The organism is Bdellovibrio sp. MYbb2 (assembly GCF_056175685.1).
On record NZ_JBJKJI010000001.1, the window covers coordinates 1,962,116 to 2,077,458 of the forward strand.

Here is a 115,343-nt window from a genome sequence, read left to right on the forward strand (position 1 = left end):
GACTCTTGTGCAATGCCGGCATCAATCAGGTCCTGGCGCAGTCGGCGGGCTTTTTGATCACTGCCGATGTTGCCGACATAACTGAAACGATCGCGCTGTTTCATGACCTCCACCAAGATAGGCAAGTCTGTGCCGTGCCCCATTGTCATCAAAGTCACAAAGGACTTTTCCGGGATGCCGGCAACAAGACCCTTCATGTCGTCAGTGCAAAGAGTTTTCAGTCGGGCAGAGGTCGGAAGTTTTTCGATCCATTCCTGGCGTGGGTCCACGCAAGTGATCTTGCAATCCAGACGCATCAACAGGCGCACCAGTTCCTGGGCAATGTGTCCGGCACCGAACACCCAGATATTGAACGGGTGATTGTATTCAAAGAATTCAAAAAAGAAGCTGACAACACCACCGCAGGTCATGCCGATATCTTTTTGCAGATTCCAGTCGGCATAGTGGTGATGGGTCTTTTCGCGGATCATCTTCTGGGCTTCTTCGATGGCGCGTTTTTCAACTTTACCGCCGCCGACCGTGCCAAATTCAAGGCCGTCAGCCGACACCAGCGCGCGAGCTCCCACTTCCTGCGGGGACGAGCCTATTTGTTTTACCAGAGTCACGCTGACAAAGGATTTTCCCAAGTTCTGCAGGGACTTCATCGCGGATAGATAGTCTTCAAAGTTCATTTTACTCATGACGGGCGATCTCCATCAGCATTTCTTCCGGGGTGGCCGGGGACTTCAGGGCAGAAATCAGACCTTTGCTTTTGGCATTGGCGGCGTCTTTCAATGCAGTCCATACGCTGATCCCCAACAAGAACGGCGGCTCCCCCACGGCTTTAGAGCGGTGGACGTTTTCGCGGTTCTCGTGGTTTTCAATGAATTCCACATTAAAGACCCTTGGTGTGTCCTGCACATTCGGGATCTTATAAGTGGTCGGGGAGTGGCTCAAAAGCTTTCCATCTTTATTGTGGAAAAGCTTTTCTGAAGTCACCCAGCCCATGCCTTGAACGAACGCGCCCGTGACCTGACCCTTGTCAATGCCCGGATTAATTCGACGGCCCAGATCCATCAGAATGTCGGTGCGAAGAACCTTGTATTCACCGGTGAACAGATCCACCTGCACTTCGCTGACGGCAACACCGTTGGTGAAATATTTAAATGGAGTTCCCTGGCTGGTCTTTTTGTCAAAGCCAAGGCCTTCGGTTTTAAAGTGAGCGTATTCGCCCAATGACAGACGGTTGAAGTAGGCTTGTTTGATCGCGTCCAGCCAAGTCATGGATTTTCCGGAAGGCTTATGGGTCAGAAGTCCGTTTTCAAAATGGAATTCTTCAAACTTCAATTGGGATTCGTCCAAAGGCGGGCATTCCGCGATATCATTCATCGGCGTGCCAGCCATGATGTTCTGGAACAACCACGCCAGACGTTTTTGAATGCCGACGGCGGCCTTCAAGGCTGCCGCGCAGTTGATGTCAGATCCGCTGGAAGCCGCCGTTGGTGAAGTGTTGTGATTTTTCTCAGTCGAGGTTGCCATGACTTTGACGTCGTTGGCAGGAATACCAAAGGCGTGAGCCACGACCTGCTGGATTTTGGTGTTCACACCCTGACCCATTTCGGTGGCGCCGGTGGAAACTTGCACGGTGCCATCTTTATGAACGTTCACTGAAGCATTTCCTTGGTTCAGGAAGCGCGCGGTGAAGGCGATGCCGAACTTGGTGGCTGTCATGGACAAGCCCCGCACAGCAGTTTTGCTGCTGGCATTGAAAGCGTCGATTTCCTGACGGCGCTTATCATAGTCTGATGACTTTTTAAGGTCGGCAAAAAGTTCGGGCAGGGGGTTGTGTCCCAGGGCCTGACCATAGTGGGTCACGTTGTTATGTTCTTTTTGATAGCAATTCAGCTCGCGGATGGCCAAGGCATCTTTTTTCAAGTGCAGGGCCATGTCTTCGATGATGCTTTCAATGGTCATGGTCCCTTGCGGACCACCGAAACCACGGAAAGCGGTGTTGGAATACAGGTTGGTACGAACCACCGAACCTTCAATGTGAGCGGCTGGCAGATAGTAAGCACCATCAATGTGGAACATGGCGCGATCCAGAATTGAGCTAGATAGATCGGCGTAAGCACCCCCATCGGCATAAAGATGCGCCTTTAAGGAAAGAATGCGGCCGTCGTTATCAAAGCCCACTTCGTAGTAGTTCTTAAATGGGTGGCGTTTTCCGGTCATCATCATGTCGTCGTCTTTCGACAAACACAAACGAGCCGGGCGTTTCATTTTACTTGCCACCAGTGCTGCCATCGCCGCAAACGGGGCCGCCTGACTTTCTTTACCGCCAAAGCCGCCGCCCATGCGTTTAACGATGCAGACGACTTCATGCAGGCTCAGGCCCAAGGCTTCAGCCACCACGTGCTGGGTTTCGGTCGGGTGCTGGGAGCTGGCGTGAACTTCGATCTGACCGTCTTCCATTGGGTAGGCGATGCAGGCGTTGGATTCAAGATAGAAGTGCTCTTGACCGCCGCACTCAAAGGCGCCTTTAAGGCGGTGCGGGGCTTTGGCCATCGCCGCATCGGCGTCGCCAACTTTGAAGGCGTTGGCTTTATAAATAAAACGATCCAGTTTAATGGCTTCATCAATGGTGAATACACCGTTGTCTTTTTCAATTTCAAATTGCACGTGTTTTTTTGCGCGCAACAGGTCTTCCATGTCAGTGCCGACTAAAAGTACGGCCGGTTCGTCATAGTGACCGATCTTGTCAGCAACTAAAACCGGTTGTTCTGGAACAATCGTGCCCCACGAATTGTGGTGAAGGTCTTTGGCCGTGAAGGCCGCTAAAACGCCGCGGCATTTCAGGGCCTGGGAATAATCAACTGATTTCAGGCGACCGGCAGCAGCGGGTACACCCACTGGCAATACCAGAACTTCGCCCGCCATCATCGGGCGGTCGTCGATAAAGACGCTGCCACCAGTGACGTGGCCACGGGAAGAATCATGGGGGATGTTTTGACCTACGGACATGCTGTCATTTCCTGTTGAAGTTCAATATGGCATTTCTTGAATAAATTCTCGGCGACCTTCAGGCGGTATTCATCTGTGGCGCGAAGATCTGAAATAGGCTTGATCAGAGTGCGCACTTTTTCGCCCATGCGGGTGAAAGTATCCTCGCTGAAAGGCTGACCCTTCATTGCGGATTCGATGTCACTTAATCGAACCACCGTCGGACCAACACCGCCCATGGCGATGCGAGCGTCACTGATGGTATTGCCATCGACTTTTACCAAAGCGGCAAAGGTCACCGCAGAAATATCCAAGTCTTTGCGCAAAGAAACCTTAAAGAATTTGGACTTCCATTCCAGTCCCGGCACCGGGATCAGAATGCCAGTGGCAATTTCATCCGCAGTGACATCAAAGACTTTGTAGGCTTTGTAAAACTTTGGCAAAGCCACTTTGCGAAGACCCTTGGTGGACTGTAAGTGAACTTCCGCATCCAGTGCCAAAAGCGCGGGGATGCTGTCACCAATTGGGGAGCCGTTCATGACGTTACCAACCAGAGTGCCTTGGTTTTTGATCTGCGGTGAAGCGAAGATGCGCAACAGGCGGGAAAGCTCTGGCAGTTTGTCTTCCAGGAAGTTTTCCAGTGCTGTCAGGGTGACGCGGGCACCGACCCAGACACCGTCAGCGGTCATTTTGATTTCACTGGTGTCAGTGATCTTGTGCAAGCTCATCACGTCATCCATGAAGGCTTTGCCTTTGTTGTGCAAAACGCCCAGGTCGGTGGCGCCGGCCACCAGGCGAGTTTGTGGAGATTTTGATTTTTGATCCGCTGCCACTTGGAAGTTTGCTGGGGCGGTGAATTTCTTGGCGCCCGCTTCAATCATCAAAGAGTCCGTGACCAATGGCTGGAACTGTTTCTTCTGACTGTCGGTCAGATACTTGGCAGACAAGGACTTCCATTTTGAAAGATCCAGATTTGTCGCAGCCGCCAGAATCGGTTCATATCCGGTGCAACGGCACAGGTTGCCTGTCAGGAAGTTGCGGGCTTTCTTTTCTGTGATGGCTTTTCCAGAACACGCGCTTTTTTCTGCCAATGAAGACAACGAACACACCATCCCCGGCGTGCAGTAACCGCATTGACCACCGTGGAATTCGCGCATCTTGTTTTGCACTTCGCTTAAGTCGTCCTGTTCAGAAAGGCCTTCCACTGTGACCAGTGAGCCCATGTCGAAAAGGTACATTGGGGCGATGCAGGAATTGATGGCTTGGAATTCAGACCACGTGTTGTTTTCAAGTTTTGCGGAAAGCACCGTGCAGGCGCCGCAGTCGCCTTCAGCGCAAACCACTTTCGTTCCGGGAAGGGAGCTGTGATAGCGCAAATACTGGGCTAGCGGAAGGAAGGCTTTTTCGCCAGAAATGCGGTGTTCAGCGCCGTTGATAAAGACATGAATTTCGTTGCGAATTTTGTTTTCAGACATCTAAATTGGTTCTCATAAAAGGGGTCCCATGACAATAGAATTTCCCTTATGAGTTTAGCCCCTTTTGGGGGCCTCAATGTCCTCAAAAATTCAAATGTGAGCCGCCCGGAGGCCCTTATCGATTAAAAAGGGCTTTGAGTGTGGCAAGCGTGACGCGGATCGCTGGACTTTTTGCCCGTTTACTACTTGGTCAAAGTTAAACGCATCAATGAATCGCCTCTTCCATACACCTTAATTTTCAGTTCATCGTCTTTTTTTAGATTTAAGGATGATGTGACCGCATTGTTCGGTAGACACCGCTTCATTTTATCTTCGTTCTTGTCATCAAGGTCGTCTTTGCCAGAATCAGGTTTTGCCGGCGCTGGGGATTTGCAAAACTGTTTTGGTAAAACTAATACTTTGCCGTTAATGGAAATCTCCGCTCTTACCGCACGCTGATGGCTGGAAACGTTTGTTATAGTCAGTGTGTAGTTGCCGTCCTTTACGGAGGGCTTTAGGGAAAGTCCTGAAACTGATTTGCCAACCATGTTAATGGAATCATAGGAGCCGGTCTCTTGCAGACCTTTATCCGTCAAAGCGAATACTCTGGTAGGGCTGCCGTCGTTGGAGTAATCGAAGATCATCAATTTTCCCTGGACGGGTTTGTCGGTGATTAGCACTGATCGAAGTTTCTTAGTCGTAACACCATTTACAGTTTGTGTCGGAGTCGAATCGATAAGCTTCGCACCATCCCATCTAAAAATAGAGGGAGCTCCGATTTCTTTTCCATCAAGGATCTGAACAACTATTTCCGGCTTACCGTCCTGGTTAAAGTCCTTTGTTTCAAGGGATAAGCATGAGTGAATGGACGAGCTTGTGGAGAAAGTAACTGGATACTTTTTAAAACTTCCTTTCGGACCTTCTTTAAAAACAAGCAAACTGCAGTCAAGTGTTGTTGTCTTCAGGAGCACAACGTCATAAGGCAGCTTAGTTGGCCCATCAAGTTTGACTGACAATTGGTCGGCCACAACCCCGTCATTTATGGTTCGAGTGGCTCCTGTTTCTGGGTCTTTTGTAAGTGTAGCAGGAATATTTGCACTCAGGATCTTGTCTGGGACAAGCGCAGATGCATGCTGGGAGATCAATAGTATGATTGAAGCTAAAATTAAATTAGTCACTTCGTACTCCTATTTGGATACAAATGGATTAGCTGCAACTGGTTCATATTTTGAAATGTGTGACCAGACTTTGGCACCATATGAAGACGTGCTCGAAATATCGATACGTGTGATATAAGGGCCAGCGTTGTACATTATGAATCCTCTTTTCCAAGCATCTCTAAAGACGGTAAAAGAGTCAAAAGAAGCTTTTTCTTTATTCTCGTTTCCATTTGATTTTCTGAAAACGAAAGATAAGAAGGTGGTTCCGTATTGCAGGTTTGTTGGAGGGGAGAATAAGTCCAACGGATTTCTTCCTGTAGAATCTGCATTTAAATAGTTTGCAAATTTTTTGTTTGATACAGTGGAATAAAGGGGTTGCATTAGCCCGTAGCTTGAAGCAACGATTGTTTGAGCAGTAAAGTCAAAAATGGGGCTAAAGCGCGATTTTGAATTCGGATCGCGAAGACCTGAGTTCAAAAGAATTAGTTCCTCTTTGGCTACTTTCCCTTGGTCAAGAAACCAGTTTTGACGGTCAAAGGTTGTTTCATTCTTATTTTTTGCCTTGTATCCCGCATTGTTGATTCTCATCAGTTCTGTACTTTGAAGAGATTTTCCGTTGTTGTATTCCATTTCGTATTTGGCTGGGACGGCGCTCGGAACTGGTGATGAACCCAAGTAAACTCCATATCGATTTCTGGGTCTTAATAGGTCAATATGTATCGCTTTGAGGTCTCTTTTGGGACCGATTATATATTTCCCAAATATCTTTTCTTTCGTTTTGTCTCGAACCGGATTTTTCCCAAATAAGGCTAAATCAACGGAGACGGGTTCGTACCTAAAGGCTGCTGGGTCAAAATTTGACTCTTGTCTTATTTGCGCTTTAATAAACTGTGGGGGGATCCCGCGCAGATGAGCATACTGCAGAATGAGACTATCAAATTGTCCACTTGCTGTACCAAGAGACTTCGGATTCGCAACATTCAAGAATAATGTTATTGGTCTATATTTAGTGCTGGTAGGAGTAATTATTAACTTCTGGCTGCCATTATGAACTGCCAATATTTACTGAGAAGAAGTGGCATTTCCTTCTTTAAATAGTAAGGCGACACGATCTAGCCAAAGACCGACCTTTATGTCATCAGGCTTATCTATTTTTGGACGGAGGCTGGCCGTGCCGGCAACCAGTTTATATGTCGCATTGATTGGGTTGGTACCATCATACAGCTTTAAGGTAAAGATTCCGCCTAGCGGGATGTTTAGATTACCCTGATCTCTAATTGAAGTTGGCGGATTGTTGCCGACAACTCCATCAGAGTTAATCTGGTCAATCTTTAGTTTAATATCAGTCAGAAGTCCGACCATTAAGCTGGTAATTAATGGAGTATTGACGCCGTCGTAGTAGTTAATCGATTCTGAGTTATCTACCTCCGGCCACATTCCTGATCGATAAATTGGCATATTACAGGAAATCTTAAGATTTCCAAGAGAGGCCGTTGTCGAGGCTGGAAGGCGATATTCTACAAATAATACATCGCCAGTAAGAACTCCATCAGTCCATTGCCCTCCTGAGAATGTAGATCCTATATTGGCTGAACATTTAAATGAGTTTTTGGGGCCTATGTTCAGCAGTCTTAAAGTAATCCTTGGACCCAAGCCTCTTTGCATATTGTCGATATCTATAGCTGATGATTTAGGCATTAAGAACGATAGGTCGATTGCTGTGAAACTGTATTTGTTAGATGGATTGAAATGGAAACTATATGCGCCACGCTTGCCATTGAGGCCCTCACAGGGTTTGGCTGTCGTATTTTTATAGGGAATGGGGGATGAGGTGCACTGGAGGACTTTCGTATCGAACTCGAATTCATTGTGGGCAATAAATGTCGATTGGCTGTAGGTAAGCGTTTTGTTTTTGCAGGTGGTGCAGTTGAGTTCCGGCATTGAGAAGTACTTTGGTTCCTCAAAATTAATATACCACCAATCACCAGTTTTCTGAGGGGTGTTTGAATTGGGAGGAAGGTCAGCTTTAGTCGGAAGGCACGCAGTGAGAATGGTAGCAAGTATAATAGTGCGAAACAGACTCATCGCAAACTCCTTAGAGTTGAAGGGTCGCGAGAGTATATATCGGCGCGTGTTTATATAAACTGGAGTTAATTAACCAGCACAGATCGTAATTTGTGTTCTGTGGAGGTTTTATGCGGACTGTTTTTAATTTGTCGTGAAATGATACGCGTTGTGGTTCATTTAAACACCATTCGGCCGTCCCAGACGGGCGCTTGGGCGGGGAGCTGGGTGTTGGGATTTCCGTCCCAGAAGAAGGATTTGAAGTACGGCGCCATCGAGTCTCGCAAGGCTTCACGGGACTGACGATTCTGCTCCGTCCATGCAAATCGGGCAAAGCTGGGCTTTTCGGTTTCAAAGTTCCCCAGGTAGAACATCGCATCCATGCCATGCACAGCGCCAAAAACCTCTTTCCAAGGGGAAGGGGTTTCTTTCCATTCAAACGAATAGCGATAGGTCTGCGGGTTGTAGGCCTTCACTGCCCAGAAGATTTCTTCCATGGTCATTTGCATAGCCAGGGATCCGGCAGCGGTGCTTGAGTGGTAAAGAGTCACCTTGTTGTCTTTGATAAGGTCGTCCTCTTTCAGGTCCGCCGGAGGATTTTGGATCAAGGACCACAGTTCTTTTTCGGTGGGTTTAATCAGGGCGCCGCCTAAAAGATAAGTCGCCTCATCCGTGGTCAATCCCAGAATCAGTGGGACTCGGTGGAAGTTTCCGAATAAGATACCCTCCACCCCGTGTGGGAAAACGGCGTCATCTTTGAAGTGCTGAAACGGCACGATGTATTCTTGCGCCCGCACCAGTTCTTCGGTGGTTCGGGAATACAGGAACTGGCGGATCCACTTGGTGCCCTTGGCCAGCAAGTATGCTTCGGCGTGGGACTTTTCTTTCACCAAGCCGGCGTTCACCACCAGATTTTCAATAAAGTCTTCAGAGCGGGTTTCTGCCACCCAGCGTGGATACGCATTCGGTACACCAGCAGAACAAACGGCGCGATGGAAGAGGTCTTTGGAAAGAGGCGTCTGCAAAAGGCCCCAAACATTCATGCAGCCAGCGGATTGTCCCATGATGGTGATGTTGGAAGGATCTCCGTCGAAGGTTTCAATGTTTGTGTGGACCCATTTGAGCACAGCGACCAGATCCTGGGTCACGTAGTTACCGGAACTGTCCCACTTGCTGCCCTTATTCAAAGCTTCGTGCGCTAGTGCGCCCAGCATGCCCAGTCGATAGTTGGCACTGACAAAAACAACGTCTGAAGAAGACGCCAGCCACGCTCCATCATAAAGAGGATCCGCAGAAGTGCCTTTGAAATTCGATCCACCGTGAATCCATAAAACCACCGGACGTTTTTTTGCGGCAGCGGGTTTCCATACATTCAGATACAGACAGTCTTCATTGCCCACCGGAGTGCCGAACTGTTCTGGCGGCACATTGGCAAAGAAGTTTCCTTTTTGCGGGCAGGCGACAGGAAGTTTCGTGGCCTTGAGAGTGCCGAACCAGGGAGCCGGGGAGCGGGGCGCTTTCCAGCGAAGATAGCCCACGGGTGGTTTGGCATAGGGAATTCCCAGGAAGGCTTCGGTGTCGTAAGCAGTACGAAGGCCTTGGATTTTTCCATCAGCGACACGGACAGAAGGATGCGCCGCCTGTGAATTCCAGGACCATCCAGTAAACAAGACCAGCAGAAGAGCAGAGTAAGCAAGTGATCGCATGAGGCCTCCGTCAATTTCAGTCTTAGCGAGCTTCGGAGGATCTTCCAAGAATAAAGAAATCGAATTTCATAAAAATCATGCAGACTTGGCAAGTTCTTTTAAAAAAATCGGTAATTACCGTCGAGGAAGAAATGTTCGGGGGCAATAATTTCCCCTCTGCAAAGGTCCGAAAAAAGGCCAGTTCCAAAGTGGGTCGCCGAGAGTCTTTGAGCATTGGGAAAAAACAGACAACGATTGATATCAGGTTTTGAAGGATTCAAAACCAGAGGGGAAATAAAATGAAAATGAACCATCTTGTTATCGCAGGCCTTATGATGATGTCTGCTCCGGTTTTCGCGAAATCTGGCTCTGTAGGGGCTAAAATCGTTGGTGGCGTTGAAGCTTCCATCGGTGAGTTCCCATACATCGTGTCTTTGCAGAGCAGCAGCCATTTCTGCGGCGGTTCCTTGATTAAGAAGAACTGGGTATTGACAGCAGCTCACTGTGTTCGTGGCGGCACGGTTAAAAAAGTTGTGATCGGTTTGCATGACCGCACGAATGCGTTGAATGCAGAATCCATCGCTCCGAAAAGAATCATCGCTCACCCGAACTACAATGCACGCACAATGGAAAATGACTTTGCATTGATCGAACTTTCTCAGGATTCTTCATACGCTCCAGTGGCGTTGAACCCTGCTGAAATCACTCTTCCGACTGACGGCTCTGAAATTTTGACGACAGTGGCTGGCTGGGGTGCAACTCGTGAAGGTTCTTACTCTTTGCCGACGAAATTGCAAAAAGTGGACGTTCCATTGGTTTCTACAGCAGCTTGTAACAAAGCTTACAACAACGGCATCACTGACAGCATGATCTGTGCTGGTTACGAAGGTGGCGGTAAGGATTCTTGCCAGGGTGACTCTGGTGGTCCATTGGTGGCTCAAGACGAAAACAATCAGACATACCTGGTTGGTGTTGTGAGTTGGGGTCAGGGTTGTGCTCGTGCGAACTACTATGGTGTTTATGCCAAAGTTAGCAACGCGATCGAGTGGATCAACAACACTGCTCAGTAATTCGATTTAAAAATTGAATTTCAAAGAACCCCTGGGAAAACCCGGGGGTTTTTGTTTTTTAGATGTATCAGCGGCAGGTTTGCGCCCATTTTTTCAAGTCGGCTGAAGATGATTGCGCGGGATTAAACCAGCGTGCTTCTTCAAACTTCCAGACAAAATCCATGCGGTGGGTGTTGTACACGTTCACATAGTGCAGTCCATCGCAAATGCCTTCAAGACCCTTATCAGTGACGTACCAGTCTGAATGATGGGCGGTGACTTCCGTGCGCTGCTGCTGGGAATCCTGACAGGTATAGACACAGCTCCATTTACGTTGGGTTCCGTACCAGGTTTTTTTATACAGTTGATATTTTTTGGAATACGGATCGGCGATGCAGCTGCAGGCCTCGGCAAAAGGCGGCGCCGTAAATTGAAGGGCCATGATTGCTGCAAGAATCCAGAATATAATCCTCATTCCCTCCAGGGATGCAAGAGCAGTTCCGGCCCGGGAAGAAACCAGACAGGTTTTGGCTGTCTATAAAATCGACGGTGCCGCCTTCCGGGTTAGCGATCGTGGTGTTTGGAGGCGTTGTAAGCCTTGCGCCCGGCCCGGTGTTGCAGAACGTGGGCAGAGGTTTCAAGCAGTGCGCACGACAGTTCGGCACAGCGGTCCAGCAGTTCATGCGCGGCATCGGTGAGGGCTTGGGTCTGTTGCACATAGCGCACGTTGTATTCCATGTTTTCAGAACTCCATCCCAGAGAGTGGGCGATAAATGGAAACGGCGGCAGGTGGTACCCGAGCTCTGAGAAAAAACCCATCATGTGGCCCGCAACGGCCTGCACATTGTCCTGGCCTCCGGTGATGATGAACCCGGCCACTTTGTTGCGAACCAGCTGGTTGTTTTTGATGGTGATCTGATTTTGAATGCAGTTAAAACGTTCGGCCATTTTATAATATAAAGAACTGGCCGAACCCCAGCGAATCGGGGTGGCGACGATCATCACGTCGGCCCAGTGAATCAGATCCTCATACACGCGATCCAGCTGGTCGGTTGGATCCATCTGCGTGATCGAGCAGGGCCAGGTGCAGGCATGTGCACTTTTGGAATAAAAGCCTTCGCAGTGGCGGAACTTCAGTTCGCGGATTTTTTGCAGACGCGTTTCATAGCCTTTGCTTTGCGCATGCTTCAGGGTTTGTTCCAGCAAAAGTTCTGAAGTCGATATGCGCGGATGAGCATTGTCCATCACGGTCGTGGAAATTCCCACCACCCGTAGGGGTCCCGGTTCCCGTTGCACTTTCCGGGTTAGGGGGTGAGGTTCATGGGAAATGCGGCCCCGGGGGGTGGCGCTGGTCAGATCCACCCACAGTTCGCCATTTTCAGTTTTTAAAGTGTAAGCCGGAACGCGGTCGGCTTCGTAGCCGGGTTCGCCAAATCCGGTGCGATAATGAAACTTGTAGTAATGCCACGGGCAGACCACATAGTCGCCTTCAAGCTGACCATCACCCAGCGGACCGCCGACGTGATTGCACACGCCCGATATGGCCGTGAATTCGCTGTCTTTGTAAATCAGAGCCAGCTTGGTCCGGTGAATTTCAATTTGCTGCAGATTCTTTTTCTTCAGCAGCTCCACCGGACCCAACTTGTGCCATTGAGGTTGTGACATGTCTTTATTGGAACCAAAAAGATCGGTTCAGGAAAGAAATGTCAGCCAAGTCTGATGAAGGTCAAAGATAAGGCAGGATGCGGGTGATGCGTGTGACATCTTCGCCGCGACAGCCTGTGCTTGTGCAGCGGTTGGAAACGGTGCAGGAACCCTGATACACAAAATCAGTGTCGCCGCGGACCAAAATTCCTTCAATCACGCCGGACGAGTTAAACACTGCGGATCCAGAGTTCCCGCCATAGGTGTCCAGATTGGCGACGAAATGTTCTGATTCTGTGGTGCTGCGGACTTTGGCTCCGGCAGCCACCTTGGTGGGAAGACCCACGGGATGTCCAATCACAACCAATGAGGCGCCGACCTTGACGCTTCCGGTTTTGCGGGTTTTCAAAACTGCATGATTGGTGACGGCTCTGTCCAGCTTGATCAGCGCAAAGTCCGATCCCGTTCCCAAAACTTCGCTGTGAATGATTTCAGCACAGCGATAGACTTCGCTGGAAGCGACTTCGCGGGGTTGAACACCTGCGGATTTAACGGCATAGCCAAAGACAAAACGGGTTTCACTGCAGTCACGAACCGAGCGGACGCAGTGACCAGCAGTGGCAATGACGTCAGGCGCTACTAAGGAGCCTGAGCAAAAGGCCGCATTTTCCTGCTCCCCGAAACGTTCTGAAGAACACAGATTGTAGGATCTGCGGAAAGTTTGGGCAGTGATGCGCGTGATCTCGGCACCTTCCTGCAGGTTTTCATCTTTGATTAAAGCGACCGTAGAGTCAGCCAGGCGGCGTTGCAGGGCGGACTTCACTTCGTAGAGGTCTTTTCGGTCATCATTGCCATAGATCACTTTCTCTTGCAGTTCCGGGGTGCCCTGGGTTGTTATTCCCGAGCTTTCACCGGGAGTGCTGTTTTCGCAGGCACTTAAGAGCATTAAGATAGAAAAACATAAAACTGTTTTTTGCATCCGTTATCTTCCTTTGATGGGGATTGGTGGGACGGCCTTGTCCCGGTACTGAATGACCCGCATGAAACAAAAAAAGGTTAACCGGATGGCTGTTTTTTTAGGTCCTATCAGAGGGGAATTTGAGCATTCCTATATTCTTGGTGGAACACTTTCCGGCCTAGGGCGGACGCGCAGGGTTGCTCTTAAGGCTGGGGATCAACAAAATGAGTGTTACGGAGAACGAAACATGTTGGCGGAGAATATGACCCAGGATGCGGATATCAGAGATCGTTTGGCGAAGGTTCTTGAGAGTGTGATTCAAGAGATGACTTCCTGCTATGAGCAAGTGGAAGTGACCTTTGCGGCCGGCGACAAAACAACAGTGTACAAGGTGACGGTGCCGCAAGAGTTCCGAGGGAAATTGATCGGTTCTCAGGGGAAGAACATCACGTCACTTCGTAACATTATCGGCGCAATGGCAGGCAATCATGGCTTTCGCGCTATCATAGAGCTTGTAATCTAAATCTGTCGCAGCGTTCCCTTTGTTTGTTGTACGGAACTCTTCGTCTATTTTAATCTTGCAACTTTGGTATTAAATGTAAAAAATCCCTCATGTCGGTGGGGGATTTTGTGTCTAATCAATTCGGTGCCCTGTTAAAAAATAAGCTCGAGGAAATTCAGAAAAAGAACCCTCGGTTTTCTTTCCGCTCTTTGGCCAAGAAAGTTGGTATCTCACCAGGTTGTTTGAACGAGCTGATGCACGGCAAGCGCCCTTTGAGTGAATTCTACGCCAACAAAATTGTTCTGGGTCTGGAGCTGGGTGCAGAGGAACGCAACGAAGTTTATTCTTTGATCTCTACGCGTTCCCGTAAATTTGCCGCACAAAAAACTTTGGCGGAAAAAGAGCTGGAATTGATTGCCAGCTGGGAGCACTTCGCGATCCTGAATCTGATCCGCATGAAAACCTTCAAGCCCGAGCCGGAATGGATTGCCGAGCGTCTGGCTTTGCCGCTGGAAAAAGTTCAGCAAAGTCTGGATCTGCTTTTGGATCTGGGCTTTATCAAGCGCAAAGGTAATTCCATCGCGCGTTCCGTGGCAAGTCTTGCCACCACCACCGATATTCCCAGTGAAGCATTGGTTCAGGCCCACGTGTCTGACATGCACAAGGCTATCGAAGTTCTGAAAAGAACTCCGACGGATCGTCGTGACTATTCCGCCATCACCATGGCTATCAATCCGCACAAAATGGAAGAGGCCAAGAGTTTGATTAAAAAATTCCGCCGTAAACTGTCCATGCTGGTTGAAGAGGGTGACATGACGGAAGTGTACAACCTGAATATCCAGTTTTTCCCCCTGACTGTTGCTGAAAGAGAGAAGCCGCTATGATCAAAAGAACCCTGTTACCCCTGATTCTGTTTTCATTCGCGGGGTCGCTGGCACAGGCCGCGTTTATCGGCGGTGATGAAAAAGGCAACGGCGGCAGTGTAATTTATTGCGAAAACCGTTTTGAAAATCAGCGTTTTGAAGTGCTGGATCTGTTTGAAGCCCGCGAGATTCAGACATTCGATATGGATGTTCTTGAAGGTCTTGAGTATAAAAAAATCCTGCGCCAGATGATTGCCCGTATGGGAGATATCAATCCAACCCGTGCGATTTTGTACACCTCGTTCCTGGAGACTTTTGACCGTGAAGCTTTGTTCCTGAAAGGCACCGAGTTCACCGACATCCCGGATCGTGGCTGGGGTGCTTTGCCAAAGGGTTGTATCCTGGTTCAGGGGGCAGTTCAGTACAAACGCCCAAGCATCAAGGGTCATCGCTATTACTTCAATAAAGATGTCTGGGATCGCATGACCAACACTCAGCGTTCAGCGCTGGTATTGCATGAGTTCATTTACCGCGAAGGTCTGCAGCCGGAAAATAACTTCCAGACTTCCAATGGTGTTCGTCTGCTGAACGGCTTCCTGCATTCCACAATGATGCGTGACGTGACCTTGCCTCAGTACATTGATCTGTTGCAAAGATCAGGTCTGCAGCTGGCCGACGTGAATGGTTACCACGTGTTCCTGCACTCCGGTCAGGAAACGGGTCGTGGTCAGTCCTACAGAGTATCCTTTAATGAAACAGGTGTTGTTACGTCCGCGACGCTGGCAAGATCGTTTTATCTTTCCGGTCCGGGTGGGCGTACCATGCCGGTTTATTGTGGGGCCACTGAAACAAAGGCTGTAGAGCAAGGTGGCGGCATCATCTCTTTCTGGCCAACAGGAAGGGTGAAACGCATTCAAATGGGTTGCACGTCTGCGGGTTTTGTTTTGCGTTCGAAAGAATCCATTGGTCAGGCGACAGCTTCCGAGCTGATTTATAATGAGCAGGGTTTGCTGACTCAGATCAAAACTCTTCAGCTTGAGTTGAATCATGTTGATTACAGCCTTCGTTCGACTCGTCCAGGTGGTTTTATCAACTTCTATCAGACGGGCGAGCCTGCTCAGATTTGCATCGGTAATTATTATGCCGATCATCAGCGCAGCTGGATGCGTGATGCAAGCGGTGAAGGTGTTATTGTGGCCCAGTCCGGACACGACACCTTTGGTTTGACTCTGGATGGTCGCATTTTTGAGTCCTTGAAGACCCGCTGCGGCTTCGAACAATAGTCTTTTCAGACAGAGTTCTTCAAACAAAAAAAAGCCCGCTGGATTCAGCGGGCTTTTTTTATTTGGTATTTTACTGTGGTATCAGTTGCCAAACATGTTGATACAGAATGTGACCAGCGCGGCATTGATAAAGTCAATGAAGCAGGAACCCACCAAAGGAACCACCAGAAAGGCCTTGTAAGCATGGCCATAACGCTGACTGAGTGAATGCATGTTGGCCATGGCGTTGGCGGTGGTGCCCATCATAAATCCGACATAACCTGCACTCATTACCGAGGCCTCGTAGTCCTTGCCTCCGACCCAGAACGCAGGTCCCACGGCGGTGACCGCGACCAGAACAGCCTGCACCGTCAGGAAGACCAGAATCGGCAAGGCGGCGTTTTTCAGCTCTTCCAAGCGCAGACTCATGATGGCCATGGCAATGAACAGGGTCAGGGCCACCGAGCCGATCTCTTCAATCCATTCCGGGGATATTTTAAACACCGGCTTAGCATCTTCGATATTGCGGAAGATCGCCGCCACCACCATGGAACCAATATAGATGGGCAGGGTGATTTGCAGGGTGCTGATCCACGAACTGATCGTGGTCCCGATGCCCATAATCAGAGTCAGTGCCAGAAGGTGCATTAACAGATCGCGACCGGCGAAGGATTTCAGGATCATGGATTCATGCGGTTCGCCGCTGTTGTGATCTACCGGGTGCTTCAGCTTCTTTTTATTGATCAGATAAGTCGCCAGCGGAGTTCCAATCAATCCCCCCAGTACGATGCCACCCATGGCTGTGGTCAGGCCGATGACAGAGGCACCTTCGACGCCGGCGGCCTCAAAGACGGGACCGAATGCCAAAGCCGTGCCCGGGCCACCGGTTAAGGAAACCGCTCCGGTCAGAACCCCCATCAAAGGATGTTCGCCCATCATTTTTGCCAAGCCGATCCCGGCCACGATTTGTGCCACCAGGCCGCCGATGGTCAAAAGCAGGAAGAACACTACAGCTCTGCCGCCCTCTTTTAGCAGGCGCACAGACGCGGAATAGCCGACTGACGTGAAGAAGGTGATCATCAGGGCTTCTTCAAAGGCCTTGTTGAATGTCAGCACGAAAAGGCCGTTGGCCTTCAGGATGGAGATGATGATGGCGACAATAAATCCACCGATAACCGGTGACGGAAGATTGTACTTATCCAGAACATGGATTTTGCTTTTAATATACCGGCCGAAATAGACGACCAGTGCTGCCAGGGCGACGGTTTGAAATGCTGTTAATGTCATGACAAAAGCCTAGCGTGGCCCGTCGCCGCTGTCCACCCTTTAGCTGATCAGCCAGTTCATCAGAACCACGGACAGGGCGCCTGCGACAAATTGTTTTTGCCACAGATAAGTCATGCGCGTTTCTTTCATTTTGGCGAAGATTTCCTCCAGGGTCACGCTGATCATCGCGCCGCCGGCGAAAGCCAGAATGAACGGCAGGGATGCCGAAGTGATGCTGGTAAAGATTCCACCCAGGGCTCCACCCAGAATCTCCATGACACCGGTCATTGCGGCACCAAAGAAAGAAACCTTGCGGGACATGCCAATGGATAGGAAAGCCGCCGCAGTGGCCAGGCCTTCCGGAAAGTTTTGAAACACGATGGCGCCCACTACTGTCCAGCCGTTGGCAGCGGAAATGGAGTCAGCGCTCAGCGCAGCTCCCGAAGCCAAACCTTCGGGGAGGTTGTGCAGCATCATAGCCGTCACGAAAAGCCAGGCTCTTCGATGAACAGACCATTCGGAGGGCGACACGCTATGGATCAGATGACTCAGCCCATAGATGGAAGCCACACCGAGCGCCAGGGCAAGAGACACCCCGAAGGAACTGTGTGTGCTTGAATAAGCAGGCCCGATCAGATTGAAGGCCGCTGCCGCCAGCATCATTCCGATGGCAAAGTCCAGATTCAGACTGCGCCATGGGTTCCAGCCGGTGGTTTTGTTTTTCAGAATGGGAAGAGCACCGAGCATCGTTGAAAGCCCGGTGATTCCTCCTGCCAATAATCCCATCAGTGCGCTGCCCATGTTCTACATCCTTTCTCGATGATTCAAATCGGGATCAGGATCTGTGACTGCGGATCATCCAAGCGGCTTTTTCGTGGAAGCCGATCAGGTCTTCGTACAAAGTCACAGCACTGGTTTCTTCCGCATCTTCCGCGGTTTCCAGTCGGGATTTCAGGGCGATAGCCAGATTCGTGTGATCCTGGCTGAGCATTTCGATCATTTGATTGGCGGTCAGTTTATCCGAAGCCTCCTGGATAGAGGACAATTCGCGGAACTCTTTGAAGCTGCCCGGAGCTTTGACTTTCAAAGCGCGGATGACTTCCGCCGTGCGATCGACGAATTCAGCCAGCTGGCCGTATTGTTCTTCAAACATTTTGTGCAAAGAGAAGAACAACGGGCCTTCCACATTCCAGTGGAAGTTTTGGGTTTTAAGTTGCAGCAGATATTCTTCTGCCAGGGACTTTTTCAAAGTCTCAACGACAGAATCTGTTCCGGTTTCAACGGACTTCAGATTGCTGACGGATTTACTTTCGTTCAGTGATTGGGCGTTTTGTGATCTCATAAAATTCCTCCTTGTCACTGTCAGAGGGGTCCGTTGCAGGAACCCCGCTCTTGCCTGTAAACAGGATAAGCCAGTGTGGAGGAGGTGAACAGTTCTCTTTTTCTATAGGACCTATAGATTATGTCTATATGCTGTCTATAGGCATAGATGAAAACTATTTGAGATAGCCGAGCGGATTGTCGATTTTCAGTTGGTTTTTACCTCGGGTGGCGGACAGGCCTTCGGGCAGGTTTCTCTTTATGGTTTCAATTAGCGCCTTCAAAAGAGCCTTTCTTTGGAAGTGCGGCCCGTGAACCAAACTCACTTCCCGGGTTGGGACAGGATCTGAGAAAGGTCGCAGACGCTTTTTGTCCTGCACATCCAAAGCCGCCAGATACGGAAGCAGTGTGAAACTTTCACCCTGGTCCACCAGTTTTTTTAATGTCTCAAGACTGCCGCTTTCAAAGGTGAAGCTGCGGTCCATCACCGAAGGCGCCTTTTTGTTGCGACAAAGGGAAAGACTTTGTTCGCGGAAGCAGTGACCTTCGTTCAGCAACAGCACGTCTTCAGACGACAGATCCTTTTCATCCAGGGATTTCTGATTCAGCAGGGGATGCCCCTTGGACAGATACACATTGAAGGGTTCATAGAACAGAACGTGATTGGCGATGTTCAGATCATCAATCGGGGTGACGATGATGCCCAGATCCAGACTGTGATTGCGGATCTTTTCAATCATCGCTTCGGTTTGCAGTTCTTCAAAGGTCAGATGCAGACTGCTGTGCGCATCCTTGATCTTTTTTAGGAACAGCGGCAGCAGATAAGGCGCCAGGGTCGGGATGATTCCGATGCGCAGTTCGCCGCACAGGGATCCTTTGGCATCATCGACAATTTCTTTCAGATGCTGGGAACCTTTGACGACCAGGCGGGCCTGTTGCAGGACTTCTTCGCCGACCGAGGTTGCGCGGATGGGCTGTTTGGTGCGATCAAAAAGAATCACACCCAATTCCTCTTCCAGTTTTTGAATTTGCATGCTCAGCGTGGGCTGAGTGACATGGCATTGGCGGGCAGCGTGGCTGAAGCTGCCTGTATCGGCGACGGCAAGAATATATTCGAGTTGAGTCAGTGTCATGATACAAGCTTGCCGTTCGGGAAAAAAGCTTGCAAGCTTAATCATGGGCTTGTCATTGGAACACTATCAACAAGGTGTCTTGAAGCGCGCATTGCCACTGTCTGAAAAAGTGGTAGAGGCTTTTTACAGTCAACCACGCCACGTCTTCGTGCCGGAATACACAGTGGAAGAGGCCTACGAAGATCATCCCTTGGTGCTTTTCAACAGTCCGCCTTTTGTATCCACTATTTCCCAACCCAGCTTCGTTCTGCGCATTCTGGATCTGCTCAAACTTGAACCCGGTCAGAAAGTATTTGAACTGGGTACGGGCAGCGGCTGGAACACAGCGATGATGGCCGAGATCGTCGGCAAAGAAGGCAAAGTGGTGTCAGTCGAAGTGATCGAGGAGCTTGCAGTGCGAGCCCGGAAGATCCTGAGCGAACGTCACCTGTCTCAGGTGATCGTTAAAGCGGGGGATGGCTTTGAAGGCGATACCGCCAACGGTCCGTATGACCGGGTTATATTCACGGCCGGATCGTCCGAGTTTCCACAGAAAGTGTTTGCGCAATTGAAGGAATCCGGATGGATGGTGTTTGTGCGTAAGACACAGGGATCACCAGATATGCTGGAGCTGATTCACAAGGTGGGCTCAGAGCCGCATGTTGTGACGTCAGTGCCTTGTTCTTTCGTTAGTGTGGTCCGGGAAAAAACGGGGCCTGATTCGAAAGAACACAGTCTTTGAATCAAGCCTCCGGTGGGTGAGCAGGGTCTCATCCCAGGAAATCATCTTTCGGTTTTCGGTCACGGTTCGCCGGAGCTTTTGGCTTTAGCTCCATCACACGTTCTTTCTTTTCCTCGTCAGCTTTCACCGGCTTTTCCTCGGGTTCATCATACAGGTGATAATGCGATGCTATTTCAGCGAACTTTTCACTGGCTTCGTCGATCGCCATTCCGACTTTGCGTTCCAGCAAATCGACGATGGACTGGGCATTGCCTTTGGTGCTTTCAAGGTCATTGTCCGAAAGCTCACGCCATTTCTGCATGAGCTCTCGTTTCAGTTCCTGCCAGCCTGGACCAGGAATTTGTGATGCCATAGGGCACCTCCTTACTCTGTTTCGATCACAAGATCAATACGACGATTCTGTGCTCGTCCTGCAGCCGTGTTGTTGTTACCAACTGGATTGTCATAACCCATTCCCACGGACTCCACTTTATCCGCGGGCAGAGTTCCCTGGGATACCAGGAAGTTCTGTACGGATTGAGCACGTTTTTCAGAAAGGGCACGGTTGGCTTCAGCGCTGCCCACGTTATCCGTGTGACCTTCCACGATCACTTTGGATGGTGTGACCCCGGCCAAAGCTCCTTCGACTTTTTTCAACAGCGCCTGATTTTTAGGTCCCAGATTGGCTTGGGCTGTTGGGAATTGCAGACCTTTCAGGCGCACCATCAGCTTGCCATTTTCGGTGAACACTTCAGCTTCGTTGGGTCTTAGCTGGCTGCGCAGCGCTTGGGCACGACCCAGCAGGGCTTGCTGTTTCTGCAGCTCCATGCGCTGACGTTCGGCTTCAGTTTGCACTGTTTGCAGCTCTTGTTCTGCACTGGAATATTCCGTGCGCAGGCTTGAAATTGTGCGCTGCTGACGTTCCGCCATCAATACCAGTTCTTCCGAATTTCCGGCGTTGACCTTGCGGGTGACATCCATCAGGTGCTGGGATTCACGGGTGGCATCCTGGGAGGCACGGGCGATGATGGCGGGATTGCGCGGATCTGCTTTGATCAGCTTTTCGGCATTTTCATACTTCATCGCAGCCATACCAAAGGACTTCGGTGCATTTTTGTCGGCACCGGCTTTTTTAGCCGTGTCCAGATTGTCTTTGGCTGTTCCCAGATAAGCTTTGGTGACAGACATGATCTCCAGCTCGCGATAGCGGCTGATGATTTCGTCTCCGCGTTTGTCAGCGGGGCTCAGGTTGCCTTTTTCAATGGCGACGGTGATCTTTTCCAGATCCTTGCCGGCTTTGTCCCATTCTTTAGGGTACAGTTTTGGGGCTCCGGCTTTCATTGCACCTTCGCGGGCATCGGTGATTTGTCTCATCGATGTACGGGCGATTTCAGCGCGGGTGTTGGCTTCGCTCAGCCAGCCGCGGGAATAGGCGACCTGTTCCAGAATATCAGCATTGGGTTTGTCTTTTTCCTTTTTCTGTTTTGCTTTTTCCAAAGCTTTGGTGGCGTCCGTGAAGTTTTCTGGTGACAGCACGTCAATTTGTTTCGAGCGGGCCTCGCTGATCATGGCTTCGGTTTTTTCAATCTCGGCCGTCGGATTGGCACTGGAAGATATTGGCTGCACGCTTGGCGGCTTGCTGGCGCAACCTGCGATAAATCCGGCAACAGCCACAGATGCTAGTACCTTATGAGTCCGGGAAACCATAGAACGCCTCCTTCATAGAAGTAAACGAATGTGTTTTAAATTCTTGATTTAACGCTAATCCCGCGGAAGGAAAGCTTACAAGGAAAACAACCCGGAACCGGCGAATCCCTGCGTACTAACAAGCAGGCTCGGCTAAGGAAAGGTCGTGTTTGTTGCGAGATGGAAATATCAACTGAACTAGTGCATCAGCATAAAGCTGCCCAAAGAATACAAACCTGCCACGATCAGCACGCCACCAGCAATGCGTTGCTGGCGAAGTCCGGCGTGTTGAATGCCTTGACGAACCATCATGGGAACAGCACTTAATGCGGGTAAACCACCCAGCCAGAAAAGACCCAGCGTCAGACCACCAGCCCACGGGCTTTGAGTGGCAATGGCCGCAGTGACGTAAGTGTAAAGCCAGCCGCAGGGAAGAAGGGCTGTCAGTAATCCCACGACAAAGCCGGACTTTCCGACATGGAAGGCCTGCAGCCTTTTGATCACACTTAAAATGGAATGAGAAATCTTATTCGCAGACAAACGCTGTTGCCACGAAGCGGGCAGAATCAGACGAGCCCCGGAACCTACCAGCACCAATGCCAAAAGTATCGCCGAAATCCAGCGCAGGGTCACAAACTGACTGTTCAGGAAAAACTGCCCCAGAGATCCCGCCAAAACACCCAACAATACATAAGAGCACAAGCGACCCAGATGATAACTTAATAAACTATTGCGAGCACTCATCAGCGTGGCAACAGGTCCGCACATTCCGGCACAATGCCAGCTGCCGAAGAAGCTGGAGGACAATATTCCCAATGCCAGAAGTGCTGATGACATCATTGTGACCTCGGTCCGACAAGAATCAGTTCGCGGCGGGTCTTGAAACCTTCCGGAGCCAGTTCGTCCTGAACATTCACTTCTGTTTTTAGTTGTCCATTTGCCGGGATCACAGATGTCGGGATTCTGACAAAGAAATACCATTCACGTGATTCACCCGGCGCCAGATGAATCGGATTTTCCGCCACCTGAACCTGGATTCCCTGGTCCAGAAGTTGTTGAGGCAAGGTCAGATTGTAGCGGGCCCGCAAGGCGCCCTGATTTTGGATGTGCAGACGGAACTGATTTAAAAGGACTTCCTGACCATCACTGTTTTTTACGTAAGAATAGGGCAGACCGGCCCCGCGAAGGACTGCGATATGCACCGGTTCGCGCGTACTGACCGCGTAAGCCAGGCCGCCAATCAAACCCGCAATCGCCAGGATGTAAATCAGTGAACGTGGTTTAGCCAAAGAGATCTTGCTGCCATCCAGAGTGTCATAGCGAATCAGCCCTTTGGGCTTTTTCACTTTTTCCATGATTTCATCACAGGCATCAATACACGCGGTGCAGGCGATGCATTCCATTTGCAGGCCGTTGCGGATGTCGATGCCAGTCGGGCAGACTTGCACGCAGCGATTGCAAGAAACGCAGTCGCCGGCTTTTTGACTGGGTTGAGTGGTGCCTTTGCGGGGTTCGCCGCGATTCACATCATAAACCACGGCCAGGGATTTTTGATCCAGCAGCACGGACTGAATACGCCCGTAAGGGCACATGATCACGCAGAACTGTTCACGGAACCATCCGAAATCGAAAAGAATGATGGCCGTGAAAAACAGCACCAGCAGGAAATAAGTCATGTTCTGGGCCGGTGAGCCTTGGGTCATTGCCAGCAGTTCACTTGCGCTTACGAAGTAGGCAATAAAACTGTGGGCAATCACAGAAGACACGACAAAAAACAGGAACCATTTCAAAGACACTTTGCGGATTTTGGTGAAGGTCATTGGTCCGTCACGCAACTGACGGCGTTGAATGTAGGTGCCTTCCACCCATTTTTCAATACGGCGGTAAACGGCATCAATGAACACAGTCTGCGGGCACGCCCAGCCACACCAGACGCGACCCCAGATCGAGGTCACAAAGGCCAGGCCCAGAGTCAAAGTTCCGACGATATAAAACAGCATCGGCGCATCGTGGGCTTTAAACAGAACCCCAAACAGAGCGAACTCGCGTTTGGGGATGTCCAGCAGAATGGTCTGATGACCATTGAAAGTCGTCCAGGGCAGGATCAGGAACACAATTAGCAAAACGATCTGAGTCCAGTCACGATGACGGCGGAAGCGGCCCCGCACTTCTGCGGGGATGATATTCAACCGGTCGCCGTGCTCATCAACACTTGTCAGCTTTCCTGAATCCAACCCTGACATAACTTACTCCACTGTCTCGACAGCCTCACCTTGAGGCTCTTTCGCGCCCGCCGGGTTGCTGCCTTTTTTGGACAGAATAAACGCCGACACGGCATAGATTTCATCTTTTTTCATGACCGGCCCCCATGGCGGCATTCCTTTTTCAGGAACCCCGTCACGAATGACCTTCACCACATCCATACGAGTGGCTTTGCCATGCATCCAGAATTTATCTGTTAAATTGGGACCAATCAAACCTTGCAGCTCCTGGCCATGGCAGGAAGCACACTTCGAGGCAAACTGCGCAGCACCCACTGCCAGTACGCCGTCTTTATCAAACGCGGCCTGCAGGGATTCTTCGGTTTCCATCGGTGACGCCGTTGCGGCCTTGGCCTGAACCTGTTCGATTTCAGTCATCGCCACTTTCAGTTCATCCTGCAAAGTCGGGCCACCCCCCAGCTCATAGTGGATGTAATAGAGGAAGGCGAAAATGATAGTGAGGTAGAAGGTCCACAGCCACCAGGTTGGCAGGGGATTATCGTGCTCGATAATCCCGTCATATTCGTGGAATTTTTCCTTGTTATCGTCGCTCATTTTATTCTCCGTCTTTCAAAGGAATCTGTTCCATGTGCGCGTAAATTTCTGAGCTGTGTTTGCGGTAAACCCAGATCAGCACTCCTACAAAGAACAGGAAGAAGATCAAAAGTCCCATCGCGGTCAGATGCGTGTCAGTGAAAAATTTCAGTCCTTCCGATTTCATTGTGCTTTTCCTTTCTGACCCAGGGACTGCAGGTAAGCAATCAGGGCCACGATTTCCTTGTCTTCAAGACCTTTTGGAGCGCCGTTGGATTCCAGATCCGCAGCGATCTCTTTGGCCTGTTTCTGAGCATAAATGTCGGCGTTCGCCACAACATCATCTGCATAAGGAACATCCAGCTGCTTCATGACGGACAGTTTTTTACGCAAAACCAGGAAGTCGGTTTTTTTGTCTGCCAGCCACGGATAGTTCGGCATGATACTTTTCGGAGTCACGGCACGCGGATCCAGCATGTGGCTGTAATGCCACAGGTTCGGATATTTCTTGCCCAGACGGGAAAGATCCGGACCGGTACGTTTTGAACCCCATTGGAACGGACGATCGTACATGGACTCTTCCACGGTGGAGGCCGCTCCATAACGCATTACTTCGGAAGCGATCGGGCGAATCTGCTGGGAATGGCAGACGTAGCAGCCTTCCTTGATGTAGATATCACGACCCGCCAGTTCCAGCGGTGAATAGGGATCTACGATGTTGTTTGGATTCACATAGCGGTGCAGGGACAGCGTCGGGTAAATCTCGATCACGGAACCCACGGCAATTGCCAGGAACGCCAGGACAGAGAACACGGCTCCCATACCTTCCAGTTTGCGGTGACCCTTGGTCAGCTCGTCATAACCGGAACGGGATACTTCAATGTAAGAATCATGTTGTTCTTTTGGAGCCAGCTTGATGGTTTTGTAGATGTTGTAACACATCATCACGAAGCCCACGATGAACAGGAATCCACCCAGAGCACGAACCCAGTACAGCGGAACGATACGAACCACAGTTTCGATAAAGTCCGGATACACCAAAGTACCGTCTTCACCGACCGCCAGCCACATCAAACCTTGAGTGATACCGGCAACAACCATGGAAGTGTAGTACAGAAGCACACCGGTCAAACCGATCCAGAAGTGGTTTTCCAGAAGTTTTTTGGAGTACAGTTCAGTTCTCCACAAACGTGGCACCAGATAATAAACCATACCGAAAGTCAGGAATCCATTCCAGCCCAGAGCGCCAGAGTGAACGTGACCCACGATCCAGTCAGTATAGTGACCAACTGCAGAGATGGACTTGATGGAAAGCAGAGGCCCTTCGAAAGTGGACATGCCATAGAAGGTCAATGCCGCCACGAAGAACTTGATCAGGGGCTCGGTTCTTAGCAGGTGCCAGGAACCTTTCAAAGTCAAAAGACCATTGATCATACCACCCCAGGACGGAGCCCACAGCATGATCGAGAAGATCATCCCCAAAGTCTGCGCCCATTCCGGCAGGGAAGTGTAAAGCAAGTGGTGCGGACCGGCCCAGATATAGATAAATACCAACGCCCAGAAGTGAATGATACTGAGGCGGTAAGAATACACCGGACGATTCGCGGCTTTCGGTACATAGTAGTACATCAGACCCAGGAACGGAGTGGTCAGGAAGAATGCCACGGCGTTGTGTCCGTACCACCACTGAACCAGCGCATCCTGAATACCCGCATAAACCGGATAGGACTGCAGGAATGTCACCGGGATCTCGATAGAGTTCACGATGTGCAAAACCGCCACCGTGATAATCGTTGCAATATAGAACCAGATCGCCACGTACATGTGTTTTTCACGGCGTTGGCGCAGGGTCATAAAGAAGTTGATCGCGAAAATCACCCACACAACTGTGATGGCGATATCAATCGGCCATTCCAGTTCCGCGTATTCTTTGGACTGAGTGTAACCCAGCGGCAAAGTGATGGCGGCAGAAAGGATGATCAGCTGCCAGCCCCAGAAGTGCATTTTGGAAAGCACATCCGAAAACATTCTGGTTTTCAGCAGTCTTTGGCTGGAATGATAAATCCCGGCAAAGATCGCATTTCCGGCAAAAGCAAAGATCGCGGCATTGGTGTGCAGCGGTCTAAGACGGCCGAATGTGATCCATTCCAGATTGGCGTTCATGGGCCAATAAGCCAGTTGCAACGCTGCGATCAAGCCAAAAAGAAACGCAGCCCCGGCCCAGATCAAGGTCGCCAGGACGAACTTTTTGACAATATCGTCATCGTAGTAAATTTTTTCGATGAGATTTCCCGATGTGTTCACGATTTTTTCCTTTCGTTTTCGTCATCTAAAATACGGTGTGCTGGTGTCTCGAGGTCATCGAACTGACCTTTGTTGGTGGCCCAGAGAAAGGCAGAGACAAAGCCTATTCCCAGAATTAATGCCATGGGGATCATCAATAAGATAATGTTCATCGGAAACCCCACAATGAAGAAAGAATGATAATGATAGAGCTGATCGGCATCAGAATCGCGGCCATCAGCGGATCAATGAACCCAGCCAAAGCCAGCAGTCCGCCGACAGTATTATAAACCAGGGAAATGCCCAGATTGCGTTTCAGAACATTCTGAGTCTGCAAAGAGATCTGCATCAGATCAAAGAAGGGCGAAAGACCCCCGCGAGTGAAGTACACATCCGCGCTGTTCAGGCTTAAGTCCACGCTGCCTTTCACGGCAATACCAACATCCGCGGCCTGAAGGCTGAGGGAATCGTTGGCGCCGTCGCCGATCATGCAGGTGTTTTTATGGCGGATCAGAATCTCTTTTTTGTCTTCAGGGAACAGTTCGCCATGTGCGTTTTCTTTGGCTATGCCACACTGGGCTGCCGCCTGATAGACGCGGCTTTTTTTGTCCCCGGAAAGCAGGAAGCAGTTCATGCCGTGTTTTTTCAGTTCTTGAACGGCTTGGGCAGAGTCTGCACGCAGTTCATCCAGGAAGTAAAGACGGCACAGGCTTTGACCCTCGCAAATCACTTCGATGGCGGTTTCATCCTCGTGAGTGCTTTCAGACAGGTGACGGATTTCATACAGCTTTCCGTCGATCAGGCCTTTCACACCTTTTCCCAGAATTTCCTGGGCTTGTTCTACGACCGGAAGACTTTCCGGATGAGGCCACGCTTTACGAAGTGCAAAGGCCAGCGGGTGGTAAGAGCGAGCTTCCAAAGCCAGAATGCGGGCTTGCAGGCGCGGAGAAATGATGGCCGGTTCAGAGTGGGATAGCGACAGATGCCCTTCAGTCAAAGTGCCGGTTTTATCAAAGAAGATGTTTTTAACTTCCAGCATGCGCTCAAGGCTGGTCGCATCTTTTAATAGAATTCCCAGACGCTGGGATTTCTTCAGAGCCAGTCCGAAAGTCAGCGGCGAGCCAAAGGCCAAAGCACAAGGGCAGGCCAGCACAATCAGCGCCAAAGAGCGGTTGAAGGCTTCCGACATATCCACACTGGCGTATGCCAGGAAGAACAAAACCGCGATAGAGAAAACAGTTATAATCAGATATTGAGCCAGGCGGTCAGTCAGTGCGATGAAGCGGCTTTTTTGCAAAGCCCCCTGATCCAGCTGCTGCAGAAGCTGACCCAGTTTGCTTTCGGCAAAAGTCACATTCATGCGGATCAAAACACCGTCATCCAGAACCTTGGTGCCGGCAAACAAAGTCATTCCGGAGGAAAAGACTTTAGGAAGGGATTCGCCGTTAAACAGCGACATGTCCAAAGTGGCATGGGACGACATCAAAGTCGCATCCGAAGGCAGGCTTTGCCCCTGTTTCAGCTTCAGCACATCGCCGGATTTTACGGAAGACCACGGGATCACGGCGGCCTTGCCACCGTCAACCCGCTCGTATTTTTCCATCTGGAAGAAGGACTTCATACGGGACGGGGACAGGTAGTTCTGCTGCACGCGTTTCAATAGATAGCGTGCGGACAGGATGAAGAACATGAAGCTGGCAGTGCTGTCGAAATAGATGTCACCATTTCCACGGATCAGGTTGGCCGTGGACAGCGCAAAACCGGAAAGCATGGCGATAGTGATCGGCAGATCTACATTGATAACTTTGTACTTCAAAGAGTTCCATGCGCCCTTATAGAAAGGCTGCGCTGAATACAATAGAATTGGCAGGAACAGCGCGAAGCTCAGCCAGTTAAATACAGTCGCCCAGCTGCCGGCAAGTCCGGCATACACCGGAATCACAAACAGCATGGTGTTCCCGGCACAGAAACCAGCCACCGCAATTCTTTTCAGGAAGCTGCGATTTTCAGACTGATAACGTTCAGCCAGATTGTCCTGGGCGGCCAGAGGGGAAGGTTTGTAACCAAGCTCAGCAATCACGTGCGCCACTTGCGCCAAGGAACCGTCATCGGCAAGTTTGACGGTGACAGTGCTTTGACCGAAGTTCACACGCGCAGTTTCGATGCGATCATAAAATTCAGGAAGTTTTTCCAGCAGGTGAACGCAGGAAGAACAGTGCAGTCCCTCTGCAAAGAACAGATAGTTAAAGTCCTGCTGTGGGTGGGAATAAAGCTTACGGAATTCAGGTTGATCCAGATAAGCGAAGGGATTTTGTTTTTCACCCAGTACCGGCATCTGTCGCACATGCAGGTCCAGCATTTCACACGCAGAACAGCAGTACACGGGTTCTGTTGTTCCCGCTCGGCAGTAGGCGCATTCGTGTAGGGTGGCTGTGCTCATAAACTCCTCGACCTGTCTCAAATATGCCTTTCTCCACCCCGCCCCGATATGATCGGCATCATGTTCCCCAAAATAGTCGCAAAATGTGAGGTGGGTTGGAGGCACAGGTGCTTCAATTTGCTGCACTTTACAGGCTATTTCTAAACTGGGACGGTCTAGAAATAGTCCATGCTACGGCATCCGGGGGATCCCGTTCCATGATCCAGATCAAATTCCCGCCGTTTGCTTCTAAAGTAACCATAATGTTATATATAACGACTAAAAAAACAGCGCAACTTTTTTGGATGATTGATGGCCGTCATGTATTTTCCGTCAGTTGTTCGCGACTATGAAGCTGCAGATGAATTCATCAAGGAGACAAAAGATGAAAGACTGGAATTATAAAAAGATACTCTTGGCAGGCTTGTTGATCGGCGCAGCTCCGGTCGCGGCAATGGCGGAAAAAATTAAAGGCGAGGAAGTGGCCGTCTTGACTGACGCCCCGGAAGTGCCACCACCGATCACTCGCAAACACGCCACTAAAGTGGTTGTGAATCTGGAAACTAAGGAAGTAAAACTGCGTCTGGCCGACGGGGTGGATTATACTTTCTGGACATTCGGAGGCAAGGTGCCGGGCAAGTTCATCCGGATTCGTGAAGGGGATCAGGTGGAATTCCATCTGCACAACCATCCTTCCAGTAAATTGCCGCACAATATCGACTTGCATGCAGTGACAGGTCAGGGTGGTGGTGCCGAAGGCTCCTTCACTGCACCGGGACATAGTTCCACTTTCAGCTTCAAGGCGCTGAATCCGGGCTTGTATGTTTATCACTGTGCAACTGCGCCGGTGGGGATGCACATCGCCAATGGGATGTACGGTTTGATTTTGGTTGAACCTAAAGAAGGTCTGCCAAAAGTGGACCGCGAATTCTATGTTATGCAGAGTGAGTTCTATACTAAAGGCAAATACGGTGCGCCGGGTTTGCAGCCTTTCAGCATGACTAAGGCGGTCGAAGAAAAAGCGGACTACGTGGTCTTTAACGGCAGTGTGGGTGCCTTGGTGGGCGACAACGCCATGAAAGCCAAAACTGGCGAAAAAGTCCGTCTGTTTGTTGGTAACGGCGGACCGAACCTGGTGTCTTCCTTCCACGTCATTGGTGAGATCTTCGACAAGGTTTATGTTGAAGGCGGCAAGCTGGTGAATGAAAACGTGCAGACTACTTTGGTTCCGGCCGGTGGTTCTGCGATCGTTGAATTCAAGCTGGACACTACTGGCACTTTCATTCTGGTCGATCACTCGATCTTCCGCGCCTTTAATAAAGGTGCCATCGGGATGCTGAAAGTCGAAGGCAAAGAGGATCATGAGATTTATTCCGGCAAAACTAAAGACGGTATCTATCAGCCCGAGGGCGGCGTGATCCAGGAAATCGGTGCGGAAGCTCCGAAGCAGATTCCAGCCAAAACTTTGGAAGAGCGTCTGGCGGGCGGGAAGCGTATTTACGATTCATCCTGTTTTGCCTGCCACCAAAGCAATGGCCAGGGTTTGCCGGGTGCGTTTCCTCCGCTGGCGAAATCCGACTTCCTGAACAACAGCAAGGAAAAGTCCATTTCTGCGGTGATCCACGGTCTGGAGGGTCCGGTGAAAGTGAACGGCAAAGAATTTAATTCTGTTATGCCGGCACAGATCCTGTCTGACGAAGATGCGGCGAACGTGCTGACTTATGTATACAGCATGTGGGGCAACTCGAAGAAAGTGGTGACTCCGGCGGATGTTAAAGCTGTCCGTGCAGCAGGGAAAAAGTAAGCGTCAACGAATCAGTAAGGAGGTTGAAAATGGACGGAATTAAACAGGGTCTTCTGATCGTGGCCGTCCTTTTCGTCAGCCTCAGTGCCTTGGCGCTGAATCAAGTGGTGATCCCCGGCGGAGAGTTCAAGATGCCGGCCCGGCTGAATCAGAAAAAACAGACGGTGGCCGCCTTTCAAATGGACCTGCATCCGGTGACCAATGCCGACTATCTGGAGTTTGTGAAAGCAAATCCCCAGTGGCGAAAATCCCAGGTAAAAAAGATTTTCGCTGATGCCAGCTATCTGGATTATTGGAAGAACGATCTTCATTGGGAAGACAAAGTGTCCGGGCAGTCCCCGGTGGTGCGAGTCAGCTGGTTTGCGGCACGTGAGTACTGCGCGTGGAAAGGTCTGCGGCTGCCGTTGACCAACGAGTGGGAATACGTGGCGTTAAGTCCCTTTAAAAATGACGCCGACATCAAGGCTTTGATTCTGGAATGGTACGGGCGGGGGGCGGAGTGGCCCTTGCCGAAAGTTCAAAAAGGAAGTGCCAACCGTTTGGGTGTGTATGACATGCATGGGTTGATCTGGGAGTGGGTTGAAGATTTCAACACGGCTCTGGTCACCGGTGAGTCCCGCGCTGACGGGGGGCTGGATAAAAACCTGTTCTGTGGTGCCGGGGCTTCCGGTGCAGCAGACCCGGCGGATTACGCCGCTTTTATGAGATTTGCATTTCGCAGCAGTTTGCAAGCCCGATACACTGTTCAGAATCTGGGCTTTCGCTGCGCTAAATAACAGGAGTGATTTATGAAACTGTCAAAAGTACTGCCCATTGGTGTTGTTCTGCTGATGGTGGCAATGGCCCAGGCCAATGACCATCATCATCATCACGCCGCCCCCGCGGCCGCGGAAAAGAGTCCGGCTTTAAGCGAGGACTCAATCTATAATTTGAATTCATCCTTGCTTGATACTGACGGGAAGAAAGTGAATCTGGAAAGCCTTCGAGGGAAGCCCGTGGTGATTTCCATGGCCTATACCAGCTGTGTGTACACTTGCCCCCTGATTGTGGCGCAAATGCAGCAGATTGAAAAAGCCCTGCAGGCCAAAGGTAAAAAAGACGTGCGCTTTGTTCTGGTCAGCTTTGATCCGGAAAAAGACAAGCCCGCGGTGTTAAAGGCCTTTGGTAAAAAGAAAGACCTCAGTGGACAGTGGAGCCTGCTGACTTCCAAGTCTGACAAAGAACCACGCGAAATCGCCAGTGTGCTGGGAATCAAGTACAGCAAAGTAGAGGGCGGCGACTATGATCATTCTTTCATTATCACTGTGCTTGACGCCGACGGTGTTCCACGTGGCCGCCAGGTGGGTGCTGCGGGGGATCCAAAAGATCTGATAAAATTCATCCCTTGATCCTGATCAAGGCGGGCGCTGAGTTTTCATCCTAAATTGGGGTAAAACAAAGGAGTGATTCCATGAAAGAACTAGTCATTGAAGCTCAGAAAATTGAACCAGCGACCCGCCATTCTTTTATTTTCGAAAGTTTTGACAAGCTGGAAGGCGGCGACAGCCTGCTGATCGTGAACAACCATGATCCGCTTCCGCTGCTGCGCCAGTTCGGTGAAGCCCGTCCCAATCAGTTTGTTGATGAGTATCTTGAAAAAGGTCCGGCGGTTTGGAAGCTGCGCCTGACGAAAAAGAAAAAAGAAGGCTGCTGCGGTTTCTGCGAGTAGCCTGAAACAAGCCCCCTGTTGCGCCCGCGACAGCGCAACAGGGATCAGCTTAACAGTTTTTCACACAAGACAAACAGACACCCATCCTCTTTGGCGATATGCCGGCGAAGCAAGCTTTCATAATCGGCCTTTAATACTTCAAAATATCCCGGATAGATCTTTCGCATGTCAGGATTTACCAGAATCTTCAAAGCTTCGGCTAACTCATGACCCAGTTCATGCTCATCCATCGGAAGACTTAAGGGACTTTGTGGGTTCAACCAGTTGAAGCTGGCGTAAGCACAGGCTTTGGGGAAGCCTTCTTCATACAGCTTTCGCAGATGCTGGCGGGGGGCTTCCTGCGGATTTAAATCCAGTTCCATGCCCCGGAAATAAGTGCATAACGGTCCGCCTTCGCGCAGCAGCGGGTGACCCGCCACTGCGGGGAACAATTCCTGTTCCTCGAGGGGATGATGCACTTTTTCGACGAAATGGATGATTTCCAGAATGGAAACTTGTTCTTCAAACATTTTCAGGATGATCTGATGTTCCTGTCGCAGTTTTTCGAGAAGGGCGTTCACTTTCCACCTCCTTCAGGGCTTGGGGATCCAGAATTTCAATATGATGGTCCACAGTGCGGATCCAGCCTTGTTTGGTCCATTGGCTTAAAATGCGGATGACGGTTTCGCTCTGGGTGCCGGTACGATCGGCAATATCCAGTCGGGTCAGGGGAAGCTGAATATAGGTTTTGTTCGAATCTTGGCGATCCAGCAGGCGCAGTAAAAAGTCCGCCACTCGATAGGGAGCCAGTTTGTGGGATTTGCAGATGTCATTCTGGAACTCCAGAAAACGCTCGGAAATCTGACGGTTCACCTTGCGGCGCAGTTCCGGGATCAGCATCAGGCGGTCAAAGAAGATGCCGATGGGTATTTTTAGCAGAGTGCTGTCTTCATTGGCGACCGCAGAAGTCGGGTAACGGGGCTGCGGCAGGCCGGCCATGGCAACGCCCAGGAATTCACCCTGGCTTAAGAAATTAAAGATTTTCACCGCTCCTTTTTCGATGGACTCCTGAATTTTGAATGATCCATATAGCACCAGATAAATGTGTTCTATGGGCTGGCCTTTTTTGAAAAGGATCTCGCGATGAGAAATGTGAATCAGCTCAAAATAAGGGGACAAAGAACGAAGATCACGGTCGTTCAGGTGGCACAGAAAGTCTTGTTTTTTTAAAATGGCAATAATGTCTTTCATAGGACCCTCTTACTTAGAATGCGGTGCTTTCGCAGGTAACAACATGATCCGGATCAACTTCGCCACTTTTTACCCAATATTGATCCCGATCATGTGATCAGCCGTGGAGTTGGAGTAGTTTGATTCTGAGACCCGCGAAGGGTGAAATGAGGCAGTTATGAGTACGACTTCAATGGATGCTTACCGGTATTTCTTTCCTGCAGGATGGGTGATGGCCATCTGGGGAGTTTTATTGTGGATTTTGTTCCCGTGGAATCTGGTTTCCTATCCGGGACTTCATCATCCGGAAATCATGTCCGGTGGATTCTTTCTTTGTTTTGTGGCGGGCTTTTTAATGACGGCGGCTCCGCGATTCACCAACACTTTTGGCCCGACTGCGGGTGAACAGAAAGTATCGTTGTTGCTGATCGGTGTGTTGTTCGCATCCCTGCTGCCAGCAGGCAAGACCCTGTTTTATGTGAGCGTCACTGCGCTTTTCGTGTTTTTGATTTTCTATATGGCCCGCCGTTTTTTGAATCGTAAAAGCAATCCGCCGGATTCATTTCTTTTTGTCGGTGTGGGTTTAGGGGCGGGGTTGTTGGGCTGCGTGGCTTTACTGGCCGGTGAATTCATCAATATTCCAGGTCCGCTGTATTCTTTGGCACGCACCTTCTTGTTGCAGGTCTATGTTCTGTGTCTGGTGATGGGTGTGGGCAGCCGTTTGATTCCCGCACTTTTGGGCTGGGCTCCGCTGCCTACTGAAGCTGGCAAAGCAGCACCGCGGATTAAACTGTTCTCGTCGCTGGCGGTTCTGTTTGTGGCAAGCTTCGTTGTGGAAGTGCTGGTCAACGCGCAAGCCGGTCAGATTCTGCGCACAGCCGTCATGGCTTATATCGTGTTTTCTTTCTGGAAGCTTCATCGTTTTCCGCAACGCCGGGCTTTTCAAAGCTGGTGGTTGTGGGGTTCCGCCTGGTTGATGTTTGTGGGACAGGCCGCAACCGTATTTGTTCCGTCCTTCCGGGTGCATTTGCTGCATGTGATTCTGGTTTCAGGTTTGGGTCTGATGACCTTCATGATCGCAACACGCGTGACTTTGTCCCATGGTAAGCATGACATGATCATAGAGAAAAGCTCCAAGGGTTTGTTCCTTGGAGCCTTCCTGATGGCGCTGGCCGGACTTACACGCCTGTCGGCGGGTTTTGCTCCGCATATCTATCAGTCCCATCTGGTGTATGCGGCATATACCTGGATTCTGGGGCTGCTGGTGTGGGGCTGGATTTTCCTGCCAAAGATGATACGCGTGAAGGAGTAGGGTGATAGAAACGTTTTGCCGCCTCAGTCTGGCGTGCCTTGCTGAAGGCGGAAACACGTTTCAAATAACCAATGACCCGGGTGGCGTGATCAACATCGTGGCTTCCACAGTCGCTGCATTTGTACAGCGTTCTTTTGTCGATATGTTCACAGGCGTTGCAAATGGTGATTTTGATATTCACACACCAATAGTTGCAGCCCGACAATGCCGCCGCACGGATCAGTTTTAAGAAACCTTCGGCGGTCAGCCTTTCTTCCAAATTAAGATGTAATGCGGATCCACCATCAAGGTACTGCATCATCTCTTTGCCGTGCAGATCCATCTTGTCCAGAGGATTCACGGAATCATTTTCTACCACATAGAAATAGGAATTGTAGCAGTCCCGCGGGACGAACAATCCGTCCTTGCGGTCCCACTGGGCGTTTTTAACCCCCAGATTTTCAGCCGGCACAAATTCGGTGTTGAACATATAGCCATAAGTTTGACGGGCTTTGCGGTTGGCATCATAAATCACTTTCAGCTTTTCGCGCACAAAGTCCTTGTACGGGCCGGAATTTTCGACGCTCAGCCCGCTGAATTCAGCGGCTTCCACCATGCCGTTAATTCCGATCGTCAAAAATTGCTTGTTCAGGGAAATGAATCCGGCAGTGTAGGCCGTCAGCAGTCCGGCTTCAAAGTATTCCTGCATCAGCTCACGATAGGCGACCTGATACTTTTGCACCTTGTCCACCATCTCGGCCAGATCCAGGTTCTTTTGAACCAGGCGGTTCATGTTGATGGTGATAACATTAATCGACCCCGTGGCAACACCTCCGGCCCCCAGGGAATAGCTGAAGGTGTTGTCGGAAATCTCGTTGCGCAGGCGGCAGCAGCTGGCCAGACTGTCCGCGGAATCACTCATGTACATAAAGAAGCTGTTGCCGCGGCTGAGTTCTTGCGCGCACATGGTGGCAAAGGCTGTGTCCCGCGGACCTTGTTCATCAATCAGCATGGCGGCGGTCACCACAGGGAAAGTTAGAATCGCTTTTTTACGTTCTTCGTTGAACCAGGACATGAAGTGCGCCTGAAGTTTTTCAACGCTGTCCCAGCGGGGCAGATCACCATCCGGGAATACAAAGTCACCGAACAGGGATTTGAAATAGTATTCATCATACGCAGAAATATTCCAGAAGACGGACTGGTATCCACGGGCAGCTGCGGGTTGGTTTAAAGCATAAACCACGTGCTGCAGGTGATTATTGATCAGGCGTTGGTGGGTTTTCAAATAGTCATCACCATAGTCCTTGCGGGCAAAGTGATCGAAGTACATCAGCCATTCCACCGTGGCGACGGCCCCGGCAAACTGGGCAGACACGGCAAAAACCAGATTCACAAAGCAGCCACAGAAGCTTTCCAGATGTTGGGGGGCTTTGGATTCACCGCCCAGATCGCGCAGACCTTGCAGCAGCAGAGGATACATGGAAATGGAAGCGCAGTAGGGCTTTAGCGATGTTTCATCATGAACATAGATTTCATGACTTTCGATCTGGCGTACATATTCGGCGGAAAGCTCGGGCCCGAACAATGCGGCGATTTTTCCGGCGACCAGGCTGCGGTTGATCTGGATATTGATGTCCTTGTTGATCTCTGCCTCCAGCGTCGCAATATTCTTTAAAGTGACGTTGGCGTTGGCGTCCAGTCTGGAACCTTCCGCGGCATTGGCGGCGGATTTGTACTGCTGGACGAAGGCGATCTTTTTCTGAATTTGTTCTTCAGTGAGTCTGATCATAGGGAGGGCTCCTTTGTGTTGTGTTGAAAAAGATGATTTAGAATTTTACCCGTGCGCAGATCCCGAAAGACCTGGTTTGTTGTGGGGGAATCAAGGCCACCCAAAGCGCGGACCCAGGGGCCGGTCTTCAGGTAATCAAGACCTTCAAGCAAACGAACTGAAACCTCGGTCAGGCCCGTGTAAAGGGACGTGTGAAGATGATTGTGATGGCAGACTTTTAAAAACTGACAGAGCTCGGCTTCATGCCATTCTCCACCCAGAAACAGAACGCAAGTGATCCGGCCACGGTAACGTGTGATCAGCTGCTGCAGCAGTTCCGTGGTTAAAGGCGTGCCGGTTTTTTCAGTCCATAGCTCGGGGGAATGGCAGCCCGGGCATTTCAACGGGCAGCCACAAACATAGAACGCCAGGGACACATGATCCGGCACTTCCTGGAAGACGATGTCGTACTTGTAGATGTTCACTGCAAGCCTCCCGATACAACAAGGATATCGGGCCGGACTTTCGTGGCATCCCTAAAAAGGGGAAAGGATGATCGGCATCATCCTGAAGAATTATTTGGAGCTTTGCAGAATTTGAATCTGTTTGTGATTCATCTTGATCTGGCCGTCATTTTCAAGTTCCGCCAGGGCACGTGAAAATGTTTCGGGTCTGAGTCCCAGCATCAGGGCCACTTCGTGCTTTTTGCCGCTTAATTGCAGCAGATCTTTGTTCTGCTCGGATTGCAGTCGGCACAGATAAGTCCACACGCGTTCTTTTGCGGAAGGTGTGTTGATGTTTTCAATGACGTTATTCAGGTTTGCCATCCAGCGGACCAAAGAAGCCACCACGGATTGATACAGCAGGGGGTTCTTGTCCAGAATGGCCTGCAGGTCTTTTTTCGGCAGATAAAGAACTTCGGTGGGTTCTGTGGTTGTGGCGGTGTCGGCTTGACGATCCTGCCCCAGCAGACTGCCTTCACCAAAAGTTTTTCCGGCACTCAAAAGGCCCAGAACAATTTCTTTTCCGGCAGGGGAGATCTTGGAGATCTTCACCACACCTTTGGTGATTAAGAACAAACCTCTGGATTCTTCTTCCTGCTCAAAAACCAAAGCATTCTTGGCAAAGGTTTTTTTCTGAATCACAGAAAGGATTTGTTCAGTGACGTTTTCTTCCTGAGTGGAGCAGATCGGACAGTTGTCGATAAAGCGTTTTTCCATAACAACCTGCCGTTAGCGGATTTCCGCGCGATCGCGCAGTTTATCTTTGGACAGAATGCGGATGCTGCGACCATCAGTCTGGTCAATCAGGCCGTCTTTTTCAAATTGCGACAAAGTGCGGATGACGGTTTCAGGTGTCGTCCCGGCCCACTGGGCGATTTCACGGCGGGTCCAGTTCTGATGGGCGAAATGATCTTGCAGGAACAACAAAGCTTCGGCGATACGCTCGGAAGCTCCTTTGTCCATTTGATCCATCCATTTTTCTTCAGCCAGACGCAGGTCTTTGGAGATATGGGACAAAAGTTTCATCGCCAGATCAGGATGATTTTTGAAAATGTTCATGATCTCGGCTTTGGGAACAAAGCAGAGTTCACAGTCTTCCACCGCGACGGCAGAAGCGTGATAAGGCTCGTTGGCAAACAGCGAGCGGTAACCCAGGGTGCCGCCAGGACCCACCAAACGCAGAGTGTGCGCCGCGCCCGAGGCGGACGTCACTTCCAGTTTTACCAGGCCGGACTGAATGGTGAAAATTCCCAGCGGATCGTTGCCGGAATAGAAGATCATCTGACCTGCTTTAAAGCGGCAGGAAACGCGCGCCTTTTCCACCATAAGCAAAACATCCGGATTGGAGCACAGGATGCTATCAAGGCGGTTGCCACATGTTTTGCAGTTTTCTGGGGTGGATTGAGGGCTGCATTCTTTTTTGATCGACATAGGGGCAGTCTATCAGAAAAAGCCTTTTTCGTCATGAAAGTTTATTGATACTGCAGCAGGGCTGAGTGCAACAAAAGGCTGTCATCGAGACCTTGGAACAGGGGCGTATTCAAGCGCTGGGCCGCACTGTGAGCTTCCAGCGGCAATTCCCAGATTTTCAGGCTGGACTCGTACAAACGCTGAAATTCAGCTTCTGTGGCCTCTGAAAGTGCCTCAGTCATGGCCAAGCCTTCACGCCGTTTGAAGTAGCCCAAAAGTACGGCCTTGAAGGTTTTAAGCAAATGCAGCGGGAAAGAGTTCATATCTGACATCAGATACTCAAACTCCTTTTTAAAGACGGCATCGGTTTGCAGCATCCCCTGAATGTCGTGGAAACCAAACACCACCATCAAGCGGCGGCTGAATTCAATTTGTGCGCGGGCCTTCACGGGATCTGCAAAAAAATGATCCGCGTGAATCAGGTCATGCACAATGAAACCCAGAACATCACGGCCTTCTTCGACGAATTCCTGCATTTCCGTCAGATCCTGCAGCATCGAAACGCAGCGTTGCCCTTCGGTCTGCATGCTCAAGACCTCTTTTGGTGTTGGGACATAGGACAGCAGACGCAGCGGGTACTGGCCGTTTTCCCACGCCATCAGTGATTGCGCGACGGACAGTGGAATAGAGCGCCAGCTGTGGGCACAGAAATAGCTTAAAAGATCGTCGGGGCGCTGAAAGCGGGCCAGGGACTTGGCCTGACGCAGGTCTTCAGGAAGCTCTTTTTGCAGCAACTCGAAAAAGGTCTGACAGCTGATTCGTGAATTGACCGGAAGGGTTGCCAGCGGCTGGTTGTGCGGGCCCCCCAGAAAGTCTTTCGGGCGGCGCAAAAAGCTGAATATCAAAATGTAAATTGCCGCGATTTCCGCGTCAGACAAGGATTTGCTCTGCCACAGACGCATGAAAACCTGCAGGCACTTGTGGGCCAGCGGGCTTTGTTTTTGGAGGAATTCGTCTTCCAACAGACGATGGCGGAATCGGCCGACGCGTAACATAATTGGATTTGTAGCGGAGCCGTTAACAGAAGTCTAACAAATAAACTCTTTGCCAAGGCCCCGAATCCCTTTTCTAATAAGGAAACAACGATGCTCTAAAAGGATTTGGAGACTTCATGAAGAAAACGTTTCTTGTGATGATGTTGGTGGCCACCTCGGGAATTTCAAAGGCCCTGGCAGAAGAAAATCTCGCCAACCCCCGTTTCGATGACTATTACACAGTCAGGGAATCCCTTTCTGCTAATTCTGAAAATTTCACGGGCCCCTGGGAAGCAGCTCAAAATCTGCTGCACGAAAACGAAGAATTTTTCACTGAACTGCGCAGCCGAATTTATTCACTGGTGCGTTTTGATCATCACACCGATGGATATGGAAATGTCGGGGAACGCTACAATCGCGCCAAACACTTCGGTGGCTGGCTGAATGATCATCGCGATGAAAACTGCTACAACACACGCGCCAAAGTTTTGATGCGTGATTCAGATGTGCCGGTGGATTTTGCCTCTAACGGTTGCACGGTCTCCACGGGGAAGTGGCAGGATCCGTATGGGGATCGTCAGTATTCCCGCGCCAGTGACATTCAGGTTGATCACTTCGTTCCGCTGAAGAATGCTTACATCAGCGGAGCCCACAAATGGAATCGCACGAAGCGCTGTCTTTATTCCAATTATCTGGGCAATGAATTCCATTTGTTGTCGGTCTTTGGCAAAGAAAATCAGTCCAAAAGCGACAAAACTCCGGAAGGCTACATGCCACCGAATCCGGCCTATCGTTGTCAGTACCTGGTGCAGTGGTTGAAAGTGAAAATGATCTGGTCCCTGGGGTTAACACCACCTGAAAAAGACACCGTTTTACGACTGGCCAGCGAGAACCGCTGTGATTTGAATGAATTCGTTTATAGCGAAGCCGACCTTCAGAATCAGCGTCAATTTATGAGTGATAATATGGCTCTGTGCCAATAGGCTCGCTCTGAGAATATGGAAAGATTAAGAAACCAATAAGGAACGGATTTCGGCTTGAAATCCCTTAAATCCGCGGTCGGGGTGCCGATAAGAACCCCATGAAAACAGTTGTTATTTTACTGGTCCTCATTGCAGCCTTCGGAGCAAAAGCGCAGGAAAGCTGCCCTCAGTCCAAAAGCACGGTCAAGGATCTGCAAAGTATTTGCGACGAACTTAATAAATCCAATCAGTCTCACTGCAAAGTGAATGCGCCGGCCAAAACCGATGCGGTGCCAGCCATCACCTATGGCATCTTAAGTGCCTCGGGCAAGATGAAGTCTCTGTTTGAGAAAATGGAAGGCATGCAGAAAGCCTTTTTGGCAGAGGCGGGTGGCTGTCCTGGCGGCTGCTCACGCATCAATGCGCCGGTGGTTGAGATTGCCACACAGCCCACCGCAGTGGTGAAGCACGCATCGTGTCCGGATCAATACACGGCCCTGAAGCTCAGTTCTTCAGAGCAGCAGCGATTCGCCATCGGGCAGAGCGGGGACTATTTCAAAAAATCATTCCGGATGCGTGCGGATTCTAAAAAGTGTCAGGAAGCGGCCACCACTTATGCACAGGAAACATTGATGGGTGAAAATGAACTGGGTTCTTTTCTGGAAGACTCCAAGTGCAAATCACCGTGTTCGTATTCCTCCGTCATCCGCCTGAAAACCCAAAGTACGGGCAAAGGCGAGTGTGCGGTGGATCTGGAGTTGGCAGTGCAGTGCGGTTCTCCGAAAAAGGATCGTGAGTGGCAGACTCAAGCCAAGCTGACCAAAACTTTCAGCTGTGAGGTGGCACAATGATGAGAACCCTGTTGATTGCATTGGTGATGTCGGCGTCGGTGGCTCACGCCAAAGTCTGCAAGGACTCAGATCAGGGCCTGATTCCTGAATCCGCAGGTAAAGTCATTTATTCACTGGGTGATGAAAACTGCCTTGGGGACAGCTGCTATCGTCAGGTGGTGAAAGAATTTGATCGATGCCTGGATTCGCAGAAACTTTTGGAGTTTGCGTGTCAGCAGGGCGAAATCATCGAAAAAGAAATCCTGTGCGCGCCTGACCAGGCCTGCCGCCAGGGAGCTTGTGTCAAGAAATAGCGGAATTGGACTCGGAGCAAAATCGCACCGGGTTTTTCCGGTTCTGTTTGGCACGGGTTTTTGTCTCTGTGTAGTATGTCTGAATGACATACACAACGATTGAACTCATCGGAACTATTTTGTTTGCACTGGCGGTCATTCACACCTTCATGGTGGGGCGTATCTTGGCCTGGTCCCATCACTTTCCCAAAGATTCATTGTGGAGCAATTTTCTTCATCTATTAGGTGAAATCGAGGCGGTGTTTGCCATCTGGGCTGCCATCTTCATGGCGATTTTTATCAGTCTGGAGGGTTGGACAACCGCACTGGATTATCAGAGCAAGCTGAACTTTATTGAGCCGTTCTTTATTTTTGCCATCATGGTTGTGTGTTCAACACGGCCGGTTCTGGCGGCGGGACGCAAAGGTATTTTGTTCATTTCATCTTTGATTCAAAAAGTCTTTCGCACGCCAGCGGTTCTGACGGATATTTTTGTCGTGCTGATTCTGGGGCCTTTGAGCGGCAGTTTCATCACCGAGCCTGCGGCAATGACCGTGACGGCATTTATGCTGAACTCGATGCTGCAAAAAGAAAGCAGCAAACTGATTTACGGGCTTATTGCCGTGCTGTTCGTGAATATTTCCATTGGCGGTGCGCTGACTCCGTTTGCAGCACCTCCGATTTTGATGGTGGCCGGTAAGTGGAACTGGGACTTTGCTTTTGTCATGTCTCATTTCGGATGGAAAAGTGCGATTGCGGTTGTGATCAACACGGTTCTTTTGATTGCGGTCTTCCGCAAACAGCTGACCGAAGGCTGCATCACTTTGCGTGAAGTGGAAACTCGTCTGGCTGGTTCGCAGGCGGCGATCCCGGTGCCGGTGACACTGGTTCATTTGTTGTTTCTGACGGGGATTGTGGTGACGGCCCACTATCAGAATGCCTTTATGGGAATCTTCCTGCTGTTCCTGGGCGTGGCGGCGGTGACTCAGCGTTATCAGGATTCTTTGCGCTTGAAGGAAAGTCTGCTGGTGGCAATGTTCCTGGGTGGTATCATTCAGTTTGGTGCGTTCCAGAAATGGTGGCTGGCTCCCTTGCTGGGCAGTATGAGTGATCTTTTGTTGTTCAAAGGTGCGGTGGGTTTGACTGCTATCACCGATAATGCGGCACTGACGTATCTGGGGTCACAGGTCGAAGGGCTAACTGATGCCAGCAAATACGCACTGGTCGCAGGTGCCATCGCCGGGGGTGGACTTACGATTATTGCCAATGCGCCGAACGCAGCGGGGTATTCCATCTTAAGCCATAAGTTCCCAGGTGGTATTAAGCCATTGAACCTGCTGATTGCAGCCCTGGTGCCTACGGCGGTGGCGGTGATTTGTTTATGGATGTTATAGACACTGAAATTCAGAGGTCCTAACTTGGGAAGCCATCTTATTATGAGGTGGCTTTTTTGTTTTTTACCCTGTTAAGATTTCTCAATGGAATCCCGTTACGACGCTCTCTTTGAATTGTCCAATGACATGGTTGGTGTCTTTGGAGAAGACTGGCGTCCGACGAAACTGAATCATGTTTGGTCTGAAGTGCTGGGATGGTCCACCGAAGAGCTGATGCAAATGCGCTTCAGCGACCTCATCCATCCGGACGATATCAAAAGCATTGTCAGTCGTTACGACAAGATTCAAAAAGGCGAAGTGATTCGAAACTTCCTTTTGCGTTATCGTTGCAAGGACGGCCAATACAAGTTTCTTTCCTGGAACTATCAGTACGATCCGACAGGCAACGATGCTCTTTGTGTGGCGAAGGACACGAGTCCACAAAAAATCTTTACCGAAATATCTGGTCAGGCCAACGCCGAAGGTCCCATTGGAACCTGGAGCATGGATGTTCTTACGGGCCGGCATTTCTGGTCCCGCGCTCTTTACGACATTTTCGAGGTGGATCCGCAAACCTACGATCTGGATCGTTTGCGCGGTTTTGAAATGATCGCGGAAAAAGACCGCGCCCTGATGATCGAAACCCATCAGCGTCTGATGGAGCACGGAACAGATTATGATATCGAGGTTCTGGTTCGGTCGGGCAAAGGGCGGGTGTTCCCAGCGCGAGTGATGGGAACAGCTTTGCGCCAAGAAGGGCAGATCGTTCAGATTTATGGTCTGATGTATGATGTCGCGCAAAAACGCAGCTTTGAAAAAGAGCTGCGCTATCAACAGTTCCTGTTGAAGATGTTTTTGCAGTCGTCGCCAGCCATTGTGTACGTCAAGGACTTGGGCGGTCGTTATCTGCTGGTCAGTCCCACGTTTGAACAGCTGGTGGGAAAACTCAGTGCGGATCTGGTTGGCAGAACAGACCAGGAAATTTTCGGTGTTGAAGACGCAAAACGTTTTTCTGATTCCGACAGTCAGCTGATCGCAGAACAGCGCCCGCGCAGCTATGAAGAAAGTCTGACTTTCGTGGATGGCTCGCAAAGATATTATCTGTCAGAAAAGTTCCCGCTGCGTGATGAAGGGGACCATCTGATTGCCATTGCCGGGGTGTCCACCGACATCACCGAACTTCATCGTTACCAGCAAGAGCTGGAAACTGCCAAAGAGGCCGCCGAAGCCGGAACCCGCGCCAAATCCGAGTTTCTGGCAAATATGAGTCATGAAATTCGCACCCCGATGAATTCAATCATGGGGATGTCCGAATTGTTGCTGGATACAGAGTTAAGCCCTGATCAGCGCCAGTTTGTGACAATTCTGACCCGGGCTTCCTCGAACCTGTTGAATTTGATTAATGATATTCTGGATATTTCCAAAATTGAGTCCGGCTTGATGGTGATTGAAAAAGTTCCGTTCAACGTACGGGAATCCGTCCGCCGGGCTTTTGAAATTCTGATGATCAAGGCCGTGGAAAAGAAACTGGATCTGAAATTGGATATCGACCCGCAGGTGCCCGAGAAGATTAACGGGGATGCCTCACGCTTTCAGCAGGTGCTGATCAATCTGATCGGCAACGGTTTGAAGTTCACCACCCACGGGGAAGTCAGAGTGCAGATGAAGGTGAGCGATGATCAATTGTGGGTCGGTGTGAAGGACACGGGCATTGGCATGGCGCCAGATCAAATGCAGGGGCTCTTTACACGTTTTTCACAAGGGGATTCATCGATCACGCGGCGCTTCGGCGGTACCGGACTGGGTTTGAGTATCAGCAAACAGCTGGTCGAGAAAATGGGCGGAACTATTGGAGTTACCAGTGAAATCGGCCATGGATCAGTCTTTTACTTTACGCTACCTCTGGGATCAAAATAAGATCCTTTGGTTTTTATTTTAGGAGGGGGCTAGACAAGCCCTTTTTCTTTGGTTAGGCTTTAAAACATCTCACACGAGAGGAGGACCACATGATTATGATGAATATCAGCTCATTGAATTCAATGTTGGGCCTTCTTCTGTCACAGTTCTAAGGTCACTTGTTCATTTAAGAACGGATCTTATTCTTCTGCACAATTAAATATTTGACTGTTTTTACGCCCATTTAGGGCAGTTATGGATTCGTTATGAATTTTTTCAGACGTTTGTTGTTCACTGATGTCACGCCCCTGGTGAAGTTAGCGAAAACGAAAAATATCGAGGAAAGTGATCTGCTGGCTCTGCCACCAGAACTGCATCCTCAGCATATTAAGGTTGATATGCAGGAAATCAGCTGGAAGTCCCCAAGGGCTTTGCTGTTTTCTTTGATCCGCGCTTTGCGTGATTTCACCAGACCTTCTTACACGTGGTATCTGGCAAGCTCGGTGCTGGCCCTGCTGTCGCCGGTGTTTGTGAATCGCTTTGTTGGGACTATTTCTGCCGGAGTGACGGCCGAAACTTTGCCGACGGCATTGATTTATGGTGTGGCGCTGGGGCTGTGTGGATTCCTTTCCGGTCTTTGCATGCAGCACTATTTCTTCAATTCTTTGAAGGCCTATCAGGTCGCTACGAATATTTTGAATGAGCGTCTGTTCAAACACAGTTTGAAGCTCAGTCAGAAGGCGCGCCAGAAAAATCAGGTCGGCGATATCGTCAACCACATGAGCACGGACAGTGACAACGTGTCGGACTTCCCATTGGTATTCGGGGATCTGATTTCGGCAAGCTTCCTGATCGTCGGTGTGGTGGCGATGCTGTTCTATTATATCGGCTGGTCCGCACTGGCGGCCCTGGCAGTGCTTTTCACTTTGGCGCCACTAACCAATTACGTGGCAAAAAAGTTCACCCATCTTGATGAAGAGATGATGGAACACCGCGACCGTCGTGTGACCCTGATGACTCAGGCGATGAATGCGATCCGCGTGGTGAAATACTTTGCCTGGGAAAAAAGTGTTGCCAAAGAAGTGACTGAAGTTCGTGAAAAGGAACTGACCAGCCGTCGTCGTTTGGCGAAAGCGGAAGTGGTTTCAAGCCTGGGTTATCTGGCAGTATCCACACTGGTTTTGTTTGTCGCTTTGGCGGTGCATGCCTGGCGCGGGGAAAAGCTGGATGCCGCGGTGATTTTCACCTGTATTTCTTTGTTTGGTTTGCTGGAAGGTCCGTTTGGTGATTTGTCGCGACTGATTTCCCGTGCGACCAATGCCAAAGTGGGTGCTCGTCGTATCCTGGAATACCTGAACGAGGATGAAGTTGAAATCTCCACCGAAGAACGCACCGATGGCGCGGCCGTGGGGCTGCACCTGCAGCACCTGAGCCTTCGTCATGACGGGGCGGTTTCTGACGTGCTTCACGATGTGAACGTGAATGTTCCGGCGGGAAGCTCATTGGCCATTGTTGGACCGGTCGGGGCGGGGAAAAGCTCGCTGTTGATGTCCTTGTTGGGGGAAGTGGCTCCGCGTGAAGGTGCGTTGCATTTTACACCGGAAATGCCGGAACGTCCGCGCATGGCCTATGTGCCTCAGGAAGCTTATATCGTTAATACATCACTGCTGGAAAACTTGCAGTTCGGTGAAGAGGTTTCCAAAGAAGAGCTTCGTCGTGCTTTGCACAACAGCTGTTTAAGCCGGGACCTGAAGGAATGGTCCGGGGGACTTCGCACCGAGATCGGTGAAAAAGGCGTGAATCTGTCCGGTGGGCAGAAACAGCGTGTGGCTTTGGCCCGTGCGTTTTTGCGTAAACCACAGATCGTGCTTTTGGACGACCCGTTGTCAGCGGTGGATGCCGATACGGAAAATCTGCTTTGTGAGCGTCTGATTTTTGGCGCGTGGAAGGATGTGACCCGCATTGTGGTGACGCACCGACTGGAACATTTGGCGCAGTTTGATCAAGTGATTTATATCCAGCACGGACGTGTGCAGGGGCAAGGTACTTTCGCAGAACTGGTGAAATCTTGTGCGCCGTTTGCAGAGTTCTATAAAGAGCACGGCAAAACCCAGGGCGAAGAGCATGAATCCCGACCGGCAGACACGGCTCAGGAAACAGCCTCCCTCAATGAAGAGCTGGAAGCCAAAACCACCCGCGTGACGGAAGACGAGGATCGTGAAGTGGGGGCGGTGAAGGGCTCTGTATACTGGGACTATATTAGTTCCCTGGGGGGTGATGGCAAATACACCAAGCCTTTGATTCTGGCGACGCTGTTATTGGGTGCTACCGGCGTGACGGTTCTGCCCTTGGCGCAGAAAGCCTGGCTGTCTTATTATTCCGGACATCAGACCGAGTGGCTGGCTTTGACCGCCATCGGGATTTACGGACTGATTGGTGTGATGGTTCTGGTGGGTTCATTGCTGAATCATCTGTTCTGGCTGGATCGCGGTATTCGCGCCGGCAAGAACATGCACGATAAGATGCTGAAAAGTGTTTTGAGTTCCCCGGTGCGCTTCTTTGATTCGACTCCGGTGGGGCGTATTATTCAGCGTTTTTCGCGAGATGTGGAATCGGTGGATGTGTACCTGCAATGGAGCTTTGATTCAGCCGTTCACTGTGCGTTGCAGGTGATTGTGTCGATCGTGCTTATTCTGGGCCTGATCCCTTTGATGGCGTTTGTGATTGTTCCGGTGATGGTTCTTTACTATGTGCTGCAACGGGATTATCGCCGTCCGGCTCGTGAAGTGAAGCGCTTTGACAGTGTCGCCAGATCGCCACGTTACGCCCACTTTAAGGAAAGCCTTCAGGGCCTGGTGGTCATTCGCAGCTTTAACAAGGCGCCGTGGTTCATGCAGAATTTCTATGCGAAACTTTCGCACAGCAATCGCATGTTTTATTCGCACTATATGATCAACCGCTGGTTCTCATCGCGCATTCCTCTGGTCGGGGGCTTGATTTCCATGGCCACGGCCGTGGGTGTCAGTTTGTCGGCATATTATGGCGTGATGGATGCCGGAACGGCGGGTCTGGTGACGTTGTACTCGCTGTCGTTCTGGGGGTTCCTGAACTGGGGCGTTCGTATCTTTGCCGATATTGAATCGCGCATGACTTCGATTGAACGTCTGAAGTTCTTCTCGAACCTGCCGGGTGAAGTGTCTGTACTGAAACCTTTGCCTGAACCGCTGCGCCCGACATGGCCCGAGTTTGGCGAGATTTCCGTTGAAGGCTTGAAGGTGCGCTATGCGAGCCATCTGCCGCAGGTATTGAAAGGAATCACTTTCAAAGTCGAGGCGGGAAGCCGCGTGGGTATCATCGGTCGTACGGGCTCGGGAAAAAGCACGTTCTTCCAGTCCTTGTTCCGCTTTATTGAGGCGGAAGAAGGCAGCATCAGTATTGACGGCGTGAACACCGCCAGTGTGCCGCTGGAAAAACTGCGTCGCAGTCTGGCGATCATTCCGCAGGATCCGACTCTGTTTATGGGAACGATCCGAAACAATCTGGATCGTTACAACGAGTATTCAGATGACGAGGTCACGGGCGCGTTGAGGCATGCTTCCATGTGGGAATATGTACAAAGCCTGCCTGAAGGCATGAACTCGACGGTGGCCGAAGGTGGCTTGAACTTAAGTCAGGGACAGCGTCAGTTGCTGTGTCTGGCAAGAGCTTTGCTAACCAAGGCGCGGGTGATCGTGATGGATGAAGCCACCGCCAGCGTGGATGTGCAGACGGATGCTCTTTTGCAAAAAGTCATTCGTACATCCTTTGCGGGTGTGACGATGTTGATCATTGCTCACCGTTTGGGAACGATTGCGGACTGTGATCAGATCGTTGAGATTTCTGCGGGCGAAGTGAAATCCATTCGTCGTCCCACGGAATTTTCACAGGAAGAGATCGAAGAAAGTCTGGTGTAATTTCAGATTTTTGCGGATAAACACAAGGCCCCCTGGTTTCTTGGCAAACCCGGGGGCCTTGTTGTTTTTATGGCAGCGAAAGCCTTTTAGAATTTCGGGATGTGATCCCTAAAGGAGGTTTTCGGTGGCCGTAAAACAAAGTGAAAAAATTCGATACGCGGTGGTGGGTCTGGGGCATATTGCTCAGAATGCAGTTTTGCCTGGATTTACTCAGTCCACCGCCAATTCGGAGCTAGTGGCCTTGGTGTCGGGCGACGAAGTCAAACTTCAGAAGCTTTCCAAAGAATACAACGTCGATTACACCTTTGATTATTCTGACTATCGCAAGATGCTTTATTCCGGGCTGATCGATGCGGTTTATATTTCGCTTCCCAATGACATGCACGCGCGCTTTGCGGTGGAAGCCATGCAGGCCGGAGTTCACGTTCTGTGTGAAAAACCTTTGGCCATGTCGGTGGATGATGCCAAGATCATGGCCCAGGTCAGTGAAAAGACCGGCAGCCGTTTGATGACGGCTTACCGTCTGCATTTTCAGCGCGCCAATTTAAAAGCCATCGAAATTGCCAAATCTGGCCAGATCGGGGAAGTTCGCTTTTTCAACACTGTTTTTAGCATGCGTGTGAAGGAGGGGAATGTGCGCACCAGTCGCACCAAGGGCGGAGGCCCGCTTTACGACATCGGCATCTATTGTATTAACGCCGTCCGCGGTTTCTTTGGTGAACTGCCGGAAGAGGTTTTTGCTTTTGCCAATCAGGGATTCGATCAGCGTTCCAAAGAAGTGGATGAAATGCTGTCCGTGGTGATGAAGTTTTCCGGGGGCCGAATGGCGACTTTCATCTGCAGCTTCAGTGGTCAGCATCAGGCGGCCTTTGATGTGGTGGGAACAACCGGGTGCCTGCGCCTGGAAAATGCCTATGAATACTTTGACGATATGACTTTGTATTTCAGCCGGGTGAACGCCGCCACCCGTAAATACAAATTCAAAAAGAGCGATCAGTTCGGGCCTGAGATCGTGTATTTTTCCGACTGCCTGATCAATAAAAAACATCCTGAACCCAATGCCACAGAAGGAGTGCTGGATTTGATGGTGATTGAAGCCATCATGAAGTCGGTGAAGTTGCGAAAACCAGTCACCCTGACAGCGCTTAGCAAGACTTTGCATCCCACTTTGCGACAGGCTCTTCGCCGTCCGGCGGTTGAAAAGCCTTACACCGTTCATGTTGAAGCCCCGTCGATGGACTAGGTTGATTCTCAATTTAAGTCGGGGTTTGTGTCTCACCTTGAGACTGAAATGTGCTGAAATATGTAACAAAGGTTCGTAAATAGCGAGATCTTCCTAGGATTTTGTGAATGTAATTTAGAGTTGGATTATAAATGCCGATACGTTTCGTATGAAAAACTACGGAACGTTAACGGCACTTTTCTTTGTTAGCCTTTTAACAACGGTGGCTTATGCCAGCCCGGCGGCGCTGACTTATCAAGGACGCATCGTTAAAAGCAGCGGAGCACCGCTGGAATACAACGCGGTCGCCTTCCAGTTTGAAATTCTGGCGCCGAACAAGGTCTGCGTTCTTTACCGGGAACAACTGAATCACATCGACATGACAAACTCAGGCGGGGTGTTCGACGTCAAGATCGGATCTTCGCACAGTTACCCTGGGGCTCCGACCTTCACGATCCTGGATGCGTTTAACAACGGCAATCCCTTCGTGTGTGACGGGGGTTCACCTTACAATCCGGGTCTGACTGATGGCCGCTTCCTGCGTGTGAAATTCCATGATGGTTCCCAATGGCAGACGATTTCTCCGGACAATGAAATTCGCACCGTTCCTTTCGCAGGTTTTGCTTCTTCCGCGGCGACGTTGGGTTCGCATGTGGCAACTGACTTTGTGATGAAGACCGAAGTCAATGCGGGTGCTGATTGCGGTGCTGGCAGCTTCCTGACCTGGAATGCCGCGACCAAGGAATTTGGTTGTGCGGGTGTTTCTGGTGCCAGCGGCGGTACGGTTCAGTCCGTGGCAGCTTCTGCGGGCAGCAACCCTTATCTGACAGTTTCTGCTGACACGGTCACACCGTTGATCACCTTGAACGTGGGCACGGTGGCGGGCACTGTGGCTGCGGGTAATGATGCGCGTTTCACTGATTCTCGTGCGCCCAATGGGGCTGCGGGTGGGGCTTTGACGGGTACATATCCAAATCCTGGCCTTGCTGACAATACGGTGACAACACCTAAAATTGCTGCGGGTGCAGTGACTACGGAAAAGCTTTTTGCAAACCCTGGAATCAGTCGTCTGGTGATGACGGATTCTTCAACGGGGGCGACGCTGGCGCCGCTTTCTTGTGGTGCCAATCAATTACTGACCTGGTCTGTGGCTTTGGGCTGGCAGTGTACAAATCAATCTTCATTGGCTGTGGGGTCTGCAACTCAAGCGACGAACTTCCTGGGAAGTCTTGCTGGTGATGTGACGGGCACTCAAGGCGCGACGGTTGTTGCCCAGATTAAAGGTTACCCGCTGGATTTCACAGTGGCACCGACGAACAATCAGGTTTTGAAATTCAATGGCACCAGCTGGTATGCCGCGGCTGACAGTAATGCGGGCGGTACCGTGACGAATGTGACCGGCACTGCGCCGATTTCTGTGGCGACAGGCACGACGACCCCGGTGATCTCGATTTCTCAAGCGAACACGACGACAAACGGTTATTTGTCTTCAGCGGACTGGAACACTTTTAATGGAAAACAAAATGCGCTGGGCTTCACCCCGCTGAATCCTGCAAACAATTTAAGTGAGCTGACTGCAACAGCCGCCACAGCCCGTACTAATCTGGGGTTGGGCTCTGCAGCCACCTTGAATTCGACAGTTCTTGTGGGGAACGCCGGAGGTTCGCCAAGCATTCAGTCAGGTAACGACGCCGCCAAGCCTGCAAGTCCGGCAGCCGGGGCGATTTATTTCGCCGCTGATACGAAAGTTATCTATCAATATAACTCAGGGGCCTGGGTGGCGATTGCTTCCTCGGCTGGGGCCGGTGGTACGATTGCGGCTTTGACGGGGGATGTGACCGCTTCCGGTAATGGCACGGTCGGTGCGACAGTGAATTCTGTCGGTGGCTCAACAGCAGCGAACGTGAATTCCGCGACGGTGGCTGCAAATGCGGCGACAAATCTGAATACAGCCAGCGCCATTGTAAAACGTGATGGATCCGGTAACTTTGCTGCCGGAGCGGCAAGTTTGGGTTCTGCGGTTTTACGGGACACGGGTGCAAACACCGTAACTTTGCAGGCACCGAACACGGTGACGACTTCTTATGTTCTTAGATTCCCGGCAGCGGTGGGTTCAGCCAATCAGGTCCTGACCACGGATGCTTCTGGAAATCTTTCCTGGACATCACCGGCGGTGACGTCGGGTGTGGCGGTGACTTCACCGATTGTGAATTCTGGTACGGCGGCAGCTCCAAATATTGGCATTCAAGTGGCCAATGGAACTCAGAATGGTTATTTGGCTTCTGCGGACTGGACGACCTTTAATAATAAACTTTCAGCGACTTTGACCTCGGGGAATATCCGCGTGGGTAACGTTTCCAACGTGGCGACAGCCGTGGCACCAAGTGGTGATGTGACCATGACCAATGCGGGTGCTTTCACCGTGACAAAAGTTCAAAGCACAGCGGTCAGTGCGACGGCGCCGACGGCCGCTGGTCAGGTGCTTCGTTATAATGGCACCACTCAGTACGCTCCGTCCTTCCTGCAAGTGGGTGACATCCGTTCGACGATCACACCCTTTGGCGGAGTGTTTGCAAACTCGGCATGTACGACTTCTCAAACCATGTATTATAATGCGGCCACAGACACGTTCCTTTGCCAGACGATTGCCGTCGGTGCTGCCAACTTCCCAAGTGCTCTAGTTAATGGTGGTAACAGCTTTGGTGCTGCAGCCACAGTCGGTACCAACGATGCACAAAGCCTGCAGTTTGAAACCGGGGGTACGACTCGTATCACAGTCGACACCACAGGTAATGTGGGCGTGGGGCAGGCTCCGGATGCCAATGCCAAAATCGCCATCAAGACGACATCTGCGGCTCAGGCTCCTTTGATTCTGGATACAGTGGCGTCGGGTATTCCTTCCATCGACATGCTTCGCAATGGCACCTGGAAAGGGACCGTGGGCTATAGCGATGGGGCTTCGGATGATTTGTTTATCAGTAATGGAGTTGCCGGTAATATCATCTTTGACACCAGCAACGCGGAAAAAATGCGTCTCTCGTCCGCAGGTAAGCTGGGTATTGGCGTCAGCTCTCCGATCACACATTTACACGTAAATGGAGCGGGGATCATTGGTTCGGGGAATACCACGTTTACTGACGCCAGTAACTATGTCATTGGAGCCTCCAACTCGATCACGAACTCTGGCGGTGGTAATGCTTCGGTAATGAACATTATTGGCTCGAACAATGCCATTACGACCAGTTTGTTTAACTTCAGTATCGCTCTGGATTTGTTCGGACGCAGTAATACAGTGAATAACAACTCGGGCAACGCCGTAGTTTTGGGCCGTGACAACATTGTTTCCGCCGGCAACACAGTCACGGTCGGTAAAAGTATCACTAACAGCGTGGCAACTTCGATGCAAATCGGTGTGAGCAATACGGCCAAAATGACCATTCTGACGACAGGTTTCTTCGGTATCAACACCACGGCGCCAAGCGAGGCTTTGGAAGTCAATGGCAACGTCAAAGCCGCTTCGTATCTGTATACTTCCGATGCGCGCCTGAAAAAAGACGTTGTGACTTTGCCGATGGCACTGGAAAACGTTCTGAAACTTCGCGGGGTGAACTTCGTCTGGAAAAACAACGGCGAAAAGACCATGGGTTTCATCGCCCAGGAAGTGGAAGCGGTTTATCCTGAGCTGGTGCGCACCGACAAACAGTCTGGCTATAAAGCCGTTCAATACGGCAACATCGTGGCGGTTTTGGTCGAGGCCCTGAAACAGGAACACGCCGAGCGCCTGCAAGACAAAGAGCTTTGTCAGGGGCAGATTGCCCAGGTGTCTCGTGGTTTGGCCAGCGTGAATGAATCTTCCGACAGTCGTTTGAAAAAACTGGAACAGGAAAATCAGGATTTGAAAGCACGTCTGGAGCGTCTTGAAAAAGCTCTGCTGAACGGAAAATAAGACTGTGAAGATCATTGGAAAGATCATTCTTATTCTAGCCGTGTCACCGTTGCTGGTGGCACTGAACACCCAGGACACCGGTCACCGGGTGAATCGTGGCACGACCAAGGCCATCAATGCTCATAGCGTCTGTAAGAAAGTGGTAAATGCCACGGCGGACAAGGACTTTTTTGTTCCCACTAAAACAGCTGCCGAATGGACGGCATTCCGTGCAGCCACCCTCACAAATGTCTCTTTGACTAAATGTGGATCCTGTTTGGATATTTTGAACAACAATGGTTCCGAAGGGGACGGCATTTATTACGTCGATCCCACGGGAAGTTCTCCGTATCCGGTTTACTGCGACATGACCACTGATGGTGGCGGATGGACTCGCGTGTTCAAACACAATATCGCAGGCGGGTATTTTGCCGATGCCACGGACGCCAGCAGTAAAAATACGACGGCTCCGACGGCGGACCTGTATTCTATTCTAAATAAAATCGATCATTTTAAAACTGCCGGGAACAAATACCAGTTCCGCCTGACCTGGCCTGGGGAAGACCTGAAAAACATCTGGTTCCAGACGACCAATCCCACTGCGGATGTGGTGGTGGCAGGATATAAAACAGTTTTTGTTCAGGGATATACCAACTATTGGGGTGGTCTTGAATTGGGTAACGGTGCCCACGGGCCGGCGCAGACGTCGGCTTATATCGAAGGTTCTGTCAATCATGCCAACTGGTATTATGCTGTGGGGGCGTATGTGTCCTGGGGCACGACACCGGTGGGTATTCCCGCGTCTGAAATGCTGGGAACCAGCCACGGTGTCGCCGAAGTGAATCTGTGGATGAAGGACGATGACACCCACGCGGTTTATAATTCCTGTAAGGCGATCCTGGCAGCCGGAGCCTCCAAGGGCGACGGACTGTATACGATTGACATTGATGGCGCCGGGGCCACTGCACCCTATGATGTTTACTGTGATATGACGACATCCGGTGGCGGATGGACGTTGGTGGCATATTCCAATGGTGCGGTGACTGGCACCACGCCGAATGATTTTTTTGTGAACACCTACAACCTGGCCGCGGCTGGTAAACACGTGATGGCGTCTCAGCAGGCGTCGGTGAATGTCGAGGCATTTTCAATTGCCGTGAACACGACGGATGCCATGTTTGTGTCTCCATCATACAATGGGGGCGCTGCGATCATTGATTTGGCCGGCGGAAACTGGAATTATAACAGCACCAAGTGTGCCGGGAACCTTCGTCACACCAGCCGGACGGCCGGCTGTGCGGGACAAACTGCCAATGACAATTACAGTGCTTCGGATGCCTTTAACATCGCCTTCAATTCAGGTAACGAAGGCATTGTGCCATCGTATAAAGCGACGGAAGTGTGTTACAGTGGCAAGGGTAACGCGTGTAATTTTAAATTCTATCTTCGCTAAGACGGGACGTGGACAGACATGAAAATGCGAATTGCCTTGATGATTATGATGGTGCCATTTGTGCTGGGAATAAACACTCTCAGTGAAGGCTATCGTATTCCGGTCGGGGGCTCGACACGGCTTTATCTGCCTTACGTTTCTTCGCAAGGGTCCTGTTACATTGTTACCAACAACCACGCCAGCAGTGATCTTTTTGTGCCCACAAAAACATCGACGGAATGGACCACGTTTGTCGGAGCCTCAAAGCCGGCGTTTATTGTCGCGACCCAGTGTTACCCAAAATCCTGCAAAGAGATCAAAGATCTGATGGGAAGCCCGGCGGACGGGCTTTACACGATTGATTCCGATGGTACCGGTGCAAATGGATCCTATTCAGCGTATTGTGACATGACGACTGATGGGGGTGGCTGGACACGGATCTTCCGCCACAATATTGCCGGTGGATATTTTGCCAGTACGACAGATGCTCAGTCGAAAAATACCGGTGCCCCGACGGGAAATCTTTACTCTCAACTAACGAAGATTCCTGATTTTGTGACGAACGGAAAGTATCGCTTCCGTCAGACCTGGCCGGGCTATTCAGCTTATAAGAATATCTGGCTGCAAACGACAAATCCTTTGAACGACGTTGTAGTTGCGGGCTGGGTGCCGATCATGGCAACGGCCATTACTGATCGTTGGGGTGGTTTGGAGTTGGGGAACGGGGCTCACGGTCCGGTGAACAATAATAACTCTTTGCTGGATGGTTCGGTACAGTATCCGGACTGGTGGTACGCGATCGGATCCACGGTTGCTTATGGAACGCCCGCAGGTATTCCTTCTGCGGGTGCAGTTCTGGGAACTGGTGCTGGCGTGGCGGAAGTGAATCTTTGGATCAAGGAAGATGACACATACACGACTTACAATTCCTGCAAAGCCATTCTGGATGCCGGGGCATCCATCGGATCAGGATTATACACAATCAACCCTGGTGGTGGCGGTGCGATTCCGGTTTACTGTGACATGACCACAGATGGTGGCGGCTGGACACGCATCCTGAATCACAATTTTTCCGATGGTCTGTTTGCCAGCACGGCAGAGGCACTCAGTTATAATTCAGGCGCACCTCAGGCGGGTCGTTATTCCATCATGGGACGCGTGGGTGGTTTCTATCGTTCGGGTAAACTGGAGCTTCGAATCAACTGGCCGGGTTCGGGCAGTTCAATTCGTAACTGGTGGACTCAGACCAGCAACTTCACTTCGCAGGCGATTGCTGGCTACACGGCAGTGACTGTGGAATCAACCACCAACTATTGGGGCGGTCTTGAATATAACGGGGCCATGACATCGGCGCTGGCTGAAGGCTCGGTCGGGCATTCGAACTGGTTCTATGCGGTGGGAATGCTGGCAAGTGCGACCTATGGAACTCCGTCGGGGATTCCGGCATCAGATGCGGTGACGGGCGCAGGCTCTATCGGTGTTCCGCGTGTGGAACTTTGGGTGAAATAATTCAGCAACACATTCAGAAATAAAAAAAGGGAACCCGAAGGTTCCCTTTATCACATCTTTTGCTCGTGAGAGCGAAAGATTAGTGACCAGCAGGAGCTGTAGTAGCAGGAGCAGCTGGAGCTGCAGCCGCTGCAGGAGCAGCTTCTTTAGCGTGTTTTTTCTTAGCAGCTTTTTTCTCAGCTTTAACTTCAGCGTGAGCTGGAGCAGCAGGAGCAGCAGTTGTAGCAGCTGGAGCAGTTTCGTTAGCGTGAGCAACAACACCTGCGAAAGCGATAGTCATCAAGATAGAAGCGAATTTCATAGTAACCTCCTAATGGTTCTTTGTTAGCTTCAATTGCGAACTAGAAAAGGCTAACAAACGGGGTTAAATCTTTGATTAAAAGCAGATTAAATGTTTTTAATTTCAAACCCGAACTTCGCACCTGACCCTGAATGATTCTGAGCACTTAGCTTGGCATTGTGAAGAATGGCGATTTTTTGCGCGATTGCTAAACCTAGACCAAAGCCTTTAACACGAGTCTCCATATTGGAACCGCGTGAGAAGCGTTCAAAGATGAACGGCAGTTGTTCTTCCGGGATGCCCGGGCCATTGTCTTCAACCAGCAGCTCTGTTGTCTCGCGGCCATGATTGACCGTCACAGAGACCACTTCCTGATTGGGTGAATACTTGATGGCATTTTCAACGATGTTCACAATGAGATTCGTCAGCAGGTCGTTGTCGCCACGAATAGGTTTGTGTTCTTCGCCGGTTTCATTATTAATTGTGACTTTCAGTTTGATATCTTTTGATTTTGCCAGTTTCTCAACCCGAGTCAGGGCTTCAAAAACCAGTTCGTCAAAATTCAGATCTTCCAGATTCAAGGCGCCAATCCCCGCATCCACACGAGCCAACAAAAGCATTTCCTGCACGATACTGGAAAGATTGTCCACTTCCTGCAAAGCACTTTTGATAAATTGATCGACATCGCGCTGTTCAGTTTTCTGCAGCAGTTCCATTTCACCGCGCATGATTGTCAGTGGTGTCAGCAACTGGTGCGAGGCATCCGCAACGAACCGTTCCTGGGACTGGAAGGCCTGCTGAATACGATCCAGCATTTCATTCAGCGTCAGTGACAGCTGTTTGATTTCATCGTTGGCATTGGGAACGGGGACGCGATTGGAAAGCTCGGTGACTTTGATTTCCTTGGCGATCTTAATGATATTATTCACCGGGTTCAAAGCGCGCGCCGACAGGAACATTCCGCCCAGGGTTGCCACGAACAAAACAAACGGAATACCCAGTTGCAACAGCGTCAGACGCTTTTGAATCTGGGTTTCCATCAAGGTCATTGGCACGGCAATTTGCAGCATCAACTGGGGCTTGGCGGCGTTATCCAGCGGGAATGAAATCAGGCGGTACGAATCGGCCTCGGCCGAGGGAATATTGCGGATGTGTTCGATGGTGCGATAGGTGGCTTCTTCGCCCTTCCAGATGCGTTCGAAGTCTTTTTTGTAGGGCGGGCTGAACTCGCCGAAATTTCCCACGCGCGCCAGCACGGCGCCAGAACTGTGACGCACCTGAATCAGCGCTGTTCCCAGCGGGAACGGAAGGATTTTCCCGTGATCCAGTCTTAGGGGAGGGAAGCTGAGGTCCCCCTTGATGCCGATTTCAATCCCGTCGGAAACGTCGACGCAGTAATTGAATAAAGCATCGTCGAAATCCTGTTGAAGGGTGTCGATCATCATTTGGAACAGGAACATATTAAAGAAAACGGTGGTAGCGCCAAAGATCAGCACAAAGATCAGCGACAGGCGCAGACGAATGCTGAAACTTTGAAAGAAATTATAGATTTTCTTTAAGAACATAGCCTGTACCCACCACCGTATGAATCAGACGTTTCGGGAACGGGACATCGATTTTCTTTCGCAGCAAATTGATATAGACGTCAATCACGTTGCTTTCAGAATCAAAGTGAATGTCCCAGACATGTTCGGCAATGGAAACGCGGCCCAACGGGCGCTCAGGATTTCGCATGAAGTATTCAAGCAGAGCGAACTCTTTGGAAGTCAGTGAGATTTCTTGCGCACTTCTGCGGGCTTTGCGCTGGATCAGATCCAGTTCCAGATCCGCATATTTCAGGATGTTGCTGACAGCACCGCCTTGGGACGGGGCCTTTCGGCGAAGCAGCGCGCGCACGCGGGCGTGCAGTTCATCAAAAGAATAGGGCTTGGTCAGATAGTCATCAGCACCGGCATCCAGTCCATGAACTTTGTCCTTGGTGGTGGACAGGGCCGTTAGCATCAGGATCGGACCTTCATAGCCGTCACGACGGATGTGGCGGGCGGTATCAATACCACTTTGATCAGGCAGCATCACGTCCAGAATCACCAGATCATAGTCGCCTTGGGCCATGTAAGATTCAGCGGCAGATCCGCTTTCAGCCAGGTCCACGGCATAGCCAACCTCATTGAGGCCTTTTTTCAAAAAGTTCGCCATCTTTATCTGATCTTCAACGACTAGAATCCGCATGATCCACGGGCCCTTTCTGATCTTGCTTTTCTTTCATGAAATAATAATCCAGGACACTCATCAAGGATTTGTATTTCACGGCGAGTTGTTTTTTGTGCTCGGTGTTTTCACCACGGACCAGGCGCTCATAGTGGCCTTCCCAGTCCAAAGAGATGTCATTTTCGGGTTTGCTGGTTGTCAGAACTCCGCCCGTGCGATCAGCAATCAGGTTGAAAGCATTCACCGCAAAGTCGCCGTTCTTTTCAAACAGATCACGGCCCAGCGCCGAGTAAGGAACTTCCGACAGTGCCAGATTGTAAAGTGTCGGCGCAATGTCCGCCTGGGAGCCAAAGGTCTCAGGATCCATTTTTTTGCGGATAGGTTCTGGAAGGTAAAGATAGAAAGGAACCGAGCCTTTTTGCAAAAGCTCTTGTTCGGTGAAGTTCACAATCCAGAAGGTGTGATCTCCGGTGATGGCGACGATGACCTTGTCTTTCAACGGCGAGTTCTTAAGTTTCGTCATGAACTTCGCCAGCTGATCAGAAGAATAGCGATAGGTTTTAAAGCGCTTTTCCGCCAAAGCCGCGTCACCGATCAGACGGGATTTTAGTTCATCCGGGGTTTTCAGATCCGGCACCTGATAAGAGTGCGGAAGCTGATAGGGCGGATGGTTCGTGGTGGTCATGGTCAGCATGAACTGGGGCTGGGTGCTTTCGCTTAATGTCTTATAGACATAGTCAAACAGCTCTTCATCATAAACGCCCCAGTCGTGGCGTTCTTTAAGTCCGCCAAGAGCCTCGGCCATTTCGCTTTCGCCCTCGACGGTGTCAAAGCCCTGCTTGATCGCAAACTTGTTCACTTCACGCCAGCCGGGGTTTCCACCGTACAGGAAGCGGGCTTTGTAGCCGGCACTTTTGAAAACTCTTGCGGTGCTGGAACGGAACGGCACCTGCAGGTAATCACTTTCCGTCAAAAACTCGCCAATAGGTCTTTGCGGAGAGCCAATCATCAAACAGCTAAGGCTGCCAATCGTTGCGTTGGTGCTGGACAGGAAGTTTGTCAGATAGGTGTCTTCGTTCAGGTGTTTTTTGAAGTCGCCCAGCAGATTGAATTCCGGGTTGTTATAGTTAAACCAGTAAGCCCCCATCGATTCCATCACCAGCAACAGCACATGGGGGCGGTTCTTTTCTGCCCACGCATTTTTCGGTGTCTGGCGCTTCATCAGATCCAGCGGGTCGGCCGGCACCTGATCCACCGAGATCTGATAGAAATCCGCAAAGGCCTGACGGTAATTGCCGCCATAACCATAGTGGCGCAGATTGCTGTCCCATTGGGAAATCTGCTGGGCCTTAAGTTCCACCGCGCGACCGAAAGCGCGCACACCGTTAAAGCTTAGATGATTCACGAAGATGCTTTTGGAAATCCCGGTGTCCATTTCGCTCAGTGGAAACAGCGCCAAAGATCCGCGGGCTCCGATGCCGTTTAAGACAAACAATACGAAGAAGAACAGCACAAACACCGGGTAAGAGATTTTTTGCGCGCGCCACGGAAGCCACTCACGACCTTGAGTGAAGTTGATCTTAAGACCCTTCCACAAAAGATAGGTGAAAAGCCCCAGCCCCAGGAAAATCCACACGGCCGGATAGTTGCGCCAGATTGTTTTGGTGATGGCGACGGTGTCGTCTTCAAAGTATCCGAAAATCAGAACGTTGATGCGGTCCTGATAGAAGCTGTAAAAACCAAAGTCCACGGCCGTGACAAACATCACGATAAACAGCATCACGGTGTAGTAGGGAACCAGGAAAGCGGTGAAGCGGGAATAGATTTTTGAAAGTGAAGATTCAAAACCCTTCCAGAAAGTGAAGAAGCTTAAGAACAGCAGAATCAGCAAAGGAATGGCATTCACGTAAAAAAGGACGGTGCTGTCAAAGCGGAAGCCCAGAACGAAGGCTTTGAAAACCGCGGGTGCCAGCTGGGACAGTTCGCGGGCATCGCCGAAGGTGGCCATAAATGCCCAGCGCCAGACGGAACCGATAATCAGAAAAGCGACATTCACGATCAGAATGCGCTTAAGGTATAGCCAGGATTGATTGAACCAAAGTGCCCGAGTGTTTTTCATTGAGGAAGTGAAAATCTCACTTCCCGGGCTTAGGATCAATCTGGAATTTTACCGAAATCCCATTTCTTGTTTGGGTCGTCAGGCACGATCACCGTGGATTTCGGGGCGGCGGACGCCTCGACGGTTTTGATGCGTTTATCGCCGTCAGCAGAGATCTGCACCGGAGGGCCGCCCGGCTTGCGGGATTTCTCCAGGATCTTTAGCAGTGCGCCATATTGCGGCAGGGAGCGCGGCAGGGTGTAGGCACCTTTGGCTTTCTCGCCCTCAAAGAAGACCTCGACCTCATCGGAAATCTCGCGAACAACGCGGACTTTGGCGGAAAAACTCTCTGATTTTTCCTCTTCGGCTTCCTGTTCATAGATGGAAGTGTTCATTTTCTTGGCTTTAGGTGGGTTCTGGGCCTGTGCATTACCAGCTAAGGCCAGTAGCATGATGAAACTCAGCATCGTATTTCCCCTTTCTCAATATAATGCACCTCCTTTTGTTGCCGCGCAATAGGCCTTATGCTAGGGTTTCGGTGTTCTAACGAGGAGACCTTATGAATTTGGGTTGGACAGAAATCCTGCTTATCGGTGGTATCGCTTTGCTTCTTTTTGGACCAAGCAAACTTCCCAATTTGGGACGTTCTTTGGGTGAATCCATCCGTGGCTTCAAGAAGGGTTTGAATGAAGATCCTGCCGCTGACGAAAAGGAAGCTAAACAGCAGATCACTCAGAATCCGGCAAAACCGATGACTGAGCAGCAGCCACAAACTGAAGAGAAAAAAGAAACGCACAACTCATGACTTCCAGTAAAATTTCCCTGACTCAGACGGTGCAAAAAGGGGGGTGTGCTGCGAAAGTGGCGGCCTCCGAACTGCGCGAAATTCTGAGGCAGGTGAAATTCCCGGCGGCTCATCCGGCCTTGATGGTGGATGGCGGTCTTTTTGACGATGCGGCGATTTACAAGATCAACGACGAAATCGCCCTCGTGCAAACTCTTGATTTTTTCACTCCTATTGTCGACACCCCGAAATTGTTTGGCGAAATCGCGGCGGCCAACGCGCTGAGCGACGTCTATGCCATGGGCGGAAAGCCCAAGACGGCCATGGGCATTCTGGCATTTCCGTTGGCGACTTTGCCTAAGGAAGTGATCGTTGATGTCATGCAAGGGGCCAGCGACAAGATCGCTGAAGCTGACGCCAATTTCGTGGGCGGACATTCCATTGATGACGACACTCTGAAGTTCGGTCTGTCTGTAACAGGTTTTGTAAACCCGCAACGGGTGTGGACCAATGCCGGAGCCAAAGCCGGGGATCATCTGATCCTGACCAAGCCTTTGGGCACAGGGACTTTGACGGCGGGACTGAAACGCCAGGAAGTTCAGGAAGCTGACATCATGGAAGCTTTGCAAAGCATGGCTACCGTGAACAATGCCGTGGACTATATGACTGACGTGTTGAAGGCTGAAGTGCATGCGGCGACTGATATCACGGGTTTTGGTTTGTCCGGCCATGGCATGCAGCTGGCCAATGCCAGCCAAGTCAGTCTGCGAATTTCTTTTGGTAAAATCCCGCGCTTTGCCAAGGCGTTGTCATTCCTGGAAAAAGGTTTTTTGACCAAAGCGCATCGTTCAAACGCGGAATACACCAAAGAATCCATTTCGGTGTCGGGTCTTGAATCCCTGCAACAGCATTTGTTGCATGATCCGCAGACCAGCGGTGGATTGTTGTTGTCCGTTTCCCGCGAGGTCAGTGCCGACATGGTTCAAGCCTTGCGCGCCAAATTCAAATCTGCTGAAATCATTGGAGAGGTTTTGCCTCGCCAGGATAAAGCGGTGATCTTTGAGCCTTAAAAACATCAAGCCCGATGAATTAAAACGACTGTTCCAGCAAAACATCCCGTTGATGGATGTTCGCGCCCCTGTGGAGTTTCAGCAGGGCTCAATTCCCGGAGCCGTCAATCTGCCAATCATGACGGATGAAGAGCGGGCCCGGGTTGGAACGGTTTACAAAAATCAGGGAAATGAAGCGGCCGTCAAGCTGGGGCATGAGCTGGTTTCCGGCGCCGTGAAAGAGCAGCGCGTGAACGCCTGGAAAAGTTTTGTCACGGCCAATCCTGAAGCGGTCTTTTACTGTTTTCGGGGCGGGCAGCGTTCGCGGATTTCTCAGGCCTGGTTGAAAGAGGCCGGGATTGAACGTCCGCTTTTGACCGGAGGCTATAAGGCCGCCCGCAATTATCTGATCAAACAAATTGAGGAATTTTCCGTCAGACAAGAGCTGATCGCAGTGTCCGGTCCCACTGGCAGCGGGAAGACGCATTTTCTGCGTGGACTGAAGGACCATCCGATAATTGATCTGGAGGCGTTGGCTCGGCACCGAGGCTCGGCCTTTGGCAATTGGGAAGTTCCGCAGCCCACCCAGGTGGATTATGAAAACCATCTGGCCCGTGAAATCCTGCTTCTTGAGGACAAAATTCAAGGAAAAATCAAACCGCTGGTGGAGGACGAAAGTCGTCTGATCGGGCGAATCTCACAGCCGGCGACGTTCTTTATTCGGTTGCGGTCGTCACCAGTGATCTGGATTGATGAGCCTTTGGAAGTGCGAACCGACAATGTCTTTGAAGACTACATTTTGAATTCCTCGATCGGGCAGAGTTTGGCTTCGACACCTCGCTGTGCCGAGGAAAACGACATCCTTCGTGGGCAGGCATTGCAATTGTTTGCCCGGTATCGCCAGTCTTTGCAGGCAATCCACCGTAAGCTGGGGGGATTGAGAACTCAGGAAGTCATGGCCGATCTTGAAAACGCCGAGCTGCAGTACCTGAATCATGCCGAGCTTTCAGGCAATAAAGTGTGGATAGAAAAGCTGCTGCAATATTACTACGACCCGATGTATCTGGGATCTTTGGACCGTCGTCACGTGACGGTTCTGTTCAAGGGAACCCGCATCGAGGCTGAAAAGTTCGTCCACGGCTTGCGCTGAACTAAGGCTCATTTCACTGCGCGTTATCTATTTGAAAATAAAAGAAACGAGCGCAAGATAAAGCCTTTAGTATTTAAAACAAAACCCCTTAAGAGGAGACAGCATGAATAAATTGGTCCTTGGTGGTCTGGTTGTTGCGGCTATGGCCTTCACAACAGCTTGCCAAAAGAAAGTTAAGCTCGACACTGATATGAAAAAAGCGAGCTATGCTATCGGTCAGCAAATCGGTGGTAACTTGAAACAACAAAACATCGACTTCGATGCAGATGCATTGGCGATGGCTTTGAAAGACGCAGCAGCAGGTAAAAACGAAATGTCTAAAGAAGACATGCAAGCTGCTATGATGAAACTTCAAGAAATGGCGATGAAAAAACAACAGGAACAGGCTGAAGGTAACTCTAAAGCTGGTAAAGACTTCCTGGAGAAAAACAAATCTGCAGCGGGCGTGAAAACAACTGCTTCCGGTTTGCAATACATCGTTGAAAAAGAAGGCACTGGCGCTTCTCCGAAAAAAGAAGACGTTGTTAAAGTTCACTACAAAGGTACTTTGACTAACGGCGAACAGTTCGACTCTTCCTACGATCGTGGTCAACCTGCTGAATTCCCAGTTGGTGGCGTGATCCCAGGTTGGACAGAAGCTCTTCAGTTGATGAAAGTTGGCGGCAAAGCCAAGCTTTTCATTCCACCTGAGTTGGCTTACGGTCCATCCGGTCGCCCTGGCATTCCGCCAAACTCTGTTCTTGTGTTCGACGTTGAGTTGATCGACATCGTTAAACAAGACACTAAAAAGAAAAAGTAATTAATGTTCGACATTAACAAAGACCCTTTTGAGCATTTTGACCGCCTGATGAAAGAGGCGGTCACAAAGCAGATCCCGGAAGCCAACGCAATGTCGGTGGCCACCGTGGATGAAAAGGGTGTGCCCTCCGTGCGCATCGTCTATCTTAAAGAGGTGAGCAAGGGGGGCTTTGTTTTTTATGGGAACTACAGTTCTCATAAAGGCAAAGACATCGAGACTAATCCGGTTGTCTGTCTGAATTTCCACTGGCCCGCGATCTGGCAGCAGATCCGCATTACCGGCAAAGCTGAAAAAATCTCGGCGGCTGAAAGTGACGCTTACTTCGCGACACGAGCCCGCTTAAGCCAAATCGGTGCCTGGGCAAGTCATCAAAGCGAAACGATTCCGGCCATCGACTGGTTGTCCCGCCGGGTTCAAGAATACGAAAAACAATTCGACGGCCAAGTTGTGCCACGTCCGCCACACTGGGGCGGGTGGAGAGTCATTCCCACCGAAATCGAATTCTGGTTCGGCCTGAACGGCCGCCTGCACGAACGCTATGTCTATCAGCGCACCGAGGACGGTGGCTGGAAGACATTCCTACGAAGCCCTTAGCTCCTTCTTTTAAATAAAAAGCCCCTACCTGCCCCCTCGGCTGCGAACAGTCCTCGCGGACGCCATCCCGTTGGGATGAGCTGCTGCGGAACTTGCCGACGGGACAGGTAGGGGCTTTTTATTTAAAAGAAGGGCGTCGACCTTTGTGCTTATGTCGACGCCCCGAAAAGGTGCCTGGTTGTTTTTTCTGGCGATGCTGCGTTAGTTAGGTAGCATCGCGCAGAGGGTTGGTTACTTTACTTGGTTCAAATATTTGTCCAGGCGGTCTTTGTTCATGGCGAAGGTTTTGGACATTTCTTTTGATTTGTCCTGGGCTTCTTTTAAGTTTGTTGGAGTACCTACCTGGATGACGCCGACCATGGCCATTGGCAGGTGGATCTTGCATTCGTAGACATAGACGCCTTCTTCAGTGACTTTGATTGTCAGCGGTTTGTTCAGTGGGGCGCTGAAGGCTTTGGCGCCTTTTGGAACTACCACGGAAGACACGTCGTGGGACGGGTCGGTTGGGACGAACTTGATGGTGTCGCCTTTGGCTGCTTTCAGATAAGCCGGTTCGAAGACCATGATGCCTTCTTTGCCGTTGTTAAGCATTTTGATTTCGTGGGTGGCGGCTTCTGCATTCAATGCGGCGGCCAGGATCAGTGCGGTTGCGAGTACGGTTTGTTTTAGCATGGGAAACCTCTTTCATTTCTTGACTGAGATTTCGCTCTTAAATTTCGTATTCGTCAAAAAAACTGTGAGAAGAGCATGATGTTGATCATGCTTTTCTCACTTCTTTTTCACCCGGTTTTCATTCACAGAAATGATCTTGTATAATCGGGGGTTTGAGGGGTTAAACTTCCTCTTTGGTCAGGGCCCAGATTTCCATGTCCTGCCACTTTTTATGAACCAGCAGGCGGCGTTTGCTTAAACCTTCTTTGCGCATCTTCAAAGCCTTGGCGACTTTGATGGATTTTTTGTTCGTCGGCGCGATGCCGGCTTCCACGCGGTGAAGTTTTAATTTCTTGAAGGCGATGTCGATGCAGCCACGGGTTGCTTCCTGGGCAAATCCATAACCCCAGTAGTTATTGAAAATACGATAGCCGACATAGGCGTTTTGGAAGACCGCGCGGGAAATATCCATCAGGGTGACAAGACCAATCAGCGTGCCGTCGTCTTTCAAAAATACACCGAAAGAATAAAAGTGATCACGTGCGCGCTGGTCTTTTTCGGATTTCAGAAGTTCTTTGAATTTCCTGGGGGTCAGTTCGGATTCTGCCCAGTTGGTTTCATCCCATTCATTTTGCGGAGCTCGCATGCTGGAATATGCCTGCACCCAGTTTTCATAATCAGTGGCTTCAAGGGGGCGCAGGATCAGGCGGGATGTTTTTTTAACGATGGGCAGATCTATAGACTTCATTGCTGACGAGTCTAAGCGGGATGCGCTCCAGGTTGCAATAGTAATAGGTCAGATTGTGCGAGCTTTTCACCACGGCAGTATGGGATTCGTGACCGATCATTTTCACGGTGATTTTCACCGGATGGTCTTTTTTGATCGCGACCAGTTTCGGAGTGAAATAGTTGGTTCTTTGACCTTCAACCCAGATCTCGGCGCCTTCTTGTTCAGAGACGACCATGCACAGGCACATATCGGGTTTTTCAAGGCCCAGAAGTTCTTTGAGATTTTTAAACCACGTCATAAAACGCCCCCAACGAATTGCCAGAGGGTTTAGCACGGCTTTCTTCGCAATTTCCAGCCAAAAACTGAAAACTGGACCATGTAATGTTCAAAAGCGATTTAGGAACAGCAGGGAATTAATGCAGCGCCAAAGGAGCGATCAGATAAAACTCCGGTACTTCCACCGAGAAGCTCTCGCCACTTTCACCCACGAAGAAATAACGTCCCACCATACTGCCGGTGGACGTTGTCAGAGGGCAAGCGCTGTCATATTCAAAGGTTTGACCGGGCTGAATTTTGGGCTGTAATCCGACAACGCCAGGGCCGCGGACTTCTTCTTTTTTGCCCAAAGCATCGGTGATAACCCAGTGACGGCTCATCAGTTGGGCAGGGGTTGATCCGGTGTTGGTGATGGCAATTTTATAGGCAAAGAAATGATAGCCTTCAGCGGGGCGCGACTCTGTAGGGACGTAGACGACTTTCGCGGTGATTTGGAAATCAGGGATTGAAGTTTTTTGCATTGCCATAGTGACATTTAGAATAAATTTGACCGTGAAAAACGTCAATATGTTGGCTTCTTATTTCAAAGGAAGCTTCTCAATTTCGAACACCAATGGATAATGATCCGAAGGCAGACTTAATTTGGCATCCATATTGCGGGGGATGTCGTGAGCCATTCCGAACTCATCTTTGTAGCGATGCACATAAGCCGACACCGGCTTCAGATAAGGGTGCAGCAGGGGTGGGATGAAAACAAAGTCAATTTGCCGCCCGTCGGCCCGTGAAGAATTGCGGACTTGATAAAAGGTCGCACGTTCCTCAAATTCCAGCTGCGCCACTTCCAACACGTCGCGCAGCGAAGTGAGGCTATAGATGTCTTTGAACTCTTCATCGGTGCCGGTGACGCTGGCGTTGCCATTAAAGTCGCCCGCGACCATGACCGGCACCAGCGGGTGGGTTTTTTCCAGTTCCTGATAGATTTCGATCAATGTGCGCAGCTCGGCCTGACGTCGTTCAAAGCCGTTGGGGTCAATTCGCTCCGGATCCAGCCGGGACTTTAAGTGCGTCAGCAGGATAATCATGAACGGTTTGTCCCGGTCCGTTTTGAAAAGCTTCAGTTCCACGACGTCCCGGGAAAACTTGTGGCTGGTGGTGATCTTGCCGCCCTTGACCGGATAGCCGTGAGCCAGGCTGTCGCGCTCGTGCGGATACAGGTAATTGATCAGGCGGTGCTTGTTGGACTGAAGGTCAAAATAGAACGGCAGCCCTTTGCGGATCAAAAACCCCACGTCGATGTTGCGTTCCGAGTTTCCCTCAATCAGACAAGGGGAATAGGCTTCATCCATAAAGAGAAGGTTGAAGTTATTCAGTGATTCAAGTCCGCCCACTTCACACAGCATGATGATGTCGGCGTTGATCTCTTTGAGGGCTTTGGCGATATCCTGAGTCTTCTTCAGAGGTTTGTTTTCATAGACCGACGTGGACAGACGCTGCCAGTGAGCTTCTTTCAGGTTCAGAGCATCCTTGGACGGGATTCCATCAAACATCAAAAACAGGTTCTCTGCATTGAGTAAGCAAAATTTTAGGTTTGTGGTCTCTGTCCACGTCATATTATGATTCTACGGAATATCACCCTAATCACAAACTAAAAGTGAGGATTTAAAGTGGCTAAAAAAGCGACTCCAGCAGCAAAGGCGGCGGGGAAGCTTCAATTCCATTCCTGGATTGAAACTTTCGACTTCGGAAAAGAACTTAAAGTAAAAAATGAAATGACAGGCTTTGTCTATTTCCTAGGGGTGGATGACTCTGCAAAGTTCGCTTCCCTGATTGAAGAGCATGGTTTGGCTTGGCAGGCAAAGACCCTGAAACAGAATGACCGTGAGGTTGTTTATTTCGCAGGCAGCAACGGCCCGGTTTGGATTCTTCGTCCACGCAAAAAAGCCAGCGTGGGCCATGACGGTCTGATTGATGAAGCAGCTTATTCCTGGGCTCGTGATCAGTTCGGCACTTTGGTGAGCCAGTTGAAAGCTCACCACCTGAAAGCAGTTCAAATGGAATTCCATGGCACTGAAGGAGCTCAGGATCTGGGCGCTTTGGTTGGTTTGGATGTGGCAGTTTATAACTTCCGTCAGTTCGTTGACGGCAAGCAACTGACCGATCTGCCAAAAGTGGCATTGAGAAAATCTCTGGGTTCTTGGGATAAAGCGGTCGTGAAGGATGCAATGTTGCGCGCGCGCGCGGTTAACGTGGCCCGTCACATGGTGAACTTGCCACCGAATGATCTGAATCCGAAATCTTTCGCGGAAATGGCAACCAAACGCCTGGGCTTCCCGAAAAACACCAAAGTCACTGTTTGGGACACCAAAAAGCTGGTTTCCGAAAAAATGGGTCTGCATGTGGCCGTAGGGCAGGGAGCTGAAAACGGTCCTTGCATGGTTCACCTTAAATACCGTCCGGCGAAGAAATCGGCTTTGAAGCCGGTGGCTATTGTCGGTAAAGGGATCACTTTTGACACCGGTGGCTTGGATATTAAACCAAGCTCAGCAATGCGTCTGATGAAGAAAGACATGGGTGGCGCGGCCAGCGTGATCGCCCTGGCTCAGTGGGCTGCGGAAAGCAACTATCCGGGTCCTTTGGATTTCTATCTGGCCTTGGCTGAAAATGCGGTGGATGGAAAGTCCTTCCGTCCGGGGGATGTGATCACGGCCCGCAGTGGGATGAAAGTTGAAATCGACAACACCGATGCGGAAGGCCGCTTGGTTCTGGCGGATGTTTTGGATGTGGCCTGTACGCAAAAAGGCACAGAAGAAGCCGAGCTGGTGATTGACGTTGCGACCCTGACGGGTGCTATCAAGGTGGGCTTGGGGGCTGAAATTGCCGGTCTGTTCTCGAACGATGATGAACTGGCCGCGGCTTTGACCAAAGCCGGTCAGCGTTCCGGTGATTTGAACTGGCGCATGCCTTTGTTTGAAAAGTACTGGGGCGATCTGTCTTCACCGTTTGCGGATTGCAAAAATTCCGGCGGCGGTTTCGGTGGCGCTATTACGGCGGCATTGTTCCTGCAAAAATTCGTGCGTGGAAAAAAATGGGCGCACTTGGATGTGTATGCATGGACGGACAAGGCTCAGGGGGCTTTGCTTTCCAGCGGCGGCAGCGGCCAGCCGGTTCAGTGCTTGATTGAGTTCCTGAACTCCCGTCTGAAATAGTTCTTTTAAAAACCCGCACCTGATAAGTGCGGGTTTTTTAGTCGATGGGATTTATTCGCACTGGGAACAGTGGCCATAAAAGACGACGGACAGATTGGCTTTGGCGAAGTCGTGGATTTCCTTCAATGTCTTTTCGATGCGTTTGAAAAGGTCCTCATTGCCTTTGATCACTTTACCGCAGGACTTGCAGATGCAGTAGTGATGTGGCTTTTTGTCGAAGATGTACTTAAAGACTTTTCCCTTCTGCGGAATATGCAGTTCCTGAATAACATCCAAAGAAATCAATTTTTCAATATTGCGATAAATCGTCGTGCGGTCCGCTTTGGGCAGATGCTTGGTCATGAAGCTTTGCAAATCTTGGGGGCGGACAGGGTGATTCTGATGATCCAGGAAAAACTGGATCATCAGCTTTTTGGAAGCGGTCATGCGCAGGCCGTGAGACTTTAAAAAAAGAACTAAGTCGCGGTGCTTTTTCATTTGCTGATCAGGGCTTTGTAGTCCCGGGAGCGAATCAGACTGGAAAGGTCGCGCTCGTTGTCCATTTCGATACGAAATAGCCAACCTTCGCTCATTGGATCATCATTGAGAGGCGTGGGATCTTCAATCAGGGAGGCGTTGACCTCCAGCACTGTGCCATTGATGGTGGAGATCAGATCATGGATGTTCTTCACGCTTTCAATGGAACTCAAGGTGTGGCCCGGGGTGGTGTGCTGACCCTCTTCAGGAAGCTCCATGTAAAGAATTTCGCCCAGGCGTTCCAGGGCATATTCGGTCAGGCCGATTGTCGCGAGATTCTCATCGACGTGCAGCCACTCGTGATTGGTCGTGTAATACAGTTCTTCGGGCAAGAAATAGGGCATGACGTCTTCGTGCCTTTTTTGTGCCGAAGAGTCAAGTTGTAATTGCATCATGTTGCAATAGTGAGTATAGCAAAGAGTGTTATGATCTACGGCAACGAGTCCATTTCCCATTATACCAAAAGTAATATTTCCGTATGGATGCTGATGGCTTTGCAGGCCGGGGTTCTCAATATCGGGGGCTTTATGGCCTGCCATCGTTTTGTTTCTCATGTGACCGGTTTTGCCACGTTTTTTGGTTTGGAGTTGGCGAAGGGACGACCGCGATATGCCTGGGGCATGTTGCTGGTGCCTTTGTTCTTTTTGTTTGGGGCCATGTTGAGCGGTCAACTGGTGGATATCCGCCTGAAGCTCCGAAAGAAGCCCAAATACTATATCGCCTTCGGTTTCATCTTCTTTTTGACTTTGGTGGTCTTTGTCGGTGGAGTCTTGGGCTTTTTTGGCACATTTGGTGAGCCTTTGGGGGCTCGTCGGGATTTTGTGCTGCTTGCTTTGTTGTGTTTGGTCTGTGGAGTTCAGAATGGCACTATTACCACCGTGTCCCGTTCTGTGATTCGAACGACACACTTGACGGGGATTACCACTGATTTGGGGATTGGCTTAGTGCGTATTCTGAACCGGCATAAGCTGCATGATGTGGAAAATGAAGAAAAGGCCACCTTGATGCGCTTGGGGATCATTCTGTTTTTCGGATTGGGCTCGGTGTTGGGCGGGTATGTTTTTTCCAGATACGGGCATTTGGGTTTTCTGTTGCCCGTTTGCAGCTCTGGGATTTTGTTTGTGGCGATGACTTACTTCCGGTTTGCCAAAAAATTCCAAACTTCTCTCCGGGGCCATTCTGACTCCTGATTTTTTGGCCTGGATCTTGCTTTTGTAACTTCCGTCTTCTCAATGGGGGAGAAGAAAAACACCGGGGGTTGTGATTATGTCGCTTATAAGAAGTTCTTTGGTTCTGGTTCTTTCTGCATCCTGTTTTCTTTTTGCCCACAGCGCCGGGGCGCAGGATCGATCGGCTGAACGCATCCGCATTCTTGAAACCCGCGTGAATCAATTGGAAGGCGTCATCAGCCAGATCAATCAGCGCGTTTCCAATCTTGAGTACAATCAAAGACCGGAACCATACCCACCTCCAGCTGCTTTGGATGTGGCCTGCATGATCACTGATTCCGGCTACAGCAAAGTTTTTCTGGGAAAAGGACGTATCAAACTAGAGGCGGAAGCGTCCGCTCGTGAAGCCTGTGGCAAGGGTGTTCACGCCAGCTACTGCCAAGGGGCGGTGAAGTGTTCTGACCCGCGCACCGAGCGCCCGATTGCCGGGGCTATTTGCATGTTAACTGATTCCGGTTACGGAAAAACATTCAAAGGGGAGGGGAAATCATTGGTAGAGGCTGAATTCAATGCACGCAAATCCTGTGGCGATCAGGTGCACCCATCTTACTGTGTGCCGAACGTTCGCTGCGACACTTTCTAAGAATTTAAATTTTAATTTGAAAGGAACTTCGGCCTCTATCTGAGGCCGAATAGTTTTTTAGACTTGATCAGATCACGAGCACTTGGCGGGACCAGTTGCTCCCATTGAGAATCACCGGATTCAATCATCTTCATCACATCTGCAGAATGCAAATAGTCACCAGTCTCGTCACAGCCTGAGATGTCCACGATCTGCTTGTTTTCAATGAAATGAGCATAGATATGGCGCAGGTGCGGGGACGGGAAGAAGCTTCTTGCCGTCAGGCACAGATTCGGTGTCTTGTGCGGATAGATATACAGTTTGGTTTTTTGCTCTAACAGTTTGCCAAGACCTTCCAGTAGACCACCTTGCAGGTTGCTGTAGTGCTCTTCTGTGAAGAGCTTGTTCAAGTGGCTTGCACCCACAACCAGCGCCATAAAGTGCGGGTTGTAGCGACGGATAAAGCGTTTCAGTCCATAGAACAGGAAGAAATTGGAAATCATGACGTGCACACCCTGACTGGTCAGGGTTTCCACGCGCTCCAGGAAGTCCTTTTCATTGACGTGTCCGTCAGTGGTCAGATTGTGCATGGTCAGTTCCATGATCGGCAGAACTTCCAGGGCTTTGCCCTCGGTTGCCAGAACGTCGCCCTTCATCTGCTCAAGGCCTTTTTTCAGAACATCCATGTGGGTCACTGTGACCGGGCGATAGGTTCCACGCTGAATCAGCAGCGATTTGCCATAGATGGCGTCAGACACATTCAGGATCTCGTTTTTAGGCGAGAACAAGATCGCTTCCGCCAAGCCACGACGAACCAGTTCCAGATTCATCAGGCGCACGTCGAAATGCTTCACGGCTGCGCCCGAGAATTTGATCACATCAATAATGATCTGGCCGTCCTTCAGGCCCTCAGCCAGCAAAGGAATGAAGTCTTCGGGTTTATCCAGATGATAAAATGCACAATTCAAAAGATTCACACCCAGGATGCCCAGAGCTTCCTGTTGTTGCAGGCGATGACGATCCAGCATGCGCACATGCAGAATGATTTCATTGGCCGGGCCGCCGGGTTCCGCCTGGAAGCGCACACCCATCCAGCCATGGGACTGCTTATTGCTGCTGGAAGAGGCTGTCGCCACAGTATTGGCCAAAGCGAAGAATCGGGACGTGGCACCGCGCGGGCCTGTCAGTCGATCGATCAACAGGCTGTATTCGTGATCCAGCATCTTGTATAGGCGCGGTTCACATACATATCGGCCGTTGGCTTCTTTGCCATAGATGTCATCGCTGACAACCATGTCATAGGCCGAGATGGTTTTGGCGATGGTCTGAGACGCTTTACCAGCCTGGAAGAAGTGGCGGGCCACTTCCTGACCGGCGCCGATTTCAGCAAACACGCCGTAACGACTGGTGTCCTGATTGATACGACGGGCTTTGCTCAGGGTGTTTTCAGAAGAATCAGACATTACTTTTTCTCGCCTTCGTTTTTGTCGGCCTTCACCCAGCCGGTGATGGCAAGACTCATGGCTTTTTCAATCGGCATATCCAGCGGAGTGATGCGATTTCTTGGAATCATCAAAGTAAATCCACCCAAACCATAGCTCATTGGAATATAAACTGCGACGCGGTCCCCGGCATTTTGTTCAATGGCAGGAACGTCTTTGAAGCTTTCACGGGTCACAAGGCCCATGGCGCGGATCGGGGTTTCGCCCTCACCAATATCCACCAAGACAACTTTTTGCAGACCGCCCGGGCCTCCACCCTTGGAAAACAGATTCATCAGGTCGCGCAGGGGACTGTAGATGGCTTTGATGAAGGGAACTTTGGTCAGCTTTTGTTCCAGCTTTTGGAAGATACCGCCCGCCAGAAGGTTGTTCAGCATCAGACCCAAAAGAAGAATCAGCACAATCGTGATCAGGAACCCCAAACCCGGGATATAGATTGGCAGAATCTGGCGAAGAGCGTCCCCAAGGAAGCTGTCTACAATCGCGACGCCGGCGTAAATGATATAGATTGTCAGTGCGATCGGCAAAAATGTAACGAGGCCCTGCAAGAAGATCTTCTGAAGTTGTTTCATAGCTAGATGTCCTGTTCTCTGATGACCTATCGGCATTAAATAGATATCAGCTAAGCCCGCGGGCTTCAAGTTCTGACGCTGTCTCACTGTGAGACGCAGAATAAAAATAATTTGTCTAAATCCTCCTCGACTTCCGGCCGAATAGTAACTGAGTGGAAAAGGAGAACCGGTGACGCCGATTCTAAGAGGTCTTTTTATTTCATTGATTCTGATTGGGTGGAATGCGGGGGCGCAGTCAGCTCCTGAAGCTGTTCCTGGCGAGTATCTGATCAAGTTCAAGGCCTCCGCTGGAGGATCCGGGCTGGCTCAGACCAAATTGCAGGGGAAAGCCAACTTTAAGTCCGCCTTTCCGGGCTTGGGTGTGTTCCAGGTGTCTATGAAGTCTGACATGGACGAAAAAGCCATGTACGAGGCTTTAAAGAATGACCCGGATGTTGAATATATTGAGCCCAACTTCATTTTGAAAAAGAACGAAGTGGAGCCCAACGGTCCTGTCGAACGTCTGTCTTATGAAGACGTCGTGGCGTCAGGTTATGTGTCCTCAAATCCTTCCGTTTATTCCCAGTCCACGGCCGACACGCGTGTTGCTGAATCCTGGTCTCAGCAATCAGCGCTGGATTCATCCCATGGCAAAGTGATTGTAGCGGTGGTGGATACCGGGCTGGACAAAGCCCATGATGTTTTCAAACCTTACAGCTCGGGCGGTACGGGCGCGCTTTGGATCAACCAGATCGAGGCCAATGGAACTCCGGGGGTTGATGACGATCAAAACGGATATGTTGATGACATCAACGGCTGGAACTTTATTTCCAATACCGGAAACTTCTATGACGACGACGACCACGGAACCCACGTGGCGGGGATCGTGGTGGGTGCGGGCCAGAATATCTTTGCCCGTCCTTTGGCAGAATCCAAAATCCAGGTGATGCCTTTGAAATTCCTGGGGGCGGGTGGTTCCGGTTCCACAGCCAATGCGATTAAAGCTATTTATTATGCCGTGAACAATGGCGCGCGCGTGATCAATAATTCCTGGGGTGGTTCGACTTACAGCCGCTCTTTGCATGATGCGATCACATACGCTTACGACCATCACGTGCTGGTGGTTTCGGCTGCCGGCAACTATGGCAGTAATAATGACTCGGCTCCGATGTATCCGGCCAACTATGATGTTCCAAGCAATATCGCTGTGGCTTCGACTTCCAAGTGGGATGACCGCTCGGGCTTCTCGAACTATGGCAGTTACACCGTTCATGTGGGCAGTCCGGGTGAATATATTGAAAGTACCGTTCCTGGTAACGACACAATGAAAATGTCCGGCACCAGTATGGCGGCTCCGTTTGTGGCGGGGATGGCGGCTTTGGCCTTGCGCGAAGCGACCAGTCTTTCCGGATATCAGATCAAACAACTGGTGTTGCAGTCCGCGGATCAGGTGTACTCCCTGAACGGCATTGTTTCTTCCAGTGCGCGTATTGATGCTTTAAGTCTGCTGAATGGGGCGCAAAGCATGTCGTCGACGATGGCTTCTCAGCCGTCGTACAAGCCATCTTATTTGTCTGAACGAGGTGTGGCTTCTGATGCTGCTGCTGGCGGCGGCGGTTGTGGCCTGGTTCGATCCGTTGTCAACCAGGGCCCGGGAGCGGGCGGTGGATCCGGCGGCAGTGCTGCGGGTGTTGTTTTCGGATTGCTGATGGTGCCTTTGATCTTGTGGCAGGTTCTGCGTGCTCGTGATCCGAAAGCGCGCCGTAAGCATGATCGCTTCAAGATGAGTTCAGAAATCCGCGTTCAGGTCGGTGAGCGTGAACTGGTGGGTTCTGTGAACACGATCTCTCAGGGTGGTTTGTCATTCAATACAGATCAGGCGCTGGAAAAAGGCGGTATCGTCACCATGCGCATCCAAAGCCCGGATGGCCACGAGGTCATCGAGGTGCAGGGTCAAGTGGTCTGGTGCGAAGAAAACAAAGCCTACGGGGTCGCCTTCGAGAACGCTCGAACCGGAACCCTGGCGATGATCCGCGACTGGACATCGGGACTTATTAAAACTTAGAGTACTGAAGTTAAGAAATAAAAAAGGGAGTCGAAAGACTCCCTTTTTTTTATTGCTGCGGTGTAGACCCGAAAAAGAACCGGGAACCTTTTTCTAGAGCAGAATTCCTGACAGGAAGAAGGATGCGGCCGAGAAGTAGATCACCAAACCTGTGACGTCGACCAAAGTGGCGACGGCCGGGGCCGAAGCAGAAGCAGGGTCAAAGCCGACTTTTTTCAGGATGAAGGGAAGCATCGATCCGGAAATAGTTCCCCACAACACGACACCCACGACGCTGGCGGCAACTGTCAGACCCACTTGCATGTAGTGAGCGGTGTACAGTGTTTCACGATTCGGCCACAGCATGATTCGGATAAAACCGATCGCACCCAGCACCAGACCCAGGCAGGCCCCGGTCATGATCTCTCGACCCAGCACACGCCACCAGTCACGCAAGCGCACCTCGCGCAGAGCAATCGCACGAATAATCAAAGTGGAAGCCTGAGAACCCGAGTTACCACCCGAGCTGATAATCAGCGGGATGAACATGGAAAGCACCACGGCTTTGGATAATTCATCCTCGAAGAATGCCATGGCGGTCGCCGTGAACATTTCCCCCAGGAAAAGAATCATCAGCCAGCCACCGCGCTTTTTTAACATCTCGAGCATCGAGATCTTCAGGTACGGGGCATCCAGGGATTCAACACCCCCGATTTTATGAATATCTTCGGTCGCTTCTTCCTGAATGGCCGTGGCCACGTCATCGAACGTAACGATACCTTTCATGATACCGTTTTCATCGACAACTGGGACGGCCATCAGATCCTGTTGCGAGAAGATGCGACCGATTTGCTCCTGGTCCATTTCAACAGGAACTTTCAGAACGTCGGTGTGCATGATTTCTGCGATCTTTTTTTCAGGTGAAGACTGGAACAACTCGCGGAAGGAAACCACGCCCAGAAGCTTCTGGTCGGAATCCAGCACGTAAGCGTAATAAATCGTTTCAACGTGGGTTTTGGCCTGAATGCGGATGTAGCTGATGGCTTCATCCACACTCATGTCAGGACGCAGGCGCACGAAACGGGAGCTCATCAAGCCCCCGGCGGCGTCTTCCGCGTAAGCCAGCAGGGCCGTGACTTCACGTTTGGTCTGCGGGTCCAGCAAAGACAGGATGTCTTCTTTGTGGTCGCCGCCCATTTCCTGGATCAAATCGGCCACGTCATCGGGGGCCAGCAGGCGGATCCAGGATCTCTTTTCAAGATGAGTCGCTTCTTCGATCAGTTCGGCCTGATCGTGGGTCTTAAGGCTTAGGAAAAGCTCTTCAGCATCGGTGCGGGGCAGGTCTTTGAATTTTTCACGGCGCTCGGCCGGACTAAGGGCAGACCAGCTCTCGGATAGAATGAGAACTGTGTCTTGATCCTGGACTTCGATGTTGTTCTGGTTGTTGTTGCTGTCCATCTCGCCCCACCAGTTGAAAATTTATGCTTTGCCCGATGAAATACCCCTTATCATCGGCAGGGGCAACCCTAATTGTTAGACCAGTTCTGTATTTTTAAAGCGAGGCAGCACTTCCGATGTCGGCCCCAAAGCTTTGATCTCGCCATTCTGTAACCATAAGATTCGATCACACTTTGCAAGCGTGGACAGACGGTGGGCAATAATAATCTGGGTGCGGTCCGAGAAGAATTCTTCAGTCGCGCGGACCATGATTTCTTCAGACTGGGGATCGACCGAGCTGGTGGCTTCGTCCATAATGACAATCGGGGCTTGTTGCAGCAGGCAGCGCGCCATGCACAGAAGCTGACGTTCCCCCAGGGACAGGTTTTTACCGCGTTCCTCAATGCGCATATCCAGGCCACCGGGCTGAGCCAGCACCCATTCGCGCAAGCCCACCTGTGCCAAAACGGAAAGCAGTTTTTCTTCCGTCAGGGTGCCTTCAATATCCAGATTAAAGCGCAATGTTCCCTGGAACAGAATCGGTTCCTGGGAAATAAAGGCCATGGATTTGCGGTACAGGTTCAGATCCACGCCGTTGGTCGCCGCGGTCAGTTTCGGTTGGTGGGTGTTGATGGCAATCTGGCCTTTGTCGATCGGGTACAAATAGAACAAAGCCTGAATCAGGCTGGATTTGCCTGAACCCGTGCGTCCCACGATACCCAGGCGTTCGCCGGCCTTCACGTCAAAGTTGACGCCTTTAAGAACCCATGGCAGGTCTTCGCGATAACGGAACCACACGTCTTGTACTTGGACAGAGGCATTGCGTTCTTCGGTCAGACGGCGCGTGGACAGGTACTTTTCCACACTTCGGGAATAAGTCGGGTGTCCCGTGGCAAAGGTGGCCGTTGAAGGCAGCAAGCTGCCTTGTTCGATGTTCATGCGCATGTACTGATCCAGTCTTTCAACTCCGATCATGGCTTCTTCAAACTGGGTCAACCATTCAAAGAACATCTGCACGGTGTTGCCGGAAAGCGCGATAAATGCAAAGGCCACACCGACAGATCCGACCGTCGCCCAGCCTTTTTCAACCATAAAATAAGCCGACACGCCGGTCACCAGTAGCAGCAGGGCCGTCAGACTGTTCATCTGCAAAGAGAAACTGAGCAGACTTTTCGTGGTGTCCATCTTTTGCGTCAGGAAGTGGCTGTCCAGGCGTTCAAAACGTTCACTGAATGACTGCTGACGGCGGAACGAGCGAATCGTGCTGGCCCCTTGGGTGGTTTCGGCAAAATGCGCGATGCTTGGAGAACGGCTGGCTGACAGTTCACGACGAGCCGTGCGCAGTTTTTCCTGATTCAGTTTGTAAATCAGATAGTTCATCAACGCGATAAAGACCACAAAGATCAGATACACCGGATTTGCCACGGTGATCAGAATGATCATCATGGTCAGATCAAAAATGATGGAAATAAATTCGGCCAAAGGTCCGCCAAACAAACGGAAGACGTTGCCATAGTCACTGGAAAAACGTGTGATGATTCTTCCGGCCGGAGTGTTGTCAAAGAAACTCATCGGCAGGCGGGACGTGCGCAGGGTCACTTCATCATAGAATGAAGAAATCGCCTGAGCCGACAGACGCGAGAAGCTCACCCGGAAGGTCATGGTCAGAACAAAGCCGGTCACCGCCATCACGGCCAGCAGGGTGATCAACTGGGCTGAGCTTAAACCTGAAAGAATGTTTTCCTTGCCGACGATGGTGTCGACCCAATAGCCGATCACGTTGGTGTTGGCCAAAAGCAAACCACGCCCGGTGATGCCCAGAACCAGACACAGCACAATGCGGGTGAAGAACGGGCTGTAGGCGAACTTCAGTGTTTCGAAAATGGTCTGGTTGTAGCCGCCGTCTTTTTTGGTGTCGCCATCGCTCAGGTACTTGGCTTTGATTGGAGCATTAGACATTGGACACCTCCGCTTTCTTTGCGGATTCTTTTTCAGTGGCTTCTTTGGCAACGCTGGTCGTATATTCGCGGAACTTTTCATTGCGCGACAGGAGCTGCTCGTAGGTACCGGAATCAATAATCTGACCGTCTTCCATGAATAAAATACGATCAACGCGGTGAAGGGCACTCAGGCGGTGAGTCACCAGCAAACGGGTGCGGTCCGCCCAGGCCCCCAGCAACAGCTGTTCAAACAGTTTATGTTCAGTGTCGACATCCACGGCACTGAGGCAGTCATCCAGCAGCATGATCGGGGCTTCGTGATAGTGCACCCGCGCCAGTCCCACACGCTGTTTCTGGCCGCCGGACAGATTCACGCCGCGTTCACCGATTTCAGTGTTCAGGCCTTTTTCCACGCGTTCAGTGTCCAGATCAAACTGCGCCAGACGCAACGATTCTTCCACCATCGGGTCCCGTTCCGCTTCGATGTCGTACAAGAAGGCCACGTTTTCGCGCAAGGTGGCGTTCATGATAAAACCTTCCTGCGGGACATAGGCAAAGTGCGCACGAACTTCATCAACCGAAACATTCAGGGCGTTCTTGCCACCCAGGTGATAGAAATCAAAATGCGCACCGGTTTCTTTCAACAGCGACAACAGCAGCATGGACTTGCCGGCGCCGACTTCGCCGACAACGGCGACAAATTCGCCGTGGGCGATATCCAGATCCACATTTCTAAGAATCTTTCTTTGCGCCACGGTCAGATTCAAGCCACGGACCTGCAGGGCAAACTTGTCTGCTAGTTCCGCTTGACGGCGTTCTTGAGAATTTTCTGCGGTTTCATTGTTTTGGGTCGAGAAGAATTCTTCCAGGCGGCGCAGTGATGTCCAGGAATCAAAGGCAAACGTAAAGAACCACGGCATCTGACGGAAGGGACGGGTCAGGAACACCGCCACAATCCAAAGCAACGCCAAAAGCTCGCCACTGGTCAGAGTGTGTTTGGAGTAAAACACCAAAGTTGCCAATGCCACCACATTCAGGAAGAACGTGATGGAAGTGGAAATCGAGTTCATCGTCTGACCGTTGGTGACCATGGAAACACGGTTGCTGGTTTCAATTTCACGTTTGGCGAAGATGTTGCTTTCAAAGTGATGGGTCCAGCTTAAGATGCGGATGGTGCGGATATTTTGAATCCACTCATTCACCAGACCAATGCGTTCTGCTGCCAGTTGCTTGAAATTGAAAAAGAACTTCGACTGACGAAACGCCATGAAAGTGTTCAAACAGGAAATTCCCAGCATCACCAGCACGGTTGGCCACAGCGGAATATCAAACAGCAGCGAAATTGCAAAGGGTGCCAGAATCAGCGGGAAGATCGTGGAAGCGCCGGCCGGCAGCGTCTGATCCAAAAACACGGTGGCCCCTTGAACGTCGGTGGCGTACAGGGAAACAATTTCCCCCACCGGGCGGCCGCTCATGGTGTCGACACGCAGATGCAGGGTTTTGTTGTAAAGACGTTTGGCAAAGACCTTTTGCATGTGCAGGGCTTCGCGAACGCTCAGAAAGTTTGTCAGTTGCGAGAAAGCCTGGGCCAGCAAAACACAGAAAAAAGCGCCAATGATGTAAGACAGGGTGTGATCAAACTGGATGAAGTGCAGCTTGCTTTCGACTCCGGTCAGTTGGTCGATGAATTCCTTCTGAAAGAAAGGACCCATCAAGCCCAGAACCGCCGCTACCAAAGAACATAACAGAACGGTGAGGCGGGCGTGGATACGAGTGAAAACAACTTCTGCAAACAATGACTTCATGATGCGTCGTTCCTAAACCAGCCAGTCAGACTGAGCCGGGGTGAATGACTCTTTTCCACCTGATGGGGAAAGAGATCGCTGCGGAAAAGGACAAATGTTCCAAGGCGGGGCTGCACTTGCGCCAGCAGAAGGTTTTCATCTTCGGGGCTGTACAAACTCAGTTCTCCTCCGTCGCCTTTTTGCCAGTGGGCATTGAGGTAGAGGATGAAAGTGATCCGTCTTGCGCCGGACCCGCGGTGGTTGTCGATATGCTTATCATATCCTCCGCCGGGAGGATACAGGGCAAAGTGCGATTCAAATCTTTGGAGACCCAAATAAAAATTCTCATTCAGTTTCTGGCGCAGAATTTCAAGCTCGGCAAGGAACTGTTTTTGTAAGTCCGAGCCCGTGTCCTGCTCCAGCCACAGAGTGAAATCACCCCGAATCCCGGAATTCACGGTCTTCGTGTTTGAATGTCCGATAGAGGCTTTGTTCAGGGCCCCGGCAGCATGAAGATTTTGACACTCTTGGGCGAGTGCCCGACAGAAATCCTCTGAGAAAACCTCAGTTGCAACGGACCAGTGATGGTCCTCCAGGACATCAAACATTCTATCGAGATTTGTGAGATTGATTTGATTCTGCTTCAAAGTGTTGCCATTCTATGCAGGTGAGGGATTGATGGCAAAAAGTTCTTTTACTCGTCGCGAGTTTTTAAAAATCTCGGCCCTGGGGTCTTCGGCTTTGGCATGGGGCGGCTGCGCCAGTGCCGAGCGATTCTTCATGGGTGATGCCCGCGATCTGCGCAGTGAAGTTGTTATTCTGGGGGCTGGCGCTGCCGGCCTGGCGGCGGCTTTTGAGCTGAAAAAGAAGAAAATCCCTTTCCGTATCTTTGAGGCATCCTCACGTGTGGGCGGCCGCGTGCAAAGCGTTCCCGTGTTCGGTGAAACCGGCCCCGTGGGCGAGCTGGGGGCCGAGTTTTTTGACAACTCCCACGTGCAGCTGCTGAGCCTTGCCAAAGAGCTGAATCTGCCGGTGCGCGAGATCAAAACCCCGACGGATGTGGAAGCACACCTGTTTTCCTTTGATGGTAAACAGTACCGCGTGAAAGACCTGCTGCCGCGAATGAAGACCCTGCAAGCGCCATTGCGCCGTGTGCGTCTGGATCTGTATCGTGATCAGGATGTGGTGCTAAGTTACAAAAATTCATTCCAGTACGAGCGCGCTGCTTACTATGACACCTTGTCGTTGAAGGATCTTTTGGAATCCTGGTCTTCGGAAGTGGACCCGGTGCTGCGTCAGTTGATCGAAACCCAGGCGGTTAGCCGTTTTGGTGTGGATGCCGCCGATCAGTCGTCTTTGCATTTCCTTTCCACTGTCGACGCCGAAGGCAGCTCGCTGCTGGGTGCGCGCACCACTTATCGCATGGAAGGCGGGCTGTCGAATCTGATGCAGACGCTGGCTTCGCGAGTGGCCGGGGTCATCCCGGATTATTCGGTGAAGATGAACATGGCGCTGGTGGAAATGTCGTTTGAAAATGAAACTTTCGAACTGACTTTCCAAGGGGCGCAAGGCAAAGAAACCTTCCGCACGCGCAGTGTGATCTGCACAATTCCGTTCTCGAAGCTGCGTGAAGTGAAGGGCTTTATGGATCTGGAAATTTCCAATCTTAAAAAAGAAGCCGTGCGCACTCAGGAATACGCGACTCACTCGAAAGGTCTGATTCCGTTTGCGAACCCATTCTGGAGCACGCGCAGCGGTTCCACCCCGGCGAACCTGGGGAATTTCACGGGTGATTTCCTGACGGAAAAAATCTGGGATTCCGGGCGTTCACAAGCCGGCACGCAAGGCTTGCTGACGTGGCAGCGCGCAGGCAGTTCCGGTTTGAAGGCCGGGGCCTCCGCCACTGAAGACACCTTGAAAGATCTGGGCTTGTTCTATGGCGAAGTGCCGGCTAAATTTCACGGCCGGGACCAGATGGTGAACTGGAAGCAGCGCAAGTGGTCTTTGGGATCCATGGCGGTGTTTAAGCCTGGTCAGTATATGAAGTTCCGCGGAGCCGCCGCCGATCCGGAGTTGAACGGGCAGTTGCTGTTCGCCGGCGAACACACCAGCCTGCGTTTTGCCGGAACCCTGCAGGGGGCGATTGAAACCGGGCAGAAGGCTGCGGCCTCTGTATCATTGGGATAAAATAAAAAAGGCCCTGATTCAGGGCCTTTTTCTTTTTCTGATTTTTCAGTTCTGGAACTATTTCACCAGATTGATTTGCAGAGTTCCGTTTTCACCCTGAGAGGTGATGAAGCCATCAACATCTGTCTTGTTGATCGCGTTGATCAAAGAGCTCAGACGGTTGCCCGTGGAAGTCATGCCCTGAGGCACAGAACCGTCCGCGTTCACCCAGCTGTAATTGGCCTGCGGGGAAACCACAAACACCACGATGTTGTAAGAAGGGCGGAAGCCCTCTTTTTCAACCTGTACGGATGGCAGGCTCATGGCATCAGCAGAGATGTAAACCGTGCGCGCCTCTTTCACCTGAGAAATAGAGATAGAGGAATTGTCGGTGGAGATGAATGGGCGGGAACCCACAGCGTAAAGAACTGTCAGGTACTGACCGCGATAGTTACCCAGTTTGTTCACCTGAAGGGACGGGATCGTTTCAAAGCGTGCAGCTTCCGCACTTCTTTGTGAAACCGAACCACTCATAAGGCCCAGACCGATGATCAGAGTCAAAGCATTGATGATGATAAGTTTGAGGGATCTCATTAGTTTGCTCCTGTTTTCGCGTAATCCAGATACATGATCAGGTGACCATTTGGATCCATCATCACGCGATTGATATCCAGTTTAATTCCCAAAATCTGCGGTGGCAGTGGCAGCCCACCCGGAAGGGATTCTTCCGTTTTGGCCCAGTTGGCACTGCGTTTTTTCAGCTCGTCCTTTACACCTTCACGGACTTTGCCTTTGAACAGCTTGCCGGCTGTCGAGATGTACTTGTCATCCAGGTACATGCTGTCAGTGTCGATGGAATACATCAGCAACTGCATGCCGGTCTTATCACTCAATTGGCGCAATTTTGCAATGATATCGAAGTCCACCACGATGGTCTTTTTCAAGAACATGCTGTCGGGTTGAATTTCGACTGAAACTCTCAGTTTAACGAAGGTTTCCGTAGGCTTAACCGCCACACCGGCTGGAGTTTTTACATAGTCGATCAAAGGAGTCGCGACCAGTTTCAAAACGGAACCATCACTTTGTTTGATCTGTTCGAAATTTTTGCGCTCGAAAGCCAGTTGCAAAACGCGGTTGATCAGGGCGCGGTCCACGCTCAACCCGATGTCATAGTTTTCCTGAGTCACCGCGGTGAAGGACGGAGCCCCACGGGAAGCGTGCGACTTCACCGGAGCACTCTGCGAGTTGATCGGGTCTTCCACATAAGTGGTCAGATCAACATTCAAGGATTTCTTAAGATTCAGGCTTTGCAGCTGCAAGCCCCACTTGAAAGCGGGACGGGTGTCAGTGGGTTCCTGACCCGGAGCTGCCATGTCCTGAACCTGTTCCAAAGATCCACCCAGGAATTCCTTGGCTTTCTGATTCAGCATGGCCGGCAGTTGCGTGCGCGCAAAGTCCCCGATGCTGCCGCGAACTTTTTCAAGAATCATCGGAGCCTGGGACTGGAACAGTCTTTCCAGTTCCTCGTTGTTTACATAGAATTTCTTGCCATTCACTTCCACTGCAAACTGAGGAACGATCAGGCGACCGTATTTCAAGCCCAGTGGGATGGAATCAAAGTTATTGGAAATTTCAAGCGCTTCAAATTCAAGTCCGCCCATGTTGTTCATGCGCAGATAGAATGGCAGACGGATTTTCAGAGGCATTTCCTCGTCAGCCGCCTGCAACGTCACGTCTTCAAAACCGGCTTTACCCAGGAATTCGTTTTGTGTATCCCACGCCACCACGGATTTGGTGGAGATCGTCAGTTTTTTGACTTCAAGTTCAATCGCCAAAATGGCGCCATCACGTTTCCCCAGAGCCTCCATCAGAATTTCGTCGGTGACCAGACCAAAGCGCGAGAATTTTGCAACGTAACCGGATTCACCGATCTCAATAGTCGGTTGGTGATCATTCATAGAGAAGCCCACCAGCCAGCGAGTCAAAAGACCGCGCACCTGCTGGTACATTTTGACCATCTCTGGATTTGCATCCATGAACTCGTCCATATTGATGGGTTTTTCAGCGGTGTAGCTCATGGCAGGGAAGTAACCCTCATCCAGCTTCACACCCACGTTTCCAAGGATGTCGCTCAGACGGTTGTCGAAATATTTCATCCCGCGCGGAGTGATTTGCACGCGCACGGCATTGGGCATCAGATGCTTGTTTGCAATCTGCGGATTGGCGTCCGTGACAGCATGGGCATTCAAACTCTGCAAAGTCAGCAGAAGTGGGATCAGCACCTTGGATGTATGAAACCGACGTACCATTTTTTCGTCCTCATGGTTAGGGGCTCTTGGGGCCTCAGCCAATAGTTGCAAAGCGGATTCCAATTTGAGACGTCCTCAGAAGCAATCTATAGGGGGCAGAAGCTTCTTGACGTGTCCAAAATTGATACAGGCGCCTTTTAGCGGCGCACTTTTAAACTTATTTCAGAAGGCCTGCGCTAAGAGCCAAGGCCTTTTCCATTTTCTGGTCGGCTTCAGTGCGGATTCTTTCAGACAGACGCGCTTCCAGCAGATCCGCGTTGGCATCAGCCCCGGCCAAAGTTTCCAAGGAGTTTTTCATTGTGCTGCCCGCGGCAAATTCAAACTGTTCTTCCAGAATGGAGGTCGTTTCACCGGAAGCCATGAACAGCGCCAAGGATGGGTGACGGTCGGCCTGGAAAGAGCTTTCCGCTTGAACATAAGAGGCCTCTTTCAAAGCCTTGCGGGCTTCGGCATCCCACAGTTTCAGTTCTTCCATATCAGATTTTTTGGTGTCGACCAGGGCTTGCAGCATTGGCAGTGCCGCAAGGTCTTGGGCCTTCGCAAAGTTCAGGGCACGCGTGCGGGCTTCGGCGCAAGACCCGGAGGTTTTCAGGATCTCTTGCACGGCCGCGGTGTGCTCTTTGTGGGACGCTGTCGTCAGGATAAGATCGCGAACCGAACCTTCCACCTCCTGAAGCAGGTACTGGGCTTTCAGGGGATGCTGGGAGCTGTACAGGGACTGTTCCTGATGCAGACAGTTTTGGATCTGGGATACATCAAGGCCCGCCGCCTGGGACAGGGAAGAGCCGAACATCAGACAAAGCACCGCAATCTTAGTCATTTTCATTTTCTTATCCTTTGGAGGGTAAATCTTTGAACGGATTGAAATACTTCAAAGTGGGGACCAACGCGGTTTATGAGCCATTGCGATCTGGGCTGTTGTGGTTGTGGCGGTGGGCCCAAAATTGTCAAAAATCAGGACGGTAGGGTAAAAACATCTGGGAACACTTTTAATTAGAGGCGTTGCGGGACTTTCTTTGATAGAAGGGGAGCGCTTTTAAAGGAGTGCTCAAATGCTCAAAAAGATTTCTTTGATGATGGTTTCTGCTGCGATGTTGGCTGCTTGTGCGGATCAAAATGCTGCGCAAATTCAAACGCAAGGTCAGGATGTTATTGGTGGTGATAAGGTTTCTGCCAACGATATCATTGCTCGCTCTACAGTGGGTCTTTACGATGAAAAAGCCGGTGCTTTGTGCTCTGGGACTTTGATTGCCCCACAATTGGTTCTGACGGCTGCTCACTGCGTGGATCCGAACTCTGACAAGCTGATTGTCTTCTTCGGTCAGGAAATGAAGGGTCTTGATCCTGCGAAGGTTCGTAAGACGGTGAAAGCTCTTCAGCACAAAGACTACAATCCTGAGCGCGTGGAAGACACCGCTGACGTGGCTTTGGTAAGATTTGAAGGTGCAGCTCCGGCAGGTTATGCCCCAGCTCCATTGTATACTGACTTCAACCAGTTGCAAAAAGGCTCTAACGTTGTGGTGGCGGGCTTTGGTTTGAACTGGGCTTGGGGTGTTAAAAAAGGTGCAGGCACTTTGCGCACGACTGAGCTGAAAGTAAAACGTTCCTTGTATGGGACGACTGAAATCATGCTGGACCAGTCCATTCGTAAAGGTATCTGCAGTGGTGATTCCGGTGGGCCTGCTTATGTTCAGAAAGACGGACGTCTTTATCTGATGGGTGTTGCCAGCCGTGGTGACTCTTTGCCGATTCCTTTGACTCCAGACTGCTTCATGATGTCGATCTTCACTCGTGTGGATTCCTACACTCCATGGATCGCAGAAACATCTGATCTGTTGATGGCGATCAAATAATTCAAATTTTAGAAGTTTGAAAAAGAAAAAGCTCCCGAAGGGGAGCTTTTTTTATTTGAAGTCCTTGTCATTGACCAGGAACCAGTTTTTGCCCTGATCCTCTGATTTCAACAAGGCTGAGTTCAGCATCGGGGAGGTGTTGATGGCCTCGCCACTGGGGGATTTAAAGTAATAAGGCGCATAGGGCCGCATCTGACTGTATTCCAGATACAGGCTGCCTTTGCGGTCGATGGTCAGCACTTGGTAATAGTGCGTGTATTCCTGATCATTCGGGTACACCAGAATCTTGGGTTCAGACCACTTCCATTTTTTTCCGCTGCTGTCAGGTTCTGCACTCTGATATGCCAGGGCACCGAAGTATTCAAAATCAAATACAGACTTGTCATGGGCCCACAGGCGGTAAGCCAGATGCAGACGGTTGTGGGAATCGATCACCAAAGAGGCATAAGTCTGACTGCCACCTTGAACGCCCGGGATGTTGAAGTTTGCTGAATAGCCGCTGTCCGTGGTGTTCACGTATTCGGTCGGGCTCCAGCTGTCGATCGAGTCCGGCTTCAAACTGCGGGTGTAAGTGAAGTGGGCCCCATGGGCACCGCCAATCACATGCAAAGTCCCATCCTGACTGCGCACGATGGCCGGCTGATTGTGACTGTCGTTCAATGGCCAGGTTTTCAGAATCTCGGTTTTTTTGAAGTTGCGGGTTTTCACGTCCACTTCCGCAATCCAGATGGCAGAATAGGGATTGCCAGCCTTGTCAGGCTTGGAGTTTGTCACACGGCCACGCTCGTTCTTTTCCATTTTATGATCCAGCGTCGCTTCCAGCCAAGTGATGAAATACTTGTCCTTGGAACGCAGGATTTTAACGCCGCTGCCGCTGCGATAACCTATGGGCTGGGCATTTTCAGAAAGCACCACGGGCAGATCCCTGACCAGTTCGTCTTTTTCGAAATGGGTCATCTGGAAAGTCAATTTGCCGACGGTGCCTTGCCAGTATTCAAAGCCGCGTTCGTAACCCGGGGCTTTGCCCGTGGCTTGATAGTACAAGAATGCCGGAGGACCGGGCAGGGCGTCCACCGAAGTGGGTCTTTCCAGGTCATACCATTCAGGCAAAGCGGTTTCAGTCAGCAGATTCAAAGCTTTCCAACTGCGACCATAATCTTTGGAATAGGCCACGACATAGCTTTTGTCCAAGCCGTCTTTGATTCGCAAAGGCGTGTACATGATGTCGTCCCGGTCAAATACCGCCATCTTTGGATCCCACAACAGGTCCTGGCGATTGGCGCGGGTCAGTTCTTCGATATTTGATTTTGGAAAGAGATCTTTTAGAAAGTCAGACCCCAAAGACAACTCGGTCCAGCCACCACCGTCATAGCGAACAAAACCGCTGGTAAGGGCTGTGGTCTGACTGCGCTCATGCTGGCGCAGGTAAGGGCGGTTCTGGCTGTCAAAAGTGGGAATATAAACGGGGAAGCCCGGTGCCCAGTGAAAGACATTTCTTTCGTGCTGGGATTCCTGAAAGTTATAAGCTTCTGCGGCGGTGTTGAAGTTGTTCAAACCGCTTTTAGGCAAGGCCGGAAGTTTAATTGGAGTGAATGTACGACTGGTGGAAGCAAAGTCGGCCTGGCCTTCTTTGTCTTTGTAATAGGCCGACACCGCGATGAAGGCGATCAAAAGAAAGAAGACGACCTTCTTCATTAGAACTGCCAACCCCATCCAGCCCGGATGATGATTTGATTTGCCGAAGACGTGTTGTTATCCGGGAACATGGCATAATCCAATTGCACTGGGATGAAGCTCTTGCGGTCCAGATGATAATCCAGGCCCAAAGAACCCACGATCGTTTGGTTCGTGCTGATTTTGCTGGTGTCCAGAACGTTACTGGATTTGCCAATCGCAAACAGGAAGCCCAGACCGCCGCCCACCCAGGCATCAAACTTGGCACTGCGAAGATAAGAATAGCGAACCAGGGCTTCAACGCCCAGATAGCTGATGTCCACGGTACAGTCAGAACCAGAACAGCTGACTGTCGAAGAGCTGCCTTTGGCGCTCAGAGTTTCATAGCCGCCCAGAATACGTGCACTGATGTTTCCATCCAGCGGCATCTGATAAAAGGCAGAAGCATTGATGCTGCTGCCACTCAACGCCACGGAAGAGCTGGAGCTTGGCTTCACTGTCATGTTGTTCATGGCGTAACCTGCTGTCACACCCCAGGATGATTTGCTTTTGCCGGCTTTTTCCGGTGCCGCAGCTTTGGCGGTGGAGGCCGCTTTGCCTCCGCCGATTTTTGCAACGCTAAGATCCGCAGTCATCTGTCCTTTAAGGACGGCGGCTACGGCCTTTCCATTTTTGATTTGCTTTACTTCAAGCAGGGCGCGGGCTTTGCCCTCGGCATTGCGGGCTCCGAGCTTGTCACCCACCTGAAGGTCTTCACCTTCCATATCGATCAAAGCGCGATCGCCTTTAACCACAACGGCCTTAAGTGCCCAAGCTGGTGAAACCAAAGATGATATCAATAGTGTTGCAATCAAAAATCTCATAATGACTTTATCGACAATTTGAAACAGAACTAAAGGAAAAGATGTTCCCCAGGTTCGGGTTGGCGACTGTCTAAATGTGGAAGAAAACTCTGAAATTCAATGGGAAGGCAAGAGGTCCAGTGAGTGATGTCTCGCTCTGAACCACTTTTGCCGGGGATATCGTGTTTTTTTGACCGTGGGGAACAGTTAGTTTTCATTTTGTTTTCGTCCGAGGCTGTTTCATACCGGGAAAGGGCGCACCTGACATCAAGGGGTTAAGTCATTTACAAGGTGAAAAACGTCTCACAGCGAAACATCGTCAATGTCTTCTACAGGGACGAGTGGTCAAAAATTCTTTGTCGGAGCATCACAATTTTTCCCAAATTAGACGATAATGTAATCACTCAAGGGGGAATTGAGTATGAGGGGCTACAAATATCTTGTTGTCGTGGCGTCAGCGTTTTCTATTATAAACGCTCATGCTGCAGAGTCAGACATGCTTAAGGCCAAGAAACTCTACGAGAGAATGACAGGCGTTAAGGTGTCGTCCACCAAGCCCGAACTTAAGAAAGTGGCGGAGCTCATTGCAAACGGGGATACTCGTGGTGCAGCCAATTATATTACCGGCACTTCGGACTTTTTGAATGTGCAGATCAAGAATCTGTCTTTGAAGCTTTCAAACAAAGATGAATCCGTGAAAGTTCCTTTCAATGATTTCTCGGCGTTGATTGCCGGGGTTGTTCGTGACGGCAAGGACTTCCGTGAAATTCTGACGGCTGACTATTTCTATGATGTGAAGAATGTACCGAAGGTAACGGACAACAGAACGCGCTATTTCACGCAGGAAAACTTTACTCCGGTTGAAACAGCTTATATGGACCTGCAGACCTCTTTGCAGCTTCAATCCCGCCAAAAACTGGTGAAATCCGCATGGAGCACTCCGTATCAGCAAACAGACAAAAGCTTTGACCTGGTGAATCTGGCTGACAATCCGGAACCAGCTGGTGTTTTCTCGACCCGCACATTTGCGGAAAGAAACCTGAGCGGTGGTACAAACCGTCGTGCCGTTGAGTTTTCTTTAAAACAGTTTCTGTGTGTGTCCATGGCTGAAGCGGCAGATTCTTCTGCTTCAGATCAGTATGTGGGCCGCGACGTGGAACGTTTCCCGGCCGGGGACCACAATAAATACCTGACCAGCTGTAAAAGCTGCCACTCGGTGATGGATGGTATGCGTGGTGCCTTTGCCAAAATGGACTATACGAATTTCACGACGGGTGGTGCGACAGGCACTTATTCCCAGATGAACGGGGACTTCTTCAATCAGCATGGTATCCAGGCTGAATACAGCACTTACAGCACCAACTATATCACCAAAGTGACCAACGAGATTCTTCCGGACCTGGTGAACAGGCAGGAAAACTCCACCTGGTTCACGACACGTCTGGCTTACCTGATCAAACGTGGTACGGCAGAAGCGTCGGCCCGCAATACTTTGATGGGGACCCTGAACACGATTCGTGATCCGGCTGCTGCCAATGCGATTGCAGCTGATTTCAGCGCAAAGAAAGCAGCCTTCCTGGAAGACTTGAAAGCAAATCGTGCGGTCGATGCCTATAAAACAGAGTATGTGGCAGGTTGCCTGAATAATCTGGCCAAGGCCAATACAGCGGTGGCAGAGCAGCGTCGCCTGTTCCTGATTTGCAATCTGGACAATAAGAAAGAAATGTCAGTGCTTTATGAGTTCTATGACGCTTCTTTGACAGCGGCAAAAACTGCAGACACGGAAAAGGCACGTTTGCTTGGCAAGCTGATCAACAAAGGCCGTCCAGCCAATATCAATTTGGTGACTCCATATCTGGAAGCCCGCGAGGAACTGCGTCTGTTCCCACGAAATGCATTTGATTCCAGCACGGGTGTCGCGGCGAAAATGAACAAGGGTTCTTATCCTTACGGTTTCGTTGTTACGGGTGATAACTTCGTGAATAACGCGGTCCTGGGCAGCAAATCCACATTCTTTGGCTGGAGAGGCGGTAACGCCGGCGGCGGTCAGGGCGTGAAGGACTTCGGTAAAATGCTTTCTCAAAGCCGTCGTTTCAGCCAGTGCATGGCCAAACGCGTTTATGAAAGCGTGTGCCTGAAGAAGCTTGAATCCACCCAGTACACGACGCTGGTTCGTCTGGGCGACCGTTTCGAAGCAGTAAATTATAATTTGAAAAGCCTTTATACAGAAGTCGCCCTGGACCCGGTCTGTGGCGTGGTGAAAGAGGAGTAGACCATGAATGCTAAGAAAAAAATTGGCGCAGTAATCGGTGTGAGCTTCTCTTTCCTGTTTGTGACAATGGGCTTTCAAAACTGTGCGCAGCAGACTGATTTTGCCAGCCTTGAGGAAGTCACCTTGAATGGTGGTAGCGTTGATGGCAGCAACAGCAGCGTGAGCAGCAAGACCCAGTCGGATATTGACGGGGCTCCGGTGGATGCGAAGCAAACCCTGGAATCCATGATGTCGCTTTTGAATCTGAAAAGTGCTGACATCAATATGGGTACGGTGAACGCCGAGATCAACTATCGCCGCAACTTGCTGGTTCCGCAGAATGATCTGACTTTGGTGAACTCACCAAGCATCATCGCCACGACGTCCCTGGCGGGTGTGGTCTGTCAGCAAGCCGTGAATAAAGAGAAAAAAGGCACTCGTGACATCTTTAAGTATCTGGATTTTGCAAAAGGTCCTGGCACTTATGGAAAAATGGGCGCCATCAATACGTATATTCTGATGATTGACCGTTTCTGGATGCGCAAACCATCCAGTGAAGAGTTGTCCTTCATCACGCAAGCTGTGGACGAGTACTACAGCACTTTGGATTCTGCGGCTTTGGGGAAAGCTACAGAGTCTGACAAACTGGCGGTCTTTATCTGTTCAGGCATGTTGTCCGTGCCGGAATCTTACCTTCTGTAACGGACAATGGGGATTTGGGGGGAAAATGAAAAACGATAAACTGCAAAAAGTCCTGGATGAAAAAACCGACGTTTCCAGCCTGAAGCTTTCACGCCGTGAATTGCTTGAAACAGGTGTGATCTCCTTCGCGGCCCGCATGGCGGTGCCCGGGGCGGTGACTTCTATTCTGACCATGGGAAGTAAGGCCGTAGCGGCCGAAGGCGACCCGATGATTCCGTTTGTCACATTAAGTCTGAGTGGTGGCGCAGCCCTGCACGGAAACTTTGTCGTGAAAGACAAAGGCAACAATCTGCTGGGTGCTTACACCAAGCTGGGTCTGGGTAAATCCGGCTTTGCCACTGAAAAAGTGATGGGCGCAGACTTTGCCTCCAGCTCCCAATTGCATAAAGGTATCAAGTCTGTGGCCAGTGCTGCGACTTTGGGTAAAGCCCGTCTTGTGGCTCTTTGCACGGACACGGCCAACGACACCAACGGTCAGGCCGCTCTTCGTCCGTTCTATGATCTTTCCGGTCCATTGGAAAGAGCAGGTCTGATCGGCAAGGTTTTGCCGGGTGTGCATCAGGGCTCTACCGCTGAAAATATCCGTCCGGTGTTTTCAGCTCCCAATTCTTCCCTGGAGCTGGCAAGTCTAGACAACATGTTCGGTGCTTTGAATTATTCCAGTACTTTGGCAGACAACGGTATTTTGAATGCCAAACAAAAAAGAACTCTGGCTTCTTTCGTTGCTAAAATGACCAAGTCCCAGGTTGCAAAACTGAATTCCAAAAATGACGGTTTGAAGCTGGCCTTGCAGGAAGCCGGTGTGAAGTCCGGTGATATTATCGCGGCCGGTGGTGCTTCCGGCGTGGATCCACGCAAAGACACCATTGTGCAAAATGTTTATAAAATCAATACGGCAACAGCAGCCAACAACGCAACAGCGGTGACGGCGGGTGTGGTGTACAATGCATTGAATGGCAATATCGCCCACGGTCGTATCACGCTGGGTGGTTATGACTATCATTCTCCGGGCGTGCGTACTGCTGCCGATGCGAAAGACTTCGCTGCGGGTGTGCAGATCGGTAACATGCTGGAACTTGCCAGTCAGATGAAAAAACCATTGTTCATTATGGTGACCACTGATGGAGCTTGTTCTTCGGAAGTGTCTGACACTTCTTCCAGCATCTGGTCCAGTGACTATTCGTCTTCGTTGCAGTTCATTATTGCTTTTGATCCAAAGGGCAAAGTGACTTCCAGTGGTACTCAGATCGGTCATTACCTGACGGATCAGAGTGTGGATACATCCACGCTGGTGGGATCCCGTCCGGACTATGTGGCGGCGGCGATTCTGGCGAACTATTTGAATTTGAATTACAAGATGGGGCTGTTCAAACAACTTGCGCCGGCCACCTTACAGGCGGACGACGTGGAAAAAGTTGTTAAACTTCACGTAGCTTAAGGGGAAGCGAATGAAGAAACTTCAATCTTTGAAGATTCTGGGGGCTGTATCCGGGGGACTGATCCTGGTTGTGGCATTCCAAAACTGCGCTCAAAGTCTGGGCGAAGGTTTTCAGATCGACACGCAAACCGTGAAGCTGATCAATCAGGGCAGCTCGGATTTGTCGGGTGGATCCACGGAAGAAGAAGTGGACGAAGGTGAGCAGAGCACAGGGGACCTGTGTGAAGATCAGCTTTATGCCAAGTTCGGCTCCGGCTATTATACATTCCTGAAAAACAACTGCGCGGGTTGCCATAACGGTGATCACGAAGCGCCGGCTTTTGCCTCCAAGAACTCTTTGATGTCCTATCAGGTCTTCAAAGACAAAGGCTATCAGGCTATTTCTGACAATGCGATCAATCCAGCGCACAACCCGCCATACACTGGGGCCCATCATAATGGGGCTGTGTCCAGTCTGAAAGCCGAATGGGTTTCTGCCCAAGCCGCTTATTTGACTTGTAAGGGTGATGACGGCGTTGATAAGTCCGTGGTGACAGCCAATAAAACCAACGCGACGATTGTGAACAGCAAAGCCAATTCGGCCACGTGGACGAAAATTGAATGGAACTACAGCACGGCTGCGGACCTGCCGGCAAAAGCCACGACATTCCCTTTGAAAATGTCGGTGGAATTCCAAGTGGCAAAAGTCGGTGGGGTTGAAGTCGGATATGCCGCGCGCGCACCGACCATGTCCATCACTTCGGGCACAGCCAAGTACCGTGTAAAAGGTCTGTTCTTCTATGTGAATGACAAGATGCTGGATTCTGCCACGGTCTATCGCAATATCAATGCGGTGGTTTGCCCGGGAACTCCGCTGGCACTGGCTCCGGTCGGAAATGCCCAGCTTTTGGTGATGTCGACAACCAAAACAACGGACAAGTTCGCTTTGCAGTTCACGTCCATTGAAAAGGCTGAAAGCACGGCGACTTGCGGAACCGGTTCCACCGAAGTGGCGCCAGTTGATGAGGCTCCGGCGAATGTGACATTCGCGATGCTGGTTGGTTCCGATGCAAAAGTGAATGTGTTTAAAACACAGTGTTTAAGCTGTCACTCGGGTGCTGGAGCAGACGGGGGTCTGGACCTTAGCAACTATGCAGCTTCCAAGGCCAAGGCCGGTGTGATTATCAAGCGTATCAATGATGCGAACTCTCCGATGCCACGTTCTGGATTGATGTCTTCGCAGATGAAGGCCATCGTTCAGAAATGGGTGGACCTGGGGATGCCGCAATAGTCTCATATTGAGACAGTGGACCAAACACGAAGGCCTTGGGTTCTTTGTGTTTGGTGCCGATAAGAGTTCTGTATGTTTTTGGGGGATTTCGAATGAAGTTAGGGGTTTTAAAGACCGTTGTGGTCGGCAGTGCGGGGCTTGCAATGATTCTGGCGTTCCAGAATTGCAGCGACTTTGCTTTGCAGGATCAGGTTCTTTACGAACAGGGGATCTTTGATTCCCGCGAAGCCCTGGATCAAAAATCCCTGCCAAAACTTCTGTCCTCTACCGAACTTTCTTTCTGGTCCAAGCCTGGCAATCCTTCCTATGTGAACAAAGCCCTTTTCATGGCCAATCAGCTGTCCTTCGTGGTGGCTTTGGATACAAGCATGACCGGCAAAGTGTTCTCGGTGTCTTCGGGCGCCAATCAAGAAGACGCCTATATCAACATCGCTGCGGGTAAGATCCGCGTGGTGCGTGCGGCTCCGGATTCCAGTAACATCGCCTTCATGGAAGTGAATCTTCCAAGCAGTGGCAGCAAGATGGTACTGGCTGCAGGCTTTGGTGTGAAGCCCACCGAAATGACCTTGCAGGTGAATGGAGTGGTGCAGACGGCAGAAATTCAAAAGACCGGAACTCCGGGTGAATTTGCCTTCACCGTGAAAAGTGTGGCGACGGGCGGAGCGAACGGTCAGATCTATGAATATGTTGTCTATGGTGGTTCGGACACTGACGGTCTTGCGCTGAGCAAGGGTGAACTGAATGTGATGTCCCGCTATGTGGCGACCAACAATCTGATTGAAAACGTGATCTATGATCCGGCGTTGATCAACGACGGCAAAGAAGTCACTGTGGAAAATCCAAAATTCCTGGCGGCCAAAGCGGTCATCGATTCCAAGTGTCTGAGCTGTCATAACAGCTCGACTTACGGTGACTTCCGCAATCTGACAGAGACGAAAGCTCTTTCCCGCGGCCTGGCGAAAGCCAAGGATCTGGCGGGTTCAAAACTTTACTATCGCCTGTCCGGGGCAACAGTGGGGCCGGGAACCCGCAATATGCCGACGTCGGGTTCTATGTCAGCGGCAGAGGTTCAAGCCGTGGCTGACTGGATCAACAGCATTGAATAAGTCATTTAATATGTTTTTAAAACAATCACCAAAAGTAAAAGGGGTAGGGCAAATGAAATTTGTTGCAGCATTGATTGTCACAATGGGTATTTCCACAGCAGCGATGGCGCAAAGTGTGGTTCTGGATGTGGTTTTGAATCCGATGGGGGATTTCAAAGGTAAAACTTCTGACGTTAAAGGTCAGGCCGTGGTGAGCGGTGATGAAGTTTCCGCGGAAAACATCGTTGTGAATCTGAAAACTTTGAAAACCGGCGTAGAGCTGCGTGACAAGCACACGCAAAAACATCTGGAGACTGAAAAGTTCCCAGAGGCCGTTTTGCTTTCCGCAAAAGGTAAAGGCGGCAAGGGCACGGGCAAAATCAAAATCCGTGGCATTGAAAAAGACATTTCCGGAGTTTACAAAGTCGAAGGCAAGACCTTGAAAGCGAAATTCAAGTTGAAGCTGAGCGACTTTGGCATCGAGGACATCAACTATATGGGTGTCGGTGTTGAAGACGAAGTGACTTTGGCAGTGACGGTTCCAGTAAAATAAATAAAAAAAGGCCCCTGAAAAGGGGCCTTTGTCTTTTAGAATCGGTAGTTCACACCGATTTTCCAAAGCGTGGATCCTTCAGTCAAAGGACCAATCCCGGTATAGAAATCCCACTTTTGAAACATGCGAATATTCAAGTCGGCAATACCTGTGACGTTCAGGCTGCGGCCTGAATCAATGGTTTGGGTGGTGGTTTCTTTTGGCCAGTCGATATTTTTATAAAACAGCATTCCCGTCACGCCGGCATTGATTCGACCGGACAGGCGATAGAATACGCGCGGGGAAATCCCGTAAGTGGTGAAGGCCACTTTGTCGCTCAAGTAAGGATCCGCATCGGATCCGCCGTTGGCGCGACCGGCACCGATAAAGGCCCCGGCACTCCAGCCCCAGCGATAGTAGGTGATTTCTTTCATGATGGTGATCGTGATGGCGTTGTAGTTGGCTGGCACCTTGGTGTTGGTGATGCCGTCTTGAACGCGCAGGGTTTCATCCCACTGCAAAGTGGAAAGGCTCAAGCCCCAGTCCTGGCGGGACCGCGCCGGTTTTTTTGCCGTTGTTGTGGCCGGTGCCGCCGCAGGGGCTTCTGCCGCCGGCGTTTCTTCAGAATCAGTTTCTTCCTGGGCCAGAACGTTCTGACTTAGAAGGGTGACAAATAGTACAAACATCCATTTTTTCATATGTGTCCCTTAGTAGGAAATATGGATCTGCCCTTGCAGAGCCCAGGCATCGTCCACGCCACCAGTGTCAGAATAAGTTTTTCCATTGGTTGCCATCGCACGAAGTTCGGTGCGCGGCAGAGGGAACATCATCGCGCCCATGCTCCACCTCATTGCTTCGGCAGAGGATTTGTTGATGTCACCTTTGGTGTGCTCAAGGATCGACAGGAAGTTGTAACCGCGCTGGATTTCAACCATGGTCTGAACAATCGCATAGGTACCCAGTTCGGCCTCTGAGTCAGCGATTTTGTCTTTCTTTTGGCGCAGACCGAATTCACCCATGATCGCAGAACCCTTGGACAGGCCCATACGCGTGGTCAGGGCTGCCAGGTTCCACTGTTGCAAATCACTTTGTGATGTCAGCACAGAAGCACCGACTTTGAACTTTTCATAGACCTGGTATTCCCCCGCCACAGAGAAGCCTTTTTGTTTTTGCGGGTCTTCCTGAGCGGCATTTCCGAAGAAGGCATTCACAGCCACATCCCAGTCCGGATAAGTGAAGTGACCGATCACCCCTTGGGACTGGTCAAACTGCCCCAGTGTGATGGCTTTACGGCTGACGGCCGAGTGATCGACGTTGCGGATGCCATAAGCTTTGTCCATCTGGCCGACGTACAGCCAGAAGTTGTTGCTTTGTTTCCAGCGCAGATAGTATTCGCGCATGAACCAGGTGTTGGTTTTGCCGTAGTAGGGCTCAATACCGGTGTAGGAAACTGTCGTGATGATGGAATAAGTCTGTTTCTTGTCCAGGAAGAAGTTCAGATTCACATCATTTTGCATGTTGATGTAGCGCTCGGTGGTGGCAGTGGAGCCTGGCTCCATTTTCAGCCACAGGCCGCGATATTTCAGACCCGGACGAACCCACCAAGGCAGCTTCTTTTTACCCAGGAAGCCGGACATTTCCGCGATTTCTTCCTCTTCCATGTTCTTGGGGAAGACAGAGCGGGAGGTGATCTCGGTGGCAAACAGGGCGCGACCGTAATCATTCAGGGCTCCGCCGCCAAGACCGTTGTAATGGCAGGTGATGCAGGAGGAATAGCTGTACCCGATAAAATCAGGATAGGCTTGAGCCTGGCTGGTCAAAATAAGGGACGCAATGACAATTAGGACGTGCTGAAAATTTATATGTCTCACAATGAGAAATTCTAAGGATTGAAGCGAGATAATCAATAAAAATCTATACCCTGACTCTGCTCTAGCCGATAAGTTTCCTATGGAAACAAAATCACCAGCTCTAGAACGTCCTCGTGCAGTGGAAATGGCTGCTGCTGTGCTTATGTTCACACCTGTGCTTGACCTCATCATGATGCAAAGAACCGGAGTTGCGGTGCTGAATTGGGTGGGTTGGGTGTCTGTCTTTGGCGCCGGATTGACGCTGATGATCCGCCACAAACTGTCCTGGGTTATGGGGATGATCCTTTGCGGGATCTTTGTGATCAGCACGCTGGTCAGCCTGTTTAAGGGCTTTGGCGTGGTGGACCCGGCGATCAGCACGGCCAGGGTGCTGGATTGTCTGTTGGTGCTCTTTATCGTGGGCACGGTGTTTTCATTCTTCCGTTATCCTTATCTGGATCGCCGTCAGAACTGGTTTGCCCCGACAGGGGATCGTTTTGTCGTTGTGACCCCGGTTGTTTTGAATGGCAAAGTAAATGGTGAAACCGTGGATCTGTCTTATACGGGAGCTCGTATTTCCGTCCCTGAGGAGGTTGAGGCCTTCAAAAAGGATCAGGTTTTCACCATGGTTCTGTCAGAGATCAACGATGTTCAGTGCAAAGCCAAGGTCATTGACGTGAAAGGCAACGTCCTCAGAGTGCATTTTGAGGGGCTGTCTTCGTCAGAGAAAGACCTGCTGCGCCAATGGTTGAACAGCCAAAATCTACAAAAAACCTAATTTACGGGCTTTGAGCTTTGCGAACCTGCCGATTTTAGGGCATAAGTGGGCTTTTCGAGCAGGGAATGACAATGGCAAAAACAACAAAGAAGACCACCCAGAAAACCAGCAAAAAGAGTGTAAAAGCTAAAGCAGAAGCTCAATACTCGGACGTGTCAGCGTCGGTGAAACAGATTCTGGAAAACGTCCGTCCAACACCGATGATCCACAACGGTCTGACCAACGAAGAAAAGATCGAACGCATCACCGAAAAATTCACCGACATCATGAACACTCTGGGTTTGGACCTGGATGATGATTCTTTGCGCGAAACACCAAAGCGCGTAGCTAAAATGTACGTGAACGAAGTCTTCGGAGGATTGGATCCCAAGAAGTTCCCAAAAATGACCGTGATCGAAAATAAAATGAACTACGATCAAATGATCGTGGTGCAAAACATCGGTTGCCTGTCTTTCTGCGAACACCACTTCCTGCCAATCGACGGCTTCGCAACAGTGGCCTACATCCCCAATAAAAAAGTAATAGGTCTGTCCAAGATCAACCGCATTGTCCAGTATTTCTCCCGCCGCCCTCAGGTGCAGGAACGTCTGACAAAACAAATCGCCGACTGCCTTCAATACATCCTGGGCACCGAACACATCGCCGTCCACATCAACGCAAAACACTACTGCGTAATGATGAGAGGCATCGAAGACACCTCCAGCACAACATCCACATCCGACCTGCGCGGTCACTTCAAATCCAGAATGGAAACCCGCGAAGAGTTCCTAGAACACTGCCGAACGAAGTACTAAAAGGTGCCTGGTTGTTTTTTCTGGCAATAGTGCATCACAAGTAAAAAGCAAAAAGGGAGTCTTTGGACTCCCTTTTTTTATGCGCACTTTAAGGTCGCATTGTAGTTGATTGATGAGGGCAGAGGGAACGGAAACGAGCCGGGAGGCTGCCCGTAAGAGGGCCTTCGGTGGCGCACGATGCGCGAACCGGGGCAACGCCCCGGCACCGACTGAGCACGGACGCGTGCCCTCTGAAGCGGCGGACTCCCGGATCGATTCCGGGCCCGCCGTCCTGGGCAACCACCTAGTTCAAAGCCGATTGCAAAAGTTCGCGGGAGTTTTTGGACAAAGACTCTACAGCAACCATGCGTTTGATTTGAGTCAGGGCCTTTTCCTTCATGGCTGGTTCCAGCTTGGAAACAAAGTTGAAGGCCGCGCACAAACGGGCCGCGACTTGCGGGTTCTTTGGGTCGATCTCAAGGATCTTGTCAGCATAGAACTCGTAAGCGTTGGTGTTCGGGTCGTTGAAGCGCACCAGGTTCGCCCCGAAAGCACGAAGCAATGAATACACATTGTTCGGGTTCGTGATGTTGAACGCCGGATGCTTCGTCAATGCTTTGACGTCTTCCAATGTCTGTTGACGGTGAGTGGTCGCTTGCGCCGTGAACCACTTGTTGATCACCACGGAATCGTCTTTCCAGTTTGCATAGAAGTCCGCCAAAACCTTTTCACGGTGAGCAGAGTCTGAATCCGCCAGCAAAGACATTGCCGTCATACGATCGGTCATGTTCTGAGCTTCCCAGTATTGCTTGTTCACGATGTCCATGATTTCCGGATCGTGCAGTTCTGCAAGATAAGCCAAAGCCTGGTTTTTCAAAGAGCGGTGACCGAAGACTTTTGGATCACGGCTTTTTGGTTCCACGCCATGGAATTTCTTGTAGATGTTCAGCAACTGATTGCGGTTGGCGGTTGCGATCTCTTTGCGCAAAGCTGTACGGGCTTTATAGAATGCTTCCGCATCCAATACCGCCTCTTCCTGTGCCAGAACAGCATAGCTTGGCAATTGCAACATCTTCGCTTTGAACGCCGGATCCATCGCCTGATCTTCCAAAATGGAAGTCATGGTGCTGATGAAACGAGGATCCAAAGTCATGGTTTCTTTGGCGCGAGCCTGCTGGATCATCTTTTTGAACAGACGAAGCCCCAGTTTCTGAGCCATCTCACGACGGTTGAAGGAATCTGTGTCTTTTTCCATCAGGAAGTAAAGATCGTTTTCAGAAGCTTCCCAGCGCAAGTTCACCGGAGCAGAGAATTCACGCAGGATGGAAAGAACCGGACGCTCTTTCAGGCCTTTGAACACGAAGGTCTCTTTTTGCTCCTTCAGCTCCATCAGATTTTTGCCGTCAGTGTTTGCGGTGATTTTGTCGCAGTTCAAAGACAACTCTTTGCCGGATTTGTCCAAAAGACCCATCATCAATGGAATGTGGAATGGTTCTTTCGTCGGCTGGCCCGGAGTCGGCGGGCAGCTTTGTTCCAAAGTCACATGGAATTCGCCTTTGTCAGCATCGAATTTTTCCTGAACCGCAACCACCGGAGTGCCGGACTGGTTGTACCAGCGACGGAACTGAGTGAAGTCCTTGTTGTTAGGGTTCGAGATCGCGGCTGCAAAATCTTCCGTCGTGACAGCCTGACCATCATGACGTTTGAAGTATTCATCCATCCCTTTGCGGAAGCCCTTGCGGCCCACAATGGTTTGCATCATGCGGATCACTTCAGACCCTTTTTCATAGATCGTCATGGTGAAGAAGTTATCCACCGCCATGCAGGATTCCGGGCGAACCGGGTGGGAGTTTGGACCAGCGTCTTCAGCAAACTGGCCGGCGCGCAAAGCATCCACGTCCTCGATACGCTGAACACCACGATCCGTCATGTCAGCAGAGAACTCCTGATCGCGGAATACAGTCAGACCCTCTTTCAGGGACAACTGGAACCAGTCACGCAACGTCACGCGGTTGCCGGTATAGTTGTGGAAGTATTCGTGAGCCACAACGGATTCGATGTTATGGAAGTCCACATCGGTTGCCGAGTTGGAATCAGCCAGCACCAGGCGGGAGTTGAAGATATTCAGACCTTTGTTTTCCATCGCGCCGGCATTGAAATCATCAATCGCCACAATCATGTAGTCGTTCAGGTCGTATTCAAGGCCAAAGACCTCTTCGTCCCACTTCATGGATTTGTGCAGGGATTCCATCGCATGCTGGCAGCGCTCTTGTTTGCCGTGAGCTGCGTAGACTTCAAGATTCACTTTGCGACCATTCACTGTTGTGAAGGTGTCACGGATCACACCCAAGTCACCCGCAACCAGAGCGAACAGATAGCATGGTTTTTTGTGCGGATCCTGCCAGTAAGCTTTTTGGCGGCCGTTACCCAGGTCTTCCATTTTGATGCGATCGCCGTTGGAAAGCAGAACCGGGTATTTCTTTTTGTCAGCTTCGATAGTCACGGAATAAGAAGTCATCACATCCGGACGGTCAAAGAAGTAAGTGATCTTTCTGAATCCTTGTGCTTCGCACTGGGTGCAGAAGATGCCGTTGGATTTGTAAAGTCCTTCCAGGGATGTGTTGTTCTGCGGCTGCAGCTCAGTTTCGATTTCCAAAGTGAAGCTGTCGGGAACTGACGGAACAATCAGTTCTTCTTCCGTGATCTGATACTGGTCGGCATTCAACTGCTGGCCGTTGATTTTGATGGAAACCAGTTTCAGTTCCTCGCCATTCAGGCGCATCTCACCGGGGTGGGTGCGGCGAACCTGGGATTTTGCCACGACTCGACAAAAGTCTTCGTTCAGATTGAAGTCGAGGTTAATGGAATCTACCGTGAAGGCAGGGGATTTATAGTCTTTAAGATAAATTTTTTCTTGTTTCATACGGCCTCGGTTCAGATAATAGACGGATGAGTTTGCTATTCACTTCTATCACAATAAACACCACGCAGCTACAGGGCATGCTGGGTTTTTATCGAATTATCGGCTTTCAATTTACAGCGTCAAAAGTTGATAAAGGGAGTGAAGTTCACAGAGCCGTTCATAACGGCGTCGAATTTTCACTGTACAACATCCAAAATCCTCAAAGATCTCAGATTCCAAGCCTGCAGCTGGGTTTTAAGATTACGGATTTGGAGAAAACCGTGCAGGAACTTGTCAAAGTTCCCGGTGCCATGTGCATATTAGACCCGACAGACATGCCTGATGGCAAAAAGGCCATCGTGCTGGATCCCGACGGGCATTCCATAGAACTTTGCGAATTATAAAAACAAAAAAAAGCCCCGGAAACCGGGGCTTTTGCTTTCAGGCCTTCTTCAGGGAATTACTGAGGCGTAGTGATCATTTGCGCTGAAGAGGCTTTGACCTGAGCCTCAATCGGCTCCAGGCGTCCTTTCAGGTATTTTTGCAGGAATTCCTCGGTGATGGCGTTAGCCCCCATGTTGTTGGCAGCCTTGGCAAAACCGTGTCCTTCATCAGGGAATAATACATATTCCACCGGAATCTTTTTAGCCACCATGGCGTTATAGATCTGATCAGCTTCCGCTTTTTTCACGCGCGGGTCATTGGCCCCTTGAAGGATTAAAAGTGGTTTTTTGATTTTATCCACATGAGTCAGCGGAGAGCGCTCTTTCAAAAGCTTTTTGCCAGCCGCTGTCGTCGGATCGCCCACGCGCTTGTAAAGATTCGCGCGGAAGCTTTCCCAGTACGGCGGAACTGTGGCAAGCAAAGTTTCCAGATTGGACGGGCCCACGATATCCACCGCGGCAGCAAAAGTGTCCGGAGTGAAGGTTACACCCGCCAACGCGGCATAACCACCATAGGATCCGCCCATGATCACGATTTGTTTCGGATCGGCATAGTCATTTTTAACAGCCCAGTTGACGGCGTCAATGAGGTCGTCGTGCATTTTGCGGCCCCATTGTTTGTCGCCCGCATTCAGGAACTTTTTCCCAAAACCTGTCGAGGCGCGGAAGTTCACGCTCAGTACATTATACCCACGATCCGCCAGCCACTGATGATAAGGATTGTATCCATAGTCATCGCGGCCCCAAGGACCCCCATGCACCAGCAAAACCAGGGATTTGCCAGCCGGCTTGCGGGCTTGAGTCAGATAGGACACCAGCTGATAGCCATCACGGGATGGGATTTCAACAGCTTCCATGGCGCTCAGGCGGTTGCCGTAAGGAATCATGGCTTTGGTGTGATACAAAGGCTGACTTAAAGTTCCGGTTTTGGCGTCATAGAAATAGAACGCCACAGGTTTGTCGGTAGAATCTGCAAACAGAACCCACTGATTTCCGTCAAGGCTCATGGAGGTCACATTGATTTCGGTGTTGAGCTTTTTCTCAATCCCTTCAAAGTGTTTCTGGAAGTCCTTGTCGAAGAACTGGATATCACGTTTCAGATAGTAAGAGGACGCCCATAGAAGTTTTCCGGTCTGGGGATGCATTTGCAAACCCTGAATATCCGAGCGTTCGTCCGAGGCAACCACTTTGCTTTGGTCAGACTTGATATCCCATTCGATCAAAGCGGCTTTGTCCCGTTTGCGGCTGTCCAGCAAATAGACTTTGCTGCCATCGTGAGAAACGTCCACTGCGGAAGAAGTCATGCTGTCTTCGAATGGGACGACAGTCTTTTTAACAAACTTTTTGCTGCCGGCGTCCCACAGGAAGATTGTGGAAGAACCATCTTTGTTCGATTGGCTGGCGATGATCGGGTGGAAGTTCTTGTCGAACATGATCCCGGCATAGTTTTCGGTATTGGTGAAAAGATCCGTGGTGGCTTTGGTTGTCAGATTCAGGATCTTGTAATCAAAGAACTTTGGATCACGCTCGTTGGTCATGATGACCACTTCCTGCGGGCGCAGATGACTGGTTTCAGCAATCTGGGAAGTGACCTTGCCAGGCTTGGTGATTTCAGTGATTTCGCCAGTGGAGACATTCAGGGTGTACAGGCCGAAGTTTTCATCACCGGCAACGTCCTGAGCGAAGGTCAGAATTCCCGGAGTGTAAGTCCAATTGTATCTGAAAATGCCGCGTTTGGTGTCGTGGGTGACAGGTTTTGCCGTTTCCGGCTTGCCGAATTCCTGAGCCCAGATATTCAGTACACCCTTGTGGGCGGAAAGATAAGTGACGTATTTTCCGTCAGGGCTGATCTTGATCCCGGTGATGTCGGGATTTCCAAAAAGAACTTCGCGCGGAATGTATTCTGCGTTCACGGCTTCCTTCTTGTTCAGGGTTTGGCAGGCACTCATGGAAAAAACCAGAGCTGCTAATAGTGGCATTTTCAATGCTGTTTTCATTAAATGGACTCCTGTTTTGCAGACTTATCGTAGGTCAGGCGTCATCGGAGTCAAGAGAGATGCTTTGCGCAGAAATGGAAAATGGGCCCCAAGAGGGTGGGGCCCATGGATTTTACAGGAACGTTCTGGTTAAAACTAAGAGTGATACATACGGTCTTCAAAGGCTGCGAGCGCCGCTTTCGCGCCTTCACCCATGGCAATCACGATCTGCTTGTAGGGCGTCGTGGTGACGTCTCCGGCAGCGTAAATGCCTTTGGCTGAAGTGCGACCTTTTTCATCGACGATGATTTCGCCGAACTTGGTCAGCTCCACAGTTTCTTTCAGGAACTGGCTGTTCGGCACAAGGCCGATCTGCACAAAGATGCCATCCAGGTCCATTTTTTCCTCTTTATTGAGGGAACGATCCAAATACTGGATCTGCTGAACCTTGTTGCCGTCACCGATGACTTTTTCAGTTTTGGCGCTGGTCACGATGGACACGTTGGGCAGGGATTTTAGTTTATCCACCAGAATCTTGTCGGCTTTCAGCTGATCGTTGTATTCAAATACCACGACTTCGCGAACAATGCCGGCCAGATCGATTGCCGCTTCCACGCCCGAGTTTCCTCCGCCAATCACAGCGACCTTTTTGCCTTTATAGAATGGACCGTCACAGTGTGGGCAGTAAGCCACGCCACGGCCCAGATATTCTTTTTCACCTTCCACGCCCAATTCGCGCCATTTCGCCCCCGTAGTGACGATGATCGCGTCGGCTGTCAGGTGTTCGCCACTTTCCAGTTCGATGGCTTTGACTTTGCTTTCCGTGTGGATCTTTTTCACGCGACGGTTTTCAAGAACCTTCACCGGATAACTGGCAATGTGCTGATTCAACTGGGCTGCCAGTTGAGGGCCTTCGGTGTAAGTCACACCAATCAGGTTTTCGATGCCTTTGGTTTCCTGCACCTGACCGCCGATTTTTTCAGTGATCATGGCCGTGGAAAGACCTTTACGAACCGTGTAGATCGCAGCGGAAGCCCCTGCCGGGCCGCCGCCGATCACAAGGACGTCAAAGTGACCCAGGTTTTTGTTCACAGGTTCGGATGGTGCTGCATTCGCGTCGACACCAAATGTGGATTCCAGTTTGGTGACCAGATCCAAAAGCTGGATGCGGCCGGAGTGGAACATTTTTGCGTTCGCCACCAGACTTGGAACACCTTGAATACCCAAAGTTTTGATGTCGTCCTGAACATAGCCGCCATCGATGATTTCATGGCGAAGGCTTCCGTGAATCAATGCAATCTGATTCAGAGCCTGAACCACTTCAGGACAGTTTTCACAAGTCAAAGAGATGTAAGACTGAATGGTGATGTTTTTGTTCAGACGACGAACGCGGTCCGCGATCACGCTGTCCAAAAGCTTGCCTTTGCCATCGGTGTTCAGGATCGCTAGAATCAACGAAGTGAATTCGTGACCGCCGGGAATACCTTTGAACACGATGCCCGTGTGCTTGCCTTTATAGTCAATACGGAACTGAGGCATCGGAGAAGTGCCAGACGTATTCTGCGTCAGTGTGATTTTGTCCGAGGTGCTGGCAACACTTTGAAGCATGTCCAAAAGATCTTTTTGATCTTCGTGAGAGCTGTTTTCATAGACAAGCTCAACAGTGTTTTCCAAAGAGCCGAAGACTGATCTTAGTTGTTCAAGAAGAGAAGAGTCTAACATGTGACCTCCGTTCGGGGGGAAATTACCTGAAAGGTGCAACTGCTGCGTTGGTCGGCGTCGCCGTACAGGAGTACGGCTTCCTTCTCCCGCCTTGCATTTGCAACTTTCAGCTAATTTCTGTTTCGCGGTTATTGGCTTGTCCCCGCCATAGGCGGGGACTCGCACATTAAGTAAAATCTAAATTAGATTTTACCAACCAGATCAAGACCTGGTTTCAGAGTGGATTTGCCTGGAGTCCATTTCGCAGGGCAAACTTCGCCTGGGTTTGCAGCGATGTATTGAGCTGCCTGAGTTTTACGGAACAATTCATCGGCGTTACGGCCGATACCGTTGTCCTGAACTTCAGCCAAAACGATTTTACCTTCTGGGTTCACCAGGAAAGTACCACGGTAAGCCAAACCTTCTTCTTCAATGTGCACGCCGAATGCGCGAGTCAATTGGAAGGTAGGGTCTGCCAACATTGGGTATTTGATTTTTTTGATCGTCTCAGAAGCATCATGCCATGCTTTGTGAGTGAAGTGAGTGTCAGTGGAAACACCGTAAACTTCCACGCCGATTTTTTGGAACTCAGCGTATTTGTCAGCCATGTCACCCAATTCAGTAGGGCATACGAATGTGAAATCCGCAGGGTAGAAGAAGAAGATGGACCATTTACCTTTCAGGTCGTTCTGAGTCACAGTTTTGAAATCACCGTGATGGAAAGCTTGAACTTTGAAATCTGGCACTTTCGTGTTGATGATAGTTTGCATTTATTCTCCTTCGAATAAAGTGGTTAGGTTGTGGCCTTAGGGCCTAAATAAAAATTCAGGTCCACCAGCAGGTTTAATTGTTAGTGGACATCTTTCGTCTTTGAGACTACGGGATCAACCCTTTTTAGGGAAATCGATTATAAATATGCATTGATAGATTTTGTCTATTGCGGCATAATAGCGCTTGAGGAGCCCTTATGAGCCCAAAAGTGAACTTTTCTTTGACGCAGCTGGAATACGTTATGGCTGTCCATAAGTACGGTCATTTTGCCAAGGCGGCTGAGGCCTGCCACGTGACCCAACCCACGCTCAGCATGCAAATACAGAAGCTGGAAGAGGATTTGGGAGTGGTGATCTTTGACCGCTCTAAAAAACCCATTTTGCTGACACACATGGGTAAAAAACTGATATCCCAAATTCAGACGGTCCTTTTTGAGTCCAGGAAAATTGAGAGTATTATTCAGCATGAGCAGAAAGGTGCCAAACAAGGAGTCTTGTCTATTGGTGTCATTCCGACGGTGGCTCCCTATTTATTGCCTCGACTTTTGCCGGTGGTGGAAGAGATGTTCCCAGGTGTGGATCTGAATATCAAAGAAATGCAGACCGACCAGATTTTGGAAGCCCTGAACGGCGATGATATTGATGTCGGCGTTTTGGCGACGCCCACACTGATGCCGAAAATGTTTGAGTTCCCGCTGTACTATGAGCCGTTCTATGTGCTGTGTGAAAAGAATCACGAGTACGCCCACATGAAGAAAATCAAATACCAGAGTCTGGGCATGGAGGACATCTGGTTGCTGGAGGAAGGCCATTGCCTGCGCAATCAAGTGCTGGATATCTGCTCGGTGAAAAAAGGCAAAGGGCAGGGGCGTCGGTACAAATTTGAAAGCGGCAGCCTTGAGACCCTGAAAAACCTGGTGGATTTGTACGGTGGCTACACCTTGCTGCCGCATCTGGCGACAGAACAAGTGGGTGCACGCAGTCATCTGGTTCCGTTTGAAAGGCCGATTCCGGCCCGCGAAATCGGACTGGTGTATCGTCGCGAGCACTACAAGAATGAACTGATTGAAGCTTTGGGTGAAGCCATTCTGAAATCCATCCCAGAGGAATTGCGCAAGATCCGTCCCAAGGATCTGGATGTTTTACCGATTGCTTGATGGCTTTAGATCACGTATACGTTTCCAGAGCACTGCTTTCGGAATAGTATCGATCTGAAGGGCAGTCATGCAGTTATCCAGTTTGCCTTTGTTGTTAGAGAGCGCTGCGATGGCTTTTTTAAGGTCTTGCTCGATAATATCGCCATATGCCTTGGATGCTTTTTGAATCGCTTCATGAAGCACATCTTTATCCAGTTCTACCATTGCAAGATCGATTAAGTCCCGGCTATTAACGGCGCTGTCAGACCAGCGATCCGAGTTTGCCAACAGTTTCGTCGCAGCCATATCTAGTGGTGTCAGGGTAGAGGTTCCACAGATCCTTTCAGCATCAACAGGGGGATCCAGCTCAATGCGTCCCTCAAGGACAATCTCAAACTTGATTTCAATATCGCCGACCAGGAGCATGGTGCGTATGCCATATTGATCAGCGCGGATATCCCGGGCAGTAGTAAGAGGCATACCCTGTCTGGTAATGGCATTGATGCCACTTTTGACGAGCAGACTTCTTAGTTTTTGATAGCCATCTCGGTCCGAGACCAGAAAGTCTATATCCACGGATTCGCGGTACTCGTCGCGAGCCAAAGCGATGGCGGTTCCTTCGCCGAAGAGGGTGACTGAAGAACTGTAGCAATGCAGACATGGTGTTGGCGCCTAAACAAGCAGCTTCTCCCGGCCAAAGGCGTTTAGAAGTGTTGTGATCAATTCTCTTTCTTGGTCACTCATCTTCTTGGGGTCGACATGGCGCCAGTTTCGTTCGTATAGATCCAAAGCTTCTTGAGGCGTTAGTTCGGCCGTGTCTTTAAGTTGCCAGGCAAGGCGTTTAAGTTGTTTGTAGTTTGCAATCGGTATTTTCTTTGGCAGCTTGTTCTTTGCGTTGCCAGGGGACTTCTTAGTCAAAGAGTCACTCAGGTCCAGTGTTAACCCCAAAGCAGTGATAGCATTTAGGTAAGCTCCCATAGCGACAGAGGGCTCTCCCTTTTCGATTCGGTAAAGAGTGATGCGGGATATTTCAGCGGCCTCTGCTACCACAGTGGCGCTCAGATTTAACTCCTCTCGGCGGTCGCGTAGACGCTGTCCAATGATACGAAGAGTTCGCTCTTGTTTTTGACTGATGAGTGGTGCTTTTGCTGGCATATGTTTCTCATTATATACAATTTTACTATTTTGTATATAATGAGAAACATTTTTTAAAAGTAAAATCGTAAGTATCTGTAAATGCTAACGTTATTTTCTATAAAAGTATTGGTGCCTAAGTGTGTCCTTAGTGCCAAATCTATTATATGTCCTTTGGCGACTGCAGAAGCTCCAAGTTCAACCAGAGCTTCTCTTGCTCGATGCGTATACCGTCCGAAATTACCCGCGCATAGGCTGCCTGAAGGCCCCTGAGGCTGCGCCTCTTGGTAGAAGGGCTTTTCTCTACCGCTTCCTTAAGGTGAATATTGCTATCAATGGTGGCCTCATCCATCAAAATGGGGCGGGCCGAGGTTCCGCTAATAAACTTATCCGCGATTTCTAACCCTTCCTTGTCCAGGTCGCCCCAATAAAATATCGGTTTTGGAAGTTGCGCCGATAGGGGAATAAGCTGCGAGCATTTCCAGCCTTCTCCCCAGATCAACAGGGTTTTATCGCACTTACCGACCAAGGGCAGGAGGCTTTCTATATTTTCAATGACGAGGGTCCGTTCCAGGTTTTGGAAACAGAAGGTTGCGATATTCTCTTGAAAAAGAACTCCGTGGAATTGCTTTAAGATGGATTCACTCCATTTACACTGAGGAGCATAAAACCGAAATTCAGGCGGTCGCTTTATTAGCCCAAAAAACTCAAAGAAAGTTTCCCAATTTGCAGCCTGGCCAGTATGAAATGCTAATAGAGCCAAAAGCAAAGGCTCTTTGCCGATAAGTTTTGTCGAAAATGAATGTTGAAGCTGACGGGGAAGAAGGCCCTTTATTTGATCTTCGTCTTTGATAAGATACTGAAATAATTCAATAGCCTCTTTAAGAACGATATGACGACGAACACAGATCGCAAAGTTCGCTTCCAAAAACGCATCAAAGTCGACTAAATGGCAAATACCTTTGGCCTCAAGCAGCCTATTGTAAATTGCAAGTTGTACTGGACACTGTTTGAAAAAGTCCTTTTTAGAAATTGTGACTTCCGACGGACGAGATACCTTTATTCGCCCTTCCTTTATTGGGCGCAATGCAGTTATTTTTAAAAACGGATGTCGCCGGACCTCTTTATCTAAACGGGCATAGTAATCATCAAACCCGCCAGAGTTTCGGAATCGGTAAACATAGCTATCAACCTCATTCAAGAGGAAGAATCTAAACGCCTTCTCAAAAATATCATCAAGTTTTAAAATCTCAGTCATGTTGAAGATTATCCATGGACTTAAGCAACTCATGATACTCTTGCTTTGATTGAAGGAAGTAGTACTGAAGCTTAGACTTGCTTGCCGATGCCTTATGAACAAGGTTCAACGTCGATATACTGTCTGCCAAAAGCTCTGCTTTCGACATGGGGCTGACAAGAATCGCTTGAAATCCCATATGCGCCAGCATTTTGATAACGTCTTCCGGCTTTTCATTGTCGAATTTACCACCGAACTCGTCCAAAATAATCATTCTTGGGGTCAGTTGACCTGCTTCAGGATCATTAAATTTAAATCGATACGCCAGGGATGACGCCAGTAGGGTATAGGCAAGCTGTGTGGTCTGTGCCGAGCTTTTAGCATCGTATTTAGAACCGGTGAATGTTTCACCCCATTCCACTTCTGTCGCATTTTTCTTTAGCCTCCAAGACTGCACATTAAACTCAAAATGATTTCGAACGTCGGTTACGAATTCCCGTCTTTTTGGATCGTCCTTAAGGTCATCTACAAAGGCCTCCAAAGGCGCAAGAAGCTCTTCCGAAGCATTTTCGATCTGGAGCCTTAGTGAAGGAGTCGCTAGGATTTTCTCAATTTCCCTGCAGGAAGCTTGGAATTTAATGATTCTTTCATCGGGGCAGGGGGTATGGTGAATTTGTAAATACCGATTTTCATCTGGAAGTTTTTCAAAATAGGTCATTTTAAGAACTTCATTGATGGCGGAAATATTTTCCTCAATTGTCAGGCGATGTGTTTTGACTTCATTAAGCATATCTTTGATGGACTTAACCAGGGTGTCATTAAAGAAATGGCGCCACTTTTCTTCAAGGCCCATAAGCTCTGTTCCTTCCAGGCGATCTTTATAGGTGATCCATTCTTTCTGTACCGAGTTTAGAACAGACAGATCTTTTAGCAAGTAGGGAAGATGGGTATCCTGGTGTTTTGAAGAATAGCGGGTTAAGCTGCTATTCACCTTGGCTAAAAACTGTTCCTTCTTCGAGTTTTGGCCCTCTTCGTCAGCTTCGATGCCCGTGACAAGTGTGTGGCCTTTTTTAGACAGGTTCTTTCTATCTTGTACAAATCGCAGTTCAATAGCATCTGTACTTTCCTGGGCATTGAGTGTTTCAAAGTACTTGGACTTTCTATATGTCAATTCATAAGCGGCGGCTTCTTCAGTTAAAGCAGGTAAACTATTCTCTAACCTCTTCAGCTCAGAAGTAATTTTAATATTTTCTGCGTGTACGGCCTCTAATTCAGCATTGAGCTTGTCATACTTCTGGCGAAGGACTTCAAGGGCCAGATCCTTCTTTTTTGTATCTTCAATTTGAGCGTCGAGATCTTTGATCTGTTGAATCAGGTGATCGACCTTTATGAAATCCAAGGCCTCGCTGGATTTATAATCAGCCAGAAGATCTAAAGTTCGGTCATTTTCCCGTATCAGCTTGATCAAGTTCCCACTGGCTTTCGTCAAACGGTCTAGCTCATGAAGAAGATCAGTAAGTTCTCCTGTTAGAACTTTAATGCGTTCAACAGGATCCCAACCAAGATTAAAGCGCAGATTCTTGGTTAATTTTCGCATGGTTTGCTGATCCCGCCTTACAAGCCCGGATTCAGTAACCAGACTGCCTTTTCCTTTTTTAAAATCTTCTGCTTTGACTATCTGATAGTCGAAGACATTATTCAGCCATTTTGCAAGATAAGACGTGAAGGGATGGTCTTTGGATGATCGTATGTCCAGATGGGAAAGGATAGAGTTCGCCACCTGAGCA

The 115,343-nt window shown here is 50.3% G+C and carries 103 protein-coding genes and 1 pseudogene (2 of these 104 running past the window's edge); 41 read left to right on the forward strand and 63 right to left on the reverse strand.

All coding sequences use genetic code 11. From position 1 onward, the window contains the following. The 7 genes from xdhC to AC04MQ_RS09540 all read right to left on the reverse strand — a co-directional run. Positions 1-680 carry the 5' portion of a xanthine dehydrogenase accessory protein XdhC gene (gene xdhC / locus AC04MQ_RS09510; protein ID WP_235046120.1) on the reverse strand. Its footprint begins 112 nt before the window's first position, so only the first 680 of its 792 coding nucleotides appear in the window; the start codon lies at positions 678-680; its stop codon lies beyond the left edge, outside the window. After that, positions 673-3,000: a xanthine dehydrogenase molybdopterin binding subunit gene (xdhB, locus tag AC04MQ_RS09515; protein ID WP_015091668.1), complete on the reverse strand. Its 2,328-nt coding sequence runs from the start codon at positions 2,998-3,000 to the stop codon at positions 673-675. The genes xdhC and xdhB overlap by 8 nt, the downstream gene beginning before the upstream one ends. Then, the gene (locus AC04MQ_RS09520) at positions 2,991-4,454 is read right to left on the reverse strand and encodes a xanthine dehydrogenase small subunit (RefSeq protein ID WP_475391962.1); all 1,464 of its coding nucleotides are present in this window, start codon (positions 4,452-4,454) and stop codon (positions 2,991-2,993) included. The genes xdhB and AC04MQ_RS09520 overlap by 10 nt, the downstream gene beginning before the upstream one ends. Positions 4,455-4,636: 182 nt before the next feature. Next, complete coding sequence (locus AC04MQ_RS09525) at positions 4,637-5,611, reverse strand: hypothetical protein (RefSeq protein ID WP_475391963.1); 975 nt, start codon at positions 5,609-5,611, stop codon at positions 4,637-4,639. A 9-nt stretch (positions 5,612-5,620) separates the two neighbouring features. Beyond that, the gene (locus AC04MQ_RS09530) at positions 5,621-6,652 is read right to left on the reverse strand and encodes a lysozyme family protein (RefSeq protein WP_475391964.1); all 1,032 of its coding nucleotides are present in this window, start codon (positions 6,650-6,652) and stop codon (positions 5,621-5,623) included. A 3-nt stretch (positions 6,653-6,655) separates the two neighbouring features. Next, entirely contained in the window at positions 6,656-7,678 is a 1,023-nt protein-coding gene (locus AC04MQ_RS09535) for a hypothetical protein (RefSeq protein ID WP_475391965.1), read from the reverse strand. A 155-nt stretch (positions 7,679-7,833) separates the two neighbouring features. After that, positions 7,834-9,363 (reverse strand): carboxylesterase/lipase family protein, encoded by a 1,530-nt coding sequence (locus AC04MQ_RS09540; RefSeq protein WP_475391966.1) that lies wholly within the window; start codon positions 9,361-9,363, stop codon positions 7,834-7,836. Between the two features lie 278 nt (positions 9,364-9,641). On the opposite strand from AC04MQ_RS09540, the gene AC04MQ_RS09545 reads away from it, so the two are divergent. Next, complete coding sequence (locus tag AC04MQ_RS09545; protein ID WP_015091663.1) at positions 9,642-10,412, forward strand: S1 family serine peptidase; 771 nt, start codon at positions 9,642-9,644, stop codon at positions 10,410-10,412. A 67-nt stretch (positions 10,413-10,479) separates the two neighbouring features. On the opposite strand, the gene AC04MQ_RS09550 is transcribed toward AC04MQ_RS09545, so the two are convergent. From AC04MQ_RS09550 to AC04MQ_RS09560, 3 genes are all read right to left on the reverse strand, one after another. After that, positions 10,480-10,833 (reverse strand): hypothetical protein, encoded by a 354-nt coding sequence (locus tag AC04MQ_RS09550; protein ID WP_015091662.1) that lies wholly within the window; start codon positions 10,831-10,833, stop codon positions 10,480-10,482. Between the two features lie 122 nt (positions 10,834-10,955). Further along, positions 10,956-12,056: a Rieske 2Fe-2S domain-containing protein gene (locus AC04MQ_RS09555; protein WP_015091661.1), complete on the reverse strand. Its 1,101-nt coding sequence runs from the start codon at positions 12,054-12,056 to the stop codon at positions 10,956-10,958. A gap of 61 nt (positions 12,057-12,117) precedes the next feature. After that, on the reverse strand, positions 12,118-13,014 hold the full coding sequence (locus tag AC04MQ_RS09560) for a trypsin-like serine peptidase (RefSeq protein ID WP_148278825.1): 897 nt from the start codon (positions 13,012-13,014) through the stop codon (positions 12,118-12,120). A 61-nt stretch (positions 13,015-13,075) separates the two neighbouring features. Here AC04MQ_RS09560 and AC04MQ_RS09565 point away from each other — a divergent pair, with 61 nt between their 5' ends. The 3 genes from AC04MQ_RS09565 to AC04MQ_RS09575 all read left to right on the forward strand — a co-directional run bounded on the left by AC04MQ_RS09565 (position 13,076) and on the right by AC04MQ_RS09575 (position 15,641). After that, on the forward strand, positions 13,076-13,516 hold the full coding sequence (locus tag AC04MQ_RS09565; RefSeq protein ID WP_235046118.1) for a KH domain-containing protein: 441 nt from the start codon (positions 13,076-13,078) through the stop codon (positions 13,514-13,516). Positions 13,517-13,623: 107 nt separating this feature from the next. Further along, positions 13,624-14,379 carry a DUF4423 domain-containing protein gene (locus AC04MQ_RS09570; protein WP_200859535.1) on the forward strand — a complete coding sequence of 252 codons (756 nt, stop codon included), beginning with the start codon at positions 13,624-13,626 and terminating at the stop codon, positions 14,377-14,379. Continuing rightward, entirely contained in the window at positions 14,376-15,641 is a 1,266-nt protein-coding gene (locus AC04MQ_RS09575; protein WP_015091657.1) for a hypothetical protein, read from the forward strand. Before AC04MQ_RS09570 ends, AC04MQ_RS09575 begins: the two co-directional genes overlap by 4 nt. 81 nt (positions 15,642-15,722) lie before the next feature. On the opposite strand, the gene gltS is transcribed toward AC04MQ_RS09575, so the two are convergent. The 4 genes from gltS to AC04MQ_RS09595 all read right to left on the reverse strand — a co-directional run bounded on the left by gltS (position 15,723) and on the right by AC04MQ_RS09595 (position 19,339). Then, on the reverse strand, positions 15,723-16,907 hold the full coding sequence (gltS, locus tag AC04MQ_RS09580; RefSeq protein ID WP_475391967.1) for a sodium/glutamate symporter: 1,185 nt from the start codon (positions 16,905-16,907) through the stop codon (positions 15,723-15,725). A 39-nt stretch (positions 16,908-16,946) separates the two neighbouring features. Continuing rightward, positions 16,947-17,687, reverse strand: a complete 741-nt coding sequence (locus AC04MQ_RS09585; protein ID WP_015091655.1) for a ZIP family metal transporter — start codon at positions 17,685-17,687, stop codon at positions 16,947-16,949. A 34-nt stretch (positions 17,688-17,721) separates the two neighbouring features. Then, positions 17,722-18,228: a Dps family protein gene (locus AC04MQ_RS09590; protein WP_015091654.1), complete on the reverse strand. Its 507-nt coding sequence runs from the start codon at positions 18,226-18,228 to the stop codon at positions 17,722-17,724. Positions 18,229-18,382: 154 nt separating this feature from the next. Beyond that, complete coding sequence (locus AC04MQ_RS09595; RefSeq protein WP_041578359.1) at positions 18,383-19,339, reverse strand: hydrogen peroxide-inducible genes activator; 957 nt, start codon at positions 19,337-19,339, stop codon at positions 18,383-18,385. Between the two features lie 43 nt (positions 19,340-19,382). Between AC04MQ_RS09595 and AC04MQ_RS09600 the strand changes: the two genes are divergently transcribed. Beyond that, positions 19,383-20,060 (forward strand): protein-L-isoaspartate O-methyltransferase family protein, encoded by a 678-nt coding sequence (locus AC04MQ_RS09600; RefSeq protein WP_015091652.1) that lies wholly within the window; start codon positions 19,383-19,385, stop codon positions 20,058-20,060. A 28-nt stretch (positions 20,061-20,088) separates the two neighbouring features. On the opposite strand, the gene AC04MQ_RS09605 is transcribed toward AC04MQ_RS09600, so the two are convergent. From AC04MQ_RS09605 to AC04MQ_RS09645, 9 genes are all read right to left on the reverse strand, one after another. Next, positions 20,089-20,412, reverse strand: a complete 324-nt coding sequence (locus tag AC04MQ_RS09605; protein WP_041577822.1) for a transcriptional regulator — start codon at positions 20,410-20,412, stop codon at positions 20,089-20,091. Between the two features lie 11 nt (positions 20,413-20,423). Then, a complete protein-coding gene (locus AC04MQ_RS09610) occupies positions 20,424-21,746 on the reverse strand; it encodes an OmpA family protein (protein ID WP_041577820.1) in 1,323 nt (440 codons plus the stop codon). A gap of 177 nt (positions 21,747-21,923) precedes the next feature. Then, on the reverse strand, positions 21,924-22,565 hold the full coding sequence (locus tag AC04MQ_RS09615; RefSeq protein ID WP_475391968.1) for a sulfite exporter TauE/SafE family protein: 642 nt from the start codon (positions 22,563-22,565) through the stop codon (positions 21,924-21,926). Next, positions 22,562-23,968 carry a cytochrome c oxidase accessory protein CcoG gene (gene ccoG, locus AC04MQ_RS09620; protein ID WP_015091647.1) on the reverse strand — a complete coding sequence of 469 codons (1,407 nt, stop codon included), beginning with the start codon at positions 23,966-23,968 and terminating at the stop codon, positions 22,562-22,564. Before ccoG ends, AC04MQ_RS09615 begins: the two co-directional genes overlap by 4 nt. A 3-nt stretch (positions 23,969-23,971) precedes the next feature. Next, a complete protein-coding gene (locus tag AC04MQ_RS09625) occupies positions 23,972-24,541 on the reverse strand; it encodes a cbb3-type cytochrome c oxidase N-terminal domain-containing protein (RefSeq protein WP_015091646.1) in 570 nt (189 codons plus the stop codon). Between the two features lies 1 nt (position 24,542). After that, on the reverse strand, positions 24,543-24,707 hold the full coding sequence (locus AC04MQ_RS09630) for a cbb3-type cytochrome oxidase subunit 3 (RefSeq protein ID WP_015091645.1): 165 nt from the start codon (positions 24,705-24,707) through the stop codon (positions 24,543-24,545). After that, positions 24,704-26,824 (reverse strand): cytochrome-c oxidase, cbb3-type subunit I, encoded by a 2,121-nt coding sequence (gene ccoN, locus AC04MQ_RS09635; RefSeq protein ID WP_015091644.1) that lies wholly within the window; start codon positions 26,822-26,824, stop codon positions 24,704-24,706. The genes AC04MQ_RS09630 and ccoN overlap by 4 nt, the downstream gene beginning before the upstream one ends. Continuing rightward, positions 26,821-26,976: a cbb3-type cytochrome oxidase assembly protein CcoS gene (ccoS, locus tag AC04MQ_RS09640; protein WP_041577808.1), complete on the reverse strand. Its 156-nt coding sequence runs from the start codon at positions 26,974-26,976 to the stop codon at positions 26,821-26,823. The genes ccoN and ccoS overlap by 4 nt, the downstream gene beginning before the upstream one ends. Next, the gene (locus AC04MQ_RS09645) at positions 26,973-29,243 is read right to left on the reverse strand and encodes a heavy metal translocating P-type ATPase (protein ID WP_235046117.1); all 2,271 of its coding nucleotides are present in this window, start codon (positions 29,241-29,243) and stop codon (positions 26,973-26,975) included. The genes ccoS and AC04MQ_RS09645 overlap by 4 nt, the downstream gene beginning before the upstream one ends. A gap of 364 nt (positions 29,244-29,607) precedes the next feature. Between AC04MQ_RS09645 and nirK the strand changes: the two genes are divergently transcribed. The 4 genes from nirK to AC04MQ_RS09665 all read left to right on the forward strand — a co-directional run bounded on the left by nirK (position 29,608) and on the right by AC04MQ_RS09665 (position 32,734). After that, on the forward strand, positions 29,608-31,026 hold the full coding sequence (nirK, locus tag AC04MQ_RS09650) for a copper-containing nitrite reductase (RefSeq protein ID WP_041577805.1): 1,419 nt from the start codon (positions 29,608-29,610) through the stop codon (positions 31,024-31,026). Between the two features lie 29 nt (positions 31,027-31,055). Then, on the forward strand, positions 31,056-31,802 hold the full coding sequence (locus AC04MQ_RS09655) for a formylglycine-generating enzyme family protein (protein ID WP_475391969.1): 747 nt from the start codon (positions 31,056-31,058) through the stop codon (positions 31,800-31,802). Positions 31,803-31,814: 12 nt separating this feature from the next. Then, positions 31,815-32,414 (forward strand): SCO family protein, encoded by a 600-nt coding sequence (locus AC04MQ_RS09660; protein ID WP_475391970.1) that lies wholly within the window; start codon positions 31,815-31,817, stop codon positions 32,412-32,414. Positions 32,415-32,476: 62 nt separating this feature from the next. Beyond that, the gene (locus AC04MQ_RS09665; protein WP_015091639.1) at positions 32,477-32,734 is read left to right on the forward strand and encodes a DUF2249 domain-containing protein; all 258 of its coding nucleotides are present in this window, start codon (positions 32,477-32,479) and stop codon (positions 32,732-32,734) included. Between the two features lie 44 nt (positions 32,735-32,778). Here the strand turns inward: AC04MQ_RS09665 and AC04MQ_RS09670 are convergent, their stop codons facing one another. Together AC04MQ_RS09670 and AC04MQ_RS09675 are read right to left on the reverse strand one after the other, a co-directional pair. After that, positions 32,779-33,294, reverse strand: a complete 516-nt coding sequence (locus tag AC04MQ_RS09670) for a hypothetical protein (RefSeq protein WP_475391971.1) — start codon at positions 33,292-33,294, stop codon at positions 32,779-32,781. Then, positions 33,236-33,964 (reverse strand): Crp/Fnr family transcriptional regulator, encoded by a 729-nt coding sequence (locus tag AC04MQ_RS09675; RefSeq protein ID WP_475391972.1) that lies wholly within the window; start codon positions 33,962-33,964, stop codon positions 33,236-33,238. The genes AC04MQ_RS09670 and AC04MQ_RS09675 overlap by 59 nt, the downstream gene beginning before the upstream one ends. Before the next feature lie 211 nt (positions 33,965-34,175). Here AC04MQ_RS09675 and AC04MQ_RS09680 point away from each other — a divergent pair. Continuing rightward, a pseudogene (locus tag AC04MQ_RS09680) lies at positions 34,176-35,183 on the forward strand (NnrS family protein); the annotation flags it as partial. On the opposite strand, the gene nrdD reads toward AC04MQ_RS09680, so the two are convergent. From nrdD to AC04MQ_RS09705, 5 genes are all read right to left on the reverse strand, one after another. Then, positions 35,122-37,023, reverse strand: a complete 1,902-nt coding sequence (nrdD, locus tag AC04MQ_RS09685; protein ID WP_475391973.1) for an anaerobic ribonucleoside-triphosphate reductase — start codon at positions 37,021-37,023, stop codon at positions 35,122-35,124. The pseudogene AC04MQ_RS09680 and the gene nrdD sit on opposite strands and share 62 nt — an antisense overlap. Beyond that, positions 37,020-37,487 (reverse strand): anaerobic ribonucleoside-triphosphate reductase activating protein, encoded by a 468-nt coding sequence (gene nrdG / locus AC04MQ_RS09690; RefSeq protein WP_475391974.1) that lies wholly within the window; start codon positions 37,485-37,487, stop codon positions 37,020-37,022. Before nrdG ends, nrdD begins: the two co-directional genes overlap by 4 nt. 90 nt (positions 37,488-37,577) lie before the next feature. Then, on the reverse strand, positions 37,578-38,222 hold the full coding sequence (locus AC04MQ_RS09695) for a Crp/Fnr family transcriptional regulator (RefSeq protein WP_475391975.1): 645 nt from the start codon (positions 38,220-38,222) through the stop codon (positions 37,578-37,580). 12 nt (positions 38,223-38,234) lie between these two features. Continuing rightward, positions 38,235-38,936 carry a Crp/Fnr family transcriptional regulator gene (locus AC04MQ_RS09700; RefSeq protein ID WP_015091633.1) on the reverse strand — a complete coding sequence of 234 codons (702 nt, stop codon included), beginning with the start codon at positions 38,934-38,936 and terminating at the stop codon, positions 38,235-38,237. Positions 38,937-38,977: 41 nt separating this feature from the next. Then, complete coding sequence (locus tag AC04MQ_RS09705) at positions 38,978-39,970, reverse strand: hypothetical protein (RefSeq protein ID WP_041577801.1); 993 nt, start codon at positions 39,968-39,970, stop codon at positions 38,978-38,980. Positions 39,971-40,086: 116 nt separating this feature from the next. On the opposite strand from AC04MQ_RS09705, the gene AC04MQ_RS09710 reads away from it, so the two are divergent. The 10 genes from AC04MQ_RS09710 (at position 40,087) to AC04MQ_RS09755 (ending at position 57,344) form a co-directional block, all read left to right on the forward strand. Continuing rightward, positions 40,087-40,932, forward strand: a complete 846-nt coding sequence (locus AC04MQ_RS09710) for an HNH endonuclease family protein (protein WP_475391976.1) — start codon at positions 40,087-40,089, stop codon at positions 40,930-40,932. A 98-nt stretch (positions 40,933-41,030) separates the two neighbouring features. After that, a complete protein-coding gene (locus AC04MQ_RS09715) occupies positions 41,031-41,762 on the forward strand; it encodes a hypothetical protein (protein WP_475391977.1) in 732 nt (243 codons plus the stop codon). After that, entirely contained in the window at positions 41,759-42,055 is a 297-nt protein-coding gene (locus tag AC04MQ_RS09720) for a hypothetical protein (RefSeq protein ID WP_015091629.1), read from the forward strand. The genes AC04MQ_RS09715 and AC04MQ_RS09720 overlap by 4 nt, the downstream gene beginning before the upstream one ends. Positions 42,056-42,138: 83 nt before the next feature. Then, on the forward strand, positions 42,139-43,428 hold the full coding sequence (locus AC04MQ_RS09725; protein WP_015091628.1) for a putative Na+/H+ antiporter: 1,290 nt from the start codon (positions 42,139-42,141) through the stop codon (positions 43,426-43,428). Between the two features lie 84 nt (positions 43,429-43,512). Further along, the gene (locus AC04MQ_RS09730) at positions 43,513-45,324 is read left to right on the forward strand and encodes a PAS domain-containing protein (protein WP_475391978.1); all 1,812 of its coding nucleotides are present in this window, start codon (positions 43,513-43,515) and stop codon (positions 45,322-45,324) included. A 245-nt stretch (positions 45,325-45,569) separates the two neighbouring features. Continuing rightward, positions 45,570-49,256: an ABC transporter transmembrane domain-containing protein gene (locus AC04MQ_RS09735; protein WP_475391979.1), complete on the forward strand. Its 3,687-nt coding sequence runs from the start codon at positions 45,570-45,572 to the stop codon at positions 49,254-49,256. A gap of 124 nt (positions 49,257-49,380) precedes the next feature. After that, positions 49,381-50,499: a Gfo/Idh/MocA family protein gene (locus AC04MQ_RS09740; protein ID WP_015091625.1), complete on the forward strand. Its 1,119-nt coding sequence runs from the start codon at positions 49,381-49,383 to the stop codon at positions 50,497-50,499. Between the two features lie 148 nt (positions 50,500-50,647). Next, on the forward strand, positions 50,648-54,424 hold the full coding sequence (locus AC04MQ_RS09745; protein WP_475391980.1) for a tail fiber domain-containing protein: 3,777 nt from the start codon (positions 50,648-50,650) through the stop codon (positions 54,422-54,424). 4 nt (positions 54,425-54,428) lie between these two features. Continuing rightward, entirely contained in the window at positions 54,429-55,856 is a 1,428-nt protein-coding gene (locus tag AC04MQ_RS09750) for a fibrinogen-like YCDxxxxGGGW domain-containing protein (RefSeq protein WP_015091623.1), read from the forward strand. Between the two features lie 18 nt (positions 55,857-55,874). After that, positions 55,875-57,344, forward strand: coding sequence for a fibrinogen-like YCDxxxxGGGW domain-containing protein (locus AC04MQ_RS09755; protein WP_015091622.1), 1,470 nt, complete (start codon positions 55,875-55,877; stop codon positions 57,342-57,344). Positions 57,345-57,423: 79 nt separating this feature from the next. Here AC04MQ_RS09755 and AC04MQ_RS09760 read toward each other — a convergent pair whose 3' ends face one another. The 5 genes from AC04MQ_RS09760 to AC04MQ_RS09780 all read right to left on the reverse strand — a co-directional run bounded on the left by AC04MQ_RS09760 (position 57,424) and on the right by AC04MQ_RS09780 (position 62,397). Next, the gene (locus tag AC04MQ_RS09760; RefSeq protein WP_041577798.1) at positions 57,424-57,645 is read right to left on the reverse strand and encodes a hypothetical protein; all 222 of its coding nucleotides are present in this window, start codon (positions 57,643-57,645) and stop codon (positions 57,424-57,426) included. An 86-nt stretch (positions 57,646-57,731) separates the two neighbouring features. Beyond that, the gene (locus AC04MQ_RS09765; RefSeq protein ID WP_015091621.1) at positions 57,732-59,189 is read right to left on the reverse strand and encodes a sensor histidine kinase; all 1,458 of its coding nucleotides are present in this window, start codon (positions 59,187-59,189) and stop codon (positions 57,732-57,734) included. Beyond that, complete coding sequence (locus AC04MQ_RS09770) at positions 59,167-59,853, reverse strand: response regulator transcription factor (protein WP_015091620.1); 687 nt, start codon at positions 59,851-59,853, stop codon at positions 59,167-59,169. The genes AC04MQ_RS09765 and AC04MQ_RS09770 overlap by 23 nt, the downstream gene beginning before the upstream one ends. Continuing rightward, positions 59,834-61,951, reverse strand: coding sequence for an LTA synthase family protein (locus AC04MQ_RS09775; protein ID WP_015091619.1), 2,118 nt, complete (start codon positions 61,949-61,951; stop codon positions 59,834-59,836). The genes AC04MQ_RS09770 and AC04MQ_RS09775 overlap by 20 nt, the downstream gene beginning before the upstream one ends. 35 nt (positions 61,952-61,986) lie before the next feature. Next, entirely contained in the window at positions 61,987-62,397 is a 411-nt protein-coding gene (locus AC04MQ_RS09780) for a hypothetical protein (protein ID WP_015091618.1), read from the reverse strand. A 92-nt stretch (positions 62,398-62,489) separates the two neighbouring features. Between AC04MQ_RS09780 and AC04MQ_RS09785 the strand changes: the two genes are divergently transcribed. From AC04MQ_RS09785 to pdxH, 5 genes are all read left to right on the forward strand, one after another. Further along, positions 62,490-62,735, forward strand: a complete 246-nt coding sequence (locus tag AC04MQ_RS09785; RefSeq protein WP_015091617.1) for a twin-arginine translocase TatA/TatE family subunit — start codon at positions 62,490-62,492, stop codon at positions 62,733-62,735. Beyond that, positions 62,732-63,784, forward strand: coding sequence for a selenide, water dikinase SelD (selD, locus tag AC04MQ_RS09790; protein WP_015091616.1), 1,053 nt, complete (start codon positions 62,732-62,734; stop codon positions 63,782-63,784). Before AC04MQ_RS09785 ends, selD begins: the two co-directional genes overlap by 4 nt. Further along, positions 63,774-64,913 carry a tRNA 2-selenouridine(34) synthase MnmH gene (mnmH, locus tag AC04MQ_RS09795; protein ID WP_015091615.1) on the forward strand — a complete coding sequence of 380 codons (1,140 nt, stop codon included), beginning with the start codon at positions 63,774-63,776 and terminating at the stop codon, positions 64,911-64,913. The genes selD and mnmH overlap by 11 nt, the downstream gene beginning before the upstream one ends. 103 nt (positions 64,914-65,016) lie before the next feature. Next, positions 65,017-65,712, forward strand: a complete 696-nt coding sequence (locus AC04MQ_RS09800; protein ID WP_041577794.1) for an FKBP-type peptidyl-prolyl cis-trans isomerase — start codon at positions 65,017-65,019, stop codon at positions 65,710-65,712. A 3-nt stretch (positions 65,713-65,715) separates the two neighbouring features. Next, positions 65,716-66,306 (forward strand): pyridoxamine 5'-phosphate oxidase, encoded by a 591-nt coding sequence (gene pdxH, locus AC04MQ_RS09805; protein WP_015091613.1) that lies wholly within the window; start codon positions 65,716-65,718, stop codon positions 66,304-66,306. 231 nt (positions 66,307-66,537) lie between these two features. Here pdxH and AC04MQ_RS09810 read toward each other — a convergent pair whose 3' ends face one another. The 5 genes from AC04MQ_RS09810 to AC04MQ_RS09830 all read right to left on the reverse strand — a co-directional run bounded on the left by AC04MQ_RS09810 (position 66,538) and on the right by AC04MQ_RS09830 (position 69,573). Continuing rightward, positions 66,538-66,978: a pseudoazurin gene (locus AC04MQ_RS09810; RefSeq protein ID WP_015091612.1), complete on the reverse strand. Its 441-nt coding sequence runs from the start codon at positions 66,976-66,978 to the stop codon at positions 66,538-66,540. Between the two features lie 160 nt (positions 66,979-67,138). Next, positions 67,139-67,705, reverse strand: coding sequence for a GNAT family N-acetyltransferase (locus tag AC04MQ_RS09815; RefSeq protein WP_475391981.1), 567 nt, complete (start codon positions 67,703-67,705; stop codon positions 67,139-67,141). Continuing rightward, positions 67,677-67,985, reverse strand: a complete 309-nt coding sequence (locus AC04MQ_RS09820; protein WP_015091610.1) for a hypothetical protein — start codon at positions 67,983-67,985, stop codon at positions 67,677-67,679. The genes AC04MQ_RS09815 and AC04MQ_RS09820 overlap by 29 nt, the downstream gene beginning before the upstream one ends. Positions 67,986-68,100: 115 nt before the next feature. Next, complete coding sequence (apaG, locus tag AC04MQ_RS09825) at positions 68,101-68,490, reverse strand: Co2+/Mg2+ efflux protein ApaG (RefSeq protein ID WP_015091609.1); 390 nt, start codon at positions 68,488-68,490, stop codon at positions 68,101-68,103. Positions 68,491-68,541: 51 nt separating this feature from the next. Then, positions 68,542-69,573, reverse strand: coding sequence for an endonuclease/exonuclease/phosphatase family protein (locus AC04MQ_RS09830; RefSeq protein ID WP_475391982.1), 1,032 nt, complete (start codon positions 69,571-69,573; stop codon positions 68,542-68,544). A 54-nt stretch (positions 69,574-69,627) separates the two neighbouring features. On the opposite strand from AC04MQ_RS09830, the gene AC04MQ_RS09835 reads away from it, so the two are divergent. Next, the gene (locus tag AC04MQ_RS09835) at positions 69,628-71,169 is read left to right on the forward strand and encodes a M17 family metallopeptidase (protein WP_475391983.1); all 1,542 of its coding nucleotides are present in this window, start codon (positions 69,628-69,630) and stop codon (positions 71,167-71,169) included. A gap of 51 nt (positions 71,170-71,220) precedes the next feature. Here AC04MQ_RS09835 and AC04MQ_RS09840 read toward each other — a convergent pair whose 3' ends face one another. Next, positions 71,221-71,646: a Fur family transcriptional regulator gene (locus tag AC04MQ_RS09840; RefSeq protein ID WP_015091606.1), complete on the reverse strand. Its 426-nt coding sequence runs from the start codon at positions 71,644-71,646 to the stop codon at positions 71,221-71,223. Next, positions 71,643-72,029 carry a glycine cleavage system protein GcvH gene (gcvH, locus tag AC04MQ_RS09845; RefSeq protein ID WP_475391984.1) on the reverse strand — a complete coding sequence of 129 codons (387 nt, stop codon included), beginning with the start codon at positions 72,027-72,029 and terminating at the stop codon, positions 71,643-71,645. The genes AC04MQ_RS09840 and gcvH overlap by 4 nt, the downstream gene beginning before the upstream one ends. A 60-nt stretch (positions 72,030-72,089) precedes the next feature. Between gcvH and AC04MQ_RS09850 the strand changes: the two genes are divergently transcribed. Together AC04MQ_RS09850 and AC04MQ_RS09855 are read left to right on the forward strand one after the other, a co-directional pair. Further along, complete coding sequence (locus tag AC04MQ_RS09850; protein WP_475391985.1) at positions 72,090-72,875, forward strand: YoaK family protein; 786 nt, start codon at positions 72,090-72,092, stop codon at positions 72,873-72,875. A 76-nt stretch (positions 72,876-72,951) separates the two neighbouring features. Continuing rightward, on the forward strand, positions 72,952-73,497 hold the full coding sequence (locus tag AC04MQ_RS09855) for a hypothetical protein (RefSeq protein WP_475391986.1): 546 nt from the start codon (positions 72,952-72,954) through the stop codon (positions 73,495-73,497). 35 nt (positions 73,498-73,532) lie between these two features. Here the strand turns inward: AC04MQ_RS09855 and AC04MQ_RS09860 are convergent, their stop codons facing one another. Next, entirely contained in the window at positions 73,533-74,939 is a 1,407-nt protein-coding gene (locus AC04MQ_RS09860; RefSeq protein WP_015091602.1) for a hypothetical protein, read from the reverse strand. Next, entirely contained in the window at positions 74,939-75,550 is a 612-nt protein-coding gene (locus AC04MQ_RS09865; protein ID WP_015091601.1) for a DUF502 domain-containing protein, read from the reverse strand. The genes AC04MQ_RS09860 and AC04MQ_RS09865 overlap by 1 nt, the downstream gene beginning before the upstream one ends. 169 nt (positions 75,551-75,719) lie before the next feature. On the opposite strand from AC04MQ_RS09865, the gene AC04MQ_RS09870 reads away from it, so the two are divergent. After that, the gene (locus tag AC04MQ_RS09870; protein ID WP_015091600.1) at positions 75,720-77,594 is read left to right on the forward strand and encodes a S8 family serine peptidase; all 1,875 of its coding nucleotides are present in this window, start codon (positions 75,720-75,722) and stop codon (positions 77,592-77,594) included. Between the two features lie 93 nt (positions 77,595-77,687). Here the strand turns inward: AC04MQ_RS09870 and mgtE are convergent, their stop codons facing one another. From mgtE to AC04MQ_RS09890, 4 genes are all read right to left on the reverse strand, one after another. Beyond that, positions 77,688-79,031, reverse strand: coding sequence for a magnesium transporter (mgtE, locus tag AC04MQ_RS09875; RefSeq protein ID WP_015091599.1), 1,344 nt, complete (start codon positions 79,029-79,031; stop codon positions 77,688-77,690). Between the two features lie 75 nt (positions 79,032-79,106). Continuing rightward, positions 79,107-80,969 carry an ABC transporter ATP-binding protein gene (locus AC04MQ_RS09880; protein ID WP_475391987.1) on the reverse strand — a complete coding sequence of 621 codons (1,863 nt, stop codon included), beginning with the start codon at positions 80,967-80,969 and terminating at the stop codon, positions 79,107-79,109. Then, the gene (locus tag AC04MQ_RS09885; protein WP_475391988.1) at positions 80,962-82,755 is read right to left on the reverse strand and encodes an ABC transporter ATP-binding protein; all 1,794 of its coding nucleotides are present in this window, start codon (positions 82,753-82,755) and stop codon (positions 80,962-80,964) included. The genes AC04MQ_RS09880 and AC04MQ_RS09885 overlap by 8 nt, the downstream gene beginning before the upstream one ends. Further along, positions 82,752-83,381 (reverse strand): 2OG-Fe(II) oxygenase, encoded by a 630-nt coding sequence (locus tag AC04MQ_RS09890; RefSeq protein WP_475391989.1) that lies wholly within the window; start codon positions 83,379-83,381, stop codon positions 82,752-82,754. Before AC04MQ_RS09890 ends, AC04MQ_RS09885 begins: the two co-directional genes overlap by 4 nt. A gap of 31 nt (positions 83,382-83,412) precedes the next feature. Between AC04MQ_RS09890 and AC04MQ_RS09895 the strand changes: the two genes are divergently transcribed. Beyond that, complete coding sequence (locus AC04MQ_RS09895) at positions 83,413-84,921, forward strand: flavin monoamine oxidase family protein (RefSeq protein WP_475391990.1); 1,509 nt, start codon at positions 83,413-83,415, stop codon at positions 84,919-84,921. Positions 84,922-84,978: 57 nt separating this feature from the next. On the opposite strand, the gene AC04MQ_RS09900 is transcribed toward AC04MQ_RS09895, so the two are convergent. The 3 genes from AC04MQ_RS09900 to AC04MQ_RS09910 form a co-directional block, all read right to left on the reverse strand. Continuing rightward, complete coding sequence (locus tag AC04MQ_RS09900; RefSeq protein WP_015091594.1) at positions 84,979-85,494, reverse strand: hypothetical protein; 516 nt, start codon at positions 85,492-85,494, stop codon at positions 84,979-84,981. Continuing rightward, entirely contained in the window at positions 85,494-87,209 is a 1,716-nt protein-coding gene (locus AC04MQ_RS09905) for a DUF2785 domain-containing protein (RefSeq protein ID WP_475391991.1), read from the reverse strand. The genes AC04MQ_RS09900 and AC04MQ_RS09905 overlap by 1 nt, the downstream gene beginning before the upstream one ends. 157 nt (positions 87,210-87,366) lie before the next feature. Further along, positions 87,367-88,035, reverse strand: coding sequence for a hypothetical protein (locus tag AC04MQ_RS09910; protein WP_015091592.1), 669 nt, complete (start codon positions 88,033-88,035; stop codon positions 87,367-87,369). Between the two features lie 226 nt (positions 88,036-88,261). On the opposite strand from AC04MQ_RS09910, the gene AC04MQ_RS09915 reads away from it, so the two are divergent. Next, positions 88,262-89,062: a S1 family peptidase gene (locus AC04MQ_RS09915; protein WP_015091591.1), complete on the forward strand. Its 801-nt coding sequence runs from the start codon at positions 88,262-88,264 to the stop codon at positions 89,060-89,062. Positions 89,063-89,113: 51 nt separating this feature from the next. On the opposite strand, the gene AC04MQ_RS09920 is transcribed toward AC04MQ_RS09915, so the two are convergent. Both AC04MQ_RS09920 and AC04MQ_RS09925 read right to left on the reverse strand, forming a co-directional pair. Then, positions 89,114-90,757, reverse strand: a complete 1,644-nt coding sequence (locus AC04MQ_RS09920) for a BNR-4 repeat-containing protein (RefSeq protein WP_475391992.1) — start codon at positions 90,755-90,757, stop codon at positions 89,114-89,116. Beyond that, entirely contained in the window at positions 90,757-91,599 is an 843-nt protein-coding gene (locus tag AC04MQ_RS09925) for an outer membrane beta-barrel protein (protein ID WP_148278822.1), read from the reverse strand. The genes AC04MQ_RS09920 and AC04MQ_RS09925 overlap by 1 nt, the downstream gene beginning before the upstream one ends. Positions 91,600-92,104: 505 nt before the next feature. Here AC04MQ_RS09925 and AC04MQ_RS09930 point away from each other — a divergent pair. The 6 genes from AC04MQ_RS09930 (at position 92,105) to AC04MQ_RS09955 (ending at position 98,877) form a co-directional block, all read left to right on the forward strand. Beyond that, the gene (locus AC04MQ_RS09930; RefSeq protein WP_475391993.1) at positions 92,105-93,850 is read left to right on the forward strand and encodes a hypothetical protein; all 1,746 of its coding nucleotides are present in this window, start codon (positions 92,105-92,107) and stop codon (positions 93,848-93,850) included. Between the two features lie 3 nt (positions 93,851-93,853). Further along, complete coding sequence (locus tag AC04MQ_RS09935) at positions 93,854-94,531, forward strand: hypothetical protein (RefSeq protein ID WP_015091587.1); 678 nt, start codon at positions 93,854-93,856, stop codon at positions 94,529-94,531. Positions 94,532-94,556: 25 nt separating this feature from the next. Further along, positions 94,557-95,969 (forward strand): hypothetical protein, encoded by a 1,413-nt coding sequence (locus AC04MQ_RS09940; protein WP_015091586.1) that lies wholly within the window; start codon positions 94,557-94,559, stop codon positions 95,967-95,969. Positions 95,970-95,979: 10 nt separating this feature from the next. After that, positions 95,980-97,239, forward strand: coding sequence for a hypothetical protein (locus tag AC04MQ_RS09945; protein ID WP_475391994.1), 1,260 nt, complete (start codon positions 95,980-95,982; stop codon positions 97,237-97,239). Positions 97,240-97,331: 92 nt separating this feature from the next. Continuing rightward, positions 97,332-98,345 carry a hypothetical protein gene (locus tag AC04MQ_RS09950; RefSeq protein WP_475391995.1) on the forward strand — a complete coding sequence of 338 codons (1,014 nt, stop codon included), beginning with the start codon at positions 97,332-97,334 and terminating at the stop codon, positions 98,343-98,345. A gap of 52 nt (positions 98,346-98,397) precedes the next feature. Continuing rightward, positions 98,398-98,877 (forward strand): YceI family protein, encoded by a 480-nt coding sequence (locus tag AC04MQ_RS09955; RefSeq protein WP_475391996.1) that lies wholly within the window; start codon positions 98,398-98,400, stop codon positions 98,875-98,877. A 35-nt stretch (positions 98,878-98,912) separates the two neighbouring features. On the opposite strand, the gene AC04MQ_RS09960 is transcribed toward AC04MQ_RS09955, so the two are convergent. Together AC04MQ_RS09960 and AC04MQ_RS09965 are read right to left on the reverse strand one after the other, a co-directional pair. Continuing rightward, a complete protein-coding gene (locus AC04MQ_RS09960; protein WP_015091582.1) occupies positions 98,913-99,554 on the reverse strand; it encodes a hypothetical protein in 642 nt (213 codons plus the stop codon). A 9-nt stretch (positions 99,555-99,563) separates the two neighbouring features. After that, positions 99,564-100,727, reverse strand: coding sequence for a hypothetical protein (locus AC04MQ_RS09965; protein ID WP_475391997.1), 1,164 nt, complete (start codon positions 100,725-100,727; stop codon positions 99,564-99,566). Between the two features lie 79 nt (positions 100,728-100,806). On the opposite strand from AC04MQ_RS09965, the gene AC04MQ_RS09970 reads away from it, so the two are divergent. Together AC04MQ_RS09970 and folE are read left to right on the forward strand one after the other, a co-directional pair. Next, positions 100,807-101,484 (forward strand): PilZ domain-containing protein, encoded by a 678-nt coding sequence (locus AC04MQ_RS09970; protein ID WP_041577784.1) that lies wholly within the window; start codon positions 100,807-100,809, stop codon positions 101,482-101,484. A 65-nt stretch (positions 101,485-101,549) separates the two neighbouring features. Further along, a complete protein-coding gene (gene folE / locus AC04MQ_RS09975) occupies positions 101,550-102,278 on the forward strand; it encodes a GTP cyclohydrolase I FolE (protein ID WP_015091579.1) in 729 nt (242 codons plus the stop codon). 283 nt (positions 102,279-102,561) lie between these two features. On the opposite strand, the gene pepN is transcribed toward folE, so the two are convergent. Continuing rightward, positions 102,562-105,180 carry an aminopeptidase N gene (gene pepN / locus AC04MQ_RS09980; protein ID WP_475391998.1) on the reverse strand — a complete coding sequence of 873 codons (2,619 nt, stop codon included), beginning with the start codon at positions 105,178-105,180 and terminating at the stop codon, positions 102,562-102,564. A gap of 26 nt (positions 105,181-105,206) precedes the next feature. On the opposite strand from pepN, the gene AC04MQ_RS09985 reads away from it, so the two are divergent. After that, the gene (locus AC04MQ_RS09985) at positions 105,207-105,563 is read left to right on the forward strand and encodes a VOC family protein (RefSeq protein WP_041577782.1); all 357 of its coding nucleotides are present in this window, start codon (positions 105,207-105,209) and stop codon (positions 105,561-105,563) included. Positions 105,564-105,619: 56 nt separating this feature from the next. Here AC04MQ_RS09985 and AC04MQ_RS09990 read toward each other — a convergent pair whose 3' ends face one another. The 3 genes from AC04MQ_RS09990 to ahpC form a co-directional block, all read right to left on the reverse strand. After that, positions 105,620-107,599 carry a S9 family peptidase gene (locus AC04MQ_RS09990; protein ID WP_475391999.1) on the reverse strand — a complete coding sequence of 660 codons (1,980 nt, stop codon included), beginning with the start codon at positions 107,597-107,599 and terminating at the stop codon, positions 105,620-105,622. A 135-nt stretch (positions 107,600-107,734) separates the two neighbouring features. Next, positions 107,735-109,300 carry an alkyl hydroperoxide reductase subunit F gene (ahpF, locus tag AC04MQ_RS09995; protein ID WP_475392000.1) on the reverse strand — a complete coding sequence of 522 codons (1,566 nt, stop codon included), beginning with the start codon at positions 109,298-109,300 and terminating at the stop codon, positions 107,735-107,737. A 182-nt stretch (positions 109,301-109,482) separates the two neighbouring features. Further along, positions 109,483-110,049 carry an alkyl hydroperoxide reductase subunit C gene (gene ahpC, locus AC04MQ_RS10000; RefSeq protein ID WP_011164920.1) on the reverse strand — a complete coding sequence of 189 codons (567 nt, stop codon included), beginning with the start codon at positions 110,047-110,049 and terminating at the stop codon, positions 109,483-109,485. A gap of 197 nt (positions 110,050-110,246) precedes the next feature. On the opposite strand from ahpC, the gene AC04MQ_RS10005 reads away from it, so the two are divergent. Beyond that, complete coding sequence (locus AC04MQ_RS10005; RefSeq protein WP_011164919.1) at positions 110,247-111,206, forward strand: hydrogen peroxide-inducible genes activator; 960 nt, start codon at positions 110,247-110,249, stop codon at positions 111,204-111,206. On the opposite strand, the gene AC04MQ_RS10010 is transcribed toward AC04MQ_RS10005, so the two are convergent. The 4 genes from AC04MQ_RS10010 to AC04MQ_RS10025 all read right to left on the reverse strand — a co-directional run. Further along, positions 111,192-111,788, reverse strand: a complete 597-nt coding sequence (locus tag AC04MQ_RS10010) for a nucleotidyl transferase AbiEii/AbiGii toxin family protein (protein ID WP_475392001.1) — start codon at positions 111,786-111,788, stop codon at positions 111,192-111,194. The two genes, AC04MQ_RS10005 and AC04MQ_RS10010, sit on opposite strands and share 15 nt — an antisense overlap. 69 nt (positions 111,789-111,857) lie before the next feature. Then, entirely contained in the window at positions 111,858-112,340 is a 483-nt protein-coding gene (locus AC04MQ_RS10015; protein WP_475392002.1) for a helix-turn-helix domain-containing protein, read from the reverse strand. Positions 112,341-112,482: 142 nt separating this feature from the next. Further along, positions 112,483-113,577: a Wadjet anti-phage system protein JetD domain-containing protein gene (locus AC04MQ_RS10020; RefSeq protein ID WP_475392003.1), complete on the reverse strand. Its 1,095-nt coding sequence runs from the start codon at positions 113,575-113,577 to the stop codon at positions 112,483-112,485. Beyond that, positions 113,570-115,343, reverse strand: the 3' portion of a protein-coding gene (locus AC04MQ_RS10025) for an SbcC/MukB-like Walker B domain-containing protein (RefSeq protein WP_475392004.1). It continues 1,640 nt past the right edge of the window; the window shows 1,774 of its 3,414 coding nt (coding positions 1,641-3,414); the start codon falls outside the window, past its right edge; its stop codon occupies positions 113,570-113,572. The genes AC04MQ_RS10020 and AC04MQ_RS10025 overlap by 8 nt, the downstream gene beginning before the upstream one ends.

Coding starts and splice junctions, on each gene's coding strand:
- AC04MQ_RS09945 (WP_475391994.1), top strand. CDS start 95,980: ATGAAGAAACTTCAATCTTTGAAGATTCTGGGGGCTGTATCCGGGGGA.
- AC04MQ_RS09970 (WP_041577784.1), top strand. CDS start 100,807: ATGGAAACAAAATCACCAGCTCTAGAACGTCCTCGTGCAGTGGAAATG.
- AC04MQ_RS09605 (WP_041577822.1), bottom strand. CDS start 20,412: ATGGCATCACAAATTCCTGGTCCAGGCTGGCAGGAACTGAAACGAGAG.
- AC04MQ_RS09700 (WP_015091633.1), bottom strand. CDS start 38,936: ATGTCGATCAAAAAAGAATGCAGCCCTCAATCCACCCCAGAAAACTGC.
- pdxH (WP_015091613.1), top strand. CDS start 65,716: ATGTTCGACATTAACAAAGACCCTTTTGAGCATTTTGACCGCCTGATG.
- AC04MQ_RS09535 (WP_475391965.1), bottom strand. CDS start 7,678: ATGAGTCTGTTTCGCACTATTATACTTGCTACCATTCTCACTGCGTGC.
- AC04MQ_RS09560 (WP_148278825.1), bottom strand. CDS start 13,014: ATGCAAAAAACAGTTTTATGTTTTTCTATCTTAATGCTCTTAAGTGCC.
- AC04MQ_RS09830 (WP_475391982.1), bottom strand. CDS start 69,573: ATGACGTGGACAGAGACCACAAACCTAAAATTTTGCTTACTCAATGCA.
- AC04MQ_RS09550 (WP_015091662.1), bottom strand. CDS start 10,833: ATGGCCCTTCAATTTACGGCGCCGCCTTTTGCCGAGGCCTGCAGCTGC.
- apaG (WP_015091609.1), bottom strand. CDS start 68,490: ATGGCAATGCAAAAAACTTCAATCCCTGATTTCCAAATCACCGCGAAA.
- AC04MQ_RS09585 (WP_015091655.1), bottom strand. CDS start 17,687: ATGGGCAGCGCACTGATGGGATTATTGGCAGGAGGAATCACCGGGCTT.
- AC04MQ_RS10020 (WP_475392003.1), bottom strand. CDS start 113,577: ATGACTGAGATTTTAAAACTTGATGATATTTTTGAGAAGGCGTTTAGA.
- AC04MQ_RS09925 (WP_148278822.1), bottom strand. CDS start 91,599: ATGAGATTTTTGATTGCAACACTATTGATATCATCTTTGGTTTCACCA.
- AC04MQ_RS09615 (WP_475391968.1), bottom strand. CDS start 22,565: ATGATGTCATCAGCACTTCTGGCATTGGGAATATTGTCCTCCAGCTTC.
- AC04MQ_RS09880 (WP_475391987.1), bottom strand. CDS start 80,969: ATGTCTAATGCTCCAATCAAAGCCAAGTACCTGAGCGATGGCGACACC.
- AC04MQ_RS09820 (WP_015091610.1), bottom strand. CDS start 67,985: ATGACGTGGTTTAAAAATCTCAAAGAACTTCTGGGCCTTGAAAAACCC.
- AC04MQ_RS09915 (WP_015091591.1), top strand. CDS start 88,262: ATGCTCAAAAAGATTTCTTTGATGATGGTTTCTGCTGCGATGTTGGCT.
- AC04MQ_RS09590 (WP_015091654.1), bottom strand. CDS start 18,228: ATGAGATCACAAAACGCCCAATCACTGAACGAAAGTAAATCCGTCAGC.
- AC04MQ_RS09715 (WP_475391977.1), top strand. CDS start 41,031: ATGAAAACAGTTGTTATTTTACTGGTCCTCATTGCAGCCTTCGGAGCA.
- AC04MQ_RS09840 (WP_015091606.1), bottom strand. CDS start 71,646: ATGAAAAAGCACCGCGACTTAGTTCTTTTTTTAAAGTCTCACGGCCTG.
- AC04MQ_RS09910 (WP_015091592.1), bottom strand. CDS start 88,035: ATGAAAATGACTAAGATTGCGGTGCTTTGTCTGATGTTCGGCTCTTCC.
- AC04MQ_RS09855 (WP_475391986.1), top strand. CDS start 72,952: ATGTCGCTTATAAGAAGTTCTTTGGTTCTGGTTCTTTCTGCATCCTGT.
- AC04MQ_RS09610 (WP_041577820.1), bottom strand. CDS start 21,746: ATGGTTTCCCGGACTCATAAGGTACTAGCATCTGTGGCTGTTGCCGGA.
- AC04MQ_RS09785 (WP_015091617.1), top strand. CDS start 62,490: ATGAATTTGGGTTGGACAGAAATCCTGCTTATCGGTGGTATCGCTTTG.
- AC04MQ_RS10005 (WP_011164919.1), top strand. CDS start 110,247: ATGAGCCCAAAAGTGAACTTTTCTTTGACGCAGCTGGAATACGTTATG.
- AC04MQ_RS09645 (WP_235046117.1), bottom strand. CDS start 29,243: ATGAGCACAGCCACCCTACACGAATGCGCCTACTGCCGAGCGGGAACA.
- mgtE (WP_015091599.1), bottom strand. CDS start 79,031: ATGGACAGCAACAACAACCAGAACAACATCGAAGTCCAGGATCAAGAC.
- AC04MQ_RS09815 (WP_475391981.1), bottom strand. CDS start 67,705: ATGAAGTCTATAGATCTGCCCATCGTTAAAAAAACATCCCGCCTGATC.
- AC04MQ_RS09960 (WP_015091582.1), bottom strand. CDS start 99,554: ATGAAAAAATGGATGTTTGTACTATTTGTCACCCTTCTAAGTCAGAAC.
- AC04MQ_RS10015 (WP_475392002.1), bottom strand. CDS start 112,340: ATGCCAGCAAAAGCACCACTCATCAGTCAAAAACAAGAGCGAACTCTT.
- AC04MQ_RS09625 (WP_015091646.1), bottom strand. CDS start 24,541: ATGAGCGACGATAACAAGGAAAAATTCCACGAATATGACGGGATTATC.
- AC04MQ_RS09630 (WP_015091645.1), bottom strand. CDS start 24,707: ATGAAATCGGAAGGACTGAAATTTTTCACTGACACGCATCTGACCGCG.
- AC04MQ_RS09950 (WP_475391995.1), top strand. CDS start 97,332: ATGAAGTTAGGGGTTTTAAAGACCGTTGTGGTCGGCAGTGCGGGGCTT.
- AC04MQ_RS09720 (WP_015091629.1), top strand. CDS start 41,759: ATGATGAGAACCCTGTTGATTGCATTGGTGATGTCGGCGTCGGTGGCT.
- ahpC (WP_011164920.1), bottom strand. CDS start 110,049: ATGCAAACTATCATCAACACGAAAGTGCCAGATTTCAAAGTTCAAGCT.
- AC04MQ_RS09810 (WP_015091612.1), bottom strand. CDS start 66,978: ATGCTAAAACAAACCGTACTCGCAACCGCACTGATCCTGGCCGCCGCA.
- AC04MQ_RS09600 (WP_015091652.1), top strand. CDS start 19,383: ATGGGCTTGTCATTGGAACACTATCAACAAGGTGTCTTGAAGCGCGCA.
- AC04MQ_RS09800 (WP_041577794.1), top strand. CDS start 65,017: ATGAATAAATTGGTCCTTGGTGGTCTGGTTGTTGCGGCTATGGCCTTC.
- AC04MQ_RS09555 (WP_015091661.1), bottom strand. CDS start 12,056: ATGTCACAACCTCAATGGCACAAGTTGGGTCCGGTGGAGCTGCTGAAG.
- ccoS (WP_041577808.1), bottom strand. CDS start 26,976: ATGAACATTATCTTATTGATGATCCCCATGGCATTAATTCTGGGAATA.
- AC04MQ_RS09780 (WP_015091618.1), bottom strand. CDS start 62,397: ATGCTGAGTTTCATCATGCTACTGGCCTTAGCTGGTAATGCACAGGCC.
- nirK (WP_041577805.1), top strand. CDS start 29,608: ATGAAAGACTGGAATTATAAAAAGATACTCTTGGCAGGCTTGTTGATC.
- gcvH (WP_475391984.1), bottom strand. CDS start 72,029: ATGCCCTATTTCTTGCCCGAAGAACTGTATTACACGACCAATCACGAG.
- AC04MQ_RS09655 (WP_475391969.1), top strand. CDS start 31,056: ATGGACGGAATTAAACAGGGTCTTCTGATCGTGGCCGTCCTTTTCGTC.
- AC04MQ_RS09940 (WP_015091586.1), top strand. CDS start 94,557: ATGAAAAACGATAAACTGCAAAAAGTCCTGGATGAAAAAACCGACGTT.
- AC04MQ_RS09755 (WP_015091622.1), top strand. CDS start 55,875: ATGAAAATGCGAATTGCCTTGATGATTATGATGGTGCCATTTGTGCTG.
- AC04MQ_RS09990 (WP_475391999.1), bottom strand. CDS start 107,599: ATGAAAACAGCATTGAAAATGCCACTATTAGCAGCTCTGGTTTTTTCC.
- AC04MQ_RS09695 (WP_475391975.1), bottom strand. CDS start 38,222: ATGGAAAAACGCTTTATCGACAACTGTCCGATCTGCTCCACTCAGGAA.
- AC04MQ_RS09735 (WP_475391979.1), top strand. CDS start 45,570: ATGAATTTTTTCAGACGTTTGTTGTTCACTGATGTCACGCCCCTGGTG.
- AC04MQ_RS09765 (WP_015091621.1), bottom strand. CDS start 59,189: ATGTTCTTAAAGAAAATCTATAATTTCTTTCAAAGTTTCAGCATTCGT.
- AC04MQ_RS09575 (WP_015091657.1), top strand. CDS start 14,376: ATGATCAAAAGAACCCTGTTACCCCTGATTCTGTTTTCATTCGCGGGG.
- nrdD (WP_475391973.1), bottom strand. CDS start 37,023: ATGATCAGACTCACTGAAGAACAAATTCAGAAAAAGATCGCCTTCGTC.
- AC04MQ_RS09775 (WP_015091619.1), bottom strand. CDS start 61,951: ATGAAAAACACTCGGGCACTTTGGTTCAATCAATCCTGGCTATACCTT.
- AC04MQ_RS09545 (WP_015091663.1), top strand. CDS start 9,642: ATGAAAATGAACCATCTTGTTATCGCAGGCCTTATGATGATGTCTGCT.
- gltS (WP_475391967.1), bottom strand. CDS start 16,907: ATGACATTAACAGCATTTCAAACCGTCGCCCTGGCAGCACTGGTCGTC.
- folE (WP_015091579.1), top strand. CDS start 101,550: ATGACAATGGCAAAAACAACAAAGAAGACCACCCAGAAAACCAGCAAA.
- AC04MQ_RS09865 (WP_015091601.1), bottom strand. CDS start 75,550: ATGAAACAACTTCAGAAGATCTTCTTGCAGGGCCTCGTTACATTTTTG.
- AC04MQ_RS09595 (WP_041578359.1), bottom strand. CDS start 19,339: ATGACACTGACTCAACTCGAATATATTCTTGCCGTCGCCGATACAGGC.
- xdhB (WP_015091668.1), bottom strand. CDS start 3,000: ATGTCCGTAGGTCAAAACATCCCCCATGATTCTTCCCGTGGCCACGTC.
- AC04MQ_RS09935 (WP_015091587.1), top strand. CDS start 93,854: ATGAATGCTAAGAAAAAAATTGGCGCAGTAATCGGTGTGAGCTTCTCT.
- AC04MQ_RS09730 (WP_475391978.1), top strand. CDS start 43,513: ATGGAATCCCGTTACGACGCTCTCTTTGAATTGTCCAATGACATGGTT.
- AC04MQ_RS09760 (WP_041577798.1), bottom strand. CDS start 57,645: ATGAAATTCGCTTCTATCTTGATGACTATCGCTTTCGCAGGTGTTGTT.
- AC04MQ_RS09660 (WP_475391970.1), top strand. CDS start 31,815: ATGAAACTGTCAAAAGTACTGCCCATTGGTGTTGTTCTGCTGATGGTG.
- AC04MQ_RS09905 (WP_475391991.1), bottom strand. CDS start 87,209: ATGGTACGTCGGTTTCATACATCCAAGGTGCTGATCCCACTTCTGCTG.
- AC04MQ_RS09705 (WP_041577801.1), bottom strand. CDS start 39,970: ATGTTACGCGTCGGCCGATTCCGCCATCGTCTGTTGGAAGACGAATTC.
- ahpF (WP_475392000.1), bottom strand. CDS start 109,300: ATGTTAGACTCTTCTCTTCTTGAACAACTAAGATCAGTCTTCGGCTCT.
- AC04MQ_RS09895 (WP_475391990.1), top strand. CDS start 83,413: ATGGCAAAAAGTTCTTTTACTCGTCGCGAGTTTTTAAAAATCTCGGCC.
- AC04MQ_RS09565 (WP_235046118.1), top strand. CDS start 13,076: ATGAAACAAAAAAAGGTTAACCGGATGGCTGTTTTTTTAGGTCCTATC.
- AC04MQ_RS09520 (WP_475391962.1), bottom strand. CDS start 4,454: ATGTCTGAAAACAAAATTCGCAACGAAATTCATGTCTTTATCAACGGC.
- pepN (WP_475391998.1), bottom strand. CDS start 105,180: ATGAAACAAGAAAAAATTTATCTTAAAGACTATAAATCCCCTGCCTTC.
- AC04MQ_RS09675 (WP_475391972.1), bottom strand. CDS start 33,964: ATGAAAGACATTATTGCCATTTTAAAAAAACAAGACTTTCTGTGCCAC.
- ccoG (WP_015091647.1), bottom strand. CDS start 23,968: ATGTCAGGGTTGGATTCAGGAAAGCTGACAAGTGTTGATGAGCACGGC.
- AC04MQ_RS09920 (WP_475391992.1), bottom strand. CDS start 90,757: ATGAAGAAGGTCGTCTTCTTTCTTTTGATCGCCTTCATCGCGGTGTCG.
- AC04MQ_RS09745 (WP_475391980.1), top strand. CDS start 50,648: ATGAAAAACTACGGAACGTTAACGGCACTTTTCTTTGTTAGCCTTTTA.
- AC04MQ_RS09930 (WP_475391993.1), top strand. CDS start 92,105: ATGACAGGCGTTAAGGTGTCGTCCACCAAGCCCGAACTTAAGAAAGTG.
- AC04MQ_RS09985 (WP_041577782.1), top strand. CDS start 105,207: ATGAGTTTGCTATTCACTTCTATCACAATAAACACCACGCAGCTACAG.
- AC04MQ_RS09710 (WP_475391976.1), top strand. CDS start 40,087: ATGAAGAAAACGTTTCTTGTGATGATGTTGGTGGCCACCTCGGGAATT.
- AC04MQ_RS09955 (WP_475391996.1), top strand. CDS start 98,398: ATGAAATTTGTTGCAGCATTGATTGTCACAATGGGTATTTCCACAGCA.
- AC04MQ_RS09860 (WP_015091602.1), bottom strand. CDS start 74,939: ATGTCTGATTCTTCTGAAAACACCCTGAGCAAAGCCCGTCGTATCAAT.
- selD (WP_015091616.1), top strand. CDS start 62,732: ATGACTTCCAGTAAAATTTCCCTGACTCAGACGGTGCAAAAAGGGGGG.
- AC04MQ_RS09900 (WP_015091594.1), bottom strand. CDS start 85,494: ATGAGATCCCTCAAACTTATCATCATCAATGCTTTGACTCTGATCATC.
- AC04MQ_RS09770 (WP_015091620.1), bottom strand. CDS start 59,853: ATGCGGATTCTAGTCGTTGAAGATCAGATAAAGATGGCGAACTTTTTG.
- AC04MQ_RS09725 (WP_015091628.1), top strand. CDS start 42,139: ATGACATACACAACGATTGAACTCATCGGAACTATTTTGTTTGCACTG.
- AC04MQ_RS09665 (WP_015091639.1), top strand. CDS start 32,477: ATGAAAGAACTAGTCATTGAAGCTCAGAAAATTGAACCAGCGACCCGC.
- AC04MQ_RS09540 (WP_475391966.1), bottom strand. CDS start 9,363: ATGCGATCACTTGCTTACTCTGCTCTTCTGCTGGTCTTGTTTACTGGA.
- AC04MQ_RS09885 (WP_475391988.1), bottom strand. CDS start 82,755: ATGAAGTCATTGTTTGCAGAAGTTGTTTTCACTCGTATCCACGCCCGC.